General features: G+C 68.7%; 111 protein-coding genes and 1 other RNA gene (2 of these 112 only partly in view). 58 read left to right on the top strand and 54 right to left on the bottom strand.

The window, feature by feature from the left end:
• From ACW178_RS00830 to nepR, 5 genes are all read right to left on the bottom strand, one after another.
• On the bottom strand, positions 1-992 hold the 5' portion of the coding sequence (locus ACW178_RS00830) for an NAD-dependent succinate-semialdehyde dehydrogenase (RefSeq protein ID WP_263596066.1). It extends 463 nt beyond the left edge of the window; only the first 992 of its 1,455 coding nucleotides appear in the window; its start codon is at positions 990-992; the stop codon falls past the left edge of the window.
• Positions 993-1,095: 103 nt separating this feature from the next.
• A complete protein-coding gene (locus ACW178_RS00825) occupies positions 1,096-1,233 on the bottom strand; it encodes an entericidin A/B family lipoprotein (protein ID WP_017505506.1) in 138 nt (45 codons plus the stop codon).
• An 83-nt stretch (positions 1,234-1,316) separates the two neighbouring features.
• Positions 1,317-3,089 (bottom strand): sensor histidine kinase PhyK, encoded by a 1,773-nt coding sequence (phyK, locus tag ACW178_RS00820; RefSeq protein WP_321208007.1) that lies wholly within the window; start codon positions 3,087-3,089, stop codon positions 1,317-1,319.
• A 6-nt stretch (positions 3,090-3,095) separates the two neighbouring features.
• Complete coding sequence (locus ACW178_RS00815) at positions 3,096-3,707, bottom strand: sigma-70 family RNA polymerase sigma factor (protein WP_492024774.1); 612 nt, start codon at positions 3,705-3,707, stop codon at positions 3,096-3,098.
• Positions 3,704-3,907 carry an anti-sigma T factor NepR gene (gene nepR, locus ACW178_RS00810; RefSeq protein WP_054764057.1) on the bottom strand — a complete coding sequence of 68 codons (204 nt, stop codon included), beginning with the start codon at positions 3,905-3,907 and terminating at the stop codon, positions 3,704-3,706. Before nepR ends, ACW178_RS00815 begins: the two co-directional genes overlap by 4 nt.
• 201 nt (positions 3,908-4,108) lie before the next feature.
• Between nepR and phyR the strand changes: the two genes are divergently transcribed.
• A complete protein-coding gene (gene phyR, locus ACW178_RS00805) occupies positions 4,109-4,915 on the top strand; it encodes an anti-anti sigma factor/receiver protein PhyR (protein WP_152948987.1) in 807 nt (268 codons plus the stop codon).
• A gap of 71 nt (positions 4,916-4,986) precedes the next feature.
• Here the strand turns inward: phyR and ACW178_RS00800 are convergent, their stop codons facing one another.
• A complete protein-coding gene (locus tag ACW178_RS00800; RefSeq protein WP_492024773.1) occupies positions 4,987-5,334 on the bottom strand; it encodes a hypothetical protein in 348 nt (115 codons plus the stop codon).
• 330 nt (positions 5,335-5,664) lie between these two features.
• Here ACW178_RS00800 and ACW178_RS00795 point away from each other — a divergent pair, with 330 nt between their 5' ends.
• On the top strand, positions 5,665-6,693 hold the full coding sequence (locus ACW178_RS00795; RefSeq protein WP_492024772.1) for an NADP-dependent oxidoreductase: 1,029 nt from the start codon (positions 5,665-5,667) through the stop codon (positions 6,691-6,693).
• A gap of 9 nt (positions 6,694-6,702) precedes the next feature.
• A complete protein-coding gene (locus ACW178_RS00790) occupies positions 6,703-7,110 on the top strand; it encodes an acyl dehydratase (protein ID WP_492024771.1) in 408 nt (135 codons plus the stop codon).
• Positions 7,111-7,168: 58 nt separating this feature from the next.
• Here ACW178_RS00790 and ACW178_RS00785 read toward each other — a convergent pair whose 3' ends face one another.
• Positions 7,169-7,945, bottom strand: a complete 777-nt coding sequence (locus tag ACW178_RS00785) for a SapC family protein (protein WP_054764052.1) — start codon at positions 7,943-7,945, stop codon at positions 7,169-7,171.
• 86 nt (positions 7,946-8,031) lie between these two features.
• Entirely contained in the window at positions 8,032-10,074 is a 2,043-nt protein-coding gene (locus ACW178_RS00780) for a TonB-dependent receptor (protein WP_492024770.1), read from the bottom strand.
• Between the two features lie 102 nt (positions 10,075-10,176).
• Here ACW178_RS00780 and ACW178_RS00775 point away from each other — a divergent pair, with 102 nt between their 5' ends.
• The 11 genes from ACW178_RS00775 to ACW178_RS00725 all read left to right on the top strand — a co-directional run bounded on the left by ACW178_RS00775 (position 10,177) and on the right by ACW178_RS00725 (position 19,957).
• A complete protein-coding gene (locus ACW178_RS00775; RefSeq protein WP_054764050.1) occupies positions 10,177-10,668 on the top strand; it encodes a Fur family transcriptional regulator in 492 nt (163 codons plus the stop codon).
• A 2-nt stretch (positions 10,669-10,670) separates the two neighbouring features.
• Positions 10,671-11,561 carry an alpha/beta fold hydrolase gene (locus ACW178_RS00770; RefSeq protein ID WP_396335228.1) on the top strand — a complete coding sequence of 297 codons (891 nt, stop codon included), beginning with the start codon at positions 10,671-10,673 and terminating at the stop codon, positions 11,559-11,561.
• A 166-nt stretch (positions 11,562-11,727) separates the two neighbouring features.
• Positions 11,728-12,312, top strand: a complete 585-nt coding sequence (locus tag ACW178_RS00765) for a nicotinate-nucleotide adenylyltransferase (RefSeq protein ID WP_231681453.1) — start codon at positions 11,728-11,730, stop codon at positions 12,310-12,312.
• A 133-nt stretch (positions 12,313-12,445) separates the two neighbouring features.
• On the top strand, positions 12,446-12,871 hold the full coding sequence (gene rsfS / locus ACW178_RS00760; protein ID WP_082382550.1) for a ribosome silencing factor: 426 nt from the start codon (positions 12,446-12,448) through the stop codon (positions 12,869-12,871).
• A 3-nt stretch (positions 12,872-12,874) separates the two neighbouring features.
• Complete coding sequence (rlmH, locus tag ACW178_RS00755) at positions 12,875-13,339, top strand: 23S rRNA (pseudouridine(1915)-N(3))-methyltransferase RlmH (RefSeq protein WP_182714020.1); 465 nt, start codon at positions 12,875-12,877, stop codon at positions 13,337-13,339.
• A gap of 1 nt (position 13,340) precedes the next feature.
• Positions 13,341-14,429, top strand: a complete 1,089-nt coding sequence (locus ACW178_RS00750; protein ID WP_191558102.1) for a murein hydrolase activator EnvC family protein — start codon at positions 13,341-13,343, stop codon at positions 14,427-14,429.
• Positions 14,430-14,586: 157 nt separating this feature from the next.
• The gene (locus tag ACW178_RS00745; protein ID WP_191554608.1) at positions 14,587-15,957 is read left to right on the top strand and encodes a S41 family peptidase; all 1,371 of its coding nucleotides are present in this window, start codon (positions 14,587-14,589) and stop codon (positions 15,955-15,957) included.
• A gap of 362 nt (positions 15,958-16,319) precedes the next feature.
• A complete protein-coding gene (gene ffh / locus ACW178_RS00740) occupies positions 16,320-17,855 on the top strand; it encodes a signal recognition particle protein (protein WP_191554607.1) in 1,536 nt (511 codons plus the stop codon).
• A 24-nt stretch (positions 17,856-17,879) separates the two neighbouring features.
• Positions 17,880-18,395, top strand: a complete 516-nt coding sequence (rpsP, locus tag ACW178_RS00735; protein WP_054764044.1) for a 30S ribosomal protein S16 — start codon at positions 17,880-17,882, stop codon at positions 18,393-18,395.
• Between the two features lie 241 nt (positions 18,396-18,636).
• Positions 18,637-19,164, top strand: a complete 528-nt coding sequence (rimM, locus tag ACW178_RS00730; RefSeq protein ID WP_201463227.1) for a ribosome maturation factor RimM — start codon at positions 18,637-18,639, stop codon at positions 19,162-19,164.
• A gap of 76 nt (positions 19,165-19,240) precedes the next feature.
• Positions 19,241-19,957, top strand: coding sequence for a glutathione S-transferase N-terminal domain-containing protein (locus tag ACW178_RS00725; protein WP_492024769.1), 717 nt, complete (start codon positions 19,241-19,243; stop codon positions 19,955-19,957).
• Here ACW178_RS00725 and ACW178_RS00720 read toward each other — a convergent pair.
• The 8 genes from ACW178_RS00720 to ACW178_RS00685 all read right to left on the bottom strand — a co-directional run bounded on the left by ACW178_RS00720 (position 19,954) and on the right by ACW178_RS00685 (position 28,292).
• Entirely contained in the window at positions 19,954-21,114 is a 1,161-nt protein-coding gene (locus ACW178_RS00720; protein WP_492024768.1) for a benzoate/H(+) symporter BenE family transporter, read from the bottom strand. The two genes, ACW178_RS00725 and ACW178_RS00720, sit on opposite strands and share 4 nt — an antisense overlap.
• Before the next feature lie 62 nt (positions 21,115-21,176).
• Complete coding sequence (locus tag ACW178_RS00715) at positions 21,177-21,974, bottom strand: enoyl-ACP reductase FabI (protein WP_166622031.1); 798 nt, start codon at positions 21,972-21,974, stop codon at positions 21,177-21,179.
• A 101-nt stretch (positions 21,975-22,075) separates the two neighbouring features.
• On the bottom strand, positions 22,076-22,954 hold the full coding sequence (galU, locus tag ACW178_RS00710) for a UTP--glucose-1-phosphate uridylyltransferase GalU (RefSeq protein ID WP_444572497.1): 879 nt from the start codon (positions 22,952-22,954) through the stop codon (positions 22,076-22,078).
• 82 nt (positions 22,955-23,036) lie between these two features.
• Positions 23,037-24,107 (bottom strand): substrate-binding domain-containing protein, encoded by a 1,071-nt coding sequence (locus tag ACW178_RS00705; protein ID WP_191554603.1) that lies wholly within the window; start codon positions 24,105-24,107, stop codon positions 23,037-23,039.
• An 87-nt stretch (positions 24,108-24,194) separates the two neighbouring features.
• Positions 24,195-25,100 carry a phosphonate ABC transporter, permease protein PhnE gene (phnE, locus tag ACW178_RS00700; RefSeq protein ID WP_370513365.1) on the bottom strand — a complete coding sequence of 302 codons (906 nt, stop codon included), beginning with the start codon at positions 25,098-25,100 and terminating at the stop codon, positions 24,195-24,197.
• Positions 25,097-26,113: a phosphate/phosphite/phosphonate ABC transporter substrate-binding protein gene (gene phnD / locus ACW178_RS00695; protein ID WP_054764039.1), complete on the bottom strand. Its 1,017-nt coding sequence runs from the start codon at positions 26,111-26,113 to the stop codon at positions 25,097-25,099. Before phnD ends, phnE begins: the two co-directional genes overlap by 4 nt.
• Entirely contained in the window at positions 26,110-26,916 is an 807-nt protein-coding gene (gene phnC, locus ACW178_RS00690; RefSeq protein ID WP_152948970.1) for a phosphonate ABC transporter ATP-binding protein, read from the bottom strand. The genes phnD and phnC overlap by 4 nt, the downstream gene beginning before the upstream one ends.
• Before the next feature lie 143 nt (positions 26,917-27,059).
• Positions 27,060-28,292: a DUF2254 domain-containing protein gene (locus tag ACW178_RS00685; protein WP_191554602.1), complete on the bottom strand. Its 1,233-nt coding sequence runs from the start codon at positions 28,290-28,292 to the stop codon at positions 27,060-27,062.
• Between the two features lie 242 nt (positions 28,293-28,534).
• On the opposite strand from ACW178_RS00685, the gene ACW178_RS00680 reads away from it, so the two are divergent.
• Positions 28,535-29,800, top strand: coding sequence for a type III PLP-dependent enzyme (locus ACW178_RS00680; RefSeq protein ID WP_152948968.1), 1,266 nt, complete (start codon positions 28,535-28,537; stop codon positions 29,798-29,800).
• Positions 29,801-29,861: 61 nt separating this feature from the next.
• Here ACW178_RS00680 and ACW178_RS00675 read toward each other — a convergent pair whose 3' ends face one another.
• The 7 genes from ACW178_RS00675 to ACW178_RS00645 all read right to left on the bottom strand — a co-directional run bounded on the left by ACW178_RS00675 (position 29,862) and on the right by ACW178_RS00645 (position 38,107).
• Positions 29,862-32,267, bottom strand: coding sequence for a hypothetical protein (locus ACW178_RS00675; protein WP_492024767.1), 2,406 nt, complete (start codon positions 32,265-32,267; stop codon positions 29,862-29,864).
• The gene (locus ACW178_RS00670) at positions 32,264-33,154 is read right to left on the bottom strand and encodes a hypothetical protein (RefSeq protein WP_183218336.1); all 891 of its coding nucleotides are present in this window, start codon (positions 33,152-33,154) and stop codon (positions 32,264-32,266) included. The genes ACW178_RS00675 and ACW178_RS00670 overlap by 4 nt, the downstream gene beginning before the upstream one ends.
• Before the next feature lie 67 nt (positions 33,155-33,221).
• Complete coding sequence (locus tag ACW178_RS00665; RefSeq protein ID WP_182714035.1) at positions 33,222-34,352, bottom strand: CobW family GTP-binding protein; 1,131 nt, start codon at positions 34,350-34,352, stop codon at positions 33,222-33,224.
• Between the two features lie 43 nt (positions 34,353-34,395).
• Positions 34,396-34,620, bottom strand: a complete 225-nt coding sequence (locus ACW178_RS00660) for an alkylphosphonate utilization protein (RefSeq protein WP_054764032.1) — start codon at positions 34,618-34,620, stop codon at positions 34,396-34,398.
• Between the two features lie 221 nt (positions 34,621-34,841).
• Entirely contained in the window at positions 34,842-36,896 is a 2,055-nt protein-coding gene (locus ACW178_RS00655; RefSeq protein WP_492024766.1) for an NAD(+) synthase, read from the bottom strand.
• A 240-nt stretch (positions 36,897-37,136) separates the two neighbouring features.
• Positions 37,137-37,898 (bottom strand): type I methionyl aminopeptidase, encoded by a 762-nt coding sequence (gene map, locus ACW178_RS00650; protein ID WP_191558867.1) that lies wholly within the window; start codon positions 37,896-37,898, stop codon positions 37,137-37,139.
• Positions 37,895-38,107, bottom strand: coding sequence for a ParD-like family protein (locus tag ACW178_RS00645; protein WP_007443174.1), 213 nt, complete (start codon positions 38,105-38,107; stop codon positions 37,895-37,897). Before ACW178_RS00645 ends, map begins: the two co-directional genes overlap by 4 nt.
• A 475-nt stretch (positions 38,108-38,582) precedes the next feature.
• Between ACW178_RS00645 and ftsY the strand changes: the two genes are divergently transcribed.
• The 4 genes from ftsY (at position 38,583) to ACW178_RS00625 (ending at position 41,242) form a co-directional block, all read left to right on the top strand.
• Positions 38,583-39,518: a signal recognition particle-docking protein FtsY gene (ftsY, locus tag ACW178_RS00640; protein WP_152948961.1), complete on the top strand. Its 936-nt coding sequence runs from the start codon at positions 38,583-38,585 to the stop codon at positions 39,516-39,518.
• A 1-nt stretch (position 39,519) separates the two neighbouring features.
• Positions 39,520-40,176 (top strand): inner membrane-spanning protein YciB, encoded by a 657-nt coding sequence (locus ACW178_RS00635; RefSeq protein WP_287106493.1) that lies wholly within the window; start codon positions 39,520-39,522, stop codon positions 40,174-40,176.
• 117 nt (positions 40,177-40,293) lie between these two features.
• Positions 40,294-40,908: a MarR family winged helix-turn-helix transcriptional regulator gene (locus ACW178_RS00630; protein WP_228185208.1), complete on the top strand. Its 615-nt coding sequence runs from the start codon at positions 40,294-40,296 to the stop codon at positions 40,906-40,908.
• Between the two features lie 58 nt (positions 40,909-40,966).
• Positions 40,967-41,242: a YdeI/OmpD-associated family protein gene (locus tag ACW178_RS00625; protein ID WP_287106495.1), complete on the top strand. Its 276-nt coding sequence runs from the start codon at positions 40,967-40,969 to the stop codon at positions 41,240-41,242.
• 118 nt (positions 41,243-41,360) lie between these two features.
• Here ACW178_RS00625 and ACW178_RS00620 read toward each other — a convergent pair whose 3' ends face one another.
• The 5 genes from ACW178_RS00620 to ACW178_RS00600 are packed head-to-tail and all read right to left on the bottom strand — an operon-like array spanning position 41,361 to position 45,942.
• Positions 41,361-41,792 carry a phasin gene (locus tag ACW178_RS00620; RefSeq protein ID WP_224764409.1) on the bottom strand — a complete coding sequence of 144 codons (432 nt, stop codon included), beginning with the start codon at positions 41,790-41,792 and terminating at the stop codon, positions 41,361-41,363.
• Between the two features lie 38 nt (positions 41,793-41,830).
• Positions 41,831-42,616 carry a creatininase family protein gene (locus tag ACW178_RS00615; RefSeq protein ID WP_191558868.1) on the bottom strand — a complete coding sequence of 262 codons (786 nt, stop codon included), beginning with the start codon at positions 42,614-42,616 and terminating at the stop codon, positions 41,831-41,833.
• A gap of 25 nt (positions 42,617-42,641) precedes the next feature.
• On the bottom strand, positions 42,642-43,256 hold the full coding sequence (locus tag ACW178_RS00610) for a TetR/AcrR family transcriptional regulator (protein WP_054764025.1): 615 nt from the start codon (positions 43,254-43,256) through the stop codon (positions 42,642-42,644).
• Positions 43,256-44,866: a DHA2 family efflux MFS transporter permease subunit gene (locus ACW178_RS00605; protein WP_492024765.1), complete on the bottom strand. Its 1,611-nt coding sequence runs from the start codon at positions 44,864-44,866 to the stop codon at positions 43,256-43,258. Before ACW178_RS00605 ends, ACW178_RS00610 begins: the two co-directional genes overlap by 1 nt.
• Positions 44,863-45,942 (bottom strand): HlyD family secretion protein, encoded by a 1,080-nt coding sequence (locus ACW178_RS00600; protein WP_492024764.1) that lies wholly within the window; start codon positions 45,940-45,942, stop codon positions 44,863-44,865. The genes ACW178_RS00605 and ACW178_RS00600 overlap by 4 nt, the downstream gene beginning before the upstream one ends.
• 120 nt (positions 45,943-46,062) lie before the next feature.
• Between ACW178_RS00600 and ACW178_RS00595 the strand changes: the two genes are divergently transcribed.
• Both ACW178_RS00595 and nth read left to right on the top strand, forming a co-directional pair.
• Complete coding sequence (locus ACW178_RS00595) at positions 46,063-47,379, top strand: flavin monoamine oxidase family protein (RefSeq protein WP_492024763.1); 1,317 nt, start codon at positions 46,063-46,065, stop codon at positions 47,377-47,379.
• Positions 47,376-48,134 (top strand): endonuclease III, encoded by a 759-nt coding sequence (gene nth / locus ACW178_RS00590; RefSeq protein ID WP_287106501.1) that lies wholly within the window; start codon positions 47,376-47,378, stop codon positions 48,132-48,134. Before ACW178_RS00595 ends, nth begins: the two co-directional genes overlap by 4 nt.
• Before the next feature lie 6 nt (positions 48,135-48,140).
• Here the strand turns inward: nth and ACW178_RS00585 are convergent, their stop codons facing one another.
• The gene (locus tag ACW178_RS00585) at positions 48,141-48,620 is read right to left on the bottom strand and encodes a MarR family winged helix-turn-helix transcriptional regulator (RefSeq protein ID WP_492024762.1); all 480 of its coding nucleotides are present in this window, start codon (positions 48,618-48,620) and stop codon (positions 48,141-48,143) included.
• 154 nt (positions 48,621-48,774) lie between these two features.
• Here ACW178_RS00585 and ACW178_RS00580 point away from each other — a divergent pair, with 154 nt between their 5' ends.
• Positions 48,775-50,253: a methyl-accepting chemotaxis protein gene (locus tag ACW178_RS00580; RefSeq protein WP_492024761.1), complete on the top strand. Its 1,479-nt coding sequence runs from the start codon at positions 48,775-48,777 to the stop codon at positions 50,251-50,253.
• Here ACW178_RS00580 and ACW178_RS00575 read toward each other — a convergent pair.
• The gene (locus ACW178_RS00575) at positions 50,250-51,116 is read right to left on the bottom strand and encodes an ATP-grasp domain-containing protein (protein WP_054764018.1); all 867 of its coding nucleotides are present in this window, start codon (positions 51,114-51,116) and stop codon (positions 50,250-50,252) included. The genes ACW178_RS00580 and ACW178_RS00575 overlap by 4 nt on opposite strands.
• Positions 51,117-51,208: 92 nt before the next feature.
• On the opposite strand from ACW178_RS00575, the gene ACW178_RS00570 reads away from it, so the two are divergent.
• On the top strand, positions 51,209-52,225 hold the full coding sequence (locus tag ACW178_RS00570; protein ID WP_191554585.1) for an adenosine kinase: 1,017 nt from the start codon (positions 51,209-51,211) through the stop codon (positions 52,223-52,225).
• 168 nt (positions 52,226-52,393) lie between these two features.
• Here ACW178_RS00570 and ACW178_RS00565 read toward each other — a convergent pair whose 3' ends face one another.
• Positions 52,394-53,524: a Rieske 2Fe-2S domain-containing protein gene (locus ACW178_RS00565; RefSeq protein ID WP_492024760.1), complete on the bottom strand. Its 1,131-nt coding sequence runs from the start codon at positions 53,522-53,524 to the stop codon at positions 52,394-52,396.
• A gap of 109 nt (positions 53,525-53,633) precedes the next feature.
• Here ACW178_RS00565 and ACW178_RS00560 point away from each other — a divergent pair, with 109 nt between their 5' ends.
• The 3 genes from ACW178_RS00560 (at position 53,634) to ACW178_RS00550 (ending at position 57,425) form a co-directional block, all read left to right on the top strand.
• Positions 53,634-54,605, top strand: a complete 972-nt coding sequence (locus tag ACW178_RS00560; RefSeq protein WP_182714681.1) for an alpha/beta fold hydrolase — start codon at positions 53,634-53,636, stop codon at positions 54,603-54,605.
• On the top strand, positions 54,602-55,225 hold the full coding sequence (locus tag ACW178_RS00555; protein WP_287104251.1) for a class I SAM-dependent methyltransferase: 624 nt from the start codon (positions 54,602-54,604) through the stop codon (positions 55,223-55,225). The genes ACW178_RS00560 and ACW178_RS00555 overlap by 4 nt, the downstream gene beginning before the upstream one ends.
• Positions 55,226-55,331: 106 nt before the next feature.
• Positions 55,332-57,425 (top strand): transglycosylase domain-containing protein, encoded by a 2,094-nt coding sequence (locus tag ACW178_RS00550; protein ID WP_287104253.1) that lies wholly within the window; start codon positions 55,332-55,334, stop codon positions 57,423-57,425.
• A gap of 188 nt (positions 57,426-57,613) precedes the next feature.
• On the opposite strand, the gene ACW178_RS00545 is transcribed toward ACW178_RS00550, so the two are convergent.
• Complete coding sequence (locus tag ACW178_RS00545; RefSeq protein ID WP_183215197.1) at positions 57,614-58,342, bottom strand: M48 family metallopeptidase; 729 nt, start codon at positions 58,340-58,342, stop codon at positions 57,614-57,616.
• On the bottom strand, positions 58,308-59,588 hold the full coding sequence (locus tag ACW178_RS00540) for a polyhydroxyalkanoate depolymerase (protein WP_182714677.1): 1,281 nt from the start codon (positions 59,586-59,588) through the stop codon (positions 58,308-58,310). The genes ACW178_RS00545 and ACW178_RS00540 overlap by 35 nt, the downstream gene beginning before the upstream one ends.
• A gap of 212 nt (positions 59,589-59,800) precedes the next feature.
• Here ACW178_RS00540 and ACW178_RS00535 point away from each other — a divergent pair, with 212 nt between their 5' ends.
• Entirely contained in the window at positions 59,801-60,139 is a 339-nt protein-coding gene (locus ACW178_RS00535; protein WP_191558877.1) for a hypothetical protein, read from the top strand.
• A gap of 116 nt (positions 60,140-60,255) precedes the next feature.
• Complete coding sequence (locus ACW178_RS00530; protein WP_287106382.1) at positions 60,256-61,479, top strand: hypothetical protein; 1,224 nt, start codon at positions 60,256-60,258, stop codon at positions 61,477-61,479.
• A gap of 4 nt (positions 61,480-61,483) precedes the next feature.
• Here ACW178_RS00530 and cysQ read toward each other — a convergent pair whose 3' ends face one another.
• Positions 61,484-62,326, bottom strand: coding sequence for a 3'(2'),5'-bisphosphate nucleotidase CysQ (cysQ, locus tag ACW178_RS00525; RefSeq protein WP_287106384.1), 843 nt, complete (start codon positions 62,324-62,326; stop codon positions 61,484-61,486).
• Positions 62,327-62,434: 108 nt separating this feature from the next.
• Between cysQ and chpT the strand changes: the two genes are divergently transcribed.
• The 3 genes from chpT (at position 62,435) to ACW178_RS00510 (ending at position 64,397) form a co-directional block, all read left to right on the top strand.
• Positions 62,435-63,112, top strand: a complete 678-nt coding sequence (gene chpT, locus ACW178_RS00520) for a histidine phosphotransferase ChpT (RefSeq protein WP_287106385.1) — start codon at positions 62,435-62,437, stop codon at positions 63,110-63,112.
• A gap of 95 nt (positions 63,113-63,207) precedes the next feature.
• Positions 63,208-63,585 (top strand): response regulator, encoded by a 378-nt coding sequence (locus ACW178_RS00515; RefSeq protein ID WP_054764008.1) that lies wholly within the window; start codon positions 63,208-63,210, stop codon positions 63,583-63,585.
• A complete protein-coding gene (locus ACW178_RS00510) occupies positions 63,582-64,397 on the top strand; it encodes a CheR family methyltransferase (protein WP_054764007.1) in 816 nt (271 codons plus the stop codon). The genes ACW178_RS00515 and ACW178_RS00510 overlap by 4 nt, the downstream gene beginning before the upstream one ends.
• A gap of 35 nt (positions 64,398-64,432) precedes the next feature.
• On the opposite strand, the gene cckA is transcribed toward ACW178_RS00510, so the two are convergent.
• From cckA to fliQ, 4 genes are all read right to left on the bottom strand, one after another.
• Positions 64,433-66,478 carry a cell cycle histidine kinase CckA gene (gene cckA, locus ACW178_RS00505; RefSeq protein WP_287106387.1) on the bottom strand — a complete coding sequence of 682 codons (2,046 nt, stop codon included), beginning with the start codon at positions 66,476-66,478 and terminating at the stop codon, positions 64,433-64,435.
• A 63-nt stretch (positions 66,479-66,541) separates the two neighbouring features.
• Positions 66,542-67,618 carry a flagellar biosynthesis protein FlhB gene (gene flhB, locus ACW178_RS00500; protein WP_492024759.1) on the bottom strand — a complete coding sequence of 359 codons (1,077 nt, stop codon included), beginning with the start codon at positions 67,616-67,618 and terminating at the stop codon, positions 66,542-66,544.
• Complete coding sequence (gene fliR / locus ACW178_RS00495; RefSeq protein WP_287106391.1) at positions 67,611-68,393, bottom strand: flagellar biosynthetic protein FliR; 783 nt, start codon at positions 68,391-68,393, stop codon at positions 67,611-67,613. The genes flhB and fliR overlap by 8 nt, the downstream gene beginning before the upstream one ends.
• Before the next feature lie 30 nt (positions 68,394-68,423).
• Positions 68,424-68,687, bottom strand: a complete 264-nt coding sequence (gene fliQ, locus ACW178_RS00490) for a flagellar biosynthesis protein FliQ (protein ID WP_054764003.1) — start codon at positions 68,685-68,687, stop codon at positions 68,424-68,426.
• 152 nt (positions 68,688-68,839) lie between these two features.
• Here fliQ and dinD point away from each other — a divergent pair, with 152 nt between their 5' ends.
• The 3 genes from dinD (at position 68,840) to ACW178_RS00475 (ending at position 71,715) form a co-directional block, all read left to right on the top strand.
• Positions 68,840-69,682 carry a DNA damage-inducible protein D gene (gene dinD, locus ACW178_RS00485; protein ID WP_152948940.1) on the top strand — a complete coding sequence of 281 codons (843 nt, stop codon included), beginning with the start codon at positions 68,840-68,842 and terminating at the stop codon, positions 69,680-69,682.
• A gap of 229 nt (positions 69,683-69,911) precedes the next feature.
• Positions 69,912-70,511 (top strand): GTP cyclohydrolase I FolE, encoded by a 600-nt coding sequence (folE, locus tag ACW178_RS00480; protein ID WP_152948939.1) that lies wholly within the window; start codon positions 69,912-69,914, stop codon positions 70,509-70,511.
• Positions 70,512-70,557: 46 nt separating this feature from the next.
• Complete coding sequence (locus tag ACW178_RS00475) at positions 70,558-71,715, top strand: acyltransferase family protein (protein WP_287105996.1); 1,158 nt, start codon at positions 70,558-70,560, stop codon at positions 71,713-71,715.
• Positions 71,716-71,723: 8 nt separating this feature from the next.
• Here ACW178_RS00475 and ACW178_RS00470 read toward each other — a convergent pair whose 3' ends face one another.
• Both ACW178_RS00470 and ffs read right to left on the bottom strand, forming a co-directional pair.
• On the bottom strand, positions 71,724-73,568 hold the full coding sequence (locus ACW178_RS00470; RefSeq protein ID WP_287105994.1) for a DNA polymerase III subunit gamma/tau: 1,845 nt from the start codon (positions 73,566-73,568) through the stop codon (positions 71,724-71,726).
• 309 nt (positions 73,569-73,877) lie between these two features.
• An RNA gene (gene ffs / locus ACW178_RS00465) (signal recognition particle sRNA small type) lies at positions 73,878-73,973 on the bottom strand.
• Positions 73,974-74,020: 47 nt separating this feature from the next.
• On the opposite strand from ffs, the gene nudC reads away from it, so the two are divergent.
• Positions 74,021-74,941 carry an NAD(+) diphosphatase gene (gene nudC, locus ACW178_RS00460; protein WP_152948936.1) on the top strand — a complete coding sequence of 307 codons (921 nt, stop codon included), beginning with the start codon at positions 74,021-74,023 and terminating at the stop codon, positions 74,939-74,941.
• Positions 74,942-74,961: 20 nt separating this feature from the next.
• Here nudC and ACW178_RS00455 read toward each other — a convergent pair whose 3' ends face one another.
• Positions 74,962-75,699: a 3-deoxy-manno-octulosonate cytidylyltransferase gene (locus tag ACW178_RS00455; RefSeq protein WP_194166988.1), complete on the bottom strand. Its 738-nt coding sequence runs from the start codon at positions 75,697-75,699 to the stop codon at positions 74,962-74,964.
• 156 nt (positions 75,700-75,855) lie between these two features.
• Between ACW178_RS00455 and ACW178_RS00450 the strand changes: the two genes are divergently transcribed.
• The 9 genes from ACW178_RS00450 to ACW178_RS00410 all read left to right on the top strand — a co-directional run bounded on the left by ACW178_RS00450 (position 75,856) and on the right by ACW178_RS00410 (position 82,813).
• A complete protein-coding gene (locus tag ACW178_RS00450) occupies positions 75,856-76,575 on the top strand; it encodes a c-type cytochrome (protein ID WP_395942076.1) in 720 nt (239 codons plus the stop codon).
• A gap of 214 nt (positions 76,576-76,789) precedes the next feature.
• Entirely contained in the window at positions 76,790-78,010 is a 1,221-nt protein-coding gene (locus ACW178_RS00445) for an acyltransferase family protein (protein WP_492024758.1), read from the top strand.
• Positions 78,011-78,070: 60 nt separating this feature from the next.
• The gene (locus ACW178_RS00440; protein ID WP_054763994.1) at positions 78,071-78,721 is read left to right on the top strand and encodes a hypothetical protein; all 651 of its coding nucleotides are present in this window, start codon (positions 78,071-78,073) and stop codon (positions 78,719-78,721) included.
• A gap of 3 nt (positions 78,722-78,724) precedes the next feature.
• A complete protein-coding gene (locus ACW178_RS00435; protein ID WP_054763993.1) occupies positions 78,725-79,027 on the top strand; it encodes a winged helix-turn-helix domain-containing protein in 303 nt (100 codons plus the stop codon).
• 11 nt (positions 79,028-79,038) lie between these two features.
• Positions 79,039-79,827: a dihydropteroate synthase gene (folP, locus tag ACW178_RS00430; protein WP_287106632.1), complete on the top strand. Its 789-nt coding sequence runs from the start codon at positions 79,039-79,041 to the stop codon at positions 79,825-79,827.
• A gap of 55 nt (positions 79,828-79,882) precedes the next feature.
• Positions 79,883-80,224 carry a DMT family transporter gene (locus ACW178_RS00425; protein ID WP_333897383.1) on the top strand — a complete coding sequence of 114 codons (342 nt, stop codon included), beginning with the start codon at positions 79,883-79,885 and terminating at the stop codon, positions 80,222-80,224.
• A 53-nt stretch (positions 80,225-80,277) separates the two neighbouring features.
• Complete coding sequence (thiD, locus tag ACW178_RS00420; protein ID WP_287106624.1) at positions 80,278-81,063, top strand: bifunctional hydroxymethylpyrimidine kinase/phosphomethylpyrimidine kinase; 786 nt, start codon at positions 80,278-80,280, stop codon at positions 81,061-81,063.
• A gap of 325 nt (positions 81,064-81,388) precedes the next feature.
• A complete protein-coding gene (locus ACW178_RS00415; protein WP_287106626.1) occupies positions 81,389-81,970 on the top strand; it encodes a nucleotidyltransferase family protein in 582 nt (193 codons plus the stop codon).
• A 39-nt stretch (positions 81,971-82,009) separates the two neighbouring features.
• A complete protein-coding gene (locus tag ACW178_RS00410; RefSeq protein WP_287106627.1) occupies positions 82,010-82,813 on the top strand; it encodes a DUF1295 domain-containing protein in 804 nt (267 codons plus the stop codon).
• Positions 82,814-82,952: 139 nt separating this feature from the next.
• Here the strand turns inward: ACW178_RS00410 and ACW178_RS00405 are convergent, their stop codons facing one another.
• The 13 genes from ACW178_RS00405 to ACW178_RS00345 form a co-directional block, all read right to left on the bottom strand.
• Positions 82,953-83,258 (bottom strand): hypothetical protein, encoded by a 306-nt coding sequence (locus ACW178_RS00405; RefSeq protein ID WP_287106629.1) that lies wholly within the window; start codon positions 83,256-83,258, stop codon positions 82,953-82,955.
• A gap of 78 nt (positions 83,259-83,336) precedes the next feature.
• Complete coding sequence (gene glk / locus ACW178_RS00400) at positions 83,337-84,308, bottom strand: glucokinase (protein WP_492024757.1); 972 nt, start codon at positions 84,306-84,308, stop codon at positions 83,337-83,339.
• 30 nt (positions 84,309-84,338) lie between these two features.
• Positions 84,339-86,228 carry a phosphogluconate dehydratase gene (edd, locus tag ACW178_RS00395; protein ID WP_492024756.1) on the bottom strand — a complete coding sequence of 630 codons (1,890 nt, stop codon included), beginning with the start codon at positions 86,226-86,228 and terminating at the stop codon, positions 84,339-84,341.
• A 1-nt stretch (position 86,229) separates the two neighbouring features.
• On the bottom strand, positions 86,230-86,940 hold the full coding sequence (gene pgl, locus ACW178_RS00390) for a 6-phosphogluconolactonase (protein ID WP_492024755.1): 711 nt from the start codon (positions 86,938-86,940) through the stop codon (positions 86,230-86,232).
• Between the two features lie 140 nt (positions 86,941-87,080).
• On the bottom strand, positions 87,081-88,538 hold the full coding sequence (zwf, locus tag ACW178_RS00385; RefSeq protein WP_492024754.1) for a glucose-6-phosphate dehydrogenase: 1,458 nt from the start codon (positions 88,536-88,538) through the stop codon (positions 87,081-87,083).
• A gap of 41 nt (positions 88,539-88,579) precedes the next feature.
• On the bottom strand, positions 88,580-89,212 hold the full coding sequence (gene hisIE, locus ACW178_RS00380; protein WP_287105593.1) for a bifunctional phosphoribosyl-AMP cyclohydrolase/phosphoribosyl-ATP diphosphatase HisIE: 633 nt from the start codon (positions 89,210-89,212) through the stop codon (positions 88,580-88,582).
• Positions 89,213-89,384: 172 nt separating this feature from the next.
• Complete coding sequence (hisF, locus tag ACW178_RS00375; RefSeq protein WP_492024753.1) at positions 89,385-90,152, bottom strand: imidazole glycerol phosphate synthase subunit HisF; 768 nt, start codon at positions 90,150-90,152, stop codon at positions 89,385-89,387.
• Entirely contained in the window at positions 90,149-90,883 is a 735-nt protein-coding gene (gene hisA / locus ACW178_RS00370; protein ID WP_182715211.1) for a 1-(5-phosphoribosyl)-5-[(5-phosphoribosylamino)methylideneamino]imidazole-4-carboxamide isomerase, read from the bottom strand. The genes hisF and hisA overlap by 4 nt, the downstream gene beginning before the upstream one ends.
• On the bottom strand, positions 90,877-91,491 hold the full coding sequence (hisH, locus tag ACW178_RS00365; protein WP_191559128.1) for an imidazole glycerol phosphate synthase subunit HisH: 615 nt from the start codon (positions 91,489-91,491) through the stop codon (positions 90,877-90,879). The genes hisA and hisH overlap by 7 nt, the downstream gene beginning before the upstream one ends.
• Entirely contained in the window at positions 91,488-92,912 is a 1,425-nt protein-coding gene (gene hisB / locus ACW178_RS00360; protein WP_287105678.1) for an imidazoleglycerol-phosphate dehydratase HisB, read from the bottom strand. Before hisB ends, hisH begins: the two co-directional genes overlap by 4 nt.
• 184 nt (positions 92,913-93,096) lie before the next feature.
• Positions 93,097-94,416 carry a histidinol dehydrogenase gene (hisD, locus tag ACW178_RS00355; protein WP_191559126.1) on the bottom strand — a complete coding sequence of 440 codons (1,320 nt, stop codon included), beginning with the start codon at positions 94,414-94,416 and terminating at the stop codon, positions 93,097-93,099.
• Positions 94,416-95,297 (bottom strand): ATP phosphoribosyltransferase, encoded by an 882-nt coding sequence (gene hisG / locus ACW178_RS00350; protein WP_182715141.1) that lies wholly within the window; start codon positions 95,295-95,297, stop codon positions 94,416-94,418. The genes hisD and hisG overlap by 1 nt, the downstream gene beginning before the upstream one ends.
• A gap of 10 nt (positions 95,298-95,307) precedes the next feature.
• On the bottom strand, positions 95,308-95,598 hold the full coding sequence (locus ACW178_RS00345) for a YerC/YecD family TrpR-related protein (protein WP_191554555.1): 291 nt from the start codon (positions 95,596-95,598) through the stop codon (positions 95,308-95,310).
• A 201-nt stretch (positions 95,599-95,799) separates the two neighbouring features.
• On the opposite strand from ACW178_RS00345, the gene ACW178_RS00340 reads away from it, so the two are divergent.
• From ACW178_RS00340 to ACW178_RS00275, 14 genes are all read left to right on the top strand, one after another.
• Complete coding sequence (locus ACW178_RS00340) at positions 95,800-97,005, top strand: NAD(P)/FAD-dependent oxidoreductase (RefSeq protein WP_287104742.1); 1,206 nt, start codon at positions 95,800-95,802, stop codon at positions 97,003-97,005.
• Positions 97,006-97,260: 255 nt separating this feature from the next.
• Positions 97,261-98,682 carry a circularly permuted type 2 ATP-grasp protein gene (locus ACW178_RS00335; protein WP_182715138.1) on the top strand — a complete coding sequence of 474 codons (1,422 nt, stop codon included), beginning with the start codon at positions 97,261-97,263 and terminating at the stop codon, positions 98,680-98,682.
• Positions 98,683-98,818: 136 nt separating this feature from the next.
• A complete protein-coding gene (locus ACW178_RS00330; RefSeq protein WP_152948901.1) occupies positions 98,819-99,757 on the top strand; it encodes an alpha-E domain-containing protein in 939 nt (312 codons plus the stop codon).
• 2 nt (positions 99,758-99,759) lie between these two features.
• The gene (locus ACW178_RS00325) at positions 99,760-100,599 is read left to right on the top strand and encodes a transglutaminase-like domain-containing protein (RefSeq protein WP_182714929.1); all 840 of its coding nucleotides are present in this window, start codon (positions 99,760-99,762) and stop codon (positions 100,597-100,599) included.
• 64 nt (positions 100,600-100,663) lie between these two features.
• Positions 100,664-101,455: a proteasome-type protease gene (locus tag ACW178_RS00320; protein WP_492024752.1), complete on the top strand. Its 792-nt coding sequence runs from the start codon at positions 100,664-100,666 to the stop codon at positions 101,453-101,455.
• Positions 101,456-101,546: 91 nt separating this feature from the next.
• Complete coding sequence (locus ACW178_RS00315) at positions 101,547-103,916, top strand: TonB-dependent receptor (RefSeq protein ID WP_492024751.1); 2,370 nt, start codon at positions 101,547-101,549, stop codon at positions 103,914-103,916.
• Between the two features lie 75 nt (positions 103,917-103,991).
• Positions 103,992-104,678 (top strand): Fe2+-dependent dioxygenase, encoded by a 687-nt coding sequence (locus tag ACW178_RS00310; RefSeq protein WP_492024750.1) that lies wholly within the window; start codon positions 103,992-103,994, stop codon positions 104,676-104,678.
• Between the two features lie 94 nt (positions 104,679-104,772).
• On the top strand, positions 104,773-106,830 hold the full coding sequence (locus tag ACW178_RS00305; RefSeq protein WP_287104724.1) for a TonB-dependent receptor: 2,058 nt from the start codon (positions 104,773-104,775) through the stop codon (positions 106,828-106,830).
• Positions 106,831-106,902: 72 nt separating this feature from the next.
• On the top strand, positions 106,903-107,583 hold the full coding sequence (locus tag ACW178_RS00300; protein WP_464159173.1) for a PepSY-associated TM helix domain-containing protein: 681 nt from the start codon (positions 106,903-106,905) through the stop codon (positions 107,581-107,583).
• 11 nt (positions 107,584-107,594) lie between these two features.
• Positions 107,595-108,107: a DUF2271 domain-containing protein gene (locus ACW178_RS00295; RefSeq protein ID WP_054763967.1), complete on the top strand. Its 513-nt coding sequence runs from the start codon at positions 107,595-107,597 to the stop codon at positions 108,105-108,107.
• Positions 108,108-108,118: 11 nt separating this feature from the next.
• Complete coding sequence (locus ACW178_RS00290; protein WP_492024749.1) at positions 108,119-108,919, top strand: DUF4198 domain-containing protein; 801 nt, start codon at positions 108,119-108,121, stop codon at positions 108,917-108,919.
• Positions 108,920-108,929: 10 nt separating this feature from the next.
• Positions 108,930-110,039, top strand: a complete 1,110-nt coding sequence (locus tag ACW178_RS00285; protein WP_191558986.1) for an FAD:protein FMN transferase — start codon at positions 108,930-108,932, stop codon at positions 110,037-110,039.
• Positions 110,036-111,412 carry a sulfite reductase subunit alpha gene (locus ACW178_RS00280; protein ID WP_191558985.1) on the top strand — a complete coding sequence of 459 codons (1,377 nt, stop codon included), beginning with the start codon at positions 110,036-110,038 and terminating at the stop codon, positions 111,410-111,412. Before ACW178_RS00285 ends, ACW178_RS00280 begins: the two co-directional genes overlap by 4 nt.
• Positions 111,413-111,662: 250 nt before the next feature.
• Positions 111,663-111,706, top strand: partial view of a flavin reductase family protein gene (locus ACW178_RS00275; protein ID WP_228185258.1) — the 5' portion only. It continues 904 nt past the right edge of the window; 44 of the gene's 948 nt are visible here — the first part of the coding sequence; its start codon is at positions 111,663-111,665; its stop codon lies off the right edge, out of view.

The following is a 111,706-nucleotide window of genomic DNA, read 5'->3' as shown; positions in this document are numbered from 1 at the left end:
CCGACCTTGACCCCCTCTTCGAAGGCTGCGCCCACCTTGATCTTCGCCACCTCGGCCGCCAGCTTCTCGGCATAGGCCTCGGCGACGGACCGCTCGACATAGACCCGGTTGGGGCAGACGCAGGTCTGGCCCGAGTTCCTGAACTTGCCCTTGATGGTCTCGGCGACGGCCAGGTCCAGATCGGCGTCGGCGAAGACGATCAGGGGGGCGGCCCCGCCCAGTTCCATCGACACCCGTTTCAAGGTCGGGGCGCACTGTTCGGCCAGCTTGCGGCCCACGCCGGTCGAGCCGGTGAAGGACAGTTTGCGGATCAGGGGGCTGTCCGTCAGCACCTTGCCGATCACGGAGGCCTCGCCCGTCACGATCGACAGGGCGCCGACCGGCAGGCCGGCCTGATAGGCGAGCTCGGCCAGGGCGATGGCCGTGAACGGGGTCTGGCTGGCCGGCTTGACCACGGCGGTGCATCCCGCTGCAAAGGCCGGTCCCAGTTTGCGCGTCAGCATGGCCGCCGGGAAGTTCCACGGGGTGATCAGGGCGCAGGGCCCCACCGCCTCGCGATAGGTCAGCAGCAGATGGCCCAGCGGGCTGTCCTGGGTCTCGCCGATCAGCCGCTCGGCCTCGCCGGCGAACCATTTGATGAAGCCGTTGGCGTAGGTCACTTCGCCCTTGGCCTCCTCGAACGGCTTGCCGTTCTCTAAGGCCATCAGGGCGCCCAGGCCTTCGAGGTTCTGATCAATCAAGGCGGCCCACTGGCGCAGAAAGGCCGCACGCCTGTGCGGATCGCCGCGCGACCAGTCGGGAAAGGCCTCGGCGGCAGCTTGGATCGCGGCGTCCGTCTCTGCGGCGCCCAGCTCGGGGACATGGCCGATCACCTCGCCGGTCGCGGGGTCGTCCACCGCAATGCCTGACCCGTTCGCCGGGATCGGCTCGCCGGCGATCAGGGCGTGCTGGCGCATCAGGGCGAGGCCGGCGTTCTTGGCGGTCTGGTTCACGATCAATCTCCTGAGGCTGTCCCGAAACGAACAAGGCCCCGACGAAGCGGGGCCTTGCAAGTCCGATGCGGCTCGCCTGTCGGGAAGGCGAGGCGGCGGCGGCTTAGTTCTTGGCGTCTTGGGCGGCGCCGGTCACGGCTTGGCCGGCGGCCTGGGTGTCGCGGCCCACGCCTTCGACGGTGTTGCAGGCGGCGGTGGTCAGGGCGGCGGCGGCGGCGACCAGGACAAAGATCTTACGCATGAGAAGGCTCCGGTTCAGCCGACATGGGGTTCTGTCGGTCTTGCCCTAGGAACGCGACGCCACGGCGGCGGTTCCCTCCGGCTTCAGGCCTTGTCGGCCGGGTCGGCGGGCGACAGGGCTTCGGGCGTGGCGAAGGTCATGCGGGCGATGGAGCCGCCGCCCGGCGCCTCCACGAACTCGGTCTCGCCCCGCAGCTGTTTGGCGAAGGCGCCCATCAGGGTCTGACCCACGCCAGCCTCGGCGGCGGCGGAGCCCCCCGGACCGTCGTCCTCGACTTCCAGAATGGACGTCTCGCCATAGACCCGGAAGCGGACCTTCAGCGCGCCGCCGCGACCGGCGAAGGCGTGCTTTTGCGCATTGTTGACGGCCTCGACCAGCCACAGGGCCAGGGGCGCCAGCTTGTCAGGATCGACATAGAGGGAATCGGCGTCCACCGAACTGACCACCACATGGCCGCGCACCGCCTCGCCGGCGATGAGCTGGCCCACCAGCTCGTTCAGGAAGTCGCGGGCGTCGGCGTGGCGGATGTCCTCGCTCTGGTACAGGGTGCGATAGATCAGGGCCAGGGCCGAAATCCGCTGGCGCGTGTCGCCCAGCGCCGCCTTGGCCGGGGCGTCGGTCAGGGCCCGCTGCTGCATCGACAGAAGCGAGGAGATGATCTGCAGATTGTTCTTCACCCTGTGGTGGATTTCGCGCATCAGCGCGTCCTTTTCGGCCAGGGAGGCGTTCAGCTCCCGGTCGCGCTGGGTGATGGCCTCGGCCATTTCGTCCAGGGTCCGAGCCATGACGCGGATTTCCGACGGGGCGTTCATGGCCTGGAGCGGCCGCACCGAAAAGCGACCGCGCGCATAGAGGGCGGCGATCCGTTCCAGATAGTCCAGCCAGCGGATGAAGATCCGCTCGGACAGCAGCATGACGGCGGCGAAGGCCGTCAGCCAGGCGCCCAGGGGCAGCAGAAGCGTGCCGATCGGGTTGAGCCGCGCCCAGGACAACAGTCCCGGCGCCGGCGCCGAGAGCAGGGCGTAGAGATCGCCCCCGGCCAGAACCGCTCCGGCGTAGTCGCGGCGCTGGCCCTGGCTGTCCTTGCCCGCAAAGACGGCCGAGCCCTGGTCTCGCGCCCGCTCCACCCAGCCGGTGACGTCCCCCCCGTCCGACAGGCGGAAGGCGGCGGGGTCGCTGGCGAGCAGCACCCGCCCTGCGGCGTCCGTCAGGGCCGCTTCGGACTGGTCGGGCAGGGCCGGATCGCGAGTGTCCGGCTGAAGCGCCGACAGGGGGATGACGGCCGCCATGGCGCCGTCGAACCGGCCCATCGGCCGTTCGGCCCGGATGGCGACGATCAGGGCGGCGGGATAGCCGGCGTAGACGGGGGCGCGAACCACCACCAGATCCTCGCCGCGGCGAAGCCGTTGGAACCAGGTCGAGCCCGCCGCCGGCGTCACGCCCGACCGCAATCCCTCGGGACGTCCGGAGGAACAGACCGCCTCGCCCGTCGGGCTCAGGCGATAAAGGCCCTCATAACCCTCCAGCCGATCGACCAGGGCGGTCAGGCGTGGCGCGCAATAGGGGCCCAGGGCGTCGGGGCTGAGCGCGCGCAGCAGAACCTGGGCGCTGTCCAGCCGCGCCTTGGCGCTGCCGGCGCTGCGTTCGGCGGCGAGTTGCAGATCGGTGCGGCGATCATCCGCCTGCCGGCGGAAGTCCGCCTGGGTCTGGATGACGATCAGGATCAGGATGGGCAGCAGGGCCAAGGCCATGGCCGTGCCCAGCCGGAAGCGAATGCCTTGGAACCGGGCCGAATTCCAGCGTCGTCCCAGGCGAGGCCTCGGCGCGGGGGCGTCGGATTGGGCGGCCTGGTTCACCGAGGCTCAGGACCGCGCGCCGGCCAGCCTGTCGGCCTCGCCGAGAATGGTGCGCATGGCGTCCCCGGCGGCCTTGCCGTCGCGGCTGTATCCGCCCTTTTCCAAGGTGGTCAGAAGCGCGCGGCGCGCCCGGCTGACGCGGCTCTTGACCGTGCCGACGGCGCAGCCGCAGATTTCGGCCGCCTCCTCATAGGCGAAGCCTCCGACGCCGACCAGGATCAGGGCCTCGCGCTGCTCGTCGGGCAGGGTCTTCAGCGCCTGACGCAGTTCGTCCAGGGCCACCGGGGCCTCGGGGTCGTCCACCGCCACCAGGGTCCGCTCGGCGGCCTCCTGGTCCAGCTGCGACTGACGCCAGGACCGGCGTTTCTCGGAATAGAACTGGTTGCGCAGGATCATGAAGGTCCAGGCCTTCATATTGGTGCCCATCTGGTAGCTGGCGCGCGCGTCCCAGGCCTTCATCATCGCATCCTGGGCCAGATCGTCAGCGGCCGTCGCATCGCCCGTCAAGGTGCGGGCGAAGGCGCGCAGATGCGGAATCAGCAGGACCAGTTCCCGCTTGAAGCCCTCATCATCCGCAGAGGCGGGTTTGGGCGCGGCGCCCAATCGGGACGTGCTCATGCGCCACCGTCCGACGCCTTGGCGTCGGCGCGCTTCAGAATATCCAGGAATTCGTCAGGCACGGGCTCGTTGACCACCTCGTCGAACATGTGCCGCAGCTTGACGCCGATGGCCTGTTGACGAAGGCGAGCTTCTTCGAGCCCCGCCTCCCCCGTGTTGCCGGCGCCCTTGCGCCGCGAGGAATCGGAAGAGTCAATCATAGACAGAACACCGCCCACCCAACTGCAGTGCAGAAATGCAGGTCCATTAACGGTCCCTCTGGCTCCGGGTTCCTCAGATGCGGTAATAAAAATCGACAGAGCGCAAGCGCTGCGGAACCGCATCGGGGCTTTGGCGTTTTCAGCCTCTGTATCGCTGTCGTCCATCCTCGGGCGCACAGCCTCTGTCGGGGACTATCCAGCATGAGCCTTCTGGCCAGACTTGCGCCGCATCTGCCCTATGTCCGTCGCTATGCGCGGGCCCTCACCGGCGATCAATCGACCGGCGACAACTATGTGCGGGTCGCGCTCGAAGCGCTGGCTGCGGGAGAGCAGCAGCTCTCGCCGGACATGACGCCGCGCGTCGCCCTCTATCACGTCTTCCACGCCATCTGGTCCTCGACGGGCGCCCAGTTGGAAAGCGGCTCTCAGATCGGCGCCTTGGGCGACGGCCGCGACGAGGCTTCGCGTCGCCTGATGCGGATCGCGCCGCGCTCGCGCCAGGCCTTTCTGCTGACGGCCTTGGAAGGCTTCACGCCTTCGGAAGCGGCCCAGATTCTTTCGGCCGATCCCCGCGACGTCGAGCGGCTGATCGCCGACGCCCAGTCGGACATCGACGCCGAACTGGCCACCGACGTCCTGGTGATCGAGGACGAGGCCATCATCTCCGCCGACATTCAGAGCCTGGTGAAGGAACTGGGCCACCGCGTCACCGGCGCTGCGACCACCCATGACGAGGCCGTCGAGGCGGTGGCTCGCCACAAGCCCGGCCTGGTTCTGGCCGACATCCAGCTGGCCGACGGCTCTTCCGGCATTGATGCGGTCAAGGACATCCTGAAGGACATCGACGTGCCGGTGATCTTCATCACCGCCTTCCCCGAACGCCTTCTGACCGGCGAACGGCCTGAGCCGACCTTCCTGATCACCAAGCCCTTCCAGCCCGAGACGGTGAAGGCGGCGATCAGCCAGGCCCTGTTCTTCCATCCGTCGCGCCACAAGGAAGCGGCTTAATCTCTGGCCCCCTGCGCCCGCCCAGGGCGCCGATGAAGCCCCGGCCGCCTCGGCGCCGGGGCTTTTTCCTATCAGCTGGACGGCTGGGTCGGGGCGTTGACGTTCGCCGCCTCTCCGGTCGGCACGGGCTGCGGCTCGCCGTTCGGGCCGGTCGGCGCGTCGGCGGCCCGCGGCGTCGCAGCATCGCCGCTGAAGGCGCGCGCATCGACCGCCTGGTCCCCGTCGTTGGCGTTGGTCTGGGACAGGCCGCCCTGGCTGAACATCCAAAGCAGACCCAGCAAAAGCGCCGCGCCGCCCAGGGAGGCGATAAGGATCAGCAGGATTCGGCTGCCGGATCGGCCCTGGCGAGCCGAGCGCGCATCTACGCCCTGACGATCGACCAGACGATCGTTGTTCGGTTGCGGTTCTTGGTGCGTCATGGTGTGCGTCCCGGCTGTTGCTTATGACCAGACACAACGCCGCCTGAGTAACGGCGTTCCTACCCGGGATCTTTCGCGCCAGGCACGAAAAAAAGCCGCCTGTTGTCGGGAACCGGGGTTCACCCACGCCGTTAGGAGACTGCGGAGGCGGCGACGCCCCCCCGACTTGAGATTGGCGACAGCCAATCTGCCGCCTCCGCACCTCATTCTCGATGATGCCACTTCAAAGGCGGTCCGCTTGGACCGCCTTTTTCTTTTCAACCCGGCCCTCGACCCGCGCCGCGCGCAGGGCCAAGATGATCCTCAAAGAAAACGCACGGAGAGAGACGCATGGTTTCCAACGCCAAGATCAATCGTCAGTGGGTGCTGCGTCAGCGGCCCAAGGGCCTGGTTCAGCCCGGCGACCTGGAGCTGGTCGAGACGCCCGTGCCGGAGGTGAAGGAATCCGAGGTGCTGGTCCGCACCGTCTATCTGTCGCTGGACCCCACCAACAGGACCTGGATGAACGATTCCGAAGGCTATCTGCCGCCTGTGGGGCTGGGAGAGGTCATGCGCGGCCTGACCCTGGGGGTGGTGGAGCACAGCCGGTCGGACCGGTTCAAGGTCGGCGACGTCGTCATGCCCGCCGCCGGTGGGTGGGCGGACTACGCCGTCGTGCCCGAAGCCGGGCTTCGGCCCGTGCACCGGGCGCCCGGCCTGCCGCTGACGGCCAATATGTCGGTCCTGGGCATGACCGGGCTGACGGCCTATTTCGGCGTCACCGACGTGCTGAAAGCCAAGGCCGGCGAGACGATGGTGATCTCTGCGGCGGCGGGGGCGGTGGGTTCGATCGCCGGCCAGATCGCCAAACAGCGCGGCTGTCGCGTCATCGGCGTCGCCGGCGGCCCTGAGAAATGCGCCTGGCTGACCGACGAACTCGGGTTCGACGCGGCGATCGACTACAAGAACGAGGACGTCGGCGAAGCGCTGGACCGGCTGGCGCCCGACGGAATCGATCTCAACTTCGAAAACGTCGGCGGCGACATCATGATCGCCGTCTTCAACCGGCTCAAGGTCCACGGCCGGATGGCGGTGTGCGGCCTCGTCTCATCCTACAACGCCACCAAGGCGCCGCCGTCGCCCAACTTCGCCCGGATCATCACCCATCGGCTCCATGTCCAGGGCTTCCTGGTTCTGGACTATGCGCCTCGCGCCGGCGAAATGGTCGCGGAGATGGGTCCGTGGCTGGCCGAGAGCAAGGTGAAGTGGAAGGTCCACGTCGATGACGGCCTCGAAGGCGCGGTGGACTCGTTGAACCGCTTGTTCACCGGCGACCACGACGGCAAGCTGCTGGTCCGTGTTTCCGAAGAACCAGGCTGAAGGATTTCCATGAGCGACCCCCTGCTCGTCCATTTCGAGGATCTGGAGACGGGGCAGGTCGTGCCCCTGGGGGCCTGTGCGGTCGATCCGGGGGCGCTCGACCTCTTCGTCGAGCGGTTCGCGCCCGGCTGGGACGCCGCCTATGGGGCGCCCGATGCGATGATCTACGCCCTGTGGAGCCGGTTGGCGGCCGAGAAGTCGGGCGCCTGGGCCCAGACCAAGGTCCTGGCGGTCGACGGGCTGCGTTATCTGCGCAATCCGCCGCCGGGCGAGCTGCTGCGGGGCCGGATGACCGTCATGGGCAAGGATCCGGTCGGGGACGGCAAGGGCATCGTCATCGCCCAACACGATCTGCTGGACGATGCCGGGCGGCTGGTCTTCTCCTGCCTGACCCGCGCCCTGTTCTCCCGACGCTGAAATTGAAAACGCCCGCCGGTGCGACCGGCGGGCGTTCTCTTTGACGTCAGGCCGAGGCTCAGTTGACGCTGGCCGGCGCCTGGCGGAGGAAGGCCAGGGCGATCAGGCGGTCCCAGCCCAGCAGCGACACCAGATGGGCGTAGATCTGGCCCAGGGCGCCGTTGTCGCGCAGCTCGGCCAGCTTCTCGGCCGGCAGAGCCCTCAGCTTGTCTTCCGACACGGCGTAATATTCGGCCAGCTTCTGGGGCGCGCCGGGCGTGCCGTCGGGGTTGCGCGGGGTGAAGACGGCTTCACGCACGTCCAGCAGGTCCAGGTCCTGGATCAGCTTGACGAAGGCTTCGGTGCGCTGACGCTCCTGTTCGAAGTTGTTGCAGAACTCCATCGCCATATTGGTGTAGTCGCTGGGCTTGCCCTCGACGAACAGCGGGTTCTGGCCGCCCTCGGCCACGATCGAGGCGCCGCGGTCGATGCACAGGATCAGGCGCTGATTCTGCTTGTCGTCGGCGAAGACGAACGGATAGCGGCGCACATAGGCGGGGATGTAGGCGTCGGGGCGGAAGTCGCCGTCGTCCGCCACGAACAGGTTCTCGCCCTGGCGCAGCCCCATGACCACGACCGGCTGGCGGTTCTCACCGGTGAAGATCACCGGATAGGACAGGGCGGCGGCGGCGAACTCGGTCACCGTCAGCGGCACGATGTTGGTCTGGCCGACGAAGGCGTAGGGCTTGTCGGCGGCGTTGACGCCCAGCGCGCCGTGCAGGGTCGGGTCCAGCGGTTCCGGCTTCGTATAGAAGAGGACGTTGCCTTCGAGCGGCGAGTTGTTCGTATCGGTCATGAGGAGCCAGGCGCTCTTGGAGTGGAATGAGGCGGGCCTTCTAGCCCAAGCCCGCCTCAGCGGCAAACCGCCCGATCAGGAACCGGTCAGAAGGCGTAGCTGACGCCGATCCGCAGGTTGCGCCCGGGCATGGGCGCGATGTCCTTCAGGAAGGAGGTATGCTCGCGCGCCTCCTCGTCCGTCAGATTGTGCGCCTCGGCGAAGACGGTGACGTCCTTGTCGGCGAACGGCCGAACCGCGCCGCGCAGATTGACCAGCGTATAGGCGTCGGTCGGCAGTTCGCCTTCCGCCAGCCGGTCCTGTTCGCCGACGTGGCGCACTTCGCCGGTCAGGTCCCAAAGCGTCGAGGTCCAGGCCAGGCGGGCGGTCGCCGACCAGGGCGGAATGCGCGCGGCCGGGCCCAGGTCGGTGTCGGCGCGGACATAGTCGGCCGCCCCCTCCAGCGACAGTTTGCGATCCCCGTCCTGCCACAGGGCGTAGGCGGCCTCGGCCTCGAAGCCGTAGAAGTCCGCGTCGGTCTGGACGAAGCGATAGACGGGGAAGGTCTCGCCCTCGTCGGTGGTGAAGTCTGCGCCGGTGCGGCGTTCGTCGATGAAGCCGTCGTACCAGGCCTTGTAGAGGTGCATATCCCCGGAGAACCGGTCACGGTCGAAGTGGACCGTGCCCTCCAGCGTGGTCACCTTCTCGGTGTCCAGGCCCAGGTCGCCGGTCTCATAGGCGGCGGTGGCGACGTGGACGCCGTCGGCGAACAGTTCGACCTCGCTGGGCGCGCGTTCCGTCCGCGACAGGCTCAGCCCCAGGAACAGGCCGGCCTGGGGACGCAGGAAGGCGGCGCCGCTGGCGGACCAGTTGTCGAACTGACGCTCCACCTCGGCCGTCTCGCCCAGCGGAACGGCGCTCAGGGTGCGGCGGTCATAGCGCAGCCCGCCCTCGAAGCCGTAGCGGTCGCGGTCATAGCGCTGGACCGTGTACAGGCCCTGTTCCTCGATCTTGACGGTCGGGACGAAGGCCTCCTCGCCGATCGCCTCGAAATTGCGCTCCAGGGCCTGGACGCCGACGGCGCCGTTCCAGCCGTTCCGCTCGCGCTGGACCAGTTCGCCGCGGGTCTCCCAGCCGTCGGAGTTGAAGACGGTGCCCGGCTCGCCCGGTCCTTCGAACTCGGTGTGGGTGTAGTCGGCGTGGCCGTAGGAGGCGCGGACCTTGGCGAAGGGGCCGGCGTCGAACCGGTATTCGCCGCGGCCGTCCCAGCGCTCCTGCTCCAGATTGATGAAGACCTCCGGCTCGGCGACCGTGCCGTACTCGCTTTCGGTCTTCTTGTAGGACAGGCCGACGAAGCCCTTGTCGGCGATATAGGAGCCGCCGACGCCCCAGGCGTTCAGCTCGGACCAGGAGTTCGGCTGTTTGTCGCCCGCGCCGCGCGGCTCGCCGTCGCTGTCGGCCAGAACCTGGGACCGGGCGGGGGAGGGGATGTCATAATCGTCCGTCTTGCGGGTCACGCCGCTCAGGTTGAAGGCGAACCGGCCGGCGCCGACGGTGACATGGCCCGAGGCGCCGCGGCCGTCGTCCACGCTGGAATATTGGGTCGAGACCCGACCCTCGACCCCGCCTTCAGGCAGGGCTTCAGGGATGCGGTCGTCGATGATGTTGACCACCCCGCCGATGGCCGAGCCGCCATAGACCAGGGTGGCCGGGCCGCGCACGACCTCGATCCGATGGGCTTCGCCGGGATCGGTGGCCACGGCGTGGTCCGGCGAAACGGAGCTGGCGTCGATCTGGCCCAGGCCGTTGGTCAGCACCTGGACGCGCGGGCCGGACAGGCCCCGGATCACCGGGCGGCTGGCGCCGGGGGCGAAGTCGGTCGAGCGCACGCCCGGCAGGCCGTTGACCAGATCGCCCAGAGACGTCGCCGGGGCGATGGCCAGGGCCTGGTCGTCCAGCACGTCGGTGGCGATGGTGGTGGCGCGCTGGGTGACGCCATAGGGGGTGGCGGTGACGATGACGTCATCGACCTGGGCCGGACGGCCGGGGCCGGTCTGAGCCAGGGTCTGGGCGAGGGCGGCGCCGCCCAGGGCGCTCCAGGCGACGGCGGAAAGCAGAAGCGAGCGGGTGACGGTCTGACGCATGGACATCACTGGGGTTCAGGAGAGGAAGCGTTTCTGTTATGAGATAACATCACGGACTGCAAGCCGTGTTCTGTTGCGGCCGGGCTTATCAAGGATTAGCTGTGGCTCATGAACGCCGTCTGCGACCATGATCATCTTCATTCCGGCCTTGACGGCGCACGCCTGGACCGCGCCCTGTCCGAGGCGGAGGCGCGGGTGGTCTCGGCCGGCGAGCGCATGACCCCGCCGCGCCGCCGGGTGCTGTCGCTGCTGCTCGAGAGCGGCGAGCCGGTGAAGGCCTATGATCTGATCGCCCGGTTCGGCGAGGACGGACAGGCCGCCAAGCCGCCCACCGTCTATCGGGCGCTCGAATTCCTGGAACGCCACGGCATGGCCCATCGGATCGCCTCGATCAGCGCCTATGTCGCCTGCGCTGGCCAGGAGGTCGGGGGCAGCCATGCGGCCGCCTTTCTGATCTGCGACTGCTGCGGGGTGACGCGCGAGATCGACGGGCCGGGCCAGGACGTCATCGCCGCCGCCGGCGCCGCCGCCGGCTATGCGATCGCCCGCACCACGATCGAGGCGCACGGCCTGTGCGCCGCCTGCCGGGATGCGGCCTGATCATGGATGCGGCCCTGATGTCGCCGCCGCGCCGGCTCAGCGTCCCGATCGACAATCGATGGGGCGGGGGGCGGATGTCGGTCCTGGACTTCGGGGATCCTAAGCGTCCGGTCGATCTGATCTTCTCCCACGCCAACGGTTTCAACGCCGGCGCCTATCGCAGCCTGTTGTCGCCCCTGTCGACGTCGCTGCGGATCTGGGCTCCGAACCTTCGTGGCCATGGGGCCTCTGACCTGCCGGTGTTCGCCCGGCCCAAGACCAGCTGGCGGGATCACCGCGACGATCTTCTGGCCCTGATGGAGACGATCGAAGGTCCGCCGCCGGTCCTGGCGGGCCATTCCATGGGCGGGACCGCCTCCCTGCTGGCGGCGGCGGAGCGGCCGGACCGGGTCGCCAGCCTGGTTCTGCTGGACGCAGTGATCTGGCGGCGGTCCGCCATGCTGGTGTTCAACCTGCCCTTCGCCCACCGGTTTCTGTCCCGCATTCCGATCGCACGCGCCACGCTTCGCCGCCGCGCCCTGTTCGCCAGCCGCGAGGAGGCCATGGCCGCCTACCGCGGTCGGGGGGCGTTCAAGGGCTGGCCCGACATGGTGCTGGCCGACTATCTGGCCGAAGGCTTGGTGGAAGGCCCCGACGGCTTCACCCTGGCCGCCACCCCGGCCTGGGAGGCGGCCAACTACGCCGCCCAGGCGCACGATCCCTGGCGGGCGCTTCGCCTCTATCGCGGTCCAATCCGCATTCTAAAGGCGGAACACGGCGCCTTGACCCACGTGCCCTCGTCGCCGCGCGGCCTGCCGCACGTCTCGGTCGAGGTGGTGCGCGGCGGCGGTCACATGTTCCCCATGACCCACGCCGACGTGACGCGCGAGGCCCTGTTCGAAGCCGCCGTCTGAGGTCGGACGAATAATCGGGGGACAGGGCGGTCGCCCCCATGATAAGGCCGCCTTGAGCATAACCCCCGAGACGCCTCGCTTGCCCTTCTTTCACGCCGGTCCCGCGCCCCAAGGCGCCGGCCCCCGACCGGGGGCCCTTCGCGACGGGCTGATCCTGACGCCGGGGATGAAGGTCGGCCTGTTCGGCGGATCGTTCAATCCGGCCCATGAAGGCCACGCCCATGTGGCCGAGACGGCCATGCGGCGGCTGGGCCTGGATCGGGTGGTCTGGCTGGTCTCGCCCCAGAACCCGTTGAAGGACGCCCGCGACAGCGCCCCCCTGGCCGAACGGATGGCCTCGGCCCAGGCCCAGGCCAGGGTTGGCGGCCCGTCCATGATCGTCTCGGATTTCGAAAGCCGGGCCGGGGTGGTCTGGACGGTCGAGACCCTGCGCCTGCTGGTCGCCCGCCATCCGGGCGTCCATTTCGTCTGGGTCATGGGATCGGACAATCTGGCCGGCTTCCATCGCTGGCGGGGCTGGACCGACATCATGCGGCTGATGCCCGTGGCGGTGATCGCCCGGCCGGGATCGCAGCTGGACAGCCGCACGGCGCCGGCGGCCGCCCGCTTCGCCGCCTTCCGCATTCCGGCCGAACAGGCGGGCCTTCTGCCGACCCTGGCGGCCCCGGCCTGGACCTATCTGACGGCGCCCCTGAATCCCCTGTCCTCGACCGCCATCCGGGCCTCGAAGAGGCCGGACGCGGGCTCGTGATCCCGGCGCCGGTTCACGTTCGCCCCCATCCGTGCTAAGGGGCTGCTTTAGTCAATGCTCCTGGAGCCCTCCGCTGACCCCCTCGCCCGCGTATGACGCGCAAGACGCCGCCGTTTCGAACACGGCGCACGAGATGGACCCTATCGAACCTCTCCATTCCGAAGATGGATCTGAAACGACCGCCGCATTCGGGGATTCCGTCCCCCGCCCGGTCGGATCGACTCCGCTTGAAGAAGCCCTGCTGAGCCGCCTCGACGAGGACAAGGCTCAGGACATGGTCCTGATCGACCTGAAGGGCAAAAGCGCCATGGCCGACACCATGATCGTCGCCTCCGGCCGCTCGCACCGCCACGTCGGCGCCATCGCCGACCACTTGCTGCGCACCCTGAAGGACCAGGGCCTGGGCAAGGCCAAGGTCGAGGGCCTGCCGCACTGCGACTGGGTCCTCATCGACGCGGGCGATGTGATCGTCCACCTGTTCCGCCCGGAAGTGCGGACCTTCTACAATATCGAGAAGATCTGGGCCGTGGACTCGGCCCACCGCATGGTCCGCGACTAGAGGATGAAGCTGAGCATCGTCGCCATCGGCCGACCGGGCCGGGGGCCTGAGGCGACGCTCGCCGACGACTACGCCAAGCGCGCCACCCTGTCGGGACGCGCGCTGGGCCTCGGTCCCCTCGAACTGATCGACCTGGAGGCCAGGAAGCCGGGCAAGGCGCCGGAGGCCGAGCTGATCCTGGCCGCCGCCGAGGGGGCGCACCTGATCGCCTGCGACGAACGGGGCAAGACCTATTCGTCGCGCGCCTTCGCCGATCATGTCGCCAAGCTGCGCGATCAGGGCGAGCGGCGGCTGGTCTTCGCCATCGGCGGGGCGGACGGGCTGGACGAAAGCGTGCGCGCCGCCGCCGCCTCGACCCTGGCCTTCGGTCCCCAGACCTGGCCCCACGCCCTGGCCCGCGCCATGTTGGCCGAACAGCTCTATCGGGCCGTGACCATCCTGGCCGGATCGCCTTATCATCGCGACTGACATGGGCCGCGCCTCAGCACTCTCTCTCGCCCTGATGACGGGCCTGGTCCTCGCCGCCCCGGCGGCGGGGCGGCAGGCGTCTGAAAGCGAGCTGGCGCGGATCCAGGCCGACTATCGCGACGAGGCGGTGCGGGCGCGGCGCCTGCGCGCCGACGCCGAGGCCGCCAAGGCCGAACTGGCCCAGCTGGAGCGTCGGCTCGCCGCCCTGCGCGCCGACGAACGGACCGACGACCGCCAGATCGAGGACCAGAGGGCCCGGCTGAAACAGCTCAGCGAACGGGAGGCGGACCTGGTCACGGACCTGGCCCGCGAGCGCGGCGCCCAGGGGCGTCTGCTCAGCGCGCTTCAGATGATGAGCCGCCGCCCGCCGCCGCCGCTTCTGGTTCCCGCCGACAAGGCGATCGACACGGTGCGCGCCTCCATCCTGTTGAAGGCCATGACGCCCGAGCTGGAGCGCCGCGCCAAGGCCCTGGCCGACCGCCAGGCCGAGATCATGCGCATTCGTCGCCTGGCGGTCCTGTCCTCGGAACGGCTCTTGACCACCGAAAGCGCCCAGGGCGATCGCCGCGCCCAGATCGAGGGGCTGACCGCGCGCAAGACCGCCCTGACCGCCGTGCTGAACGCCGAGGCGCGCAGCGCCGAACGGGCGGCGCGGGCGCTGGAGGCTCGAATCCGCGACCTGGGCGGCGCCGTCCCCTCCGCCCAGGAGGCCGAGGCCGCCGAGGCCGAGACCGCGCGCCTGCCGGCCGGCCGCAACCGGCTCAGTCCGCCCGTGCGCGGCGCGCCGACCCAGACCTGGGGGGCGGGAACCTCGGGCTGGCGCTGGCGCGCCGACCGCGCCCCCGTCGCCGCCCCGGCTGACGCCAAGGTGGCCTACGCCGGTCCCCTGACGGGCTGGGGCCAGGTGGTGATTCTTGATCTCGGCCCCGGCTGGCGGGCGGTGATCGCCGGGCTGGAGCAGTTGGACGTCCAGGCGGACGCCCGGGTCTCCGACGGCCAGACCCTGGGCCGCAGCGGGCCGGACGGCGACGTCTATTTCGAACTGCGCCGGGACGAGCGCCCGATCGACCCCGGTCCCTGGCTGCGATGAGCGGCCGGATGCGCCCTCGGGCGACGATTGGCCTTGCTTTCCCGCCGGACGCTGATTTTATCGGACCGACGCCGCTCAGCCACGATTTCGTCGTGTCTGTGCGGCCCTACCCTCCCAACGGGCGCCTTCCATGATCGGCCCGACCGAAAGAGACCGAATGCGTAAACTGCTCCTCGTCGGCTGCGCCGCCCTGGTTCTCGGCGGCTCGGCCGCCGTCGCCACCAGCCAGACGCCCCGCAACGAAACCTTCCGCATGTTGGAGCTGTTCGGCGACGTCGTCGGCATCGTCGAACAGGCCTATGTGGTCCCGGTCGACAACAAGAAGCTGATCGAGGCCGCCCTCGCGGGCATGATGACGGCGCTGGATCCCCACTCCAACTATCTGCCGCCGTCCAACTATGACGAACTGCGCGAGCGGACCGAGGGACAGTATTCGGGCGTCGGCCTAACCATCACCTCCGAAGGCGGCCTGGTGAAGGTCATTTCTCCGATGGACGAAAGCCCCGCCGCCCGGGCCGGGGTCCAGGCCGGGGACGTCATCAGCGCCATCGAGGGCCAGAACGCGGCGGGCCTGACCGTCAGCCAGGTGTCGGAGAAGCTGCGCGGGGCGGCCGGGACCAGCGTGCGCGTCACCTTCCTGCGCGACGGCGAAGAGCCGCGCGAGGTGACCCTGACCCGCGAGATCATCAAGGTCCAGTCGGTCACGGGCCGGGTCGAGGGCGATTTCGGCTATCTGCGCGTCTCGACCTTCAATGAGAACACCGGCCGCGAACTGTCCGAGGCCATCGCCAAGATCAAGGCTCAGAAGCCGGGCGTGAAAGGCTATGTCCTGGACCTGCGCAACAACGGCGGCGGCCTGCTGAATGCCGCCATCGACGTGTCCGACGCCTTCCTGGAGCGCGGCGAGATCGTCAGCCAGCGCGGCAGGAAGCCCGAGCAGATCCAGCGCTATTCCGCCAAGCCCGGCGACCTGACCGGCGGCCTGCCCCTGGTGGTCCTGGTCAACTACGGCTCGGCCTCCGCCTCCGAGATCGTCGCCGGCGCCCTGAAGGATCACGAGCGGGCGACTATCGTCGGCCTGACCAGCTTCGGCAAGGGATCGGTCCAGACGGTCATCCCGCTGCGCCAGGGCCGCGACGGCGCCCTGTCGATCACCACGGCCCGCTACTACACCCCGTCCGGCGCCTCGATCCAGAAGATCGGCATCGAGCCGGACTTGGAGGTCGCCCGGTCCGAGGCCGAGGCCCGGATCGTCTCGCGTTCCAGCTTCATCTATTCCGAGGCCGCCTATGCGACGGCCCTGGACTCCTCCATCGGCGCGGAACGCAAGGGGCCGCACACCCCGCGTGAAGCCCCGGGCGAGGCCTATGACAAGGACAAGGACTATCAGCTGCAACGCGCCCTGGACGTCCTGCGCGCCGGCGGCGACCTGTCCAAACTGTCGGCCCCGCCGGAGGGGATTGTGGTGACCGAGCCGGGTTCGGAACCGAAGGCTGACGAGCCCAAGCCGGAGACGCCGGAGGACTGACCCCCCGCGAAAGGGCGTCAGGATCACGACCGCTCACGCCTCTCCGTCATCCTCGGGCTTGACCCGAGGATCGGACGAGGGGCGAGACGTGCGCCTGAACGCCCCCGCAGAGCGGCGGCGCGCCTGATCCTCGGGTCAAGCCCGAGGATGACGGAGAAAGGAGAGGGGTGACTCGCATCGGTTGCCTTTCCCCCCGTTTTCCTTCATAAGCCGCCGCTTCCGACGCAAGTGAACCTCGCGTCTCCACCCACACGACCCCCGCTCCGTCGGGACGAGGTGGGCGAGAACCCTCCGCCGACGTGATCGTCGCCGGGGGTCGTTGTCGTATGGAGCCGTTTCACCTGCGCCATATGAGGTAGTGAATGTTCGAGGCTCTGAACGAGCGGCTGACAGGCGTATTCGACCGGATCACCGGCCGCGGCGCCCTGTCCGAAAAGGATGTCGCCGAGGCGATGCGCGAAGTGCGCGTGGCCCTGCTCGAGGCCGACGTCGCCCTGCCGGTCGTCAAGGAATTCATCGCCTTCGCCACCGAGCGCGCGACGGGCGAAGAGGTGATCCGTTCGGTCAAGCCCGCCGATCAGGTGGTCAAGATCGTCTATGACGGCCTGATCGAGATGCTGGGCGGCGAAGAGCCGGTCCCGCTGAACACCAACGCCAATCCGCCCGCCGTGGTGCTGATGGCCGGCCTCCAGGGGTCGGGCAAGACCACGACCTCGGCCAAGCTGGCGCTGCGCCTGACCAAGTTCGACCGCAAGAAGGTCATGATGGCCTCGCTGGACACGCGCCGTCCGGCCGCGATGGAACAGCTGGCCACGCTCGGCAAACAGATCGAGGTCGCGACCCTGCCCATCGTGGGGGGCGAGAGCGCCGTCCAGATCACCCGCCGGGCCCTGCAGTCGGCCAAGCTCCAGGGCTTCGACGTCCTGATCCTGGACACCGCCGGCCGCATCACCCTGGACGAAGGGTTGATGAACGAGGTGGCCGAGGTCGCCGACATCGCCAAGCCGGTCGAGACCCTGCTGGTCGCCGACAGCCTGACCGGCCAGGACGCCGTCCGCACCGCCAAGGCCTTCCATGAACGTCTGCCCCTGACCGGCCTGGTCCTGACCCGGGCCGACGGCGACGGCCGCGGCGGCGCCATGCTGTCGATGCGCGCCGTCACCGGCCTGCCGATCAAATATCTGGGCGCCGGCGAAAAGGTCGATGCGCTGGACGTCTTCGACGCCCGCCGCGTCGCCGGCCGCATCCTGGGGCAGGGCGACATCGTCGCCCTGGTCGAAAAGGCCGCCCAGGACCTGGACCAGGCCAAGGCCGAAAAGATGGCCAGGAAGCTGGCCAAGGGCCAGTTCGACCTGGACGATCTCGCCGGCCAGCTTCAGCAGATGAAGCGGATGGGTGGGCTTCAGGGCATCATGGGCATGCTGCCCGGCGTGGCCAAGATGAAGGCCCAGATGGCCGACAGCGGCGTCGACGACAAAATGATCCTGCGCCAGGAAGCCATCATCTCCTCGATGACCAAGGCCGAGCGCAAGAAGCCCGACCTCCTGAACGCCAGCCGCAAGAAGCGGATCGCCGCCGGCGCCGGGGTCGAGGTCCAGGACGTCAACCGCGTCCTGAAACAGCACCGCCAGATGGCCGACATGGTCAAACAGATGGCGCGCGGCGGTCCCAAGAAGATGCAGCAGATGGCCGCCATGCTGGGCGGCCTCGGCGGCGGCGGGGGCATCCCCGGCATGGGCGGCGGCCCCGATCTGAACCGACTGAAGGCCCTGGGCGGCGGCAAGATGGCCGAGCCCTCGGCCGACGAATTGAAAGCCATTCAGGACCGCCTGGCGGGTCTGGGCGGCGGACAACTGCCGGGGGGGCTTCCGGGCCTGCCTGGCCTTCCCAAGAAATAACGACTTCCTAGAAAGAGACTTGAAATGCTGAAGATTCGTCTGGCCCGCGGCGGCGCCAAGAAGCGCCCCTACTACCACATCGTCGTCGCCGATTCGCACGCCCCGCGCGACGGCAAGTTCATCGAGAAGGTCGGCTCCTACAACCCGATGCTGCCCAAGGACGGCGCCCAGCCGCGCGTCGCCCTGAAGGTCGAGCGGATCGCCGAATGGCTCGGCAAGGGCGCCCAGCCGACCGACCGCGTCGCCCGCTTCCTGTCGCAGGACGAAACCCTGGGCGCCAAGGTGAAGTGGTCGCAGGGCAACAACCCGAACAAGGGCGCCCCCGGCAAGAAGGCGCAGGAGCGCGCCGCCGAACGCGCCCAGCGCGAAGCCGACCGCCTGGAAGCCGAAGCCGCCGCCAAGGCCGAGGCCGCCGAAGCCGCCGCCCGCGCCAAGGAAGAGGCCGAAGCCGCCAAGAACGCTCCGGCTGCTGAAGAGGCTCCGGCCGCCGAAGCCGCCGCTGAAGAAGCCCCGGCTGCCGAAGAGACCACCGAGGCCTAAGGCCTTCGGTCTCGACACGATCAAGGCGGCGTCCTGCGACGCCGCCTTTTTCATGCGCTACTAGACCCTCTCCCGCTTGCGGGAGAGGTGGCCCGGCGATCGGCGCAGCCGATCCAGGGTCGGAGAGGGGAGTGTTCTTCCAAGGAAGAGGACTTCCCCCATCGTCAGGCGTGCCGCTTCGCGTCACGGCCTGACACTTCCCCCGCAAGCGGGGGAAGATCTAGGACGACGGACCCAGACCATGACCCAGGAAAGAAGGCTCATCCTCGTCGGCCAGATCGGCGGCGGTTTCGGGGTGCGGGGCGAGGTGCGGGTGACCGCCTTCACCGCCGATCCCCTGGCCCTGACCGCCTATGGTCCGCTGTTGCGCGCAGACGGCTCGGTGGCCCTGACCCTGACCTCGACCCGGCCGGACAAGAACGGCGTCGTCGGCCGGGCCAAGGAGGTCGCCACCAAGGAACAGGCCGACGCCCTGCGCGGCCTGAAACTCTACGTCCCCCGCGACCGCTTCCCCGAGCCGGAGGAGGACGAATTCTATCTCGCCGACCTGATCGGCCTGGAGGTCCGCGACATCGCCGGCGCCGCCATGGGCTCGGTCAAGTCGGTCCAGAATTTCGGCGCCGACGACATGCTGGAGATCGCCCCCGCGACCGGCGGTCCGACCTGGTACCTGCCCTTCACCAAGGAAGCGACGCCCGAGCTGCGGCTTTCCGAAGGCTGGCTGACCGCCGCGCCCCCGACCGAAGTCGGCGAGCGCGAGCCGGACTGAGGTATTCGCGCCCAAGGGTGTTGCGAATGGCGCGGCGGGCGCCGACATAGGCCTATCGCAAAGCCGAGGCCTCGCCATGACCGACCTGTCCGCCTTCCCGATCACCACCCGCTGGCCGGCCCAGCATCCTGATCGGCTGCAGCTCTATTCCCTGCCCACGCCCAACGGCGTGAAGGTCTCGATCATGCTGGAGGAGATCGGCCTGGCCTATGAGCCGCACCTGATCGACATCATGGCCAATGAGACCTGGGGGCCGGAATATCTGTCGCTGAACCCCAACGGCAAGATCCCGGCCATCCTCGATCCCGACGGCCCGAACGGTCAGCCCTTGGCCCTGTTCGAATCCGGCGCCATCCTGATCTATCTGGCGGAAAAGACAGGCAAACTGCTCTCGAGCGATCCCGCCACACGGTACGAGACGATCCAGTGGATCATGTTCCAGATGGGGGCGATCGGCCCCATGTTCGGCCAGCTGGGCTTCTTCCACAAGTTCGCGGGCAAGGACTATGAGGACAAGCGTCCGCGCGACCGTTACGTCGCCGAAAGCCGCCGCCTGCTGGGCGTGCCGGAGACGCGGCTTGCCAATGAGGGCGGAGAACCCCGCGACTGGATCATGGGCGACTATTCCATCGCCGATGTCGCCACCCTCGGCTGGGTCCGCAATCTGATCGGCTTCTATGAGGCGGGCGAGATCGTGGGCTTTGCGGACTTCCCCCGCGTCGCCGCCTGGCTGGAGCGCGGTCTGGCGCGTCCGGCGGTGCAGCGCGGTCTGAACATCCCGGCGCGGAACTAGGCGCGACGGAGCAGGCGCCCCGCGCCCAGGGCCGCAAATCCGACGACCAGCCCCCAGAAGGCCGATCCCACCCCGAACAGGGCCAGTCCCGAGGCCGTCGCCGCAAAGGTCAGGACGGCGGCCTCGCGCGAGGGCGCATCGGCCGTCAGGCTCTGCAAGGCGCCGGTCAGGGGGGCGATCAGGGCCAGTCCCGTCACGGCCGCCAGCACGGCCGGGGGCATGGCGATGAACAGGCCCGCCAGCGGCGCGGCGAACAGGGCCACGATGAGGTAGAAGCCCCCGTAGATCACCCCGACGATCCAGCGTCGGCCCGCATCCGGATGGGCGTCAGGGCCGGTGCAGATCGCCGCCGTGATGGCCGCCAGATTGACCCCATGCGCGCCGAACGGCGCCGCGATCAGGCTGGCGATCCCGGTCGACAGGATCAGCCGATTGGCCGGCGGCGGATAGCCCGCGCTCTGCAACACCACCAGTCCAGGCAGGTTCTGCGCCGCCAGGGTCACCAGAAACAGCGGAAGGCCCAGACTGACCGCCGCCTTCCAGTCAAAGGCGGGGGCGACGGGCTCCAGATGTCCGAACAGGCCGGTTCCAGCGGGCAGGCCCAACTGTCCCCGCATCGCCAGAACCGCAAAGGCCGCGCCCAGCACGGCGGGCAGGGCCCAGGTCGGCCAAAGCCGCCGGAAGACCAGAAAGACCGCGATCAGCCCCACCGTCAGCGCCGTCTCGTCGGGCAAGATCTTGAACAGTCGCAGCACGAAGGGCAGCAGAACCCCCGCCAGCATGGCCGAGGCGATCGCCGACGGGATCCGCCCCGCCAGCCGTCCCAGGGCCGGGATCAGGCCGGTCAGGATCATCAGGGCGGCGGAAATGACGAAGGCGCCGACCGCCGTCGCCCACGACAGCCCCAGCGTCGAAGCGGCCAGCAGGGCTGCGCCCGGCGTCGACCAGGCCAGGACGACGGGTATCTTCAGCCGCCAGCTCAAGAGGGCGCCGGGAACGCCGATGGCCAGGCACAGCGCCGTGACCATGGAGCCGATCTGCCCGGCGTCCGCGCCCAAGGCCTGTCCCGCCTGCACCACCAAGGCCACGGTCCCGCCGAAGCCGATCACTGTGGCGACGGCGGCCGATGAAAAGGCTGAGGCGGGCGGAGGGCGCATGGAAAAGGCCGGAGCAGTCATGCCCCGGCCTTAAACCTTCACCGCAGATGGCGGAAGCGGGTTCAGCCCTCGATGTCTTCCGGCAGGCCCACGGCGTGGAAGCCGGCGTCGACGTGGACGACCTCGCCCGTGGTCGAACGCCCCAGGTCCGAGCACAGCCACAGGGCCGCGCCGGCGACGCCCTCCATCGAGGTCTCTTCCTTGATCAGCGAGAACTGGGCGCTCTTGGAGTGCAGGCCGCGCCCGCCCGAGATCCCGGCGAGCGACAGGGTGCGCATGGCGCCGGCCGAAATGGCGTTCACCCGGATGTTCTTGGGCCCCAGGTCGCGGGCGATATAGCGGGTCGCCGCCTCCAGCGCAGCCTTGGCCACGCCCATGGTGTTGTAGTTCGGAATGACCCGCTCGGACCCCAGATAGGTCAGGGTGATCAGGCTGCCGCCGTTCGGCATCAGCTTGGCGGCGCGACGCGACACGTCCACGAAGCTGAAGGCCGAGATATTCAGGGCCAGCAGGAAGCTGTCGCGCGTGGTGTTGTCGACAAAGCTGCCCTTCAGTTCGTCCTTGTTGGCGAAGGCCACCGAGTGAACGACGAAGTCGATCGTGCCGAAGGTCTTCTCCAGCTCGGCGAAGGCGGCGTCCATCGAGGCGTCGTCGGTGACGTCGGCCGGAATCAGCAGCTTGGCGCCGACGCTCTCGGCCAGCGGGCGCACGCGGCGCTCCAGGCTCTCGCCCAGATAGGTGAAGGCCAGTTCCGCGCCCTGGGCCGCCAGTTGCGAGGCGATGCCCCAGGCGATCGAACTCGAATTGGCCACCCCCATGATCAGGCCCTTCTTGCCCTTCATGAGGTCGCCGGTCGGCATGTCCCAGCCTTCGGATGTGGCCATGGTTCGTCTCCTGATGATTTGCCGGGAGGGTTAGCAGGGGTCGGCGCGAACCGGAACCCCCGCCGCCTTCCCTGGCGTCACAGCAGGGCCGAAACCGCCGCGCGGGCGGCCTCGCCCAGGTCCTGCCGCTTCAGGGCCAGGGCGACGTTTGCGCGCAACAGGCCGATCTTGTCGCCGCAGTCGTGGGTCACGCCCGCATATTCGACGGCGGTGAAGCTCTGGGTCGCCATCAGCCGCGCCATGGCGTCGGTCAGCTGGATCTCGCCGCCCGCGCCCTTTTCCTGCGTCGCCAACAGGTCGAAGATTTCCGGCTGCAAGATGTAGCGGCCCGAGATCGACAGGTTCGACGGCGCCGTGCCCTTGGCGGGCTTTTCGACCATGCCCTTCATGACGATGCGCGACCCGTCGCGGCTGACCGGATCGACGATGCCGTATTTGTGGGTCTGGTCCTCCGGCACCGATTCCACGCCGATGATGTTGCCGCCGGTCTCGGCATAGACCTCGGCCAACTGCTTCAGGGCGCCGGGCTGCGAATCCACGATCACGTCGGGCAGGATGACGGCGAACGGCTCATGCCCGATGATGTCGCGGGCGCACCAGACCGCGTGGCCCAGCCCCTTGGGCTGCATCTGGCGGGTGAAGCTCATCTCGCCGGCCGAGGCCAGTTCGGCGTTCATCATTTCCAGGATGTCGGTCTTGCCCTTGGCCTGCAGTTGAGCCTCAAGCTCGATCTGGTGATCGAAATAGTCCTCGATCGCCCCCTTGGAGCGGCCGGTGACGAAGACGATGTGTTCGATCCCCGCCTCTCGGGCCTCTTCGACGATGTAGGAGAGGATCGGCCGATCGACGACGTTCAGCAGTTCCTTGGGGGTCGTCTTGGTGCCGGGCAGAACCCGGGTGCCGAGGCCCGCGACGGGCAGAACGGCCTTGCGCAGACGCGCGGGCGTGGTGGTCATCAATGAATCCTGACAGCTATCCCGCCCCTCTTAGCCGGTGCGGGCCGGCGAAAGAAGGGGCGGGACGGCGGTCGGTTCCGCCTCAGCCGGCGGGACGCTGCATCGGGGTCAGGGCCGTAGCCGCAGCGCGCTGGGCCTGAAGCTGGTCTTCCGGCAGCGGGATCAGGCCGCGGTCGGCCAGATAGCCGCCCTTGCCCGCGGCGCCTTCCGACAGGAACTCCTGTACGAATTGCTGCAGGCCGGGGATGACGCCGATGTGGGCCTTCTTCACATAGATGTAGAGGCTGCGCGACAGCGGATATTCCCCGCTGGCGATGGTTTCGGCATTGGGCGTGACGCCGTCGATGGTCTCGGGCTTCACCGTGTCCAGGTTCTGTTCCAGGAAGGAATAGCCGAACACGCCCAGCGATCCGGGGGTGCGGCTCAGGGTCTGGACGATGGCGTTGTCGTTCTCGCCCGAGTCGATCCAGGCGCCGTCTTCACGCAGGGTGTGGGCCAGGGCTTCGAACCGGTTCTTGTCGGCCTTTTCCACGGCGGCGGTCGCAGGAACCAGCTTGGCGCCGGGGGTCATGCCCAGCTCCAGGAAGGCGTCGCGCGTGCCGGAGGTGGGCGGCGGGCCATAGACCTGGATGCGCTGGTTCGGCAGGCCCTTGTTGACCTCGTTCCAAGTCTTGGCCGGGTTGACGACGAACTGACCGTCGGCGCCCGGCACTTCCTTGGCCAGGCCTTCATACAGGTCGTTCAGTTCGAAGTTGAAGCTGTTTCCGTTGCGGGCGGTGGCGATGACGATACCGTCGAAGCCGATCTTCAGTTCGACGATGTCGGTCACGCCGTTCTTCTGGCACAGGTCGAACTCGGACGCCTTCATCGGGCGCGAGGCGTTGGCGATGTCGGGCGTGGTCGGACCGACGCCCTGGCAGAAGGCCTGAATGCCGCCGCCGGTGCCCAGGGATTCAACGCGGGGCGCGGCGCCGCCGGAGGTGCGGGCGAAGTTCTCAGCCACGCGGGTGGCGAAGGGGAAGACGGTCGAGGAGCCGGCCGCCCAGATGCCGGAGCGGGCGCTGGAGGCGCCGCCGCCGGTTCCGCCGTCGCCGCAGGCCGCCAGGGCCAGAAGGGCGGCGGCCGCCGTCGTCAGTTTCAGTGTGCGGATCATCGTGCGCTCTCCCTGAGCATCGGTTTGGCGACGGTTAGACCAGAGGATTGTGAAGGTTTTTCCGGCAATGAGCGCGAGGTCGGGGCCTTAGAGCAGGCGCTTGCGCATCACCTGGGACAGGGTGTCGATCAGGGTCACGGCGACCACGATGACGATGGCGATGGCGGCGACGCGGCTGTAGTCGAAGGCCTGGATGCTTTCGAACAGGGTCTGGCCGATGCCGCCCGCGCCGATCAGGCCCAGCACCGTGGCCGCCCGGCTGTTGGATTCGAACCGGTACAGGGCGAAGGAGGTCCACAGGGGCGCCACCTGGGGGAAGACGCCCCAGACGATCTCATGCAGCTTGCCGGCGCCGGTGGCGCGCACCCCCTCGACGGGCCCCTTGTCGATCGACTCGACCGCTTCGGAAAACAGCTTGGCCAGGACGCCGCCGGTGTTCAGCGCAAGCGCCAGCACCCCCGCCAGCGGGCCCAGGCCGACGGCGACGATGAACAGGGTGGCGATCACCAGGTCGGGGATCGAGCGCAGCAGGTCCATGACCCGGCGCACGATGAAGACCATCCAGCCGGGCGCGATGTTGCGTGACGCCATCAGGCTGAGCGGCAGGGCCAGGAAGACGGCCAGGAAGGTGCCCCACAGGGCGATCTGCACCGTCAGCCACATCTGACCCGCCAGGCTGGCGGTCGGCTGGGTGAAGACATGGGTGAAGGCGGTCCAGAAGTCCCCGGGCGGAAAGATGGCGCCCCAGTCGGGCCGCAGCAGATCCGCCCCATAGGTCGAGATGTTCGACGAGCCCGAGAAGAGCCGGCCGATGTTCTGCATGTCCACCTTGCCGAAGCTGGCGATCAGGATGATCGCCAGACCGCCCCACAGCATCAGGTCGAACAGGGTTGAGGACAGGGGCTTCTTCGGCGCGGCGGGAACGGCGTCCGGGGCCAGGCCGCCGCGGGCGGCCTTGTCGGCGGCGGCAATCTCGGCGGCGGCGTCGGTCAAGGCTGGACCTCGCGCTTGGCGCGCAGGGCGGCCAGTTCGCGTTCGGCGGCGGCCACGGCGGCCTGGTCGTTCTTGGCCTTGGCCTCGGCCAGCTTCTGGTCGGCGACCATTTCCCGCACCGGGTCCAGATAGGAATCGTCGGCGGCGCGGAACATCGAATAGTTCAGCCCCGCCAGCACCTGACGTTGACGGTCGGCTTCAGGCCCCTGGCCCTGGCCGTAGGTCAGGAAGAAGCTGCGCAGCTTCTCCTTCAGCACCGGGTCCAGGTCTTCGCGGATGACGATGCCCGATTCCGGGATCGGCGGAGAGACCCAGATGTCCTCGATCTGCGACGCCAGCTGCGGGTTCTCGCGGCGCATGAAGACGGTGTTGACCGAGTTGGAGGTGGCGACGTCGACCACGCCCGTCGCCACGGCGAAGGCGTTGGCCTGGTGGCTGGCCGAGCGCACGGTCTTGAAACACTGGTTCGGCACGATGCCGCGCGGATTGAACAGGAAGGTCAGGGGCGCCAGGGTGCCCGAGGTCGACTGGGCGTCGCCGATGCCGAAGTCGTACTGCTTGCCGCAGGCCAGAACCTTGTCCAGCGTAATGCCCGAACCCTTACGCACGATCAGGGTCGAGGTGTAGCTGTCGCGGCCTTCCGGATCGACGATCCGGGCGATGACCTCGCCCTGGGCGCGGTCCACGGCCTCCAGGGCCGGCTTGGCCGAGAACCAGGCCACCTGGGTCTGGTTGAAGCGCATGGCCTCGATCAGGACGTTGTAGTTGCCGGCGAAGAAGGGCTTCACCGGAACGCCGATCGCCTTGGACATGTCGTCCAGCAGGGGCTGCCACAGCGGGCCGGACGAGGCCTGGCCTTCGGCCGACAGGATGGAGAAGGTCAGTTCCGACGGCATGGCGCCGGACGCCTTCTTGTCCTCGCCGCCGCCGCACGAGGCGACGCCCAGCAGCAGGACCGCAGCGCCGGCCGCCGCGAACAGACGACGGGAAAGAGATGTGCGGGACAGGCTCATGCCTTGGTCTCCCAGAACGCGTCCTCGAATTCGGGACCGTAGATGTCGATGAGGCGCTGGTGGTCCAGGCCCGTGGCGGGACCGTCATAGACGATCTTGCCGCCCTGCAACGCAATGACGCGGTCGCAGTAGCGGATGGCGTAGTCGACCTGGTGCAGGGTGACGATCACCCCCATGCCGTCGCGCCGGTTCAGCTCGACCAGCAGCTCCATCACCTTGCGGGCCGACACCGGGTCCAGCGAGGCGACCGGCTCGTCGGCCAGGATGGCCTTGGCGCCCTGGACGATGGCGCGGGCGATGGCGCCGCGCTGCTGCTGACCGCCCGACAGGGTGTTGGCGCGCTGGCCGGCGTAGTCGCTGACCCCGACGCGGTGCAGGGCGGCCATGGCCCGGTCCTTGTCGGCCTGGGGCCACAGGCCCAAGAGGCCCTGCCAAGTCGGCAGGCGGCCCAGCGCCCCCAGCATGACGTTGGAGAACAGGGTCAGTCGGCCGACCAGGTTGAATTGCTGGAAGATCATGCCCAGCCGCGCGCGCGCCTGGCGCACGGCGCCGGTGACGCGGCCGTCCTTCTGCACCGTCTCGCCGAAGACGCTGATCGTCCCCTTGCCGGGGTCTATGGACTGAAGGCCGGTGATGGAGCGCAGAAGCGTGGACTTGCCCGATCCCGACGGACCGATCAGGGCCACCATCTCGCCCGAGGCGACGGAGATCGAGACGCCGTCCAGCGCCTTTCGCGATCCGAAGGTCTTCGACACGTCACGCGCCAGGACCAGGCCTGGGGCGGCGGCTGTGGATGAACTCATGAACTCGCTGGGAAGGCTGTGGCGAACGGGCGCCGCATGACGCGACCGGGGCGTTTGGGCAAGTCTTAATCGCACGTCCGGCGCAATCTCGTCCAGACCCCGTCGTCCCTGCGTCGTTGCAGCCTGGTGTCGCAGCGGCCCTGTCAGCGCGCCAGGGCGACCGCTTCCAGCCGTCGGATGTCTGCCTCGATGGGCAGGGCGGCGCGCGATCGCTCCACGGCCGCCTGGGCCAGGACGGCGACCGGCTCGGCCAGCCGCGGCGTGGCCGCCAGCGCCGCCAGACCCTTCTGCAGCCGCATGGCCACGGCCAGATCGCCCGCCCCATAACGGGCGATCGGACCGAACAGGTCTTCCAGCAGGTCGTCGGCCGTGACCGCCGGCCCCAGCAGTCGGTCGCAGCGCGGCGGCCTGGGCCGGTCGTCTTCGGGCGTCTGAACCCAGACGTCCAGCAGCCGCACCCCCGTCCCGATCACCTGAATGGCCGTGCCGGGGTCGTTGACGCCGGGCGACAGGGCCTTGGCGGCGATCTCGCCCAGGACGATCAGTCCGAACCGCGGATCCTGGTCGAAGGAGCGCGAATCCCCCAGGGCGAAGGCCGAACGGAAATCGGCCTGGGCCTCTTCGTCGCAGGCCGCCAGGCTGATGCGCGCCAGCACCGCGCCGCGTCGTACGAAGGCGCCGGGAGGGGCGACGATCTCCACCTGACAGTCGCGCGCCTCGGCCATGGCCTGAAGCCGAGAGGGATCGACGTTCTGGACGTAGCCGGTGCAGGGGGCGACGATCTCGGCGCCCGTGGTCAGCCGGCCCTCCCGGCCGCCGAAGAAGGGGGCGTCGCGCCGCGTTTCCAGGGCCTTCAGCGCGCGCGCCTCCACCAGGTCGATCGTATGGCCGACCCGCGCCAGGCTGGACAGACGGTTGATCCAGGCCAGCAGCCGAAAGGCCACCAGCCCGACCATGGCCAGGCTGACCAGGAACAGAATGGCCCGCCCGTTCTGGCCGTAATAATGGGCGTTGATCGCCGTCACCGAGACGATGGCGTAGAGGAAGGCGCCGACGAAGGTGGCCAGAGCCTTCTGGGTCTCGTCGTCGGAGGTCACCAGGGCGGCGACGCGGGGGCTGGCGGCTGTGGAGACCGACGTATAGGCCGTCACCATGGCGCCGACGGAGAAGGTCGCCACGCCCAGCAGGCTGGAGGCCAAGATGGTCAGGATGGATTCGACCGACTCGCCGCCCAGTCGTTCGGCCATGTCTTTGGGCACCCAGGGGGCCAGGGCCGCAGCCAGCAGGGCGGCGGCCACCCCCACCCCGGCGTAGGCGGTCGCCTTGACCCACAGTTGGCGCGTCCATTTGCGCCACAGGAACAGCCACCGATTCATTGCGCCCTCCAGCCGAGGCAACGGCGCAGAACCGCTGCGGTTGCCTGACCGCCGTCAAGCTGACCGCCGTCAAAGAGAATTGTGACAGTCGATTCGGCCTCGAACCCAGGCCCTGTCACGAAAAAACCCCTTTACATGACAGTCCAATGCCCCCATATCGCGCCTTCCGGCGGACCCCGTAGGTCTGATGCTGCGCCGCTAACGCCGGTCTGGGTTTAACAATTAGCAGGGGGTTACGTGAATTGCGCACGTACCAACTTCCCCTGGACCTGGTCCGTGAGCGGTCCCCTGAGCGTCCCGTCGCCCTCGTGCGGCCGCGCTCGGTTTCCGTAGCGGCGCGCTGGTTCCAGGATAATCTGAAAGCCGACGTCTTCTATGCGGTGAAGGCGAACCCGTCCGCCTGGGTCATCCAGACCCTGGTTGAATCCGGCGTTCGCAGCTTCGACGTCGCCTCTCTCGCCGAGATCGAACTGGTCCGTTCGGTCAGCCCCGACGCGCGCCTGGCCTTCATGCACCCGGTCAAGAGCCGCTCGGCCATCACCAAGGCCTATTTCGACCACGGCGTGCGGACCTTCTCGCTCGACTGCGTGGACGAGTTGAACAAGATCCTCGACGCCACCGGCGGCGCCGACGACCTGAATCTGATCGTGCGCATGGCCGTCTCGGCCGACGGGGCCGCCTACACCCTGTCGGGCAAGTTCGGCGTGCCGGTCGATCAGGCCCCGGCCCTGCTCCTGGCCACGCGCCAGGCGGTCAAGAACGGGCTGATGGGCGTCAGCTTCCATGTCGGCAGCCAATGCATGCGCCCGACCGCCTATCAGGCCGCCATGGCCCAGGTCGGCCGGTCGATCAGCCGCGCGGGCGTGATCGTGGACATCGTCGATGTCGGCGGCGGCTTCCCCTCGGTTTATCCGGGCATGGTCCCGCCGGACATGAGCGAATACGCCGACGCCATCCATCGCGGCTTCAACGAAATGCCGGTGTCGGAAACCACCGAACTGTGGTGCGAGCCCGGCCGGGCCCTGGTCGCCGAATCCTCGTCGATCCTGGCCCGCGTCGATCTGCGCAAGGGCGACGCCCTGTATCTGAACGACGGCTCCTACGGCTCCCTGTTCGACGCCACCCACTCGCGCTGGCCCTTCCCGACCAAGCTGGTCCGGGACGGCGAGGCGTCGGGCGAGCTGAAGGCCTTCCAGTTCTACGGCCCGACCTGCGATTCGATCGACCATATGCCCGGCCCCTTCTGGCTGCCGGCCGACATCCGTGAAGGCGACTTCATCGAGATCGGCATGCTGGGCGCCTATGGGGTGGCCATGACGACCGGCTTCAACGGCTATGGCGAGCATGAGATCGCTGCGGTCGAGGACGCCCCCATGGCCTCCCTCTACGGCCTGGCCCCGCGTTCCATCCCCACCGTGCGCACCACGGCGGAAGAGAACGCCCGCAAGGTCGTGCGCCTGTCGCGACCCAAGGGCAAGGCGGGCCAGCGCAAGAAGGCCCGGCGCTGAGCGCGGACTGAGACGAGCGGCCGACCCTGCTGAGGGTCGGCCGTCTCACCTGCCGGATGTTTTATTCCCCGCCCTTTCGCCCGGCTTTCCTGCGACGGCCGTGAGCCAGGAACACCCGGACCCCCTGTGCGATGAAGAGCGCCAGCGCCAGGGTCATCAGCACTTCGGTCGCCGATAGAATCCAATCCCCGGTCTCGACCCGCTTCGGCAACAGTCCGAACAGTTCGCGCGCCTTGCCGACCTGCCTGTCTTCGCCGCCCGCTGTCTTTTCGCCGATCCAGTAGAACATCTGGCCCGCGCCGAAGACGCCGGTCATTCCCAGAAGAAGGTTCAGAAGCTGACCGCGTTCAGCGGCCTCGTCGTCGGCCGCCTTCTGCGCCATATCGGCCTTCTTCTGCTGGCGGCGGGCCAGGTCGCTGGCGTGGTCCTCCAGGCTCTGGATCGCCAGGGACAGGGCCTTGTTCTTGCGGCTGACGCCCCGCAGCTCCTCCAGCTTTTTGAACACGTCCCGCTCGGTGTCGTAACGGAAGGGATTGGCGTGTCTGAACCTTTCGTACTGGGCGAACTCGGCCAGCTTGGCCTGGTTGATGGCGAACTCGGCCTGGCTCAGCCGGTCCTCGCCGTCCAGCGGCTCTCGATCCGCCAGGGCGCGGATGCGGGGATCGTCGGCGGGCGCGCGCTCGTCCACCAGGGCCTCGATCCGATCGATCCGGGCCATGGTCTTCTGCTCATGCTCCCGCGCCAGGAACTCGTTGTGCAGGGCCAGGGCGTGGATCAGGAAGGCGTAGGGGCAGGCGCCGATATAGTCGTTGCCGATCTCCAGGCTGCGGCTCTTGGGCACATAGGTGATCATGGCCCGGTGGTTGGCGTAGCGGACGAAGAACCGCTCGTCGCTCTGTTCGGAACTGTCGGGATAGATGGGGTCGATGCTGTCCAGGATCTCCGAGGTATCCTGGTTCATGAAGTCTATGATGTTCTGGTTGAATCCCGCCAGGAACAGATAGTCCAGACAGTCCGCCCGCGCGATTTCGAAAGCGGGAAGGTGATGCTCGATCGGCGTCTCCAGCCGGGGGCGCGCCTCGGCTTCGTTCGGCTTGCGAAAAGCCTTGATCTGGACGGCCTGGCCGGTCCGCATCGCCTCGACGAAATCCGCCATCCGCGCCTGCGGCGTCGCCCTGTCCGAGATCGGCAGCCACCGGCCTTCGTCGCCGCGCGCCGGGTCCGGCGTCGGATTGCGACGCACGAAGACCCCGTCTTCCAAGGCGGCCTCATAGTCCGCCCGGCGCTCGACCCAGTTCCAGAACTCAGGATCAGCCCTTTCGCCGGCCTTGGTCCCTGCGGGCGGGGCGCCCAGATGCACCGCCTTGGGCGGTCGGCCGTTCACGGGCTTGGTCAGGGCGCGGATGCGGTCCTGATACGGGTCGTAACAGAGCGGCTGCACCATCCGCTTGCGCGGCGCCGGGATCTTCGTCGCCTCGTCCACCGGCATCAGCCGGTCGAAGAAGCGTTCGTCGTGCAGCATGAACATGAAGCGCGACTTGGGCGCCTTCAGCCCCGGCGTCTCCATGACGGGCGCCAGTTCCAGCAGACGGGTTTCGAAACCGGGCCTGGGCGGCTTGGAGGGATCGAGTTCCGCCGCCAGACGGGGGAACAGGCGGACGGCGTCGCGCTCGAACACCGTCCTGACGAACGGCCAGAACCGCTGGGGCTCAGCCTGGGTCGGGGCCTGGCCCTCAGGGCCGGTCGCTCGCCTTACCCTGATGTCGTCCAAAGGACCGATGTCCAGCTTGGTCTCGCTGAAGACGTCCAGGAAGGGGTGGGGATCGGCCTCGGCAGGCTTCAGGCGCTGCGGGTCCAGCACATATTCCTTGGGCGCGGCCAGCTTCTGCAGCAGGGACAGGAAATAATAGGTCGAGGGGTCGTAGCCCGAGCGCCGGCGACCCTCCGCATCCACATAGCCGCCGCCGTAATAGTGGCTGAAGCTGAGGTGGTAGCTCAGGGAGCCGTCGTTGTGGGACAGCCAGAACCGGCGCAGCCGCACCAGCCGGTCATCGTCCATTCCGGGCGGATGGGCGTGAAACCGCACCCCCTCGGTGGTCCAGGAGACGGACTTGGGCAGGCTGAAGATCAGGTCTTCATGGCTTCGGATGGCCAGCGCAGCCTCGTCCAGGTTCTTGATTCCCGCATCGTCCGCCGTGGACAGCAGGAACTCCTGCAACTCGCCCCGGATTTCGCGATCGGCGATGTCGTTCATCAGGGGGTCGATGGCGTGGCCCAGGGCGAGGGACGGCAGATGGTTCCTCTGGGTCCGGCGAAAGACGGGCGGCTCGATCCGCTCTCCGGGCGCCAGATTCAGGGCCTCGGCCACCCGATCCGGCCCGATATAGAGCGACAGGGTCCAATACAGGGCGCCCGAGCGCGCCTGTTCATAGTCGTCCGTCTCCGGCCGCTCGCCTCGCACCGTCATCGACCTGCGGCCTCCCTCGCCAAGTCCCGGAAACTGTCGAACCCCGTCCCCCGGCCGGACCGCAGCCGCGCCAGGGCCGGGGTCATCGGCAACAGGGCCGCCGGCTCCCGGCGCGCGGCCAGGTCGGCGATCTGGCGCTCGGCCGCTCCGCCCGGCGGTCCGGCCTCGCCCTTCAGCACCGAAATCCTGAAGAAGCTCTCCAGATGGTCGTGCAGCAGACCCGCATCCACCGCCTCGCCCGGATAGTCGACGGCGGCGTAGATCAGCCCGTCCTCATCGTCCTGATCCGCCGACAGGGCCGGCTGGACATAGGGAAAGTCCACCACCTCGGCTCCCATCCGCGCCCAGATCGCCAGTCGATCGACCTGATCCAGGCCCGAACGCAGGGTGTCGGCGGCGGCCTCCTCGGGCGTCAGGCGCAAGGGGTCGTTCTGTTCGATGAAGACGGCGGTCTGGGCGTTCGGACCGGCGTCCAGGGCCTGGGTCGCCAGTCGGCGCACCGCCGAAAGCGCCAGGCGCAGCAGGCCGCGCCCCCGCGCCGCCTCCTCGACATAGACATAGTTCAATGCGACCGCGATGTCCGGCGCCGAGGCCCGGTTGACGGCGGTGGCCAGGAAGTTGATCCCGCCCAGACGCGCGCCGCCTTCGTCCTCCAGCACCGCAACCAGTTCGCAGTGGGTGCGGCCGAACGCCCGGCGATGCGTCCGGTTCAGGGCCAGGCATTTGCGAAAACCCGCCAAATCCTCGCGCTCGTCCGGCAGGACGAAGGCCCGGTCATAGCCTTCGAAGAAGCGGGTCAGGATCGACGAATCCGGATCGGCCGAGGCGAGGGCGCGCACGCCCGAACCCAGGTCGATCGTCAGATCCGGCTGACTGTGCTGTTCCAACGGTCCCGCCCCCAAACAACGGCCAGTTGGCATGGGGCGCGCGGGCGACGCAAGCCCGCCGGACGGTTCAGGCCGCGCAGGCCTCGAACCCGGCCTTCAGCTCCGCCTCGTCCAGATCGCGGCCGATGAAGACGGCGCGGCTCCAGCGGCGTTCGTTCTCGCCCCATTCGCGCTGCAGGTCGCCCTCCAGGATCATATGGACGGCCTGGAAGACCAGGCGGCGGTCTTCGCCCTTCAGGTCGATGATGCCCTTGGCGCGCAGGATGTTCTGACCCTGTTCGCCCAGCAGACGGTCCAGCCAGGCGGTGAACTTCGCGCCGTCCAGCGGCCGGTCCAGCGACAGGGAAATCCCCTTGATGTCGTCCTGGTGGGCGTGACCGCGCGCCCCGTGGCTGTGGTCATGATCATGATGATCATGGTCATGGTCATGGTCATGATGATGGTGGTCATGGCCGCAGTGTTCGTCATGCACATGGCCCTCGGCGCCGTGCGGCGGGTTCACGAAGTCCGGCTTGACCTCCAGGATCCGGTCCAGGTCGAAGGCGCCCAGGCCCAGCACCTGATCCAGCGGCACGTTCGACCGTTCGGCCCGGACGATGGGCGCCAGGGGGTTCAGCGCCCGCAGACGGGCCTCGACCGCCTCCATCTCTTCCGGGGTCGCCAGATCGACCTTGTTCAGGATGATCCGGTCGGCGAAGGCCACCTGTTCGCGCGCCTCCTTGGAGTCGTCCAGCCGCGCCATCACGTGCTTGGCGTCGACCAGGGTGGTGACGCTGTCCAGCTGGGTCTTGGCCTTGACGTCCTCGTCGACGAAGAAGGTCTGGGCCACCGGGCCGGGGTCGGCCAGGCCCGTGGTCTCGACGATGATGGCGTCGAAGGCCGGCTTGCCGGGACGCTGGCGCTTCATCAGGCCCGAGACCACCCGGATCAGGTCGCCGCGCACCGTGCAGCAGACGCAGCCGTTGTTCATCTCGAACACGTCCTCGTCAGCGCCGACCACCAGATCATTGTCGATGCCGATCTCGCCGAATTCATTGACGATGACGGCGTAACGCTTGCCGTGATCCTCGGTCAGGATGCGGTTCAAGAGGGTGGTCTTGCCCGCGCCCAGATAGCCGGTCAGGACGGTGACGGGGATCTTGCCGCCCGAACCCTGGGGGGCGGCGGTCGAGACGGGGGCGTCGAGGGTGTCGGTCATGGCCGCTAGATGGCGGCTGAGGTTCCGTTTGGGAAGAGGGGCCTTAAGCCTTCTTCACGAACTCGGTGCGCAGGACCAGGCCGCGCACCTTTTCGACATTGGCCTCAATCTCGTCGGGGTCGCCGGTCAGGCGGATGTTCTTGACCAGGGCGCCGCGCTTCAGCGTCACCCCGCCCGAGCCCTTGACCTTCAGATCCTTGATCAGGGTCACGTTGTCGCCGTCGGCCAGGATGTTGCCGTTCGAGTCTTTGGTCACGTCTTCGGTCATGGCGAAGCTTCTAGCGAGGGGATCGCCAAATATCCACGCTAAAGATACGGCTATTGAACAGTGTCTCCTCCCCACATCGTGGGGAGGTGGCGCGGCGCTTCTTCAGCGCCGTGACGGAGGGGTTTGGTCCGCGAGAAGAACAGAGAACTGGAGGCGTAAAGAGCCCCTCCGTCTCTCCGCTATGCTCCGAGCCACCTCCCCGCAAAGCGGGGAGGAAACAGTTAATCCGGCACGTTCGCGTCCAGCTCGTCCAGCCAGACCCGCGCATTGCCGTCCGACGGGGCGCGCCAGTCGCCGCGCGGCGACAGGGAGCCGCCGGTCACCACCTTGGGGCCGTTGGGCAGGACCGAGCGTTTGAACTGGGCGGTCTGGAAGAAGCGGATCAGGAATTTCCGCAGCCAGGCCTTGATGGTCGCCAGGTCGTATTCGACCTTTTCATCGTCGGGGGTGTTGACCGGCCACTGTCCGGCGCCGGCGTCGCTCCAGGCCTGGTGCGCCAGGAAGGCGACCTTGGACGGCGCCATGCCGAAGCGGCTGATGTAGAACAGGAAGAAGTCGTTCAGCGCATAGGGGCCGACCGTCCCCTCGGTCGACTGAATCGCCCCGTCCTTGGCCGGAACCAGTTCGGGCGAGATCTCGGTGTTCAGAATGGCGTGCAGCGTCGGGCTCGCCTCGGCGCCGACCAGTTCGCGGTCCGCGACCCAGCGGATCAGATGGCGGATCAGGGTCTTCGCCACCCCGCCGTTGACATTATAGTGGCTCATATGGTCGCCGACGCCATAGGTGGCCCAGCCCAGGGCAAGTTCCGACAGGTCGCCGGTCCCCAGCACAAAGGCCCGGTTCTGGTTGGCCAGGCGGAACAGATAGTCGGTCCTCAAGCCCGCCTGCACATTCTCGAAGGTGATGTCATGCACCGGTTCGCCCGCCGCATAGGGGTGGCCGATGTCCTTGAACATCTGTTCGGCGGCCGGGCGGATGTCGATCTCGGCTCCCGTGACCCCAAGCGCCTTCATCAGGGCCCAGGCATTGGACTTGGTCCCGTCCGAGGTGGCGAAACCCGGCATGGTGAAGCCGAGAATATTGGTTCGCGGCAGGTTCAGCCGGTCGAAGGCGCGGCAGGCGACCAGCAGGGCCTGGGTCGAATCCAGCCCGCCCGAGACGCCGATCACCAGACGTTCGCCCTTGGTCGCCGCCATTCGGCGCATCAGGCCCTGAACCTGGATGTTGAAGGCTTCGTAGCAGTCCTGGTCCAGCCGTCCGGCCTCGTCCGGCACGAAGGGGAAGCGGTCCAGCGGCCGGATCAACTCGCTCTCCACCACGTCCTCGCGCGCCATGAAGGGCACGACCGTCGCGGCCTCCCCCTCGTTGCGGGCGCAGTCGGCGAAGGTGCCGTTTCTCAGCCGGTCCAGGCCGATCCGGTCCACGTCGATATCGGCGATCGTCAGATGGTTCTCCAGGGCGAACCGTTCGCCCTCGGCCAGCTTCGTTCCCAGTTCGTGGATGGTCGCCTGACCGTCCCAGGCCAGGTCGGTGGTCGATTCGCCCCAGCCCGAGGCGGCGAAGACATAGGCCGACAGGGTCCGGGCCGAATGGCTGGCGCTCAGCATGGCGCGCTCGTCCGCCTTGCCGATGACGATGTTGGAGGCCGACAGGTTCAGCAGGATGCGCGCCCCCGCAAGGGCGGCGCGGGTCGAGGGGGGCAGCGGCGCCCAATAGTCCTCGCAGATCTCGACCGCAAAGACGAAGCCCGGCCGGTTCACCGCCTCGAAGATCAGGCCCGGCGCGAAATCCACCGTCTCCCCGTTCAGCCGGATCACGTCCTCAGTCCGGGCTGTCGCCGGGGCGAACCAGCGCTTTTCATAATATTCGCGATAATTAGGCAGATAGGTCTTGGGCACCACGGCCAGCACCTCGCCCCCGCCCATCACGACGGCGCAGTTGAACAGGGCGTCCCCCTGCCGCAGCGGCGCCCCGACCACGGCGATCAGCTCATGCTCGGCCGTCGCCCCCCCGGTCGCCTGGGCCAGGACCGCGACCTGCCGCTCCACCTCGTCCAGCAGGGCCGCCTGCATGTGCAGGTCGTCGATCGCATAGGCGGACAGCGACAGCTCCGGAAACACCATCAGGTCCACACCCTGGTCCGCCGCCTGCCGGATCAGGGCCAGATGCGCCTGAGCGTTCGCGACCGGATCGCCCACATGGCTGACCGGCGTCGCCGCCGCCACCCGCACGAAGCCGTGGGTCTTGGGCGAGAAAAAGGGGTGGCTCTCGGTCATCGCATCGTCCGCATCACCCGGCCCGCGCCGGCCGAACCTCTATAGCGGGGAATGACGTACGGCGGGAATGGTTCGGCGGCCCCATTCCTCCCCCCCCCCCCCCCCCCCCTTGGGGGAGGGGGACCGCCGTAGGCGGTGGAGGGGGCGACGCCGCACCGCTGCCAGACGCTTCACGCCCCCTCCGTCTCGCCGCTTCGCGTCGATCCACCTCCCCCCAGAGGGGGAGGATTTCAGACGGCTTCACCGCGCCTCGTCCGGCCTCAGGGTCAGCACCCGCACCCCGTCCGCCGTCACCGCCACCGTATGTTCGAACTGGGCCGACAGCTTGCCGTCGGCCGTCGTCACCGTCCAGCCGTCGTCCTCGGTCCGCACGGTGCGCACGCCCTGGTTCAGCATCGGCTCTATGGTGAAGACCATGCCTTCCTTCAGGGGCAGGCCGGTCCCGGCCCGGCCGAAATGCAGCACCTGGGGCTCTTCATGCATCTCGCGCCCGATGCCGTGGCCGCAGTAGTCGCGCACGACCGAATAGCCGGCCGTCTTGGCGTGGCGTTCGATGGCGAAGCCGATGTCGCCCAGCCGGGCGCCGGGCCGCACGGCCCTGATCCCCTTCCACAGGGCCTCATAGGTGGTGCGCACCAGCCTGCGCGCCTGGGGTCCGACCGAGCCGATCAGATAGGTCTTGGACGAATCGGCGATGAAGCCGTCCTTCTCAAGCGTTATGTCCAGATTGACGATGTCCCCGTCCTTCAGCACCTCGTCCGCCGAGGGCACGCCGTGGCAGACCACGGCGTTTCGCGAACTGTTCAGCACGAAGCCGTAGCCGTACTGACCCTTGCTGGCCGGCCGCGCCTTCAGCTCATCGACGATGAAGGCCTCGACCCGGTCGTTGATCTCCAGGGTGCTCATCCCCTCCAGGGGCAGGCCGTCCAGATGGGTGAAGACCTGGGCCAGCCGCCGCCCCGCCTCGGCCATCAGGGCGATCTCGGCCGGGGTCTTGGTCATGCCGCCGCGCCCGACAGGTTCGGCGTCTCCACCCCTGCCGCCCGCAGCTCGCGCGCCATCAGTTCCTGAAAGCTCATCCCCGGATGGGTTTCGCACAACATGCCCAGCCTGATCCAGAAGGCGGCCTGGGCGTTGATCGACCGATAGGAGGCCTTGCTGGCCCGCCGCAGCTGTTCGTGCAGCTCATCCTCGATATTGACGATGCCCATGGGGTGGTCCTGATATGATTCGAATACGTTTCGTATATTTATTCCTCGCGGCGCGGCGCAAGCCGGCTGCGGGAGGTCCCCAGGTCCGAAGCGACGTCGCCTCTGCAATATCAATCGGTTGCAGCTGCTGGAGCCAATCGACCCTTCGCCCCGCCACACCGGCGCATAATGGGAATAGCGACGGAGGGGAGATGCAATCGGACACATCGGACACATCGGACACATCGGACACTGTTCTTCGCGCGCCGAGGCCGCGTCGCCGACCTTCCCGCGCCTGCCCTCTCCGACCCCGGTTCGGCTGCGCCGAACGCCGGCCTGCCTCTCCCGCCGATGGAAGAGGGGCGGTCCGCCCGACCGGACACATCGGACAGTTCGGACACTGTTTTTCCAAAGCCCGCCCCTTCGGCAAGGCGGCGGATCGACCGACGTCGCGAATGCGGGTGACGCCGGGGCTTGCGGGAGCTAAAGCCCTGTCATGACCGATACGCCGAAAAAGGGCTGGTTCCAGCGCCTGTCGCAAGGGCTCTCCCGCTCCTCCAAACAGATGACCGACCAGGTCGTCTCCGCCTTCGTCAAGGAGCCCCTGTCCGAGGCTTCGCTGGAGCAGCTGGAAGAGCATCTGCTGGAAAGCGACCTGGGCCCCGCCGCCGCCGCCCGCATCGTCGAGCGGTTCCGTTCCCTGAAGTTCGGCAAGGACGCCCCCGAACGCGAGGTCAAGGAGGCCCTGGCCGAGGCGGTCGCCGCCGAACTGGCGCCGCGTCAGGCGACCTTCGATCCCCTGTCCGGCCCCAAACCCTATGTGGTCCTGTTCGTCGGGGTGAACGGCTCGGGCAAGACCACGACCCTGGGCAAGATCGCCGCCGATCTGACGGCCAAGGGCGCCAAGGTGATGATCGTCGCCGGCGACACCTTCCGCGCCGCGGCCCGCGAACAGCTGAAGGTCTGGGCCGAGCGGGCCGGCGCCCATTTCGAGAGCCGCCGCGACGGGGCCGATGCGGCGGGCCTGGCCTTTGACGCCTATACCCGGGCGCGGGCCGAGGGGTTCGACGTGGTCCTGATCGACACGGCCGGGCGGCTGCAGAACAAGTCGGCCCTGATGGACGAACTGCTGAAGATCGTGCGGGTGCTGAAGAAGGTCGATCCGGACGCCCCGCATGACACCCTTCTGGTGCTGGACGCCACCGTGGGCCGTAACGCCCTGGCCCAGGAACAGATCTTCGGCCGCACCGCCTTCGTCACCGGGGTGGTGATGACCAAGCTGGACGGCACGGCGCGGGGCGGGGTGCTGGTGCCCGTGGCCCAGGCGTCCGACGCCCCCCTGATGCTGATCGGCGTGGGCGAGGGGGTGGAGGATCTGCAACCCTTCGACGCCCGCGCCTTTTCGCGCTCCCTGGTGGGGCTGGAGGACTGAGATGACCGACGCCCCCGCGCCTGCGCCCGAGAGCAAGAACCGCCAGTGGATCCGCCAGCTGGTCGATTTCGGGGCGCTCGCCGCCTTCATGATCAGCTATTTCACCACCCGCGACATGATCTTCGCGACCTGGGTCCTGGTCGGCGCCTCGGCCCTGGCCCTGGTCGTCGGCTATGCGGTGGAGCGGCGCTTCGCGCCCCTGCCGCTGATCACCGGCCTGTTCGCCCTGGTGTTCGGCATGCTGACCCTGTTCACCCACGACGACCTCTATGTGAAGCTGAAGCTGACGGTTCAGAACGGGCTTCTGGCCGTGGTGCTGCTGGGCTCCATCCCGCTGAAGAAATATCCGTTCAAGGCCCTGCTGGGCTCGGCCCTCCGGGTCAATGACGCCGCCTGGCGCACCCTGACCCTGCGCTACGGCCTCTATTTCCTGGCCGTCGCCCTGTTGAACGAGGTGTTCCGCAGCCCTGAGGCCGTCACGGCCGTCTGGCATGCTCTGGGGCGTGAGACGCCCAATCCCAACGACGTCTGGACCAGTTTCCGGGGCGTTCTGTGGATCGCCGCCTCCCTGTTCGGCCTGTCCCAGGTGCCGCTGATCATGAAGAATATGATCAAGGACGAAGAGCCGGGTCCGATCTCGCCCGATCCCGGCCTCTGATGGCGGAATGACGGGAGCTTACAGACAAAATGTCGCGTAACCGACATACTTCTCGCGTCAAATCGTAAAGCCCCGCTGATACGCATGCGGACGAAAGACACTCGGGGGACGGTCGATATGGTCAAGTCTGGCAAGGCGGCGCGGAAGGTCGGGCCGCTTGGAACCTCGCCCAGCCATCTGATGCACCGGGCCTTGCAGTTGGCGCTGGACATCTATTCCGAGGAAATGGGCCCCGACGGCCTGACCCAGCGCCAGTTCGCCGTGCTTGAGGCCGCCTCGCTGAAGGCCGGCCTGACCCAGACCGAACTGGTTCGGATGACCGGCATCGACCGTTCGACCCTGGCGGATCTGGTCACGCGGATGACCGCCAAGGGCCTCCTGGAGCGCGAACGCTCGACCCTGGATGCCCGCGCCAAGGCGGTTCGCCTGTCGCCGGAGGGCGCCGCCCGACTGGAGGCCGCCCGTCCCCTGGTCGAGACCGCCGACAAACGGATCATGGCCCTGCTGCCCAAGGGCCAGCGCGAAATCTTCCTGAACCAGCTGGCCGAGCTGGCCGCCGCCGCCGACGCCGCCCCCGACGCCGCTAAGGCTGAGGCCAAGGCCGCCAAGAAGGCCGCGAAACTGGCCGAGAAGGAAGCCAAGAAGGCCGAAAAGGCCGCCAAGAAGGCCGTCCGCCCCGCCAAGCCCGGCAAGGCCAAGAAGCCCAGGCTGAAGGTGGTCGAGGTCGCCTGACGGCGGGGAGGCGGCGAAACGGCTTGCGTCGCACGCCAGGGGCTGAGACCCTCCCGGCATGGCTGATCCGACAGGCCTGCCCGGAGGCGTGGTTCATGACCTGCCCGCCGATCTGGCGGAGGCGGTGAGCCGTGACGTCGCCGCCTGCGCCACCTGGATGTCGATCACGCCCCTGGCCCGTAACGAATGGATTTGCTGGGTCGAGTCGGCGAAGAAGACCGAGACCCGGCTGAAGCGGATCGACTGGGGCCGCGAGAACCTGAGCGACGGCAAGCGCCGCCCCTGCTGCTGGCCGGGGTGCCCTCATCGCGAGAAGGGGACGGGCGCGGCTTAGGCGGCCTTCGGGTCCGCCTCCCGTCCAAATCGCAAGGCCGGCCTCTGCGGCGTCCAGAACCCCTCCACCGCTTCGCGGTCCCCCTCCCCGCAAGAGCGGGGGGAGACAGTCGTCCGCTTCAGCGCTTCCTCAGCCGTTTGGCGTTGGCGACGGCGGTCTTGTGGATGGGGGTCAGGGCGGCGGTCTGGGCCTGGGTCAGTTCGGCGCTCAGGGTCAGGGTCTGGCCGGCGGCGCGGCTCCACCAGCCCAGGGCGTAGCGGAACTGGGCCTGGGCGGCCGCGGCGGGGGTCAGGGCGCAGGCGATCTCGGTCGCGGCCTGCATCGCCCGTGCCCCCTCGTCCAGGGCCGCCTGGCCCAGGCGTTCGCCGACGGCGCCCGCGCGAACCGACAGGGCGGCGGCGGCGGCGGCCAGGGCCTCGGTCTTCTCGGTCGTCATCAGCGACAGCTCGGCCAGATCCTGTCCGGCCGGATCGGTCAGCCCCTGAACCATTCGCCCGGTGCGGGCGGCGATCACCTGGGCCGAGGCGTTCAGCAGTTCGGCGCCCAGCACCGCCGGCGCGACCGCCGCGGGGACGCGGGCCCTGCGGCTCAGAACCCGGCTCCCGACACGGCTTGGGGCCGCGTCTCGGCCGCGAAGGCCGCGACGTCGGACAAGAGGGCGGGGACGGCCAGGTCGATGATGCGGCGGCCCTTTTCGGGGCTGGCCTGGGCGGGGTCGGAGCCGATGCGGCCGTCGGGGAAGCGGGCGCGGTAATCCAGGGCGTCGCGGATCGGGCCGCTGGGCGCGATCTGGGGGCTGTAGTCGGCCGTCTTGATCCGGTCGGGATAGGCGGCCTGGGTCACGGCGATCTCGGACGGGGTGGCGTGCATGCCGTGGCCGGTGGGGAAGATCTGGTTGCACAGGCCCTGGACGCCCGGCAGGTCCCACCAATTCTTGAGCTTCAGAACAAACGGAGGCTCCTCCTCCATGAAGCTCCATTCGGCGTAGATTTCCGAGAAGGTCGCCTCGATGGTGGCGACGTTTCCGCCGTGGCCGTTGAGGAAATAGATCCGCTCGAACCCGTGCCGGCTCAGCGACGAGACCCAGTCGGTGATGGCCGCCATGAAGGTGGAGGGACGCAAGCTGATGGTGCCGGCGAAGGCCAGGTGATGCTGGGCCATGCCGATGTTGAAGGTCGGCGCCACCGTCAGGGCGGCGTCGGCGCGCTCGGCCTCATGGGCGATGATCTCGGGGCACAGCCAGTCGGTGCCGAGCAGACCTGTCGGGCCGTGTTGCTCATTGGAGCCGATGGGAACCACGACCGTCTTGGACAGGGGCTGGTCCGACGCGATGCGGGCGTCGATCTCAAGCCAGGACGACAGGTGGATCAGCATGGGCGAACTCCTTTACGCAACCGTCTCACCTAGCTTGATCCAGCGTCGGCGCATAGGCCGTGACGAAGATCCTCGCGGCTTCTCGGGCGCGATGGGCGCGGCGCTCATCGTCGATCTGGGGCACGTTCAGCATAGACCGCAGATGGGCGTGACCCAGGACCAGGCCGGTGAACATCTCGGCCGCCTCGTCGGGGTTAGGCGTGTTCAGCCGACCGGCGCGGGTCTGTTCGGCCAGCCAGGCCGACAGCAGGCTCAGGCTGCGGCGCGGCCCGGCCTCATAGACCGTCTGGGCCAGTTCGGGCGCATCGGCCGACAGCAGCACCACGCCGCGCATCGAACTGACCTTGTCCGGGTGGCAGACCAGGGTCAGCAGGCCTTGGGCGAAGGCTTCGAGCACGACCAGGGGCGATCCGCTGGATCGCAGCGGGGCCACGATCGCCTCGGCCTTCTGGTTCGCCATGGCCCGGGCGATCTCCAGCTTGGAGGCGAAGCGGTTGTAGACCGTCTGTTTCGACACCCCGGCGAGACGGGCGATCTCCTCCATCGAAGCCGACAGGCCCTTCTCGGCGAACAGGGCGGCGGCTGCCTCCAGTATGGCCTCGCTCTTCTTCTCGTCGACCTGGCCCCGGCGGCGCGCCATCAGTGGGCGTCCGACGGGGGCGCGCCCGGCTGGGCCTTGACCGGCTGGGCCAGCAGGGTGACGAAGGCGGCCCCGGCGCACATGATGCCCAGCAAGGCGAAGGCGTCGCCGAAGGCCATGGTGGTGGCCTGTTTCTGCAGGATGCCATAGACGGCCTTCATCGCCGAAGCGGCCGGGTCGATGGTGCCGGCGAAGCGCTGGGCCATGCCGGCCATCATATTGCGCATGGCCTGGTCGCCCTGGGCGATGCCGCTGGTCAGTTCGCCCATATGGATGGCCGTATTGGTGGTCAGGCCGGTGTTCAGGATCGCCAGGCCGAAGGCGCCGCCGACATTGCGCGACAGGTTGACCAGGCCCGAGGCGTTCTTGACCATGTGCGGCGGCAGGGTGGCCATGGTCACCTGCTGCGAGGCGATCATGGCCAGCATGACGCCGACCCCGCGGAAGGCCTGGACCGAAGCGAACTCCCAGAAGCCCCAGTCGTCGGTGACGATCCGCGCCTCCCACATGCCCCAGGCGCACAGCATGAAGCCGCCGAACATCAGGATCCGCGCGTCCATCCGGCGCACCAGGCGCCCGGCGAAGGGGGCGGTGGCGAACATCGCAAGACCCGAGACGACCATGGTCGTGCCCACTTCCGATGACGAATATTCCCGCACCCGCCCCAGGAAGAGGGGCAACAGGAAGGTGCCGCCGAACAGGGCGAAGCCGACCGTGAAGGTCATGACGAAGCCGACCAGGAAGTTGCGGTTGCCGAAGGCGCGCAGCTCGACGATCGGCTGGCGATAGGTCAGGGAGCGCCAGACGAAGATCGGCCCGGCCACGGCGGCGACGACCGTCAGCATCAGGATATGGGTGTCGTCGAACCAGTCGTTCTTGGCCCCCTCCTCGAGCACATATTGCATCGACATCAGGAAGGCGGCCATCAGGCCCAGGCCCCACCAGTCGAACCCCTTGGCCAGGGACGGGTCGCCCTTGTCGAAGTTCCCATACCGTCCGACCAGGAAGAGGACCAGCAGGCCCGGCCCCACATTGATGAAGAACAGCCAGCGCCAGCTGAGCCATTCGGTCAGATGGCCGCCGAGCGTCGGGCCGACGGTGGGGGCCAGGGTGACGATCAGCCCCATGACCACGCTGGCCGTGACCCGCTTGTCCGGCGGAAAGGCGGTGAAGGCCACGGCGAAGACGGTCGGGATCATGGCCCCGCCGACGAAGCCCTGGATGGCCCGGAACAGGATCATCATGTCGATGGACGTCGACAGGCCGGTGGCCACGCTCATCAGGACGAAGCCGGCGCAGGAGGCGAGGAACAGCCGCTGGGTGCCCCAGAGCCGTGACAGGAAGCCGGACAGGGGGATCATGACGACTTCGGGGATCAGATAGGCGGTCTGGATCCAGCTGATCTCGTCGGCCGAGGCGCCGACCCCGGCCTGGATCTGGGGCAGGGAGGCGGCGACGATCTGGATGTCGAGGATGGCCATGAACTGGCCCACCACCATGCCGGCGAAGCCGAGCAGCAGCATGGTCCAGTTGATCTCGGGATGGCCGGCGACGGGGGCCCTGGCGTCGGAAGGGGCCCCGCCGGAGGCGGCGGGGTCTGCGGCGGTCACGGGCGGGGCGCCGTCAGAGAGGCCTCGGCGAAGCTCGGGCCGCCCTGGCTCTTCAGATCGACCTTGACGTCCACCGACAGACCGGGGCGCAGGGCCAGGTTCCGGTCGGCGCCGCTGACGACGATCCGAACGGGAACGCGCTGGGTGATCTTGGTGAAGTTGCCGGTGGCGTTCTCGACCGGGATCAGGGCGAACTCGGAACCGGTGGCGGGGGCGAAGCTGTCGATCCGGCCTTCGATCTTGCGGCCGGGGAAGGCGTCGGCGGAAATCTCGACCGTCTGGCCCAGCCGCATCCGGTCCAGCTGGGTCTCCTTGAAGTTGGCGACGATATAGGTCCGGGTCAGGGGCACGATCGACAGCAGCTGGGTTCCGGCGTTGACGAACTGGCCGGGGCGGACGCTGCGGGCCCCGACGACGCCGGCGATAGGCGCGCGGATCACCGTGCGTTCCAGGGCGATGCCGGCCTTTTCGACCTGGGCGCGGGCCTGTTCGACGGCGGCGACGCTCTGTTCGCGGGTTGAGCCCAGCACCCCGGCGGTGCGCTGTTCGGCGACCAGGGCGGCCTGGGCTTGGGCCACGGCGGCGTCGGCGGTGACGGCGGTGGCCCGTTCGGTCTGGATCCGCTGCTGCGAGACCCAGCCCTGCTGGGCCAGCTTGCCGTAGCGGTCGACCTCGGCGCGGGCCAGGCCGGCCTGGGCGCGGGCCTGGGCTACGGCGGCGGCGCGGGCGGCGACGGTCGCCTTCTCCTGCTCGGCCTGGGCGTCGACATTGCCGACGGCGGCGATGGCCGCCTGAAGATTGGCTTCGGCGCGGATCAGTTCGGCGCGCTGGTCGCTGTCGTCCAGCTTGACCAGGACCTGACCGGCCTCGACCTGCTGGTTGTCGCCGACCAGGACCTCGGTCACGCGGCCGGCCAGTTGGGGGCTGACCAGGGTGGTGTCGGCCTGGACGAAGGCGTTGTCGGTGCTCTCCCATCTCTGGCCGTTCATCCACCAGATGATCCCGCCCGCAATCAGGGCGAGGCCGACGATGACCGCGACGAACAGCGGCAGGCGTTTCTTCAGTTCAGGCGACATGGGACATCCGGGGGAGGGTGCGGCGTTTTGAAGCGGCGCTAAAATGGACGTCGCCGTCCAAAAATCAATGTCTGGCCGCAAGAATCCGGATCACGACCGGTTTTCGTGTATTTCCAGCCCATGACCGATCGTGTTTCCGCCTCTGATCCGCTGCCGTTCCAGGTCGACGTCGCGGTCGTCGGCGCGGGAGCGGCCGGGATCGCCGCCGCACGCCGGCTGATGCGGCCCGGCCTGTCGGTTCTGGTGCTGGAGGCGCGCGACCGGATCGGCGGACGCGCCTGGACCGCGCGGGTCGAGGGCGAGGGCCTGGACATGGGCTGCGGCTGGCTGCACTCGGCCGACGACAATGTCCTGGCCGACCGGGTCGAGGCCGAGGGGCTGACGCTGGACCAGACCCCGCCGCCGTGGCGGACCCAGGCCTTCGACCACGAAATGACCCCCGCCGAACAGGCCGAGTTCGGCCAGGCCTTCGCCGCCTTTGATCAGCGCGTGTCGGAAGCCGCCGCCCTTTTCCGGGATGGGCGGGGCGAAGACCGACCGGCCTCCGACTTCTTCGATCCCGACTGCCGCTGGAATCCGCGCATGGACGCGATCTCGGGCGCTCTGAACGGAGCGCGGTTCGCCGAGGTGTCCAGCCTGGACTACGACGCCTATGGCGACACCGGGGTGAACTGGCGAGTGCGCGAGGGGTATGGCCGGCTGGTCGCCCGGCTGGGCGAGGCGGTGTCGGACGCCGTGGTGCGCGACTGCGCCGTGCGGCGCATCGACCGCTCCGGCCCCCTTTTGCGGCTGGAGACCAGCCGGGGCGAGCTGACGGCGCGGGCCGTGATCCTGACGGTCCCCAACAGCCTGATCGCCAGCGAGGCTGTGCGGATCGATCCGCCGGTTCCCGCCTGGCTGGAGGCGACGGCGGGCGTGCCCCTGGGCCTGGCGTCCAAGGTGCATATGACGGTGCGGGGCGCAGGCGATTTCCAGCCCGACACCCAGCTGTGGACGCGGACCGACACGGCCGAGACCGGCGGCTATCATCTGCGGCCGTTCGGGCGGCCGATGATCGAGGCCTATTTCGGCGCCGGACTGGCCTGGGGGCTGGAGGCGCAGGGGCCTGCCGCCCTGGTCGACTTCGCCGTGTCCGAACTGGTCGCGGCCCTGGGGTCGAACATGAGACGGCGGCTGGAGGCCGTGGCGGTGTCGAACTGGGGCGTCGATCCTTGGTCGCGCGGCGCCTATTCCCACGCCCTGCCAGGCCATGCGGGGGACCGGGCGAAGCTGCGGACGGCGGTCGAGGACCGGATCTTCCTGGCGGGCGAGGCGACGGCGCCGGTCTATTACGGCACGGCCCACGGCGCCTGGATGGAGGGTGAGCGGGCGGCGGACGCGGCCCTGAAGACCCTGGGTCTTGACCCGCGCCGCGACGACGGCGACAGCGAGGCATGACGCCGACCAAGGCCCAAAAACCCGCCGCCAAGGCCAAGACGCCCGGTCCCAAACGCCCGGCGGTCATGACCGGCGCCTCGGTTCCGGTGCTGCGCTGGCCCCCGGACGAGGACCGGGTCGAGACCATTTTCGAGCGGCTGTCCGGGATCATGCCCGAGCCGAAGACCGAGCTGAACTTCTCCAACCCCTTCACCCTGGTCGTCGCCGTGGCCCTGTCGGCCCAGACCACAGACGTCGCGGTCAACAAGGCCACTGACCGGCTGTTCCAGGTCGCGGACACGCCGGAAAAGATGCTGGCCCTGGGGGAGGAGGGACTGGTTCCCTACATCGCCTCCATCGGCCTCTATCGCGGCAAGGCGCGGAACGTCATCGCCCTGAGCCGGATCGTGCTGGAGCAACACGGCGGCGAGGTTCCGCTGAACCGGGCAGACCTTCAGGCCCTGCCGGGCGTGGGGCGAAAGACCGCCTCGGTGGTGCTGAACGAACTGGGGATCGAGGCGGCCATCGCCGTGGACACCCATGTCTTCCGCGTCTCGCACCGGCTGGGCCTGGCCAACGCCAATACGCCGGACAAGGTGGAGGCCCAGCTGTTCCAGGTCGTGCCGGAGCAATGGCTGCCCAAGGCCCACCACTGGCTGATCCTGCACGGCCGCTACACCTGCACGGCGCGCCGGCCCAAATGCCTGGCCTGCGTCATCGCCGACCTGTGCCCGTCGCGGGCGGGGCTTATGGCCCTGGGCGAGGCGGCGTCCTGAGGGGCTTCAGGCGGCGTTCGCCGCCTCTGCGGCTTCCATATCCGCATTCATCGTCTGCAGGATGGCGCGCAGTTCGGCGATCTGGGCGCCGGACAAGGGGAGGCGCTCCACCACCCGGCGCCGCACGCCCAGCACCTTCTCACGCAGGGACCAGCCCGCCTCGGTGGGCTCGACCCAGACCCGACGCTCGTCCTCGGCGTCGCGTCGCCGGGTCAGAAGGCCGGACGCCTCCATCCGCTTGACCTGAGGCGTCAGGGCGCCGGTCTCCATGTGCGTGCGCCGACCAATCTCGCCCATGGTCAGGGGACGCCCGCTCTCCCACAGGGCCAGCAGGATCAGATATTGGGGGTGGGTCAGACCCAGGGGGTCGAGCAGACGTCGATAGATGCGCGTCACCAGACTGGCTCCGGTCTGAAGCGCCAGGCACAGCTGGGCGTCGATCTCCAGATCGCGGAACCCGTCGGAACCAATCTGCGCCTTCGCCATTTCGCCCTCCTCGAGCCGCCAGGGGGCGCGAGTTTGCACCCAAACACAGGTTGTTAAGCACAAAACCTGAAAAAATCAAAAATATCAAACGTGATATAATCAATCATTAGGCAATCTCGCCGATAACCCTCCGACGAAGACACAGGAGTGTGGAATGTTCGGCACAGCGCAGAAGCGTCGCCAGCAACAAGAGCTTCAGGAACTGACCGGCATGGTCGCGGCGCTGAAGCGGTCGCAGGCGGTCATCGAATTCGCCCTGGACGGGACGATCCTGGAGGCGAACGAGAACTTCTTATCCGTGATGGGCTACCGCCTGGACGAGGTGCAGGGCGCCCACCACCGCATCTTCGTCGATCCGCAAGACGCCAATACGCCCGCCTACGCCGACCTGTGGCGCCGGCTGAATGCGGGCGAATTCATCGCCGACAAGTTCGTCCGCTACGCCAAGAACGGCGCGCGCGTGGTCATCGAGGCCAGCTACAATCCGATCTTCGACGTCGACGGAAAGCCGTGCAAGGTGGTCAAGTTCGCCACCGACATCACAGCCGTCGAGGCCGAGCGCGAGCGGCGTCTTGAGGCGGACCGTCTCGCCGCCCAGGTTCAGGCCTCGGTGGTCCAATCGACCGGGCGCGCCCTGTCCGCCCTGGCGGCCGGCGACCTGTCCTACAGGATCACCGACGCCTTCCCCGGCGAATACGCGGTTCTGCGCGAAGACTTCAACCGGGCGATCGCCGCCCTGGATCAGGCGGTGGCGGTCATTCGCGTCAACGCCGGCTCCATGCAGTCCGGCGCCAATGAGATCAGCAGCGCGGCGGAGGATCTTTCGCGCCGCACCGAGCGTCAGGCCGCCGGACTGGAAGAGACCGCCGCCGCCCTGGACCAGATCACCGCCACCGTGCGTCGGACCGCCGAGAACGCCCAGTCCGCCGACACGGTCGTGGGCCAGACCCGCACCCAGGCCGAGACCGGCGGCGCCGTGGTTCAGCGCGCCGTCTCCGCCATGGAGCAGATCGAGGCCTCCTCCGCCCAGATCGGCCAGATCATCGGCGTCATCGACGAGATCGCCTTCCAGACCAATCTTCTGGCGCTCAATGCCGGGGTCGAGGCGGCCCGGGCGGGCGAGGCTGGTCGCGGCTTTGCGGTCGTGGCCTCCGAGGTCCGCGCCCTGGCCCAGCGGTCCGCCGACTCGGCCCGCGAGATCAAGGCCTTGATCTCCACCTCCAGCGCTCAGGTCGAGTCCGGCGTCAAACTGGTGCGGGAATCGGGCGCGGCGCTTTCGGGCATCGCCACGCGCATCCACGACGTCACGCACCTGATGGCCGAAATCCGCGCCTCGACCCAGGAACAGGCCGTTGCCCTGGCCGAGGTCAACAACGCCGTCAACGACATGGACCAGGTCACTCAGCAAAATGCTGCGATGGTCGAGGAATCGACGGCCGCCAGCCTGAGCCTCAATCGCGAGGCGACCGACCTGGCCGAACTGGTCGGCCGGTTCCGACTGTCCGAGGGGCAAGGCGAGGCGGCTCCCGCGCCGATCCGCCAAGCCCAGGCCCGGATCGAAGCCTTCGCCGCCGAGACCCTGCGCCCTCGCCCGCGTCTGGTCGCTGCGGCAGGCGAGCGGCAAGCCTTCTAAAGGCGGTTTCGAACCGCTTCGGCGAATCCGGCGCCGTTCGCCGAGTCATGGTCCAGATAGAAGTCGGGCTCGATCAGCTCGGCCTCCATCAGCACCCAGGCGCCGGCGTCGTCGCGCGCCAGGTCGATGCGGGCGTAGAGCAGGGGCTCCTCGACCGCCGCCAGCACCTGTTCGGCCAGGGCGAATGCGGCCGCGTCGGGCGTCACGGTCGTGTAGAGGCCGCCGAACTGGATCTGGATGCGGAAGTCGCCGGGGACCGGCCGCTTGTTGACTGCATGGCTGAACCGGCCGCCGAAGAAGAGCAGGGAGGTCTCTCCCTCGGTCTCGATCGACTTCAGATAGGGCTGGATCATGGCCGGACCTTCCGGCGCCTCGGTCAGGGGCTGTCCCGGCGTCAGGCGCAGGGTGCGGAAGGCGCCAGCGGACACCGTCGGTTTTATGATGAGGGTCGGGGCGCCGGTTTCGGCGAAGGCGGCGTCCACCTGGTCCTGGGTGATCGCCTCGCTCCAGCGGGTCGGGGGAATGGGCACGCCCTTGTCCGCCAACCGGGCCAGATAGGTCTTGTCCGAATTCCAACCCAGGACCGAGGCCGGATTGGCGATCGGCAGGCCGGCCGTCGCCCAGGTCGCGCAGGCCTTCAGCCAGCGGGCGTGGTCGCGGTGATAGCCCCAGGCGATGACCGGCAGGATCAGGTCATGGCCCTCCAGCCCCGAGGCGTCCTCGACATGGTCGGTCCAGGGCGTGGGCGTGATCTCTGCGCCGGTCGTCTCCAGCGTGGCCTTCAGACGCGCCAACACCTCGGGCCAGCGGCCGATGTAGGATTTGTCGGCGGGGTCGGGGGTCAGGACGGCGATCCGGGTCATGCGCCCTGCCTATCGCAACCGGCCGATACATATAAGGGCTTCCTTATAGGTTTTCGGGTGACGTGCCGGTCTTCAACCGCTAAGGCGCGCCCATGACCCAGAACACCGCCCAATATGACGTCTGCGCCGTCGGCAACGCCATCGTCGACGTGCTCAGCCCCTGCGACGCCGCCTTTCTGACGGCCCAGGACCTGGCCCCCAACTCGATGCAGCTGGTCGACGCCGAACGCAGCGCCGCCCTGTATGACGCCATGGCGCCGGGCGTCGAGGCCTCTGGCGGATCGGCCGGCAACACCGTGGCGGGCGTCGGCTCCTTCGGCGGCCGGGCGGCCTATATCGGCAAGGTGGCCGACGACGTCCTGGGTCAGGTCTTCACCCACGACATCCGCGCCGCCGGCGTCCATTTCGACACCCCGGTCCTGACCGGCGGGGCCGACCAGGGTTTCGGCACCGGCCGCTGCCTGATCAACGTCCTGCCCGATGGGGCGCGGACCATGGCGACCTTCCTGGGCGCCGCCAATCAGCTGTTCGCCGACGACATCGACGAGGCCCTGATCGGCGCCAGCCAGATCGTCTATCTGGAAGGCTATCTGTTCGACCCGGCCCCGGCGCGCGCCGCCTTCGAACGCGCCGCCGCCGCCGCGCACAAGGCCGGCCGCAAGGTGGCCATCACCCTGTCGGACACCTTCGTCGTCGCCCGCTGGCGCGCCGAACTGCTGAGCTTCATCGAACAGTCGGCCGACATCGTCCTGGCCAATGAGGCCGAACTGGGCGCCCTGTTCGAAACCGATGATTTCGACGCCGCTGCGGCGAAACTGGCCGCCATTGTCGAGATCGCCGCCGTGACGCGCGGGGAGCAGGGCTCGGTGGTGATCAAGGGTGCTGAGCGCGTCGCGGTCGCCGCCTATCCGGTCGCCAAGGTGATCGACACCACGGGCGCCGGCGACCAGTACGCCGCCGGCTTTCTCTTGGGTCTGGCGCGCGGTCTGTCGCTGGAGGAGGCCGGGAAACTGGGCTCCCTGGCCGCGTCCGAAGTCATCGCCCACTGGGGCCCGCGCCCGATGGTGAAACTGGCCGACCTGGCCGGGGAGCATGGGCTGAGGGTGTAATCCGGACCTTCCCCCGCTCGCGGGGGAAGTGTCAGCTCGTCGAGCAGAGCGAGACGGCTGACGATGGGGGAAGTCTTCTTGCTTTAAGCAAGACTTCCCTCTCCGACCCTGGTCCGCTGCGCGGACGCCGGGCCACCTCTCCCGCAAGCGGGAGAGGGTCGTTTTGTGTCAGCTCTTCCACCTCAGGGTCGTGGGCTGGATCGGATTGACGAACGGCCGCCCTTCGGCGCGGCTCCTGGTCCATTCGCGCTTGAGCTGCTGGTACCATTTGGCCTGTTTGTCGGCGTCGTCGATCCAGATCAGGGCGGGGTCGTAGCGCAGGCCCTCGTTCTGCAGGTTCACCATGCCGCCGTCCTGTTTCAGGAAGGCGACCACCCCCAGGCGCAGGAAGGGCTTGGCCAGGTCGAAGACCCAGTGGTCGGACCAGAAGATCTGGGTGATGCGGGTCTTGGTGTCGCTGATCGGGGTCAGGCAGGTCAGGGCCAGGACCTGTTTCTCGCCCACCTGGATATGCTCCCAGCGATAGCCGGGCAGGCGGAAGGTGATCTCGGTCGCCGGGGCGCCGCCCAGGATCTTGTAGAGGCGGCTGTTGGACGAGGGGGCATGGCGCACCATGGCCCAGCCGAAGTCTACGGGTGCGAAGGCCTTGGCCTTTTCGTGCATCGAATGTTCGGACCGCCACCACCATTGCTGGTGGACATAGGGGCCGTGGGCCGGGTCCATCAGGCCGACGACGGCATGGTCGATATGGCTGTCGAACTCCATCCATTCGACCAGTTTCGGGCCGGATCCGACGACGCCGGGGAAGACGGGGGGCTCATGGTCCGGTTCTGACGGATTGCGGGCGTCCGAGGCCATCCAGACGAAGACCATGCCTTGGCTCTCGCGCACCGGATAGGACCGCACCTTGATGCGGTTCGCCTCGAACGCCTGATCCTCGACCAGGGACGGAATGGCGGCGCAGACCCCGTCGGGCCGGAAGCGCCAGCCGTGATAGGGGCATTCGATCGTCTCGCCCTCGCCGGGCTTCTCCACCAGCTTCCCGGCCGACAGGGGGGCGGCGCGGTGGGGGCAGATGTCGCGCATCCCATAGACGGCCCCCGCGCGGGTGCGGCCGATCAGGACGGGTTCGCCCATGATCTCATAGCGTTTCAGCCCGGCCGGGGCGACGTCGCGCGACAGGGCGACGAAATACCAGGCGTCGGCGACGAATCCCTTGCCGAACGGCTGGGCGCCGCTCTTGGACGGGGCGGCTTCGGCTTGAGGGGGCTGGACGGGAGCGGCGTCTGCGGGCTTCATGCGCGCCTCATAACAGAGGGACGCGGGGTCTGTCCTCACGAAGTCCTCAGAGAACTTCACAATGCAAAGTGAAGACGTCATAAGGATGGCTTCACAGGGGAGTTTCGCCATGTTTCGCGCCTTGAGTTTCGCTGCGGCCCTTTTCGCCGCCACCACGGTTCAGGCCCAGGCCGAAGCCCAGAACAGCCACGGGACCCATTCCGAGCACGGCTCGGCGCACGGCCACCACCATGCGGACTTCGCCTCCGACCGCATCCACGTCCGCATCGACGGCGACATGGACGGGCGCGACATCATCCTGATCCCCGGCCTCAGCTCTTCGCCGGAAATCTGGCAGGGGACGGTGGATCATCTGACGGCCCAGGACGGCGTCGGCTGGCGCGTTCACCGCATCCATGTCCAGGGCTTCGCCGGCGCCCCGGCCGAAGGCAACGCCCAGACCGGGGACGCCCCGACCCCCGTCGCCGCGCCGGTCGCCGACGAAATCGCCCGCTATATCCGCGAGAACAATCTGCCCAAGCCCGCCGTCGTCGGCCATTCGATGGGCGGAACCATCGGCCTGATGCTGGCCGCGCGCCATCCCGACAGCGTCGGCCGTCTGATGGTGGTGGACATGATCCCCTTCATGGGCGCCATGTTCGGCCCGCCCGGAACCACGGCCGACAGCGTCAAACCGGTCGCGGACCAGATCTGGGCCGCCCAGGCCAACAGCCCGCGCGAGGCCTATGTCGCCCAGGCGACCGCCTCCATCAACGGCATGATCAATACCGAAAGCCGCCGTGAAGAGGCGCTGGAGGACATGCGGACCAGCGATCAGAAGGTCTCGGCCGCCGCCTTCCGCGAACTGGTGGCGACCGACCTGCGCCCCGAACTGGCCAAGATCACGGCCCCGACCGAGGTCGTCTACGTCAAGTTCAACGACCCGCGCATGACGCCCCAGATCACCGACGCCGTCTATCAGATGTCCTACGCCGGCCTGCCGGGCGTGACCCTGAAGCGGATCGACGACAGCGCCCACTTCATCATGTTCGACCAGCCCCAGGCCTTCTACGGCGAGCTGGACGCCTTTCTGGCGCGATGAGCCATCCGGCGGCGGATCGGGTGATCGGCCTCTATCAGGATGGGGCCGAGGGCTGGATCGCCGACCGCGGCCCGTCCCTCTATGCGGGACCGAACGGTCCAAACGAGGCCGAATGGCTGGACCGGTTTGTCGCCGACCTGCCGTCGAACGCCCGTCTTCTCGACGTCGGCTGCGGTTCGGGCTGGCCGATCGGCGCGGCCCTGCTGGCGCGGGGGTTCAGGGTCGTGGGGCGGGATTCCTCGCCGGCCCTGATCGCCCATGCGCGCCAGACCCTGCCGTCCGGCGTCTGGGAGATCGCCGACATGCGGAATCCGCCGCCTGACGGGATGTTCGACGGCGTCCTGGCCTGGCACAGCCTCTTTCACCTGACGCCTGACGATCAATTGCGGGTTCTGCCCGCCCTGGCGAACCAGGTGGGGGCCGGCGGTCGGCTGATGTTCACCAGCGGCCCCGCCCATGGCGAAACGATCGGGGAATGGCGTGGCGAACCCCTCTATCACGGCAGTCTGGATCCCGCCGCCTATCGCGCCCTGCTGGCGGAGGCCGGTCTCTCAATGGAAGCCGACGGGGCCGAGACCGGCGTCTGGCTGGCCCGCCGCGCCATTCTTTCGGCGAAATAGCCGCTCACGCTGGCGTGAAGTGAGCGGGGCCGTTTCGGCGGCGGTTCATACGCGGTACACGTCGGTATGAGCTAATCCGCCTCAGCGCGGCATCTGAAGGAAAGTCATGGCGGGTCCAGGGTTCGGGGGCGGACAACAGGGGGGCGCAAAGCCCGCCCGCACGCCGTTGCAAAGGGCGCTCTATTGGGGCGCGGTGCTGGCGGTCTGGGGGCTGATCTTCCTGGTGGTCTTCTTCGCGGTGTTTGCGCGCGGCCTGCCCGACACCTCGACCCTGTACAATGTCGATCGCCAGCCCTCGATTACCTATCTGGACCGCAACGGCGCTCTGATCGCGACGCGCGGCACCCAGATGGCGCCGCCTGCGGATCTGGACGCCCTGCCCGACTATGTGCCGGCCGCCTTCATCGCCATCGAGGACCGGCGCTTCTATCACCACCCCGGCTTCGACCCCATCGGCATGATGCGGGCCATGGCCACCAATATGCGCGCCGGCCGGGTGGTCCAGGGCGGCTCCACCCTGACCCAGCAGCTGGCCAAGAACCTGTTCCTGACGCCGGACCAGAACCTGCGCCGCAAGGTGCAGGAACTGATGCTGGCGGTCTGGCTGGAGATGAAATTCTCCAAGAAGGAGATCCTGGCCCTGTATCTGAACCGGGTCTATTTCGGCGCCGGCGCCTATGGGATCGAGGCGGCGTCGCAACGCTATTTCGACAAGTCGGCCAAGGATCTGACGGTCGGCGAGGCCGCGCTTCTGGCCGGCCTGCTGAAGGCGCCCTCGCGCTATTCGCCGGTGTCAGAGAGCGAGCGGGCCGCCAACCGCGCCACCGTCGTGCTGAACGAGATGGAGGAGGCCGGGGTCATCACCGCCGCCCAGCGCGAACAGGCCGTGACCCAGCCCATCATCGTGTCGCGCACCCTGGCCACCCAGCACGCCCAGTATTTCATCGACTGGCTGGACCAGTCGATCCGGGGTCTGGTCGGCGAACCGACCGAGGATCTGGTGGTCGAAACCACCCTGGACCTGACCCTGCAGACGGCGGCCGAACGCTCTGTGCGCCGCATTCTGGACCGCGACGAGGGCAAGGGGGTGCAGCAGGCGGCCCTGGTGGCCCTGGACGGCGACGGCCGGGTGCGGGCCATGATCGGCGGCGGCTCCTATGCCGACAGCCAGTTCAACCGCGCCGTCGAGGCGCGTCGTCAGGCGGGTTCGGCCTTCAAACCCTTCGTCTATCTGGCGGCGGTCGAGGCCGGCTATACGCCCCAGACTCCGGTGGTCGATCAGCCGGTCACCATCGGCAACTGGTCGCCGAAGAACTATTCCAACACCTTCGCCGGCCCCATGCCCCTGTCCCAGGCGGTGGCCCAATCGATCAATACGGTGGCGGCCTCCGTCGCCGACCAGATCGGCCGCGACAGCGTCGCCCGGGCCGCGCGGCGCCTGGGCATCGAAAGCCGGATCGGTCTGGAGCCGGCCATGGCTCTGGGCGCCGTCGAGGTCTCGCCGCTGGAGATGGCCACCGCCTATGACGCCTTCGCCAACGGCGGCCGCCGGGTCGAGGCCTATGGCATCAGCCGCATCCGCACGCCCCAGGGCCGCGTCATCTATCAGCGCGCAAGCGGCCAGAGCGGTCAGGCCATCAACAATCCGCCCCTCTATTACATGAACCAGATGCTGCGCGGGGTCATGACCTCGGGCACCGGGCGCAGCGCGGCCATCGCCGGGCGCGACCTGGCGGGCAAGACCGGCACCACCTCCGACTATAAGGACGCCTGGTTCGTCGGCTACACCGGCGGCTTCGTCACCGCCGTCTGGGTGGGCAAGGACGACAACACCGCCATGCGCGGCGTGACCGGCGGCTCCTCGCCCGCCGCCATCTGGAAGGGCTTCATGGAGGCGGCCCTGCCGCGCCTGAATGCGCCCCGCATCCCCGACGGCCCCGCCATGCCCGAGGGCTGGGTCGCGCCGGACCCGATCGGCGACCTGATGTCGGGCATTGGCGAGGACGGTCTGCCGATCCAGCCGACCGACCCGGCGGCCGAGGGCGACCCCTATGCCGAACCGCCGGAGGCCGCCGCGCCGTCGGACCCGAAACAGCCGCTGGACCGGCCCAAGGCCCAGCCGACGCCGCGCGATCCGCCGGACCAGCAGCCGGAAGGCCGCCAACCGGCCGAAAAACGCAGCGATCCGCTGTTCTTCTGATCCTTCGGGGAAGCCCCCACAGACCTTCCCCCGCTTGCGGGGGAAGTGTCAGCTCGTCGAGCACAGCGAGACGGCTGACGATGGGGGAAGTCTAGCCTCTTGGAAGAAGACTCCCCTCTCCGACCCTGGTTCGCTGCGCGAACGTCGGGCCACCTCTCCCGCAAGCGGGAGAGGGTCTGGGACGCCGCCTACCGCCCCACCGCATGAAGCGCCGCGCCGTAGTCCTTCAGCCATTTGCGCCAGGGCCGGTGATCCCCCACCAGCCGCTCGACCACCGACCAATAGGCCGGGCTGTGGTCGGCGTGGACCAGGTGGGCGACCTCGTGGGCGGCGAGGTAGTCGATGACCGGGGGCGGGGCCATGATGACCCGCCAGGAATAGCGGATGGTGCGGTTGTGCGGGCTGCATGAGCCCCAGCGCGAGCGGGTGTCGGCGATCGACACCTGGACCGGCTTCTGACCCAGGGTCCGCAGATGGTGTTCGGTGCGTTCGACCAGGGTGGCGCGCGCCTCGCGCTTCAGCAGATTCTCGACCCGGCGGGCATAGGCCTCGCCCTCGCCGCCCGAGCGGATGACGGTTCCCTCCTCGACCAGCCGCGCCGCGCCGGCGCCGGGCGTCGCCTCCAGCCGCACGGGCCGGCCGCGCAGGGCGATGACCTGGCCCGGCTGCAACGGCCGGCTCCGGGGGCGCACGGCCAGGCGTTCGGCGATCCAGACGCTTTTCGAACGGGCGAAGGCCACGGCCTGGACCAGGCCGCGCTCGGTCGGGGCGATCACCACCGCCTCGCCGGCCCGGGCGTCGATCCGTACCGACAGGCGCCGCGCGCGCGGATTGACCGACAGTCTCAGCGTCGGGCCCGAACCGGGTTCGGGCCGGTCTTCGTCAAGCGGCAGCCGCTGACCGTTGCGATACGCCAAGTCGGGCCTCGTTCCGGGCGATGAAGTCGCGGACGCGGGGATAGATCTCCTCGCGGAAACGACGACCGTTGAAGACCCCGTAATGGCCCACGCCGGGCTGGACGTACAGCACCCTCTGATCCTCGGGGATGTTCGGGCACAGGCCGTGCGCCGCCTGGGTCTGGCCGACGCCGGAAATGTCGTCCTTCTCCCCCTCGACCGTCATCAGGCCGATGTCGGCGATCTTGCTCAGATCGACCTTGCGGCCGCGATGCTCCAACAGGCCGCGCGCCAGCAGATGCTGCTGGAAGACGATGTCGATGGTCTGGAGGTAGAACTCCTCGGTCAGGTCCAGGACCGACAGATATTCGTCGTAGAATTCCTCGTGCTTCTCCACCCCGTCGCCGTCGCCGGCGATCAGGCTGGTGAAATAGTCCCAGTGGGCGTCGCGGTGACGCTCCTGGTTCATCGACATGAAGCTGTAGAGCTGGACGAAGCCCGGATAGACCCGCCGTCCGAACCCCGGATAGGGCAGGGGCACGGTGTGGATCATGTTCGACTTGAACCAGGTGAAGGGCTTCTCCTCCGCCAGCTGGTTGGTCACGGTCGGCGACAGGCGGGCGTCGATGGGCGAACCCATGAAGGTCATCGAGGCGGGGCGGTTCTCGTCGCCGTCCTCGGCCATGATCGCACAGGCCGCCAGGACGGGCGGGCCGGGCTGGCAGACCCCGACGACGTGGGGCCGGCCGCCGATCTCGGCCAGCATCCGCCGGACATGGTCGATATAGTCGAAGAAGTCGAACCGCCCTTCCAGCACCGGAACCTGGCGGGCGTTGATCCAGTCGGTCACATAGACGTCGTGGTCCTGAAGGAAGGCCTCGACCGTGCCGCGCAGCAGGGTGGCGTAATGGCCGGACAGGGGGGCGACGATCAGGACGGCGGGACCGGACGCGGGTTTTTTGGCGCGCTTCAGATCGCCGATGTTGCGGGCGAAGCGGACCAGGCGGCACCAGGGGCTCTGCCAGATGACCTGTTCGACCGTGCGGACCGGCTTGCCGCCGATCTCGAGGGTCTCCAGCCGCCAGTCGGGCTTGCCGTAGCGGCGGGTGACGCTCTCGAACAGTTCGGCCGAGGCGTAGGCGGTGCGGGCCAGGGCCGTGTCCGCCGCCGGATTCAACGGCGAGCTCCAGAACCGGCGCGCCATCTGGGCGCCGAAGCGCCAGGGCAGGGCCGACTGATAGGCGAGTTCATGAAGGGCGTAGAGCATGACCATCCGTTGGGCCGCGCCGCGACCGGCGTCGGCGGGCCTCTTGCTGCACGGCAGCATACAGGGTTTCGCCCTTCGCGTCAGTTAATCGCAAAGGGGTGTAAATGGGGCGCAGTTCGACCTTCTCGCCGCCGCATGAACATGATCTGATAGGGCCGACGTTCGGGGCCGTCCCTTCGGAACCGTCTATCGGAAAGGTCTTGGAGCATTCGATGTGGGTCTCGCTGACCATCGCCGGCCTCATCCTGCAACAGGCGCCCGCCGCGGGTCTGGTCTCCTATGAGGAATCGGTGCGTTGCGCCGGCCTGACCCAGGCGGCGTCCGAGCTGGAGGGCGGAGAAAGCGCCGAGGGCCGCAGCCTCTATGACGCGGCCCTGTTCTGGTCCCTGGCGGCCATGCAGGCGGCGACGGCGGCCGGCAAGCCCGCCCGCGCGGCCGAGGCGGATCAGACCCGCGCCCGTATCGAGGCGGTGCGCCAGCTCAGCGCCGACGCCCCCGCCGCCCGCGCCGCCCTGCAGCGGTGCCGGCGCAAGACGCCGAACCTGAACTGACGCCGCAATGTCGGCTTGGGGCGGGGCTGAACGTTCGTGGCGGCGCTGCGTTTGCATGGGACCGACGGCAAGGGGCGTCCTTCGTCCCGATCCGGGATTTTAAGGCGTTCAATCCTATGTTCGAGTTCGGTCGTGATCTTCGCAAACTCTTCGCCCAGGCTCGTGAGAGCGAGGATCTGGGCTGGGTCGAACTGATCGGGGTCGATCTCCTGGCCGCCGAAGCCCGGCGCGAGGCTACCGACGCGGGCCGCGTCTCCTGCGCCCGCCCCTTCGACACCGAAGTCCGCGCCGCCGCCCTGTGGCGCGAGCACGCCCGCCGCAGCGGGGCGGCCGACAGCCTGACCCGCGCCGACCGTTGCGCCGACAGCCTGATCCGCAACGCCCAGGGCGACGACCAGGCCGCCCGCGCCGCCGGCGCCAAGGCGCAAGGGTTGATGCTGCGCTTCGACCTGTGCGGCGATCCGGCTCATCTGGACCGCGCCCTGGCCCTTGTGGCGGGGGCGGGGCGTCCGCGCCGATCCAAGACGGCCGCTGACCTGGCGGCGACCCACGCCCGGCTGAAGGCGCGCAAGGCCCGCCTGTCCGGCGATGCGAAGGCGCTGATGGACGCCGCCGCCCTGATGGATGCAGCCCAGCACGACCTGTCCGGCGAGGATGTGGACCTTCGTCTGGATCAGGCCGCCTTCGCGCTCGAGGCCGGGGTGATTCAGCGCGACCCCCGCCTGCTGGACCACGCCGGGCGCGACCTGGGCATATTGGTCGAGGGCGCCTCGCCTGATCACCGTCCCCTGACCCGGGCCCGCGCCCTGGCCATGTGCGGCGCCGGCCTGTCCGCCCTGGCGGCCCTGGCCGACCATGCCGAGGCCCAGGACCAGGGCCGCTCCATGTTTGAAGCCGCCGCCGACCAGTTCACCCCCGATCACAGCCCGCTGGACTGGGCGGCGATCCAGGTTCTGCGCTCCGGCGGCGACGCCCTGCCGCTGATGGTGCTGAACCAGGCCGAAGTCCTGACCCAGGGCCAGGGGCTGATCATCGGCGCCCTGGTCCGCGAGCGCCGGCTGGCGCGCGAGATCGCCCTGGTCGAAGCCATGGAAGACCGCGCCGGCCTGGACGTGCTGGAGGATCGGCTGCGCCGTCGTCTGGCCGCCGCCGCCCCGCTCGATTGGGCGGCCGACCAGATCAGCCTGGCCGGTGTGGCCCTGGCGCGTCGGCGCCTGGGCGGCCCAGAACCGCGCCGCCTGAACCTGATTCTGAACGAGGCCGTGCTGACGGCCCGCGAAATGGGCGTCCCCGCCCTGGCCGAACGCGCGGGCCTGCTGCTGTTGCAGTCGGGCCTTTGAAGCCTCAGCCGCCCATGGCCACGAAGGGGCCGTTCAGGAAGCGGGGCTTGCCGTAGGACAGGGGCTGGCCGTCGTCGGCCAGGACGCGCCCTCCGGCGGCCTCCAGCACGGCCTGACCGGCTGCGGTGTCCCACTCCGAGGTCGGACCCGAGCGCGGATAGGCGTCGAACCGGCCCTCGGCGATCAGGCAGAACTTCAGCGAGGAGTCCGTGCCCTGCCAGCGGGTGCAGCCGTGCCGGGCGGCCAAACGCGCGGCCTCCTCGTCGGTGACGCTGTGGCTCAACAGGGCCATCCCCTCGGCCGGCCGGTCGCGCACCTTGATCGGCCGCCATTCGGCGCCGGAATGGGCCTCGCCCTCCTGCTGTTCGCCGAACTGACGGCGAAAGGCGCCCTGGCCCGGCGCATCGGTGCGCCAGGTGGTCGCCGTCGCGGGCGCCGTGACCACCCCCGCGACCGGACGTCCGGCGTGGATCAGGGCGATGTTGACGGTGAAGGCTTCGCCGCCGCGCACGAACCCTTTGGTCCCGTCCAGCGGATCGATCAGCCAGAACCAGTCCTCGGCTTGGTCCGGGGCGCCGCTTTCGGCGACGGCCTCTTCCGCCACCGTCTGGACGCCGGGATAGAGGGCGGCCAGCCGTTCCAGGATCAGGGCCTCGGCCGCGCGGTCGGCCTGGGTCACGGGGCTGTCGTCGGACTTGGTCTCGACGGCGGTGTCGCTGCGCCAATAGGGCAGGATCAGGCGGGCGGCGTCTTCGGCGATCTCGGCGATTGCCAGGGCCAGGGCGCCGGAGGCCAGATCGCGCGAAAGGGTCTTGTCGGGTGTCGCGGGGGAGGGGGAGGTCGTCATTGCGGGCTCGATAGACCATTGAGCCGGTTCCATGAACCGGCAAATCACGTCAGCTTCTCTTGCGCCTCCTGACTGTGACCTGAACGCCGACGAGAGTATGCAGGCTCAATGATCCCGACCGACGCCGAAAACGACGCCCCGCCCGCCCTGGACCTGCCGTTCGAGGGGACGGAGCTGGCGACCTATGTGGCCGCCAAACTGTGCCACGACTTCATCAGCCCCTCGGGCGCGATCGTCTCGGGCCTGGACCTGATGAAGGACCCTTCGGCCCAGGACATGCGCGACGACGCCTTGGCCCTGATCGAACAGAGCGCCAACAAGATGGTGGCCCTGGTCCATTTCGCGCGGGTGGCCTTCGGCGCGGCGACCAGCAGCGAACGGTTCACCGCGCGCGAGCTGCGCGATCTGGTGGTCGGCATGACGGCGGGCGGTCGCGCCTCTCTGGACTGGCGAATCGAGGCGCAGGAGTTCTCCAAGCCCCAGGCGCGGGCTCTGACCAACCTCGCCTATCTGACGGTCGGGGCTCTGCCCCTGGGCGGCAATGCGGTGATCCAGTCGCGGGTCGCGCACGGCGCCCTCTTTCTTGAAGGATTCGCCGAGGGCGCGCGGGCCCGGCTGAAGCCCGAGGCCGTCGTCGGCCTGACCGGCCGGCGCCTGACCGAGGGTCTGCCAGGCCAATGGATTCAGCCCTATTGGCTGTGGCTGACGGTCAAGGAGGCGGGCGGAACCCTGCGAGTGGCGGTGCAGGAAGAGCGGATCGCCCTGGTCGCACGGATGCCCCTTTAGGTCGCCCGACAGGCGTTTCCCAACGACTCGTTAACTGGCGATCTGCCATATTAAGCGACGCACATCGGCCGATCGTCTCCGCCTGGGAGCCCGCCTTGAACTTCAAAACCTGCCTGATCGTCGACGACAGCCGCATCATCCGCAAGGTGGCGCGTCGGATCGTCGAAGGCTTCGGCTATGAGGTGGATGAGGCGGCGGACGGGGCCGAGGCCCTGTCCTACTGCACCGGCGTCACGCCCGACATGATCCTGGTCGATTGGAACATGCCGGTGATGGACGGGCTGACCTTTCTGCGGCGTCTGCGCGCCCTGCCCGAGGGCGGACGGCCCAAGGTGCTGTTCTGCACCATCGAAACCCGGCCCGAACGCATCGCGGAGGCTCTTGCGGCCGGCGCCGATGACTATGTGATGAAGCCGTTCGACGGCGAGATCCTTCAATCCAAGCTGACGGAGGTCGGCGCGATCGCGGCATGACTCCCGAGGACTTCGACAAGCTCCAGGGACTCTTGGCCACCCGCGCCGGCTACAGGCTGACGCGGGATCGCATGAATTTGGCCGAGCATCGGCTGGGGCCGATCGCGCGGCGCGAAGGCTACGCCAATGTCGAGGCCCTGCTGGCCAATCTGTGGGCCCATCCGGTCGCCTCCCTGGGCTGGGCGGTGATCGAGTCCCTGCTGAACCCCGAGACCTGGTTCCGCCGCGACCGCGCCCCCTTCGACGTCCTGGAACAGGAGCTTCTGCCCGCCCTGGCCAAGGCGCGGCCCGGCGGGCGGGTCAGCCTCTGGTCGGCGGGCTGCTCCACCGGGCAGGAGGCCTGGTCCATCGCCATGGCGGCCAAGGCGTCCGGCGCTGCGGCCGAGATCGTCGCCACCGACCTGTCGCAGCGTGCGATCGATAAGGCCCGCGCGGGCCTCTACACCGGTTTCGAGATTCAGCGCGGCCTGAACGCGCGGGCCATGCTGCGCTGGTTCGAACCGGACGAGGAGAACTGGCGGGTGCGTCCCGAACTGGCGGAGATCGTCCGGTTCGGCCGGGCCAATCTGCTGGACGAGCCGACGGACGAGATGCGGTTCGACGTCATCTTCTGCCGCAACGTCCTGACCCATATGGAGCCGTCGCGCCGCGCCCGGCTGCTGGACGGGCTGGAGCGCCGCCTGGTCGACGACGGCTGTCTGTTCCTGGGCCTGGATGAGCGGCTGGAAGGCGAGACGGTCGCCTTCCGCCCCGTCAGCGGCCGTCAGGGTCTCTATGTGAAGACCCCCGCCGCCGTCCGCCGCGCCGCCTGATCGGATCGCCTGAACTGATTCCGAGCCGATAAGGCTCAGCCCGCGTGCAGCTCCTGCTTGACCCGCTCCGCCAGGGTCTTGATGTCCAGCGGCTTGGGCAGGAAGGAGACCCCCGCCTCGTCCTGCAACAGGTCCGAAAAATCGCTCTCGGCATAGCCCGAGATGAACATGACCGGGGCGTCGCCCAGATATTTGCGCGCCTTCTTCAGCAGGGACGGGCCGTCCAGGCCGGGCATGATGACGTCGGAGATCATCATGTCGATCTGTCCGGCGTGCTCCTCGGCCAGCATCAGGGCCTCCTCGCCGTCGGCGGCCTCGATGACCTCATAGCCGCGCTGGCGCAGCAGGCGGGCGGCGATGCCGCGCACCGCGTCCTCGTCCTCGACGAACAGGATGCGCCCGGCGCCCGACAGGTCACGCGGCGCCTTGACCTTGACCTCGACCGGCTGGACCTCGGCCAGTTCCGCCTCGCCCGCGGCGGGCAGGAAGATGCGGAAGGCCGCGCCCATGCTCATGCCGTGGGGGCCTTCGATATTGCTGACCGAAATATGGCCCCCGGCCTGCTGGGCGATGCCGTAGACGGTGGCCAGGCCCATGCCGGTGCCCTCGTTCACCGCCTTGGTGGTGAAGAAGGGCTCGAAGATCTTGTCCACCAGTTCGGGCGGCACGCCGGGGCCGGTGTCGGACACCTCGATCAGGGCCACCTCGTCGGTCGGGGCGGCGGCCCAGCCCATCTCGCGCGCCTGCTGGGCGGTCAGGCGGCGGGTGGTGATGGTCACGACGGCGTCGCCGGGTTCGACCACGCCGCGCATGGCGTCGCGGGCGTTGACCGCCAGGTTCATCACCGCCGTCTCCAGCTGGCTCTTGTCGGCCAGAACGATCGGCAGGTCCCGGCCGTAGTCGGTCTCCAGCCGCACGTCCTCGCGCAGCAGCCGGCGCAGCAGTATGGCGAACTCGCCCACCAGCTCGCCCAGGTCCAGCCGTTCGCGCCGCACCGTCGACTTGCGCGAAAAGGCCAGCAGCTTCCTCACCAGGTCCGCCGCCCGGATGGCGGTCTGGCGGATCTCGTTCAGCCCCTCATAGGAGGGATCGCCGACCGGGTGCCGTTCCAGCAGGCCCGACAGCTGCAGCTGGATGGCCGTCAGCAGATTGTTGAAGTCGTGCGCCACCCCGCCCGCCAGCTGGCCCACGGCCTGCATCTTCTGGGCCTGGCTGAGCTGCAGCTCCATCGACTTCTGGGCCGAGACGTCGAACAGCCAGATGCGTTGGCGCTCGCCCTCGGGCGCCACATACAGATGCAGCATCTTGTCGGGATAGGCCCGCGCCACCAGTTCGATCGGGCCGGACGACCCGGCCGCCAGCTTGGCCCGCGCCTCGACCACGCCCGTCGGATCGAACAGATGGCCGAAGGCGGCGTCGCGCGCGGCGTTGGGTCCGGTCAGGATCGCCAGGGCCGCATTGGCCTCTTCCGCCCGGCCGGCGAACAGGTCCGAACCCGCGACGACGGCCGAGCCGAACGGGGCGCCGGCGGCCATGGCGCGGGCCTCGCCGTTCGTCCCCTGGGCCTGGGCCGGAACGGCGGCCAGCGGCAGGACCGCCTCGGGCGCGGCCCGCATCAGGAACCGGTCGGGGCCGGCCCGGCCGATCACCACCTCGAACTCGCGCGCCCCGATCTGGACGATGGCGTGGCCCGGCTCGCCCCGCCGCGCCTGGGCGAAGGCCATATAGAGGGCCTGGGCCGACTTGCCGCGGGGCAGGGCGGTGGTGGCGCCGTTGGCCTCGGCCCAGGCGCCGTTGAAGGCCAGGACCTGGCCCGTCTCCCACACCAGGGCGGCCGGCTCGGCCATGGCGTCCAGCAGTTCAACCGCCACGTCGCTGGACGGCTGGACCGTCTCGGCCCGGCGGAAACCGAACAGGGCGATCAGGGCGATCAGCCCCACGGTGACGATCAGGATCAGGCCCGGGGCCGAGGTCGGATTGGCCCGAAAGGCCGGATAGGCCAGGGCGGCGACCGTCGCCACCGCCCCGAAAGCCATCACGGCCGAGAGCAGGTCGAACGGAAGACGGCGTTTGGGCGTCATGCGGCCTCGCGAATCAGTAGGCTGATCATACGCTGAAATCGGGCGGCAAGCCTTACGGCGGCGTTACCGGCGTTTTCGCGACTGGAAGACGAAGCCGATGATCTTGGCGGCGGCCTCGAAATGCTCCTTGGGGATCACCTCGTCCACCTCGACCGTGGCGTAGAGCGCCCGCGCCAGGGGCACGTTCTCGACGATGGGCACGTCGTGTTCCTTGGCCACCTCGCGGATGCGCAGGGCCAGGGCGTCCACCCCCTTGGCGACGCAGACCGGCGCCCCGTCCCCCTGGTCCGGCTCATAGCGCAGGGCCACCGAATAGTGGGTCGGGTTGGTCACGATCACCGTGGCCTTGGGCACATTGGCCATCATCCGCTGGCGGCTGCGCTGCATGCGGATCTGCTTCAGCTTGGCCTTGACGTGCGGGTCGCCCTCGGTCTGCTTATAGTCTTCCTTCAGCTCTTCCTTGGTCATCCGCATCCGTTTGGCGAAGCGCATCTTCTGCCAGATGAAGTCGGCGCCGGCGGTGGCTCCCAGCAGGATGACGGCCGCCACGAACAGGGCCAGGGCCATGTCCCGCGCCAGGGGCAACAGGGCCAGGGGGCTCACCGTCACCAGGTTCTCGAACTCGCGCGTGTGGGGCTTCAGCACCATCCAGCACACCACGCATACGGCGATCAGCTTGATCAGGGTCTTGACGAACTGCATCAGGCCGTCAGGCCCGAAGATGCGTTTGAACCCCGACAGGGGGTTCACCGCCGACCACTGCGGCTTCAGCTTCTCGCCGGTGAAGATCAGGCCGGACTGGGCCAGATGCCCGCCCGCCCCGCCGATGATGGTGGCCAGCATGACGGCCCCCAGAAACGGGGTCATGGCCCACAGGGCGCGGGCCAACACTTGCGTCCCCGCTCCGGAATCCAGCATGCCCAGCATCTGGTGCGGGGCGGCGATGAAGGGCAGGAGCTGTTCGGCCATGGACCCGGCGAACCAGCCCCCGGCCCCCAGGATCACCGAGGCCGCCCCGGCGAGCGCCAGCACCTGACCCACGTCCTGGGACTTGGCGACATCGCCCTTCTTGCGGGCCTCCTCAAGTTTTCGGGGTGTCGCCTCTTCGGTTTTCGACTCGGGATCGGCGCCTTCAGCCACCGGCGCCTCCCATCACCCCGGCGGCGAACAGCTCGCCCAGGCGTCGATAGCGGTCGATGAAGACGGTCCCCAGCGCCCCCAGGCTGAGGGCGAAGATCGAAAGACCCAGGATCACGCTCAGGGGCGCGGCGGCGAAATAGACCTGGAACGACGGCATGACCCGCGCCACCAGGCCCGAGGCCAGGTTGAAGATCAGGGCGAAGACCAGAACCGGCGCCGACAGCTGAACCCCCAACAGGAAGCTGTCCCCCACGGTCCGCACCGCCATGGCGGTGAAGTCGTTCATCATCAGCGGCTGGGCCGGGGCGATCAGCCTGTAGGAGCCGACCATGCCGGCGATGAACAGATGGTGGGTATCGGTGGCGAAGATCAGCGTCACCCCGAACAGCATCAGAAACGAGGCGATGGTCGATCCCGGCTGGGCCTGCAGCGGATTGGCCGTCTGGGCGAAGCTGAGGGTGGTCTGCAGGGAGACGATTTCGCCCGCCGTGGTCAGGGCCGTCATCAACAGGCGCAGCAACAGGCCGATCATCAGGCCGGTCGTCACCTCGCGGATGATCCAGCCCACCATGCCGCCCAGGCCGTCGGGCAGACCGGGCAGGTCGGCCCGCACCACGGGCCACAGCACCAGGCTGATCAACAGGGCCAGGGACAGGCGGATACGCGGCGGCACATAGGCCTCGCCGAAGCCGGGCATGACCATCAGGATCGCCCCGATCCGGGCGAAGATCAGCCCGCCGGCCCAGACTTGGTCGGCGGTGGCCCAGCCGTCCATCAGACGCCCCGCGTCTCGGACCCGCCCACCCTACATGCCCGCGATGCGGGCGGCGATCTGGCGCATGAAGCCGCCCAACAGGGCGCCCATCAGCGGCAGGAACAGCAGCAGGGAGACGAAGATGGCGATGATCTTGGGCGCATAGATCAGGGTCTGTTCCTGAATCTGCGTCAGGGCCTGAAACAGACCGATCACCACGCCCACCACCAGGCCCACGATCAGCACCGGCAGGCACAGCTGGATCGTCAGCCAGATGGCGTCACGCCCCACATCCAGAACTTCCGCGCCGTTCATCGGCCGAGACTCCCGCAAAACACTGGGCAGAAAATGCCGGGAGGATGGTTAACGGGGAGATAACGGTGGCGGATCTCCTGAACCCCAGCCTCTCTTGTCTGTTCTATCATGGGTTGCGATATTGGGGCGCGCTGTCATCGAGGAGGGGCGATATGAAGAGGGAGGTGATCGCTCATCTGACCGAGACCTTCGAAGGTCACGCACAACAGACGGACGCGGGCGTGGACTATTGGCTTGGGCGAGACGTTCAACATCTGCTCGGATACGCCGAGTGGCGGAATTTCCAGAACGTCCTGTCAAAGGCCAAGACGGCCTGTGAGCTCTCGGGACACGAGATCGGGCACCATTTTGTTGACGTCAACAAAATGGTCGACCTGGGGTCGGGCGGGCGACGCCAGATCGATGACGTGATGCTCACACGGTTCGCATGTTATCTGGTGGCTCAGAACGGCGATTCTGCGAAACCTGAGATCGCTTTTGCGCAAAGCTACTTCGCCATTCAAACTCGTCGAGCCGAGTTGGTGGAACAGCGCATGCTCGAAGTGGAGCGTTTGCTTGCTCGCCGCAAGTTGACGCAGACGGAGAAAGAGCTGTCCGGAATTATCTATGAACAAACCGGCGAGAACCAGAACTTCGCTCTAATCCGTAGCAAGGGCGACGGCGCGTTGTTCGGCCGATCAACGCAGGCGATGAAGGCGACATGGAAGGTGCCGGACAGCCGTCCCCTCGCGGATTTTGCGCCCACCATCATCTTGAAGGCCAAGGATTTCGCGACAGAAATCACCATCTTCAACGCCCGCGCCCACGCCATGAGAACGGAAGGCGCCATTTCTTCCGAACATGTCACCAACAACAAGGCAGTCCGAAAAACCCTTTTGGACCGCGGCATTCGGCCGGAAGCCCTGCCTGCTGCGGAAGACATAAAGAAGGTTGAGCGCAGAGTGGCGTCGCACGATCGCAAGTCGCTCCAGAATCCAGATCGAATCGACGAGTAGATGGACGGCTGTTCCTGACCTTCTGCGGAAGGCGCTCCTATGGACCAGATGCGGCGCGCAACTTGGATACATCGGACAGATCGGACACATTTTTTCGCGCCCGCCGCCGATTTCCGGACACATCGGACACATCGGACACTGTTTTTCCCGGTCCGGCGTCTGACCGCGTCGCCGCAGCGTAAGGGGTAGGATTTTTGCTTTTCGTGTTCGGCTCGCTATAGGCCCTGTCATGACCGACGTCCCCCCCAAGACCGCCCGCGCCTCCCGTCTGACCCAGGCCGACGCCGAGGCGGCGGTGCGCACCCTGATCGAATGGGCGGGGGACGATCCCGACCGCGAGGGTCTCCTGGAGACCCCGGCGCGGGTGGCGCGCAGCTATCGCGAGCTGTTCTCGGGCTATGAGACCGACCCCCTGTCCTATCTGGAGAAGACCTTCGAGGAGACGGGCGGCTATGATCAGCTGGTGGTGCTGAAGGACATCCGCTTCGTCAGCTTCTGCGAACACCATATGCTGCCGGTCGTGGGCCGGGCCCATGTGGCCTATCTGCCGACCGACCGGGTGGTGGGCATCTCCAAACTGGCGCGGGTGGTGCGCGGCTTCGCCCGGCGCCTGCAGATCCAGGAGAAGATGACCGCTGAGATCGCCGAGGCCATCAATACGGTGCTGAAGCCGCACGGCGTCGGGGTGGTGATCGAGGCCGAGCACAGCTGCATGACCCTGCGCGGGGTCAATGCGCCGGGCGCCAGCCTGTCGACCAGCCATCTGATCGGCGTGGTCCGCGACGATCCGCGCACCCGCGAAGAGTTCCTGAGGCTGGTCCGGGGCTGAACCCGGCCCGTCTCTTGCGGGGGAGGGGGCCAAGGAGGCCTTCCCCGTGCCCTGGACCCTGATTTCGACCCGGAATGAGACAACCCCGATCGCTCGGGGCGGCTGGCTCGACGCCCTGCGTTTCATTGTGGCCTTCCTGATCATTCTGCACCACTTCCAGGCGGCCGGCCCGGTCCCGCTGGCCGAGGCGGTTCATCCGGTGTTCGAACGCGGCGGCTTCCTGCTGACCAACTTCTTCCTGATCGATTCCGGCTATGTGCTGATGCGGGTCTATGGGGCGGCGGTCGGCGGTGGACGGATGTCGCACGGCGACTTCGTCCTGAAGCGGGTGTTGCGGGTCGTCCCGGCCCATCTGATCATGGGCCTGTCTCTGGTCGCCCTGGTGCTGCTCAGCGCCTCGGTCGGGATCGCGCCCCGCAATCCCGAATGGTTCCGCTGGGACCAGCTGCCGGCCCAGCTGCTGCTGGTTCAGTCCTATGGGGTGTACGGCGGCCTGGGCTGGAACGCGCCGACCTGGTCGATCTCGGCCCTGATCGGCTGCTATCTGTGCTTCCCCTGGATCCTGCGCGGCCTGACGCGGCTGGGGCCGTGGAGCGCCCTGGCCCTGGGGATCGGCGGCTATCTGGTCGCCAACCAGCTGTGCTGGAGCCTTCTGGCCTATCCCGTCTATCAGATGCCGATGGGCTACGGCTTGATCCGGGCCCTGCCCCTGTTCGTCCTGGGCATGAGCCTGGCCTGGTTCGCCCAGTCGGTGTGGATCCATCCGCGCTTCGCCGGCTGGATCGGCATCGCCGCCTTCTGCGGCCTGGTCGTGGCCCAGGCCTTCGGCAAGACCGCCCTGGTCTCGCTGGCGATGATCTCGCTGATCATCCTGGCCGCCGGCGCCGTGCCGGTGCGCCGCCCGTCCAGGCTGGTGGAGACCGCAGCCCTGGTCTCCTTCTCCATGTTCATCTCCAACGAAGTGGTTCGCATCGCCTGGTTCGGCGTGGTCAATGCGGCGAACACGCGCTTCGCCCTGTCCGAGCCGGTCCAGTGGGTTCTGTGGGGCTGCGGCGTCCTGGCGGCCGTGGCCTTCGCCTTCGCCTTCCACTTCGCCGTCGACGACCGGATCCAGTCGCGCGTCCGCGCCTGGCTGAAGCGCCGCCGCGGCGGACGCCGGTCCGCCCCGGTCGAGGCCGGGCCGGTCATCTCCCTGGAAGGCTGAACCCTCGGTCAGTCCTCGTCGTCATCCTCGGCGACGTCGGGGATTTCGGGCGTGACGACGGTTGGGGCGATCGTCTTGATCTCGCCCAGCTGGGCGCCGGGAAAGGCCAGCAGCACCGCCTTGACGAAGGGATCGGCCTCGATCTTCTCGCGCTCGGCGGCCCGTTCCTTCCTCTGGCGTTCGATCAGGGTGTCGCCGCCGCCCTGGCCGTTGGCGGCGATCAGCCAGGTGCGGCCGGTCCATTCCTTCAGCCGGCCGGCCAGGCGCCGGGCCAGTTCGACCGGCGCGCCCTCGACGCTCTCATAGACGATGGCGCCCGGCTTGAACGAGACGGGTTTGACGAACCGCTCCACGTCCATCTGCAGGCCGACCTCGCGCTTCTCGCCGATCAGGGCCACGACCTGTTCGAAGGTCTGGGGATCGGGCAGGGCGGGGGCCGTGACGGGCCGCGCGGCCAGCTGGGCAGATGGTCCGCCCCCGCCGCCGGAGCCGCCTCCACGCGGGGCCGACCCGCCGCCCAGGGGCTCGCCCGACTGCAGTCGCTTCAAGGCTTCCTCCGGACCCGGAAGATCGGCCGCATAGGCCAGGCGAACGATAGCCATTTCCACGGCGTCGGCCGGATTGGGCGCGCGGCGCACCTCGTCCAGGGCCTTCAGCAGCATCTGCCAGGTGCGCGACAGGGTGGCGGCCGGGATGGCGGCGCCCAGGGCGGCCAGCTTCTGCGCCTGGTCATTGGGCAGTCGGGTCGCGTTCGGGCCCAGCATCTTGGCCACCGAGGCGGCGTGGCAGTGTTCCAAGAGGTCGTTGGTCACCTGCACCGGGTCGGCGCCGAAGCCGTAAAGGGTGCGGAAGCTCTCCAGGGCCTCGGGCGTGCGGCCGGCCATGACGCTCTCGAACAGGGCGATGGTCTGGCTGCGGTCGGCCAAGCCCAGCATATCGCGCACCGTCTCGGTCTTGACCGTCTGGCCGCGCTCGGCCTGGACCAGGGCCTGGTCCAGCAGGGACAGGCCGTCGCGCACCGAGCCTTCGGCGGCGCGGGAGATCAGGGCCAGGGCGTCCTGCTCGATCTTCATACCCTCCCGCTCGGCGATCCGGCCCAGATGATCGACCAGGATCTCGGGCTCGACCCGACGCAGGTCGAAGCGCTGGCAGCGGCTCAGAATGGTCACCGGCACCTTGCGGATCTCGGTGGTGGCGAAGATGAATTTGGCGTGGGGCGGCGGCTCTTCCAGCGTCTTCAGCAGGGCGTTGAACGCCTGCGTCGACAGCATATGGACCTCGTCCAGCACATAGACCTTGTAGCGCGCCTCGACGGGGGCGTAGCGGACGCTCTCCAGGATGTCGCGGATGTCGTTGACGCCGGTGTGGGAGGCGGCGTCCATCTCCATCACGTCCATATGCTGGCCGGCCATGATGGCGGCGTCGTGCCGGCCGTGGGCGGTCAGGGTCAGGGACGGACGGTCGATCGTCTCCGTCTCATTGTTGAGGGCGCGGGCCAAGAGACGGGCGGTGGTCGTCTTGCCGACGCCCCGCACCCCGGTCAGCATGAAGGCGTGGGCGATCCGGCCGGTGGCGAAGGCGTTGGTGAGCGTCCTCACCATCGCCTCCTGACCGATCAGATCCTCGAAGGTGCGCGGCCGGTATTTGCGCGCCAGAACCTGATAGGCGGCGCCGTCGGCGGCCGGATCCTCGCTGACGGCGGCGACAGGCGGCGGCGCGGGCGGCGCAGGCGCGACGACGGGCTCGGCCGCCGGGGCGGGGGCGCCGAACATGTCGTCGGTGTTCTCGTCGCGCTCGACGACGTCGTCCTCTTCCCAGGGCGGGCCGTCGAGATTCGGGTCGTTGTCCGTCATGGGCGAAGTCTTACAGCGGGTGAGCGGCGGGGCGAAGGGCTTCCTTCGGACCTTCCCCCGCTTGCGCGGGAAGTGTCAGGTCGTGGCGCGCAGCGACACGCCTGACGATGGGGGAAGTCACGTGTCCTGAAGGAAAACTTCCCTCTCCGACCCTGGTCCGCTCTGCGGACGCCCGGCCACCTCTCCCGCAAGCGGGAGAGGGACGCGAACACACGCGCTCAAGCCGCGAGCGACCGCGTCGCAAGCGTTAGCGCACCAAACGCGCTCAAGCAGCGAGCCGCCGCGCGGCGAGTGTTAGCGCACAAACAAAGGAAGTAGAGACCGCGACCCGAAGGGGAATTCGTTGTGGCTGCTGCCTTCCGGCCCTGACCAGGTTGGCGAAGCCTTCGCCCGCGATCTCCGAGGGGAGATATGACGGGTGCGGCGGACGGAATCAAGGGTTACAAGGCCGCATGGCTCATCAGAACGTCTTCTCCGGCAATCCGCTCGACCGCGCGGGCGATCTTCGCAACGACCCCGACTGGCTGGCGGAGCAAGAGGCCAATCCCGAGGCCCTGTGCATGGTGCTGTGGGAAGGGCGGCCCCTGGTCGAGGAGACGGCGGAGGGGCCGCGCCTGGCCTGGCTGTCGCTGAAACACGCCCGCGACATGGTTCCGGATCGCGACGTCTTTCTCGGGCTCTGGAAGGAAGCGCCGGTCTTCGCCGTCGAGTTCGAGGGCTCCGTCGATCCGGCCGAGGGGCCGGTGAAAGGCTTGGGAGCCTTTCATGAGATGCGCGCCGCCGCAGCCATTCTGCCGGCCCAGGACGCGGCCATGGCCGGCGGGGCCAAGAGCCTGTTCGACTGGCGCCGCAAACACGGCTTCTGCGCCAACTGCGGCACACTGAGCGAGACGGCTTCGGGCGGGTGGAAGCGGCGCTGCCCGGCCTGCGGGACCGAGCATTTCCCGCGCGTCGATCCGGTCACCATCATGCTGCCGGTCTATAAGGGCGGGGCCGAGCCGGTCTGTCTGCTGGGCCGCCAGGCGGCCTGGCCGGCGGGGCGGATGTCGGCCCTGGCGGGCTTCCTGGAGCCCGGCGAGTCGATCGAGGAGGCCTGCGCCCGCGAGGTCAAGGAAGAGGCGGGCCTGACGGTGATCGACGCCGTCTATCACTCCAGTCAGCCCTGGCCCTTCCCGTCACAGCTGATGATCGGCCTGATCGCCGAGGTCTCGGACGACCAGGCCCGGCCGGATCAGACCGAGCTGGAGAGCGTGGCCTGGCTGACGCGGGCCGAGGCGAGGGCGGTTCTGGCCGGCGCCCACCCGACCATTCAGGCCCCGCCGCCCTTCGCCATCGCCCACAGCCTGATCAAGGCCTGGGCGGAGGAGGCGTAGGGTAGAGACGTTATCTGCCCTCAGACCAGCGCCCGCGCCGCCTCCAGGTCGGCGGGATTGTCGACCGACAGGGGCGCCTCGTCGATCACGGCGGCCCAGATCTGCATCCCCATCTCCAGGGCCCGCAGCTGTTCCAGCTTCTCGCGCTTCTCCAGCGGCGACTGGGGCGCGGCGCAGAAGCGGTTCAGGGCCGCGCGGCGATAGCCGTAGACGCCGATGTGACGCCAGATCGGCGCATCGCCATACAGGGTCGAACGGGTGAAATAGAGGGCGCGGCCCTGACGCTCGGCCTCGCCCCATTCGTTGCTTTTCAGGGCCAGGACCGCCTTGACCACATCGGGATTGGCCCGGTCCGACGGATCGGCCTCTGCGGCGACCAAGGTGGCGATGTCGCAGGCCGGCTCGCCGTGCAGCACGGCCGCGCAGGCGGTCGCCAGGCCCGGATCGGCGAAGGGCATGTCGCCCTGGACGTTGATCACGGCGTCGAAATCGCCCTCGGGGTCTATGGCGTCCACGGCGGCCCGGATGCGGTCAGAGCCGGACGGCAGGTCGGGGTCGGTCAGGATCGCCCGGCCGCCCGCCGCCTCGACCACGGCCACGATCTCGGGATCGCCGGCGGCGACCACGACGGGCAGGCCCGAGGCGGCGGCCTGTTCATAGGCCCGCACGATCATCGGCCGGCCGCCGATGTCGGCCAGGGGCTTGTTCGGCAGGCGGGTGGCGGCCATGCGAGCCGGTATCATTATCAGAGGATTCATGGGTCTGGCGGGGCCTGTCCTGGTCGAGCGGCGCCGTCGCGTTCGTCGCGCCGGTTGCGAACCCTGCGCTACCGTGCAAGACGTGATCCGGCAAGGAAGGCTTCTCTGCGCAAGACGGGGAAGTTGGGAAACCTAGGGACGGGTGAGACGACGCGCATGAGCGGCGATCTAAAGTGGAACAAGATTTTCGGCGCGGCTCTGGGGACGGCCTTCGTCATCCTGGTCGTTCAACAGGCGTCGGGCCTGATCTATCATTCCGAACCGCCGGAAAAGATGGGCTATTTCGTCGATGCGCCGGATGAGGTCGCCGGCGCCGAACAGGCCGAGCTGCCGCCGGACTGGGGCACGGTCCTGCCGACCGCCGACCTGGCCGCCGGCGAGGCCGCCTTCGCCCGTTGCCAGGCCTGCCATAACGCGACGCAGGGCGGGGCGGACGGCATCGGCCCGAATCTGTACGGGGTGGTGGGCGGCCCGGTCATGCACCGCGCGGGCTTCGCCTATTCGGACGCCATGGCCAAGCACAAGGCCGAGGTGCCGACCTGGGGCTATGACCAGCTGAACAGCTTCATCACCGCCCCCGCCCGCTATGTGCCCGGCACCAAGATGTCCTTCGCCGGCATCCGCGACACCCAGACCCGGATCAATCTGATCGCCTGGCTGCGCAGCCAGGGCTCGAGCGGCTTCGCCATCCCCGCGCCCGATCCGGCCCGCCAGCCCGGCGCCGCCGCCCCCGCCGAGGGTGAAGCCGCCCCGGCCGAGGGCGCCCCCGCCACCGAGGCGACGGGCGAGGCCCCCGCCGTCGGCGAACCGGCGACCACCCAGGCGACCCCGGCCGCGCCACCCGCCGCCACCAGCCCGGCGCCGCCGAACAGCTGATCGCGCGCCCGACGGGCCGCCCTCATCGATCTTCGCCCGGCGTCTTCGGATCCCGGGCGTTTTTCGTTTCTAAAGAAGCGGTCGATCTTAAGGGCGCCGGTCGGGCCGTCGCCCCGAACGCCCAGTCGAAACGCCATGATGTGGCCTTTGGCGAACAAGTTTGAAAAACAAACAAGTCTGTGCAATACGTCTCTCGAACAGGGAGACGAGGATCATGACCGCAGACGACATCAAGACGGGCGAGCGCCTTCACGGCCTGGACGCCCTACGGGGCGCCGCCCTGCTCCTGGGTTTGGTGCTCCACGGCGCCATGACCTTCTTTCCGACGCCGATCTGGGTGGTGGTCGACGATCAGCGGTCGGTCTGGGCCAGCGGCCTTTTCTTCGCCATTCACCTGTTTCGGATGGCGACCTTCTTTCTGATTGCGGGTCTGTTCGCCCATATGATGCTGGCGCGGCGGGGGCTGGTGCGGTTCGGGATCAACCGGCTGGCGCGGATTGCGGGACCGCTGGCGGTCTTCTGGGGGCCGTCGCTGGCGGCCATTGTCGCGGTCCTGATCTGGAATGCGGGCCTACATGGCCTGACGGCGGCCGATGCGCCGCCGCCTCCGACCTATGACTGGACCAATCTGCCGTTGACCCATCTGTGGTTCCTGTGGGTCCTGCTGATCTTCTATGTCGGCCTAGTCGTCGTGCGGGCGCCGTTCGCGGCCCTGGACCGGCAGGGCGGCTGGGGGCGGGCGGTGGTGGATCGCGCGACGGCGTTGCTGGTTCAGCCGGGCGGCGCCGTCGTCCTGGGCGCGCCCCTGGCCCTGGCCCTGTGGCTGCATCCGAACTGGGTCGCCTTCTTCGGCGTGCCGACGCCCGACGCGGGCCTGATCCCCAACACCCCGGCCCTGGTCGGGTTCGGACTGGCCTTCGGCCTGGGCGCCCTGCTGGACCGGCGCCGCGACCTGCTCGAGCGGATCGCGGCGCGGTGGCCGCTTCATCTCGGCCTCGCCCTGGCGGCAGGCGCGACGGCCCTGGCTCTGGCGGGCGGTCCCAATCCCAGGTTGGAGCCTATCACCGATCCGGCGATCAAGGCGGCGGCGGCGGGCGCCTTCGGGGTCGCCGTCTACGCCTCCAGCCTGGCGGCGGTCGCCGTGGCCGTTCGGTTCTGCTCGGGCCACAGCGCGGTGCGGCGCTATCTCGCCGATGCGGCCTATTGGATCTATATCGTCCATCTGCCGCTGGTGATGGTCGGTCAGGTGCTGGTGCAGGACTGGAGCCTGTTCTGGCCGGTCAAACTGGCCTTGATCGTCGGCGGGGCGCTGGCGGCGTCGATCGCCGGCTATGAGCTGCTGATCCGCCACAGCTTCATGGGCCGCTGGCTGAACGGCCGCCGGGTTCCGTGGCGGCGTCGCCCGGTCGCCTCAGCCCCGTCGCCCGCCGAATAGCTTGCCAACCCCCGTCGCCGCGTCCATCCGAAGGACGCGCAAGCCGCAGAGGAATCATCGATGAACGACACGTCCCGCAGCTCGCCCGAGGCCGACTTGGCCTTCCTTCGATCGATCGTCCAGGGCGGGGGCGATCCGAGAGCCACACTGACCATGGGCGTCCTCTATCTGGCCGGCGGCCTGCTGTACGGGCTGCAGTGCCTGTTTCACCTCGGACAGGCGGCGGGGGTGATCCGCTGGCCCGGGCCGATCAGCCTGGCCTTCGTCACAGGCGTGACCGTCGCCTTCCTGCTGGTGATGGCCTGGGCCATCCGGGAGGACCGCAAGCGGCCCAAGGCCAGCCCCGTCGTCACCCGCACCCTGAACGCCGCCTTCAGCGGGGCGGGCATGGCCAATCTGGCCATCGTCATCGTCTTCGGCTTCGGCTCGGCGCGAGACCAGGACTTCGCCGTCTGGCTCTATTATCCGGCGATGATCTTCGCGCTCCAGTCGGCCGCCTGGTATGTGGCCTGGACGCTGAAGAAGAAGGGCTGGATGCTGGCGGCGTCGATCGGGGGATGGGCGACGGCGGTGGCCCTGGGGCTGTTGGTCCGCGAGCCCCTGGCCTATCTGCTCGTCGCGACGGCGGCTCTGTTCCTGCTGTTCGCCGGGCCGGGCTGGATCATCACCCGCGAAGCCTTGAAGGCCCGCCCCGCTGCGGACGCCGTCTGACCCATGGGGCTGAACGACCTGGGGCGAATCGACGAGGTCATCCACGGCCGGATGCGGCTGGGGATCATGGTCTATCTGGCCGACGTCGAGGCCGCCGACTTCACCGAGCTGAAGACGGTGCTGGAGGCGACCCAGGGCAATCTGTCGGTGCATCTGAAGAAGCTGGAGGAGGCGGGCTATGTCGCCATCTCCAAGAGCTTCGTGAACAACAAGCCCCTGACGCGGGCGGCGATCACGCTTGAAGGGCGCAAGGCCTTCGACGCCTATCTGGAGGCTCTGGGCGGACTGATCGGGAGGAAGGCGTGACGGTCAAGGTCATGGGCATCGTCAACGTCACGCCCGACAGCTTCTCGGACGGGGGGCGATGGGCCTCGACCGAGGCGGCGGCGGATCAGGCGATGCGGCTGGTCGAGCAGGGGGCCGAGGTGCTGGACGTCGGGGGCGAGAGCACCCGGCCGGGCGCCGAGCCGGTCAGCGAGGCCGAGGAGATCGACCGGGTCGTTCCGGTGATCGAGGCCGTTCGCGCCCGCTGGGGCGGCCCGATCAGCGTCGATACGATGAAGCCGGCCGTGGCCCGCGCGGCGGTCGCGGCCGGGGCGACGATGTGGAACGATGTGACCGCCCTGAGCCATGCGCCGGACAGCGCAGCCGTCGCGGCCGAGCTGGGGTGCGAGGTGGTGCTGATGCACATGAGGGGCGAACCCCGGACCATGCAGGCCGATCCCCAGTATGAGGACGTGGTCGCCGAGGTGCGGGCCTATCTGCTGGGCCGGGCCGAGGCGGCGACGGCGGCGGGGGTGGCGCGCGCGCGGATCTGGCTGGACCCGGGCATCGGCTTCGGCAAGACCCCGGCGCACAACATGGCCCTGACGGCGCGGCTGGGCGAGCTGGTCGCCCTGGGCTTTCCGGTGCTTTACGCCGCCAGCCGCAAGCGGACGATCCAGGCCGTCGATTCGACGGCGGTGGAGGCGACCGACCGGCTGGGCGGCTCGCTGGCCCTGGCCCTGGAGGGGGCGCGGCGCGGGGCGCGGATGGTGCGGGTCCATGACGTGCGCGAGACGGTTCAGGCGCTGAAGCTTCAGGCGGCGGTGGCGGCGGCGGAGTGACACGCTTGCCTGGTCCACGCTTGCTCGGGCGCGCCGACTGGGCCATCTGATCCCCATGTCCTGGGTTCTGTCGATCAATCCGTGGGCGACGCTGGTCGTCGCCGGCCTGCTGGAAGTGCTGTGGGCGTCCGGCCTGAAGTCCGTCAGCCTGCAAAGGCCGCTGACCTCGCTGGGGGTGCTGATCGCCCTGGCGGCCAGCATGATCCTGCTGTGGGTGGCGACCCAGAGGCTGCCGATCGGCACGGCCTATGCGGTCTGGACCGGGATCGGGGCGGTGGGCGCGGCCCTGGTCGGGATCGTCGTCTATGGCGAGCCGGCGACGGCGGTGCGGGCGGTGTGCATCCTGCTGATCGTAGCCGGGATCGTGGGCTTAAAGCTGTTCTCGGGGGCGCACTGATGAGCCTCGCTCAAGCAGACGCCGGCCGCGCGGTCGGCGGTAGCGAAAGAAAAATGGGACGGGTCCTGATCCTGGCGGGGTCGGACAGCGGCGGGGGCGCGGGGGTCCAGGCCGACATCAAGGCGGTGACGATGATGGGCGGGTTCGCCGCCACGGCGATCACGGCCATCACGGTGCAGAACACCCTGGGGGTTCACGGCGTCCATCCCCTGCCGCTGGAGCTGATCGCGGCCCAGGCGCGGGCGGTGCTGGAGGACATCGGGACCGATGCGGTCAAGACCGGCATGCTGGGCTCGGTCGAGGTGGTCGAGACGGTGGCGGCCCTGCTGGACGAGGCCAAGGCCCCGGCCGTGGTCGATCCGGTCATGGTGGCCAAGGGCGGCCATCCCCTGTTGCCCGATGCGGCGGTGGAGGCGGTGCGGCGCCTGATGATCCCGCGCGCGGCCCTTCTGACCCCCAATACGCCCGAGGCCGAGGCCCTGACCGGGCTTGAGGTGCATGACATCGACGGCCAGAGGCGGGCGGGCGAGGCCCTGCTGAAACTGGGCGCCCAGGCCGTGCTGATGAAGGGCGGCCATGTGGACGGGCCGACGGTGATCGACCTGTTGATGACGACCGAGGGGGAGACGGTGCTGGAGGCCGAACGGATCGACACCCGCCACACCCACGGCACCGGCTGCACCCTGGCCAGTGCGTGCGCGGCGGGCCTGGCCCTGGGGCGGCCGCTGGAGGTCGCGGCCGCCGAAGCCTGGGCCTATGTCGGCGAGGCGATCCGGCGGGCGCCGGGTCTCGGCGGCGGACACGGGCCGCTGGATCACGGCTGGCCCGTGCGGGGCTGAGGCGGCGGTCCGTCGGACACCGAAAAAAGGTGTCCGATGTGTCCGATCTGTCCGACGGCCATTGTTTTCACAGAGAAAACGGTCGAACTCCGATCGGACTGTCCGGCGGGGGCGCGCTCTGCGCGCGTTGCGATGTCAAAGACCGGGGGCGCCAGTATAGGGCCGTCGGGACGGGCGCCGGGTATTTCGCAGGCGGGCGCTCCAAGCCCTTGATGGGGCGAGAACTCCTTTCGGACGATGCGGGCGTAACGGCGACCGGCGCGCATCTGGGGATGAAGGCGGACGGCGTCTCCCCTTGATCGGATGGGAAGGGTAAGGGAGGCGGATGAACGCCACCCTGAGCCAGAAGCTGATCGACATCGTCCGCGCCGATCCCGGCCTGATGCACGTCTTGCGGACGGTGCGGGGGCTGGGCCTGCCCGACTGGCGGCTGGTGTCGGGCGGCGTCTATCAGGCGGTGTGGAACGCCAGGACGGGGCGGCCGGCGGGGTATGGGATCAAGGATTACGACCTGGCCTATTTCGACGGATCGGACCTGTCCTACGAGGCCGAGGACGGGGTGATCAAACGGGTCGCCGCCGCCTTTGACGAGCCCTTCCGCAGCCAGGTGGAGGTGCGCAACCAGGCGCGGGTGCATCTGTGGTTCGAAAACCGGTTTGGCGAACCCTATGAACCGCTCGGCTCGACCGACGAAGCCCTGGGCCGGTTCGTGGCCCCGACCTTCGCCGTCGGGGTGCGGCTGGAGGCGGACGACGCGATCACCGTGGCGGCGCCGTTCGGGCTGGAGGATGTGTTCGCCATGGTCGTGCGGCCGAATCCGAACCGGCCGGTCGCCAAGGGCTGGGCCAGGACCATCGAGAGTGCGCGTGGACGTTGGCCGGAGTTGACGGTGGTTGAATCCGTCTAGGGCGCGCATCCAGGGCGCGCGGCGACACGTATCGGCCGTATGACCCTGACCGACGTCCTCATCCTCCTGGCCCAGAACCTGGTCCTGATCGTCGCCGTGATGCTGGGGCTGTGGGGCGTGGCGCTGAGGCTGAAGGACGTCAGTTTCGTCGATGCGGTCTGGCCCCTGGGCATGTTGCTGCTGGCCCTGGTCACCCTGCCGCGGACCGACGGCGATCCGACGCGCAAGACCCTGCTGGTCATGATCTGCGCGGTCTGGGCGCTGCGGCTGGGGCTGCATCTGTTCGGGCGTTGGCGGGCCAGCGGGGCCGACGGCCGCTATGTGCAGATCGTCGAGGATCAGGAACGGAACAAGGGCTGGTCCTTCGCCAAGACGGCCCTGCTGTTCGTCTTTCTGCCCCAGGCCGTTTTGGCCTGGCTGACGGCCCTGCCGGTGCAGCTGGGCCAGGTCGCCGACGCGCCGGCGGCGGGGGGGCTCGCCCTGATCGGGGCGGGGCTGGCCCTGGCGGGGATCGTCATCGAAAGCACGGGCGACGCCCAGCTGGCGGCCTTCAGAAGCGACCCGGCCAACAAGGGGCGGGTGCTGGACACCGGCCTGTGGCGCTATACGCGCCATCCGAACTATTTCGGCGACGCCTGCGTCTGGTGGGGGCTGTGGCTGATCGCGGCCGAGACGGGCGTGGGCCTGTGGTCGATCGCCGGGCCGATCTTCCTGACCTTCACCCTGACGCGGTGGTCGGGGATCGGGATTACGGAGAAGGCGATCAACCGGTCGCGGCCGGGCTATGCGGACTATGTGAAGCGGACGAGTGCGTTTGTGCCGTGGCCGCCGAAGAAGGGGTGAGGTCCGCTTCTCCCCGTCATCCTCGGGTCAAGCCCGAGGATGACGACAAGGCATGGATCACGGACGGCGTGTCGGGACGAGGCGCGAAAAAGCCCCCGTCGCGAACGACGGGGGCTTTGAACCGAGACGTGACGGCGTCTTAGTTGGTGGTCGGGGTGTTGTGGGTGGTCATGCCGCCGTCGGCGTTGCCGCCCTGTTGCTCGATCTGGTCGGCGCGGCGGTCGGCGTTGTCCTCGACCTGGTCGGCCTGGCGGTTCAGGGCGTCTTCCTGGGCGTCGGTCGGGGCGGCGTCGGCCTGGGCCTCCAGCTGGTCGGCGCGGGCTTCGCCCTGGGCCTCGACGGCGTCGGCGCGGCTTTCGGCGGCCTTGTCGGCGGCGCTTTCACCACAGGCGGCGACACCCGACAGGACGAACAGGGAGGCGGCGGCGACAGCGATCTTTTTCATGACGTTTCCTTCCATTGTGGAGGCAGGGAAACGTCACGGCGGCGGTTCAGTTCACGCCGCCGTGAGCTTTTCGTGATCTCAGCCCTCGGCCTCGGCGAAGGCGACGCGGGCGGCGCCCAGGAGGGCGGCGTGTTTGTGCATGATCACCTTGGTCGGGATATCCTGCATGTATTCCTTGAACCGGCCCTTGCGCTCGAACCGCTGGCGGAAGGGGCTGGCCTTGATGAAGGGCAGGATGCGCGGGACGATGCCCCCGGCGATATAGACGCCGCCGCGCGCGCCGGTGGTCAGGGCGATGTCGCCGGCGACCGCGCCCAGGATGGCGCAGAAACGGGCCAGGGTGGCGCCGCAGGGGCTGTTGGGGTCGGCCAGGGCGGTCTGGGTGATCTGGGCCGGGTCGTCGATATGGGTCTCGCGCCCGTCGATCTCGGCCAGCGCCCGGTGCATGTTCAACAGGCCGGGGCCGCAGATCAGACGCTCGATCGAGACGCGGTCATAGCGGCGGCGCAGGATGCGCAGGATCTCGTCCTCGACCGGATCGCCGGGCGGGAAGCAGGCGTGGCCGCCTTCGGACGGCATGGCCATCTCCTTGCCGTGAGCGTCGCGCACCAGGGCCGAGACGCCGAAACCGGTGCCGGGGCCCAGGACGGCCACGGTCGAATGGGGATCGCCGTCGACGGGGCCGCCCAGGCTTTCCAGCTGGTCTTCCGGCACGATGGGGGCGCCCCAGGCCAGGGCCTCGAAGTCGTTGATCAGCTTGACCGGCGAAAGACCCAGGGTCGAAAGCTCGCTTTCCGACACCTGCCAGGGGGAGTTGGTCAGGTCGATGGCGCCGTCGGTGACGGGGCCGGCCACGGCGATGACCCCGCCGGTCGGCTTGACCTCGCAGCCCTCGATGAAGGCGGCGACCCCTTCCAGGAAGGTGGGATAGGTTTCGGCCGGGAAGCTCTCGTGGTGGTCCAGCACGGGCTTGCCGTCCACCATGCGGGCGACGGCGAAACGGGCGTTGGTGCCGCCGACGTCTCCGACGAGGAGGGTCTTGTCAGTCATAGGGTCGTTTCCTGCAGTCGGTGCGTCGGATCAGGCGTCGACGGTCCGGTCGACGAGATTGGGGTCGGGCGGGGTGTCCGTATGGGCCTGGGCGCCGGAGGGGAAGGCGAAGCAGACGGTCGCCCCCTCTTCCGCCGTGGTGACCACATGGCGGAAGGCGCCGAACAGTTCGCGGCCATAGCCCCAGGCCGAGCCCTCGGCATGGACGGCGGAGCGGGCGGCGGCGGGCCGGTCGGTCAGGCCGTCGATCCCGACGGTGGTCAGAACCCCGGCCTCGGCGTCCAGGCGGATGACGTCCCCGTCCTTCACATGGGCCAGGGGGCCGCCCGCCAACGCCTCAGGGCTGACGTGGATGGCGGCCGGGGTCTTGCCGCTGGCGCCCGACATGCGGCCGTCGGTGACGAAGGCGACCTTGAACCCCTTGTCCTGAATGACTGACAGGGCCGGCGACAGGCTGTGCAGTTCGGGCATGCCGTTGGCCTTGGGCCCCTGAAAGCGCAGGACCACGACCACGTCGCGGAACAGTTTGCCGTCCTTGAAGGCTTGCAGCGCGTCTTCCTGGGTTTCGAAGACGGCGGCGGGGGCCTCGACGATGCGGTTCTCGGGCTTGACCGCCGAGACCTTGATGACGGCGCGGCCGAGGTCGCCCTGGACCAGGCGCAGCCCCCCCTCCTTGTCGAAGGGATCGGAGGCGGGGCGCAGGATGTCGCGATCGAGGCTTTCCTTGACCCCGTCGCGCCAGACCAGCTGGCCGTCCACCATCGACGGTTCCTGGAAATAGGCCTCGATGCCGCGACCCATGATGGTCGTGACGTCGGTGTGGATATGGCCGTGCTCGGCCAGTTCGCGGGCGACGAAGGCGACGCCGCCGGCGGCCTGGAAGGCGTTCACATCGGCCGAACCGTTCGGATAGACCCGCGCCAGCAGGGGGGTGACGGACGACAGCTCGTCCATGTCGGTCCAGTCGATCAGAACCCCCGCCGCCCGCGCCATGGCGACCAGGTGGATGGCGTGATTGGTCGAGCCGCCGGTGGCCAAGAGGGCCACGATCATGTTGACGATGGACTTTTCGTCGATCACGTCGGCCATGCGGCCCTCGCCGCTGCGGGCCAGTTCGACGGCGCGCTGGGCGGCGGCGGCGGTCAGGGCGTCGCGCAGGCCGGTGTCCGGATGGACGAAGGCGGTGGAGGGCATGTGCAAGCCCCCCAGTTCCATCATCATCTGGTTGGAGTTGGCCGTGCCGTAGAAGGTGCAGGTGCCGGGCGAGTGGTAGGAGCCGATCTCGCTTTCCAGCAGGGTCTGACGATCGACCTTGTTCTGGGCGTATTCGGCGCGGACGCGGGCTTTCTCCGCATTCGGAATGCCGGACGGCATGGGGCCGGCGGGGGCGAAGACGACCGGCAGATGGCCGAAGGCCAGGGCCCCCATGAACAGGCCGGGCACGATCTTGTCGCAGACGCCCAGCATCAGGGCGGCGTCGAAGGCGTCATGCGTCAGGGCCACGCCGGCGGACATGGCGATGACGTCGCGGCTGAACAGGGACAGTTCCATGCCGGGGCGCCCCTGGGTGACGCCGTCGCACATGGCGGGGGTGCCGCCGGCGACCTGGGCCGTGGCGCCGACCTGACGCACCGCTTCGCGGACCACGCCGGGGAAGCGCTCGAACGGCTGGTGGGCCGACAGCATGTCGTTATAGGCGGTGACGATGCCCAGGTTGGGCTTGGACCCGTCCATCGCCGTCAACTTGTCGGCTATGGTCTGGCCGGCGAAGGCGTGGGCCCAGTTGGCGCAGGAGAGCTTGGCGCGGCCGGCGCCGGAATCGCGGGCGGCGTCCATGCGGCGCAGATAGTCGGCGCGGGTCGCGCGGCTCTTCTCGATGATGCGGTCGGTGACCGCCGCGACAGTGGGATGAAGCGCCATATCAGCCTTCCTCCGTCCACAGAACTTCAAGGGGAACGTTCGCCGCGATCAGGGCGGCGATGGGCTGGATCTTGGGATCGCCCTTGGCCTGCTCTTCAAAGACCCGGCGTTTGGCGGCGCCCTTCAGGCCCAGGATCACCCGGCCGGCGGACATCAGATAGGGCAGGTTGATCGACAGGCGCTCGATCGTCGGCGCGGCGCCGTCGCGGCCGTGGGGCACGCCCAGCACCGTCGGCTTCAGCGTCGGGGTCAGAAGCGTCTTCAAGGTGGGGCTGTCAGGGAACATGGAGCAGATATGGCCATCCTCCCCCATGCCGAGAAGGACCGCGTCGAAACGCCCGCCCGCATCGGCCAGGGCGTGGGCGGCGACGATGGCGGCCCGGTCCACCGTGACCTCGGGCGTATAGAGGGGGATGAAGCGGGCGGCGGCCGCCTTGTCCTGCAACAGGACGTCGCGGATCAGCCGGGCGTTGGACTCAGGCGAGGTCTCGGGGACGTAGCGTTCGTCCACCAGGGTGACGGCGATCCTGGCCCAATCCAGGTCGGTCGCAGCGAGGCGGCGATAGACGGGGGCGGGGGTGGTCCCGCCGGGGCCGGCGAAGACGGCGGAGTCCTTGTCGCGGACGGCGGCGCCCAGGGTCTCGGCCAGGCGGGCGGCGATGGCCTCGGCCCAGGCGTCGACGGTGGGGAAGGTTTCGATGGGGTGGGTCATTCTAACGGTCCTCCCTTCCGTCATCCTCGGGCTTGACCCGAGGATCGGAGGCGGCGGCGAGGAAGATGTCTCGCGTCATCGCACCAGCGCGCGGAACGTCCGGTCCTCGGGTCAAGCCCGAGGATGACGGCGCCAAAAACTCACACATTGGTCGTGTTCCAGTCGCGGCCGGTGCGGATCATCAGCATGTCGGCGCTGTCGGGGCCCCAGGTGCCGGCGACGTATTCGTCGGGCTTGTGGCCGGATTCAGCCCAGGCCTCGGCGACCTCATCGACCCATTTCCACGCCTGTTCCGCCTCGTCGCGGCGGACGAACAGGGTGGAGTCGCCCGCCATGGCGTCCAGCAGCAGCCGCTCATAGGCGATGCGGCGGCGCGGGGGGGCGGCGGACTTGCCGTCCACGCCCCAGGACAGGCTCATGGTGATGGGCTGGAGCTGCATCCGCTTGTCCAGGCCGGGCCGCTTGTTCATCACCGTCAGGGAGATGTCCTCCTCGGGCTGAAGCTCGATGATCATGCGGTTGGCCGGCGCCTCGCCCTCTTCATCGTCGAAGATGGAGTGGGGCACGGGCTTGAACTGGATGACGATCTCGGTGCGCTTCTCGGGCAGGCGCTTGCCGGTGCGCATGAAGAAGGGCACGCCCGCCCAGCGCCAGTTGTCGATGTCGGCCCGGATGGCGACGAAGGTCTCGGTGTCGGACGGGGCGCCGCGCTCCTCGATATAGCCCTTGGCCGGCCTGCCCTCGGACACGCCCGCCACATACTGGCCGCGCACGGTGACGCGTTCGGCCTCCTCGTGGGTGATGGGGCGCAGGCTGCGCAGCACCTTGACCTTTTCGTTGCGCAGGGATTCCGGGTCCAGGTCGCTGGGCGGCTCCATGGCGACCAGGCACAGCAGCTGGAGCATGTGGTTCTGGAGCATGTCGCGCAATGCGCCGTACTCGTCATAGTAGGGCCAGCGGTCGCCGACCCCCACCGTTTCACCGATGGTGATCTGGACGTGGTCGATCGTCAGATTGTTCCAAAGCGGCTCGAAGATGGTGTTGCCGAACCGCAGGGCCGTCAGATTCTGGACCGTCTCCTTGCCCAGATAGTGGTCGATGCGGAACACCTGGTCCTCGCGGAAGGCGTGGGCCACGGCGTCGTCGATCTCGAGGAAGGACTTGAGGTCGCGCCCGACCGGCTTCTCCAGCACGATGCGGCAGTTGCGCTCGGCCAGTCCCGCCGCCTTCATCGCCGTGACGATGCGGCCGTAAAGCGAGGGGGAAACGGCCAGGAAGGAGGTGACCTCGCCGTCGCCTACCTTGTCCTTCAGCGGCTTCAGGCTGTCGGCCGAGGTGGCGTCCACCGCCAGATAGTCGAGCCGGGCCTTCATCCGGGTCCAGGAATGGTCGTCCCAGGCCTGATCCTGTTCGGCGCGAGCCTTCACCGCCTCATGGACCTTGGCGACATAGTCCTCAGCCGTCTCCTCGGAGCGGGCGGCGCCGATGATCTTCAGGCCGTCGGGCAGGAGTCCGTCGTGTTCCAGGAAGTAGAGCGAAGGCAACAGCATCCGCATCGCCAGATCGCCGCCGCCGCCGAACAGAATGAGAGCCGCCATCGAAATTCCCTCGAATATCCCATTTGTCGGGACGAACGCCTTTACGGCCTAGTCTTTGGGCCTTTGCCCGCTTCCGCCCGCGAGGCCAACACGTCCAGCACGTCCTGAAACACCATGTTACGGACATGGAGAAGCACCAAGAGGTGATAGATCAAATCCGCCGCCTCGCCGGCGAGTTCCTCATCCGGGCCGGCGACGCCCGCCAGGGCGGTCTCCACCCCCTCTTCGCCGACCTTCTGGGCGATGCGTTTGGGGCCTTGGGCGACCAGTTTGGCGGTCCAGCTTTCGGACGGATCAGCGGCGGCCCGCTCGGCGATAGTCTGTTCCAGCCGGGCGATGCGGCCGAGACCCGGCGCGTCGGCGGCGCCGAAACAGCTGGTGCGGTTCAGGTGGCAGGCGTTTCCGACCGGATTGACCGCCAGGACCAGGGCGTCGCCGTCGCAGTCGGGGGTGATCGAGACGACGTGCAGACGGTCGCCCGAGGTCTCGCCCTTTCTCCAGCGCCCGCCGCGCGAACGCGAGAAGAAGGTGGCCTCGCCCGACTGGATCGTCTCGTCCAGGGCGGCGCGGTCCATATAGGCCAGGGTCAGGACCTGGAGCGTGGCGGCGTCCTGGACCACCACGGGGACCAGGCCGTTTCCTTTTTCGAAGTCGATGGCAGCGGGGTCGATCATGGGGTGATCTCCTCAAAAATCCTCCCCCTCTGGGGGAGGGGGACCGCCCGAAGGGTGGTGGAGGGGGTAAGGGCGTGCGGGGTGTGGAACGTCAGGCGCCGGCGCGCGGGCGGGCCCCCTCCACCGCTTCGCGGTCCCCCTCCCCCAAGGGGGGAGGATTGCGGGGATCGGGTCACAATCTCATCTCCAGGCCTTCGCCCGCCAGATAGGCCTTCAGGTCCGGGATGGCGATGGCGCCGGTGTGGAAGACGCTGGCGGCCAGGGCGCCGGAGACGTCGGCCTGATTGAAGACGTCGCGGAAATGTTCGGGCGCGCCGGCGCCGCCCGAGGCGATCAGGGGGATGGTCAGGCGCGCGCGGGCGGCGGACAGTTGTTCAATGTCGTAGCCGCGTCGAACCCCGTCCTGGTCGATACAGTTCAGCACGATCTCGCCGGCGCCCAGGCTCTGGGCCTCGTCCAGCCAGTCCAGGGTGCGCTTGCCCGCGCGGCGGCGCGCGTCGGGGTCGCCGGTGTATTTGTGGACCACCCATTCGCCGTCTTCCAGTCGACTGTCGACGCCGACGACGACGCACTGCCCGCCCAGCCGCTCGGCCATTTCGGCGATCAGTTCAGGGCGTTCCAGGGCGGGAGAGTTGATCGAGACCTTGTCCGCGCCGTGGTCCAGGCAGCGGGCGGCCTGATCGACGCTGCGGATGCCGCCGGCGACGCAGAAGGGGATGTCCAGCAGCCGGGCGATGTCCTTGATCCAGCCATAGTCGAGGGTCCGGCCCTCGGGGCTGGCGGTGATGTCGTAGAAGACCAGTTCGTCGGCGCCGGCGTCGCGGTAGCGGGCGGCCAGTTCAGCGGCGTCGCCCATGTCGGTGTGGCCGACGAACTTGACGCCCTTGACCACCCGGCCGTCCTTGACGTCCAGACAGGGGACGATACGGCGCGCGGTCATGCCGTGGCCGCCGCTATGGCTTGCGGCAGGGTGAAGCGGTTCTCGTACAGGGCGCGGCCGACGATGGCGCCGTTGCAGCCCAGGGCCTTGACCGCGACGAGATCGTCCAGAGACGAGATGCCGCCGGACGCCTGAAGGACGACATCGGGGCGACGGCGGCGGATTTCGGCCAGCAGCTCCAGATTGGGGCCGGTCAGGGCCCCGTCGCGGCCGACGTCTGTGACCAGCAGGTGTTTGGCCGTGCCCTTGGGATAGCGATCCAGCGCCTCCCACAGGGTCGTTTCGGAAGACTGGGTCCAGCCCTTCAGGGCGGGGACGGGCACGCCGTCCTCGATCTTGACGTCCAGGGCCAGGGTGATGCGTTCGGGGCCGAAACCCTTGAGCCAGGCGGCGACGTCATTGGGCTGGGTCACCGCCAGGGAGCCGACGACGACGCGGGAGACCCCGGCCTCCAGCAGCTTGGCCACATCATTGGCGCTGCGGACGCCGCCGCCGGACTGGATCTTGATCTCGAGGGCCTGGGCCAGTTCGCCGATCAGGGCGTGCTGGCGCGCCTCGCCCGCCTCGGCCCCGTCCAGATCGACGATGTGAATCCACTCGGCGCCCTCGGCCGCGAAGGCGCTGAGGCGGGCGGCGGGCTGTTCGTCGTACTGCGTCACCTGGTCGAACTTGCCGTGCATCAGGCGCACGCAGACGCCGTCCTTCAGGTCGATGGCGGGGTAGATCAGCATGATGGATTCTCGGGCAGGCTCAGGAAGTTCCTGAGAATCGTCGCCCCGGCCTCGGCCGAGCGTTCGGGGTGGAACTGGCAGCCCCAGCGGTTGGCGGTGCGGACTATGGCGGGCACGGGGCCGCCGTAGTCGGCGCGGGCCAGGGTGGCGGGGCCGTCGGGACAGACATAGCCGTGGACGAAATAGGCGTAGGCGCCGTCGGCGACCCCCTCCAGCAGCGGGTCGTCTCGGTCGCGCCTCAGCCGGCTCCAGCCCATATGCGGCACGGGCAGGGCGCCCGCCGGCTCCAGCCGGGACACGGCGCCGGGGATGAAGCCCAGCAGATCGACGCCTTCGCCCTCCTGGCTGGTTTCGAACAGAAGTTGCTGGCCCAGGCAGACGCCCAGCAGGGGACGGGGGAAGGCGCGGATCGGTTCGACCAGGCCCAGTTCGGACAGGCGGCTCATGGCGTAACCGGCTGCGCCCACGCCGGGCAGGATGACCCGTTCGGCGTCTTTGATCACGGCGGGATCGTCGGTCAGGCGCACAGTGGCGCCGAGACGTTCCAGGGCGAACTGGACCGAGGCGACGTTGCCGGCGCCATAGGCGATGACGGCGACCTCGGTCACAACACCCCCTTCGTGCTCGGCACCGCATCGCCCTCGACCCGGATGGCCTGACGGAGCGCTCGGCCGAAGGCCTTGTAGACGGCTTCGGTCTTGTGGTGGTCGTCCTGGCCTGTGACCGAGATATGGACGGCGGCGCCCATGGCCTCGGCCAGTGAGCGGAAGACGTGGGCGGTCAGGTCGGTGCGGTAGTCGCCGATGAAGGGGGTGTCGAACGTGCCTTCGAACAGCGGATAGGGCCGGCCGGACAGGTCGATGGAGACCGTCGCATTGGCCTCGTCCATCGGCAGGACGAAGCCGTAGCGGGCGATGCCCTTTCGCTCGCCCAGCGCCTGTTTCAGCGCATGGCCCAGGGCGATGGCGCTGTCCTCGATCGTGTGGTGGGGGTCGGTGTGCAGGTCGCCCTCGCACTGGAGCCGCAGGGAGAAGCCGCCGTGGGCCGCGATCTGCTCCAGCATGTGGTCGAAGAAGCCGACGCCGGTCTCGATCTTGATGGGTCCGGGGGCGTCCAGGTCGACGGCGCAGACGATGCGGGTCTCTTTCGTATCGCGCACGGCCTGGCCGACGCGGGCCGGGCGGCGCTTGGCGGGCGTCAGGCCGAAAGCGGCCAGCAGCCGGTCGTTGACCTCGGGCTTGATCGAGACGGGCAGCCGCAACCGGTCGCCGGACAGGTCGGCCTCGATCCCATAGGTCTTCAGAGCGGCCAGGGCGGCGGCGGGGTCTTGCGGCCGGGCCATCAGAATGGGGCCGACGCCGGGCTCGATCGTCAGGTCGCGGCCCAGTTCGCGGGCCAGCCGCTCGCGCTCGCGCCGGACCGAGGCGATCCGCTCCGCGGTCTCGATCATCCGCGACGGATCCAGGGCCTGAAGCGCCAGCCGCACCAGGGGCTCGGGCAGGGCGTAGGGCTCCAGCACCGAGGCGAGGCGGGCCAGGGTCGGGGCCTGGGCGATGGCGGCGCCGACGCGGGCGCCGGCCAGGCCATAGGCCAGGGACAGGCTGCGCAGCACGACCAGGTTGGGCTGATCGGCCACGACGGTGGCGGCGGAGACGCTGTCGGAGAATTCGATCAGGCCCTCGTCCACCACCAGCAGGGCGGGGGCGACGCGGGCGGCCATTTCGGCGACGGCCTCGGGCGAGCCCAGGGCGCGGATGACGACGACAGTCGGTTCACCCTTGGCCGGATAGATGGCGGCGAGACGCTCATAGGGTTCGGCCTTGGGCGCCTCGACCGATCCGCCGTCGCGGGCGGCGAGGCGCCAGACCAGCTCCAGCCCGTGGGTCAGGCCGCGGACCGGCAGGACCTGGTCGACCGGGACGGCGTAAATCGCCGCCATGCGGGCGGGGAGGGCGGCGGCCTCGCCCGGATAGCGGTCCAGGCCCTCGCCGCCGGACACCAGCGGGGGATAGGGAGCGGGCAGGGTCATCGGGCGGCTCCGCTATGATCTTCCCCCGCTTGCGGGGGAAGTGTCAGGTCGTGGCGCGAAGCGACACGCCTGACGATGGGGGGAGTTCTGCGACTTGGCGAAACGCCCCTCTCCGACGCTGGTTCGCTGCGCGAACGACGGGCCACCTCTCCCGCAAGCGGGAGAGGGTCTTTAAAGGCGGCCCTCATCCCTCGCTCCTCAGATCCGCCGCGCGGGCGTGGGCTTCCAAGCCCTCCATCCGGGCCAGGCGGGCGGCGATGGGGGCCAGGGCGCGGGCGCCGGCCTCGGTGACCAGCTGGACCGACATGGTGGTCATGAAGCTGGACGTGGTGACGCCGCCCAGGGTGCGGGCGCCGCCGTCGGTCGGCAGGACGTGGCTGGGGCCGGCGGCGTAGTCGCCCAGGGTCTCGGCCGCGAACCGGCCGACGAAGACGGCGCCGGCGGCCTTGACGGCGGGGAGCAGGGCCTCCGGATCCTCGACCTGAAGCGCCAGGTGTTCGGGGCCGTAGAGGTTGATCACCTCGCAGGCGGCGTCGAGGTCGCGCACCAGGACGGCGCGGGCCTCGTTCAGCGAGGCGCGGGCGACGGCTTCGCGCGGCAGCGTCGCCACCTGGGCCTCAACCTCGGTCAGAATATAGTCGATGGTGGCGCGGCTGGTGGAGACCAGGAGAACTTGCGCGTCGGCGTCGTGCTCGGCCTGGCTGAGCAGATCGGCGGCGGCGATCTCGGGCGCGGCGTCGCGGTCGACGACGACCATCAGCTCGGACGGACCGGCGGGCATGTCGACGGCGGGGCCGCCCGGAAGAGCGGACGCCTGTTTCTTGGCCTCGGCCACATAGGCGTTGCCGGGGCCGAACAGCTTGTCGCAGGCGGGGATGACCCCGTCCTCCAGTTCGACGCCGAAGGTCAGGGCGGCGATGGCCTGGGCGCCGCCCATCAGCCAGAGGGCGTCCAGCTCCGCCTCTGCGGCGGCCAGGATCATGGCGGGGTGGACCCCGCCGGACTTGTCCGGCGGGGTCACAGCGACGCGCCGGCCCACGCCCGCGACGCCGGCCGGAATGGCCAGCATCAGAAGCGAGGAGAAGAGGGGGGCGGTGCCGCCGGGGATGTAGAGACCGGCCGAGGCGATCGGACGCCAGGCCAGTTTGGAGCGGACGCCCGGCGTGGTCTCGACGAAGTCGGTGTCCTCCGGCCGGGTCGCCTGGTGGAAGACGCGGATATTGTCGGCCGCCATCCGCAGGGCGCGGACGTCGGCGGGGGGCAGGGCGTTGCGGGCCTCGGCCACGATCTCGGGCGTGATGGCGATGCGGCGGGGCGGGGCCTTGTCCAGCTTCTGGCACCAGTCGGTGACGGCCGCGCCGCCGCGCGCGCGCACGTCGTCCAGAATGGCGCGGACCACCTCGGTGACGTCGCCGGCGGTGCGCTGGGCCGGGCGGGCCAGGGCCGCCGTCTTGCCGGCGGCGTCGAGGGAAGACCAGTCGATACGTTTGAAGGCCGTGGTCATCACATCATCTTCTCGATGGGCAGGACCAGTATGGCCGAGGCGCCGGCGGCCTTCAGCTTCTCCAGCGTCTCCCAGAAGACGGCCTCCTGGCAGACGGCGTGGACGGCGACCGCGTCGTCGCGGCCCGACAGGGGCATGACGGTGGGCGAACCGGCGCCCGGCAGGATGGCGGTGATTTCGTCCAGCGCCGCGCGCGGGGCGTTCAGCATGACGTATTTGGCGCCCTGGGACGACACGACGCCGGCCATCCGCTCGATGATGCTGTCCAGAAGGTGCTGCAGGTCGGGTTCGGGGGCGACGGGGGACTGGATCAGCACGGCCTGGCTTTCCAGCACCGTGTCCTTGGCGCCCAGGCCGTTGGCCTCCAGCGTCGCGCCGGTCGAGACCAGGTCGCAGATGGCGGCGGCCAGTTTCAGCCGGGGCGCGACCTCGACGGCGCCGCGCATGACGACGATGTCGGCCTTGACCCCCCGCTCGTCCAGGAAGCGGCGCAGGATCTTGGGATAGGAGGTGGCGATCCGCAGGCCCTCCAGCGAGGCCGGGCCTTCATAGGCCAGGGTCGGGGGCGCAGCGATCTTCAGGGTGCAGCGGCCGAAGCCCAGGGGCATGACGACCGACGCATTGGGACCGCCGTTGCGGCCTTCCTCCAGCACGTTCTCGCCGACGATCCCCAGGTCGCAGACGCCGTCGGCCACGAAGGTGGGGATGTCGTCGTCGCGGACGCGCAACAGGTCGATCGGATAGTTCTCGACCCGGTAGAGCAGATCATTGTGGCCCTTGACCCATTTCAGACCCGCGTCGCGGATCAGGTCGAGGCTGCGGTCGGCCAGACGGCCGGATTTCTGGACGGCGATGCGAAGCCGGCCCTGTACGGTGCTCATGTTCGGATACTCAGTTCGTGTTCTTCAGGCGGTCCAGGGCGATGCGGTAGCCCTGGTGCGGCATGTCTTTGAGGTAACGGGCGACGCGGACGACGGTGGTGGGGCTGGCGTGGGCCTCGGCCGCGATCTCGCGATAGGATTTGCCGCCGGCGTCCAAGAGGCGCGCCACCTGCCAGCGCTCGGCGAAGGCGCGCAGTTCCGCCGGGGTGCACAGGTCGGCCAGAAAGGCGTCCATCTCGGCGCGCGTCTGCATCGACAGCAGGGCGTCGTAGAGGGCGTCGCGGGCGGGCGGGGTCGTCATGCGCGTTCCACTATGCTGTAACAGTGGAACGGTCAAGGGCGATTAGTGGCGAGTGGCGAGTGGCGAGTGGCGAGTGGCGAGTTTGAAGACGGCGCCTTGTGCGGTCCAGCCAGGTTTCGTCAGTCCCAAGGATGATGGTTGAAAGCGGGGGCGTTTATCTCGCCACTCGCCACTCGCCACTCGCCACTCTAAACCACCCCCATGACCAAGATCCTGATCATCGGCGCCGGCCACGCCGGCGGCTCCGTCGCGGCCTTTCTGCGGCAGTACGGGCATGAAGGCCCCATCGTGCTGGTGGGCGAGGAGGATGCGCCGCCCTATCAGCGGCCGCCCCTGTCCAAGGCCTGGCTGAAGGGGGAGGCGGATCTGGAGGCGCTGCTGCTGCGGCCGCTGAGCTTCTATCAGGAGCAGGGGATCGCGTTTCGACCCTCGACTGTCGCCGTGTCGGTGGACCCGGAGGCGAAGACGGTCGCCTTCCACGACGGCTCGAGCGAACCCTATGACGTCCTGGTGCTGGCGACGGGATCGACGGCGCGCAAACTGCCGGTTCCGGGCGGGGACCATCCCGACCTGCTGGAGCTGAGGACGCTGAAGGACGCCGAGCGGCTGAAGGCCGTGCTGGGGCCGGGCAAACGGCTGGCGGTGGTCGGCGGCGGCTATGTGGGTCTGGAGGCGGCGGCCTCGGCCCGCGCCTTGGGCGCCGAGGCGGTGGTGATCGAACGGGCACCGCGCGTGCTGGCGCGGGTGGCGTCGGAGACCCTGTCGGCCTTCTTCACCGCCCAGCACCGGGCGCGGGGGGTGGAGATCATCACGGGCGCCGAGGTGGTCGCGGTCGCCCATGACGGCGTGACCCTGGCGGACGGATCGGCGGTGCAGGCGGATGCGGTTCTGGTCGGGGTGGGCGCCCTGGCCTGCGACAGCCTGGCGCGGTCGGCGGGCCTGCGTTGCGACGACGGGGTGGTGGTGGACGATCAGGCGCGGACCAGCGACCCGGCGATCTTCGCCGTCGGCGACATGACGCGGCGGCCGATTCCCGTGCACGGCGGGGTCTCGCACCGGCTGGAGAGCGTGCCCAACGCGCTGGAACAGGCCAAACAGGCGGCGGCGGCCATCGTCGGGCGACTGGGGCCGGCGCCGGAGGTGCCGTGGTTCTGGTCCGATCAGTACGACTTCAAGCTTCAGATCGCCGGCCTGCCGTTCGATGCGGACCGTCAGGTGGTGCGGGGCGATCCGTCGGCGGGGGGATTTGCGGTGTTTCACCTGAACGGCGACCGGGTGGTCTGCGTCGAGGCGGTCAATGCTCCGCCGGAGTTCATGGCGGGCAAACAGCTGATCGGAAAGGCGACGCCGGTGGATCCGGCCAAGCTGGCGGACGTCTCGGTTTCGATGAAGGCGGTGGGGGTGTGATTTTCACCCGACCTTCCACCGCTTGCGGGGGAAGTGTCAGGCCGTGGCGCGAAGCGACACGCCTGGCGATGGGGGAAGTCTTCTTGCTTTGAGCAGAACTTCACTCTCCGACCCTGGATCGCTGCGCGATCGACGGGCCACCTCTCCCGCAGGCGGGGGAGGGTCTGGTTGTTGAAGCTTCGCCGCAGTGCAACAAAACTGTTGCGCTTTTCGTTGGGTCGCGATCAAGCTGTGATCTCAACGCGGCGGGGGCGAATGACGAGAGCTTTCGACGAAATGAACGGCGGCGGATCCGGCGCGATCCGCGACAGCTACAAGACCCTGGCGGCCTGGCTGGAAAACGCCCCGCCGGACCTGTTGCAGGCGCGCTCGCGCCAGGCGGAGCTGTTCTTCCGCCGCATGGGGGTGACCTTCGCCGTCTATGGCGACGAGGAATCCAACGAGCGGCTGATCCCGTTCGACGTCGTTCCGCGCATCATCGGCGCCGACGAATGGGGCGGGCTGGAGAAGGGGCTGAAGCAGCGGGTCACCGCCATCAACGCCTTTCTGAAGGACATCTACGGACCGCAGGACTGTATCCGCGCCGGGATCGTGCCCGCCGACCTGATCCTGACCAATCCGCACTATCGGCCCGAGATGCAGGGGCGGCGTCCGCCCGGCGACGTCTGGTGCCATATCGCCGGGGTCGATCTGGTCCGCACGGGCGAGGACGGCTTCTATGTGCTGGAGGACAATGTCCGCACCCCGTCCGGGGTCTCCTATATGCTGGAGAACCGCGAGATGATGATGCGGCTGTTCCCCGACCTGTTCGCCGAACATGCGGTGCGGCCGGTCGAAATCTATACCGACATGCTGCTGCGTTCGCTCCAGGCCTCGGCGCCGTCGGGGGCGGGCGAGGATCCGACCATCGTGGTCCTGACGCCGGGGCCGTTCAACTCGGCCTATTACGAGCACAGCTTCCTGGCCGACAAGCTGGGGGTCGAACTGGTCGAGGGCGGGGATCTCTTCGTCAATGACGACACCGTCTATATGCGCACGACCGAAGGCCCCAAGCGGGTCGACGTCATCTATCGCCGCATCGACGACGACTTCATCGACCCCCTGACCTTCATGCCGGATTCGGCGGTCGGGGCGCCGGGGCTGATGTCGGCCTATTTCGCCGGGCGTGTGACCCTGGCCAATGCGGTCGGGACCGGGGTGGCCGACGACAAGGCCGTCTATACCTATATGCCCGAGATCATCCGCTTCTTCACCGGCGAGGACGCCATATTGAAGAATGTGCCGACCTGGCGCTGCCGCGAGCCGGAGGCGCTGAAGGAGGTGCTGGAGAAGCTGCCGGAACTGGTGGTCAAGGAGGTCGGTGGATCGGGCGGCTACGGCATGCTGGTGGGGCCCACCTCGACCCAGGCCGAGATCGAGGCCTTCCGCGCCAAGCTGATCGCCGATCCCGACGACTTCATCGCCCAGCCGACGCTGAGCCTGTCGACGGCCCCGACCCTGAACGGCGGAGCCCTGTCGCCGCGCCACGTCGATCTTCGGCCCTTCGTCCTGTCCAGTCCGGCCGGGGTGCGGGTCGCGCCGGGCGGGCTGACGCGGGTGGCGTTGAAGGAGGGGTCGCTGGTGGTCAACTCCAGCCAGGGCGGCGGAACCAAGGACACCTGGGTGCTGGATGTTTGATCGGACGAAAATCCTCCCCCGTCGGGGGAGGGGGACCGCGAAGCGGTGGAGGGCGCTCGCCCCAGACACCCTGTTTGCGTTTGGCCCCCTCCACCCCCCTTCGGGCGGTCCCCCTCCCCCAATGGGGGAGGAATAGATGCTCTCTCGCACCGCAGACAGTCTCTATTGGACCGGCCGCTATATGGAGCGGGCCGATTTTCTTGCGCGAATTCTGGAGGCGGCGATCCGCCTGGCGGCCCTGCCGGCCAAGGATCAGGCGACCGTCACCGCCTGGGCGGGGGCCATCGCCTCGTCGGGGGTGAAGTCGGCCTTCGACGCCACCGGCCGCACCGTGTCGGAGAAGTCCGTCCGCGAATATCTGGCCTTCGGAGCCGACAATACGACCTCGATCAAGGCCTGTATCACCCGGGCGCGGACCAACGCCCGTTCGGTGCGGACCGCCCTGACCATCGAGCTGTGGGAGGCGATCAACGGCGCCTGGAACGGGCTGAACGAACTGGGCGAGCCGACCCGCCGCGACGACTTCACCAACTTCCTGGACTTCGTGAAATCGACGTCCCTGGCGGTGGAGGGGGCCTCGTCGCGGACGATGCTCAGGAACGACGCCTACTGGTTCCTGCGGCTGGGCATGGCGATCGAACGGGCCGACAACACCGCCCGCCTGCTGGACGTCAAATACCATCTGCTGCTGCCGCCGGGCGAACGGGTGGGGGGACAGCTGGACTATTTCCAGTGGACCACCCTGCTGCGCGAGGTCTCGGCCCTGACCGCCTATCGCTGGGTTTACCGCGAGAGCGTGCGGCCCTGGCTGGTGGCGGACCTCCTGGTGCTGAACCGGCAGATGCCGCGGTCCCTGGCCAGCTGCCAGGGGATGATCGTCAGCTATCTGGAGAAGCTGGCCGCCGACTATGGCCGGCGCGGCCCGGCTCAGCGGCTGGCGTCGAACCGGCTGACCCAGTTCAACGAGGCCCGGATCGAGGACATCTTCCAGTCGGGCCTGCATGAATACATCCAGGGCTTTCTGAACGAGAACAACGCCCTGGGCGCCGCCATCCACGAACAGTATCTGGTCTGACCATGCGGATCCGGATCGACCACTCCACCCGCTACGCCTACGCCCGGCCCGCGCGGTTCATCGTCCAGGTGCTGCGGCTCACGCCCCGGTCCTGCGAGGCCCAGCAGGTGCGGGAATGGCGGATCGAGACCGACGTCGACGCCCGGCTGCGGCGCAGCGACGACGCCTTCGGCAATATCGTGCACAGCCTCTATACCGAGCGGCCGACCGACGCCCTGACCATCCGGGTGACGGGCGAGGTCTCGACCGTGGACACCGGCGGGGTGATCCGGGGGCAGAACGAGCGGCTGCAGCCGGGCGTCTATCTGCGCGACACCCGGCTGACCCAGGCCGATGCGGCCCTGATCGACTTCGCCCGGTCCGTGCCCGAGGGCGCGGCCCTGGAGCGGATGCACCGTCTGATGGGGGCCATCCACGCCGGCGTCGCTTTCGAGGTCGGGGCGACCTCCGCCACCCATACGGCGTCCGAGGCCTTCGCCATCGGTCGCGGCGTCTGCCAGGATCACGCCCAGATCTTCATCGCCTGCGCCCGGACCCTGGGCGTGCCGGCCCGTTATGTCTCGGGCCATCTGAACCGGTCGGACGGCCGGCACGACCAGGACGCCGCCCACGCCTGGGCCGAGGCCTGGATCGAGGACCTGGGCTGGGTCGGGTTCGACGCGGCCAACGGCATTTGTCCGACCGAGAACTATGTCCGCATCGCCGTGGGCCTGGATTCGCTGGGGGCGACGCCGATCCGGGGAACCAGCTATGGCGGCGGGGTCGGCAGTCTGACGGTGGCCCTTCATGTGCGGCCTGTGCAACAGGGCCGGCAACAACATCAGAGCCGGGGATGGTCCTGATCGTCATGTCGCGGGAATCTGTTAGCGTCTGCGGATTCGCGGAACGGGGAGCGGATAGGGGACAGTGACCTATTGCGTAGGCATGTTGGTGCACGAGGGGTTGGCGATGATCGCCGACACCCGCACCAATGCGGGCGTGGACAACATCTCGTCCTATCGCAAACTGCATGTGTTCAAGCGGCCGGGAGAGCGGGTGCTGGCCGTGGCGACGGCGGGCAATCTGTCGGTGACGCAGACGGCCCTGGCCATGGTCGCCGAAGGGGTCAAGCTGCCGGATTCGACCGGGCCGGAGACGCTGGAGACCGCGCCGACCCTGTTTCGCGCCGCCCAAATCCTGGGCCACGCTCTGGCGACCGTGCGGGCGACGATCAACACCCCCGCCTCGCCGGCCGCCGACGCCTTGAACGTCAACGCCTCCATGCTGCTGGGCGGCCAGATCGCGGGCGGCAAGATGGGGCTGTATCTGATCTACGGCCAGGGCAATTTCATCGAATGCGGGGCCGACACGCCGTATCTGCAGATCGGCGAGCTGAAATACGGCAAGCCCATTCTGGACCGGGCCCTTCATGTGGACACCCCCCTGTCGGAGGCGGTGAAGCTGGGGCTGATCTCGTTCGACTCGACCATCCGCTCCAACATCGCCGTGGGGCCGCCGCTGGATCTGATCGTGATCCGCCGCGACGGTCTGTCGGGGATGGAGCGTCGGCTGGAGGCGGACGATCCCTATTTCCGCGACCTGGGCCGGCGGTGGTCGGAGGCATTGGCTGCGGCGCACCAGGCCATGCCGGCGCCCACCTGGCTTGATCTGGGCGCGCAGACGGCGCCGTCTCGCACGATCAGCATCGTCTCGAATTAAGTTGCGACCTACTCGCAATCGCTCTTGTACGGCCCAATGAAGCTGGTTATTGCGACCGCATCGCAAAATCAGACCAAAAGGTCGCCAAAACATGTCCGACTCTCGCGCCGCCTCGCTTCGCGCGCTTCTCTTCGCCTCCAGCGCCGCCGGCATGCTGGTCGCCGCCCCCGCCATCGCCCTCGCCGCTGACGCGACCGCCGAAGACGGCGTGGTCGTCACCGCGGATCAGCAACAACAGCCCGCCAACCTGGGCACGATCGACGTCAACGGCCAGCTGAAGAAGCCTGCGCCGGTCAGTCCCGAATTCGTCGCGCCCCTGGTTGATACGCCCCGCGCCGTGACCGTCATTCCCCAGGCGATCATCGAACAGACGGCGGCCTCGTCGCTGCAGGACCTGTTGCAGAATTCGCCCGGCATCACCTTCGGCGCCGGCGAGGGCGGTCAGCCCTTGGCGGACCGTCCCTTCATCCGCGGCCAGTCGTCCGGCAACAACATCTTCGTCGACGGTCTGCGGGATACGGGCGGCCAGCAGCGCGAAGTGTTCAACCTGGAACAGGTCGAGGTGATCAAGGGGCCGGACGCCGTCTATTCCGGCCGGGGCTCCGGCGGGGGCAGCGTCAATCTGAGCTCCAAATCCCCGAAGCTGAACGCCTTCAACAACTTCAGCGCCGGTGTCGGGACGGACGGCTACGTCCGCGGCACGATCGACGCCAATATGCCGCTGGGTGAAACCGCCGCCCTGCGGATCAATCTGATGGGCGCCCAGGGCGACGTGCCCGGTCGCGACAGCGTCGATTACGACAAATGGGGCCTGGGCGTCAGCCTGGGGGCGGGCCTGGGAACCGGCTCGTCCATGGTCTTCAGCTACTATCATCTGACCAGCGATCAGACGCCGGACTACGGCATTCCGCTGTTCACCAAGATCCAGTCGCGCACGACCGAGTCCGGCGTGCTGGACGTCCCCTATGGCAGCTTCTACGGGCTGAAGGCGCGCGACTATCTGACCAATGAGGTCGACAGCTTCACCTTCAAGGCCGAGCACCGCTTCAGCGACCTTCTGACGATCCGCAACGTCAGCCGCTATGCGGAGACGCTGAACGACTACATCGTCACCAACCCCGGCGACGGCGGCTATGTCGGCCGCGCGGCCGACGGGACCTATTGGATGAAGCGGGGGACCAAGACCCGCTGGAACCCCGTCACCACCCTGGCCAATGTCACCGACCTGTACGGCCGGTTCGAGACGGGGGCGTTCAAACACAGCTATGACGTGGGTCTGGAGCTGACGCGCGAGCGGAACCGCAATGCGGCCTATTCGACCTACACCACCTCCGGCGCCGCCTGCCCGACGGGTCTGACCACAGTCTCCGGATCGCGGCCGACGGCGGCCAGCGCCCTGGGCGCCGACGACTGCACCCGCGTCTATGATCCCACGCCGGACGACGCCTGGACCGGCGTGATCAACCGTGGCCCGACCAGCTCCAACACCACCGAGACCATCGGCCTTTACGCCAACGACAGCATCACCCTGACCGAGCGGCTGATCCTGAACCTGGGCGTGCGGTGGGATCAGTATTCGGTGCGCGGCCTGAATGCGACGTCGAGCCAGACGGCCGGCGTCTGGACCACGGCAGGCTATACGGTCGTGCCCGAGCGGACCTGGGAGTTCACCAACTATCAGGTTGGTCTGGTGTTCAAGCCGACGCAGAACAGCAGCGTCTATGCGTCCTGGTCCACCTCCTCGACGCCGCCGACCATTTCGGCGGGCGACCAGAATGCCTCGGGCGGCACGGGCACGGTCGATGGCGTCGCCAACACCGTTCTGGATCCGGAAGACACCGAGAGCTTCGAGATCGGCGCCAAGGCCAATGTCTTGAACGACCGTCTCGCCCTGTCGGCGGCCGCCTTCCATCTGACCCGCAAGAACGCCCTGATCTTGGTCGAGCCGAACATCTTCCGTCAGGAAGGCGAGGTCGAGGTCAACGGCTTCGAACTGGGCGTGTCAGGCAGCATCACGCCGAAATGGACCGTGTTCGGCGGCTATACCTATATGGATTCCGAACTGACCAAGGCGGCCGTGGTCGTGTCGGGGACGCCGCCGGTCGCAAGCGTCAATCCGCTGCAAGGCCTGCCCCTGGCCAATACGCCCAAGAACAGCGCGAGCCTGTTCACCACCTATCGCCTGCTGCCCAAACTGACGATCGGCGGCGGCGTCTATTACACCTCCAAGTCCTGGGGCGGAAACCAGGGCGGGGCCGGCGGCGGGAACAACCGCGTCTATGCGCCCGAATGGACCCGCGTTGACGCCTTCGCCACCTATGACCTTTCGGACCGCGCCAGCCTGCAGCTGAACGTCAAGAACGCCACGGACGAGGAATACATCATGCGGACCAACGGGGTTCACCATGCCGACCCCGCTCCGGCGCGTCAGGCCATCCTGGCCTTGAACCTGCGCTTCTAAAGGCCTCTATCCCCGGCCTATAACTGGCGGCTCCGTCCTTCCGGCGGGGCCGCCTTTCTTTTCAGCGAGAGCGACGTGCTGCTGCAAATCCCCGAAGTCTTCTCCAAGGCCGAAGTGAAGGCGCTGCGCGAGCGGCTGGACGCCGGACCGTGGGCCGACGGAAACATGACCTCCGGCCACCAGTCGGCGACGGCCAAGCGGAACCAGCAGCTGCCGGAAGACTCCGACGTCGCCAAGGAGGTCTCGGCCCTGATCGTTCAGGCCTTGAACGCCAATCCCATGTTCGTCGCCGCCGCCCTGCCGCACACGATCTTTCCGCCCTTGTTCAACCGCTATGAGGGCGGGGGCGAGTTCGGCCGGCACGTGGACAACGCCATCCGCCAGCAGCGGGGCGGCGGTTCAATCCGTATACGGAGCGACCTGTCGGCGACCCTGTTCCTGTCCGAGCCCGAGGACTATGACGGCGGCGAGCTGATCATCGAGGAGATGTACGGGCCGCAGTCGGTCAAGCTGCCGGCCGGGAATCTGGTGCTTTATCCGTCCAAGAGCCTGCACAAGGTCATGCCGGTGACGCGCGGGGCGCGGGTCTCGTCCTTCATGTGGATGCAGAGCCTGATCCGGGACGACGGCGACCGCGAGATGCTGTTCCGCCTGGACGTGGCGACCCAGCGCGTGGCCCTGGAGAAGGGGCCGAAGGATCAGGCGGTGATCGAACTGACCGGCGTCTATCACAATCTGCTGCGGCGCTGGTCCGAGGTGTGACGTCCCGACCGCCCCGTCTGTGACCCCAGGGTCGCAGTCCGCTTTATAAGGTCGCAGGGCTGAACCAAGGCGGGGCTGGTCTATTGTGACCGGGATGTTCCAAGACGCGCCCCCCGCTCCGCCCGCCCAACTGTCTGAAATCACGGTGACGGCGGCCCGTCTGCCGACCGCCGCCGCCGACGCCGCCTTTTCGGTGGTGCGGCTGGATCAAACCGTGCTGGAGCGGTCCGTCCGGCTGGACGAGGCCCTGCGGACCGTGCCCGCCGTGTCCCTGTTCCGCCGCACCTCCAGCCTGGCCGCCAATCCGACGACCCAGGGGATTTCTCTGCGGGCCATCGCCCCGTCCGGCGCGGGCCGGACCCTGGTGACCCTGGACGGGGTTCCGCTGAACGATCCGTTCGGCGGCTGGGTGATCTGGTCCCAGGTCGCGCCGGAATCGCTGGAGCGGGTGGACGTCGTGCGCGGCGCGGGCGCGGGGCCCTATGGCGCGGGCGCCCTGACCGGGACCATCGCCCTGACGGAGCGGGCGCGCGGCGGGGTGCTGGACCTGTCGGTCGCCGAGCGGGGCGGGGCGCGGGCGGCGGGATCGGGATCGACGATGTTGGGCCCCGTCGGCGTGACCCTGTCGGGCCTGTATGAGACCAGCGACGGCTATACGCCCGTGCGCGGTGCGGCGGCGGGAGCGGCGGACAGGCCGCTGGACCTGGACAGCCGCAGCGCCGCCCTGCGGGTCGATGCGCCGCTGGACGGGGTGAATCTGCAAGGGGCGAACCTGTCCCTGCGCGCGGCGACCTGGGAAGAGGATCGCGGCTCCGGCCTGCTGAACGCTCGGTCCAACGCCAGCGGACACAGCCTGAGCGCCACGGCGGCCAAGGCGCCGCCCGTCGACGGCTATGGCTGGCGGCTGCAGGCCTGGCGCATCGAGAGCGACTTCGCCAACAGCTCCGCCTCGGTGGCGGCGGACCGATCGACCACGACCCCGGCCAATGATCAGTACAAGACCCCGGCGACCGGCTGGGGGCTGAACGCGGCCCTGCGCCGTCGCGTGGCCGAGATCGCGGGCGGGCGGCTGGAATGGGAGGTCGGCGCCGACGCCCGCTTCAACGAGGGTGCGACCAACGAGTTCTTCAGCAATCCCACCGGCGCGGGCTTCGCGCGGGGACGGCGCGCGGGCGGCGAGACCTCGGTGGCCGGGACCTATGTGGACGGGTCGTGGACCGGCGGGGACTGGCTGGTCGCGGGCGGTCTGCGCTACGACCGGTGGAAGAACGAGGCGGGCTTCCGCTACGAATACACGCTGGCGACCGGGGCGCCGATCCTGGACGAGACCGACGAGGACCGGTCGGGCGAGGTGGTCAGCGCGCGACTGGCGGCGCGGCGCGATCTGGCCGCCTGGCTGGGCGAGGGTTACGCCTGGCGGGCGGCGGCCTATTCCGGCTTTCGACCGGCGACGCTGAACGAGCTGCACCGGCCGTTCCGGGTCGGCAACGACATCACCGAGGCCAATTCGGGGCTGGAGCCCGAGACCCTTCGCGGGATCGAGACGGGCCTGGCCTTCGACCGGAGCGGCGTCGCCTGGGGGGCGACCGTCTTCTGGAACGAGATCGAGGACGCCATCGTCAATGTGACGATCGGCGAGGGACCGGCGACCTTCCCGCGCGCAGGCTTCGTGCCGGCGGGCGGCGTGCTGCGCCAACGCCAGAACGCCGGCACGATCAAAGCCTGGGGCCTGGAGCTGAACGGTTCGGTCCGGGCGACCGAGGCCCTGGCGCTGAACGCCGCCCTGTCCTGGACCGACGCCGAGGTGGACGGCGGGACGGCGGCGCCGCAGCTGACCGGCCTGCGTCCGGCCCAGGCGCCGGAATGGAGCGCGACGGCGGGCGTCGACTGGCGGGCGACGGATCGGCTGACCCTGGGTCTGGCCGCGCGCTATGAATCGGCCCGGTTCGACGATGATCTGAACAGCCGCACCCTGGACCCCGCCGTCACCCTGGACGCCCGCGCGGAATGGTCGGCCGGGGACGGGGTGATGATCTGGGCCGCCGTCGACAACGCTTTCGACGCGGATGTTGAGGTGTCTATGACCGGGTCCGACGTTGCGGGCTACGGCCCCACGCGCACGGTGCGGGCCGGGGTCAGGTTCAGCTACTGACGGTCTCTGCGCGACGAATTCGCCGCATCGCTTGCTATTGCAAACGGTTCGCAACAGTGGCACAGCCGTCCCGTGACTGAACTCGCCGCAGAAAACCAGATCGAGCCCACCTCAAGGGGGGCGAAAAAGCCGAAGGCGGCGCTGAACGGCGCGCGGTCCTTCTGGCTGAAGCAGCTGCATTCCTGGCACTGGATTTCGGCGGCCGTCAGCCTGGTCGGCATGATCCTGTTCGCGGTCACGGGCATCACCCTGAACCATGCGGCCTCCATTCCGGCCGAGCCGGTGACGGTCGAACAGACCGCCACCCTGCCGGCGCCCCTGCTGCAACGGCTTTCGGCCTATCCGCAGGAGACGACCGAACCGGTTCCCGACGCCGTCGCCCGCTGGTCGGCCGAGGCCCTGAAGGTTCAGATCGCCGGGCGGCCGACCGAGACGACGCCCGAGGAGATCTATGTCGCCCTGCCGATCCCCGGCGGCGACGGCTGGCTGACCATCGACCGGGCGACGGGCGAGGCGGTCCATGAAAAGACCACGCGCGGCTGGATCGCCTATCTGAACGACCTGCATAAGGGGCGGAATGCAGGCGCGGTCTGGTTCTGGTTCATCGACGTCTTCGCCGTCGCCTGCGTCATCTTTGCGGTGACGGGGCTGGGGCTGATGTGGCTGCATGCACGCGGCCGTCCCTCCACCTGGCCCCTGGCGGCGCTGGGCCTGCTGATCCCCGTCGTCATCGCCCTGATCTTCATCCATTGAGAGTGTAACGGATGCGTCTTCTCCCCATCGTCGTCACCACCGCCGGCCTGACCCTGGCCGCCGCCCCGGCCCTGGCGGCGGATCTGTCGGTCACGGTCGAAGTGCCGCGGCTGAACACCGCCTCCTATCACCGGCCCTATGTGGCGGTCTGGATCGAGAAGCCGGATCAGACGGCGGTTCAGACCCTGGCGGTCTGGTACCAGCAGACCCGCAACAATGAGGGCGACGGCAAGGACTGGCTGAAGGACCTGCGCACCTGGTGGCGCAAGGGCGGCCGGGCCATGAGCCTGCCCGCCGACGGGATTTCGGGCGCCACCCGCGCGCCGGGCCGCCAGACCGTCAACGTCCCCGCCGCCCGTCTGCGCGGGCTTCAGCCCGGCCAGTACAATCTGGTGGTCGAGGCGGCGCGCGAACTGGGCGGGCGCGAGGTGGTGCGCGTGCCCTTCCGCTGGGGCGGGGCCAATACCGCCGACGCCTCCGGCTCCACCGAACTGGGCGCCGTGCGCGTCACCGTCTCTCGCTGAGGAACAGACCCATGAAAAAGACCGTCGCGCTTCTGGCCTTCGCCGCCGCCCTGGCTGCGCCCCTGGCCGCCCAGGCGCACCGCGCCTGGATGGCGCCGACCTCGACCAGCCTGTCGGGCGCCGACGCCTGGGTCGGTTTCGATGCGGGCATGTCCAACGGGGTCTTCATCCCTGACCACGCCGCCATGCGGATGAGCGGCCTGGTGGTGACGGCGCCCGACGGCTCGACCGTCCAGCCCGAACATCTGATGCAGGCCCAGTACCGCACCACCTTCGACGTCCATCTGACGCAGAACGGCACCTATAAGGTCGCCAACGTCATGGGCGGCGTCATGGTCAGCTACACCCTGAACGGCGAACAGAAGCGTTGGCGTGGAACCGCAGCCGAATATCCGGCGGCCCTGCCCCAGGGCGCGACCGACGTCCAGGCGACCCGCACCGCCAGCCGGATCGAGACCTTCGTCACCCTGAACAATCCGACCGACACCGTGTTCAAGACCACGGGCGAAGGGCTGGAGCTGGTCCCCGTGACCCATCCGAACGATCTGGTCGCCGGCGAGGCCGCCAGCTTCAAACTGCTGAAGGACGGCCAGCCCGCCGCCGACCTGGACGTCGTCGTCGCGCGCGGCGGCCTGCGCTATCGCGACAATCCCGAGGAGATGACGGTCAAGACCGGCGCCGACGGCGTCTTCACCGTCACCTGGCCCGAGGCCGGCATGTATTGGCTGAACGCCTCGGTCCGCACCCCGGCCCAGGGCGAAACCCTGGGATCGAACGCCAACTATGTGGCGGTGATGGAAGTCCTGCCCTAAGCCGCTGGGCATGTCCGACACGCCCTTTTCGCGCGGTTCGCGCGCCGCCCCGCCCGTCCTCACCCTGGGAGACCCGGTTCCGCTTTCGGACCGGGTCGACAACCGCGTCCTGATCCCGCCGGTCGAGGGGCCGCCGCCCCGACCGCCCGGCGATCATATCCAGGCGCTGGACGGCCGGACCATGGGCACGAGCTGGAGCGTCCGCGCCATAGGGCCGCGCGGCCTGACCGAGGCGGCCCTGCGCGAGGCGATCGAGCGGGAGCTGGCGACGGTCGTGGCCCTGTTCAGCCCGTGGGAGCCGACCAGCGAGATCAGCCGGTTCAACGCGGCCCCGGCCGGCATGTGGGCGGTGTCCCAGCCGTTCTGGGATCTGGTCGATGCGGCCATGGACCTGGGCGACGAGACCAATGGGGCGGTCGATCCGACCCTGGGCGCCCTGGTCGATCTGTGGGGTTTCGGCCCGCCGGGACCGCGCGGCGCCCTTCTGCCCCTGCCCAGCGACGAAGAGGTCGAGGCGGCCCTGAAGGTCAGCGGCTGGGGACGGCTGCGGATGAACCGCGAGGCGCGCGGCCTGATGCAGCCGGGCGGAATGAAGCTGGACCTGTCCGGCATCGCCAAGGGCCATGCGGTGGACCGGGTGTCGGACGCCCTGACGGCCCTGGGCGCGACCTCGCACCTGGTCGAGATTGGCGGAGAGCTGAAGGGGCGCGGGGTCAAGCCTGACGCCCAGCCCTGGTGGGTGGAGATCGAGCGGGCGGAGGGCGACGCCTCGCCCCGCACGGTGGCGGCCCTGTTCGACCTGGCCATGGCGACCAGCGGCGACTATCGCCGCGCCTTCCGCCATGAGGGGCGGCTCTATCCTCATACGATCGACGGATCGACGGGGCGGCCGGTCAGCAACAATCTGGCCTCGGTCACCGTGCTGCACGCCTCGGCCATGAAGGCCGACGCCTACGCCAGCGCCCTGACGGTCATGGGGCCGTTCGAGGGGCCGGAGTACGCCGAAGCGATCGGTTTGGCCGCCCTGTTCGTCGAACGCACGCCGCGCGGCCTGGTCGAGCGGATGAGCCCGGCCTTCAAGGCCATGATGGAGGATGGGGCGGAGGCGGCGCCGGGGTGACGAACGATCCGTCCCGCTGGCTTCTGGCCCTGGCGGCCGTCGGCCTCTGGCTGGTCCTGATCGGCCTGATCGTCTGGCGCGAGCGCCGGGCGAAGGCGGCGGCGCGCGCCCGCTCCGAGGCCCTGGCCGGAGACGGGGAGGAGACGGTGCTTGTGGCCTTCGCCAGCCAGACGGGACTGGCCGAGGAACTGGCCTGGATGACCGCCCGAGCCTTGCAGGACGGCGGCTTGGGGGCGCGGGTCCTGTCGTTTGCGGACCTGGACCTGGCGACGCTGAAGGCGGCGGGCCGGGCCCTGCTGATCGTCTCGACGACGGGTGAAGGCGATCCGCCCGACAGCGCCGCGCGGCTGGTGCGCAAGGCCATGGGGGCGCCGGCCGACCTGGGCGGGCTTCGCTTCGGCCTGATGGCCCTGGGCGACCGCAGCTATGATCAGTTCTGCGGCTTCGGCCATGCGGTGGACGGCTGGCTGAGGCGCTCGGGCGCCGAGCCCCTGTTCGATCTGGTGGAGGTGGACGCCGGGGACGCGGGCGCCGTGCGCCACTGGCAGCATCAGTTGAACCAGATCACCGGTCGGGCCACGGCCCCCGACTGGACCCCGCCCGCCTATGAGCCCTGGCGGCTGACGCAGCGGACCCTGATCAATCCCGGCAGTCCGGGCGGCGAAGCCTATCATCTGGTCTTGGAGCCGGTCGGGACGGCGCCGCCCTGGTCCGCCGGGGACATCGCCGAGGTGGGGCTGCCGGAACGCGACGGCGTGACGCCGGGCGCGCGCGAATATTCGATCGCCTCGGTGCCGGCGGACGGACGGGTCGAACTGGTGGTGCGGCTGATGCGTCGGCCGGACGGAACGCCCGGCCTGGCCTCGGGGCGGCTGACCCAGGACCTGGCTGTGGGCGAAACCATCGACATGCGGGTGCGGACCAACCGCAGCTTCCACGGCCCGGAGGATCAGACGCCGATGATCCTGATCGGCAACGGCACGGGGATCGCGGGGCTGAGGGCCCATCTGAAGGCCCGCGCGGCCCAAGACGGGGGCCAGGGGAGCGGCGCCTGGCTGATGTTCGGCGAGCGGACCCAGGCGCACGACGCCTTCTTCGCCGCCGAGCTTCAGGCCTGGCTGGCGTCCGGCGTTCTGACCCGGCTGGACCGGTGTTTCTCGCGCGATCCCAGCGACGGCCGCTATGTGCAGGATCTGGTCGCGGCGGCGGCGTCGGACGTCCGCGCCTGGGTGGACCGGGGCGCGGCCCTCTATGTCTGCGGCAGTCTGGAGGGGATGTCCCAGGGGGTCCATGCAGCCCTGGAGGCGGCGCTGGGCGCGGAGGCCCTGCTGACCCTGCTGGAAGACGGCCGCTATCGCCGGGACGTCTACTGAAAAGGAGATCAGCGCCGCCCGACTGCTGCGTCTGCCCGACCGAACCGGAAGCGGCGCCGTCGAACACCCGCCGCCAGGCCGTCGACCGGCTGTTCGCCTTCGCCACGGTCTCGCTGGATGCCGGATGATCCGAATCGGGGACGGCGTCGTAAATCGTGGCGTCCGAGGGCGGACTTCCCCTAAAAGACGCCTTTCGTTTCCGATTGGACCGCCTCGCCTCATGACTGAATCGCCGCCCCGGATCGGAGGCATGGACGTCCAAGGTCTGGATGCCCAAGGTCTGGACGTCCAAGG

This window comes from Brevundimonas sp. AVps4, from assembly GCF_058681525.1.
Note: the sequence above shows the minus strand (reverse complement) of the source record. Positions and strands in the feature narration are given on the sequence as shown.

Coding starts and splice junctions, on each gene's coding strand:
- ACW178_RS00455 (WP_194166988.1), bottom strand. CDS start 75,699: ATGAATCCTCTGATAATGATACCGGCTCGCATGGCCGCCACCCGCCTG.
- ACW178_RS00785 (WP_054764052.1), bottom strand. CDS start 7,945: ATGACCGATACGAACAACTCGCCGCTCGAAGGCAACGTCCTCTTCTAT.
- ACW178_RS00510 (WP_054764007.1), top strand. CDS start 63,582: ATGACTCCCGAGGACTTCGACAAGCTCCAGGGACTCTTGGCCACCCGC.
- ACW178_RS00750 (WP_191558102.1), top strand. CDS start 13,341: ATGGGCCGCGCCTCAGCACTCTCTCTCGCCCTGATGACGGGCCTGGTC.
- ACW178_RS00645 (WP_007443174.1), bottom strand. CDS start 38,107: ATGGGCATCGTCAATATCGAGGATGAGCTGCACGAACAGCTGCGGCGG.
- hisIE (WP_287105593.1), bottom strand. CDS start 89,212: ATGATCGACCCCGCTGCCATCGACTTCGAAAAAGGAAACGGCCTGGTC.
- ACW178_RS00410 (WP_287106627.1), top strand. CDS start 82,010: ATGACCCTGACCGACGTCCTCATCCTCCTGGCCCAGAACCTGGTCCTG.
- ACW178_RS00440 (WP_054763994.1), top strand. CDS start 78,071: ATGAACGACACGTCCCGCAGCTCGCCCGAGGCCGACTTGGCCTTCCTT.
- rsfS (WP_082382550.1), top strand. CDS start 12,446: ATGGACCCTATCGAACCTCTCCATTCCGAAGATGGATCTGAAACGACC.
- ACW178_RS00315 (WP_492024751.1), top strand. CDS start 101,547: ATGTCCGACTCTCGCGCCGCCTCGCTTCGCGCGCTTCTCTTCGCCTCC.
- ACW178_RS00550 (WP_287104253.1), top strand. CDS start 55,332: ATGGCGGGTCCAGGGTTCGGGGGCGGACAACAGGGGGGCGCAAAGCCC.
- ACW178_RS00655 (WP_492024766.1), bottom strand. CDS start 36,896: ATGACCGAGAGCCACCCCTTTTTCTCGCCCAAGACCCACGGCTTCGTG.
- nudC (WP_152948936.1), top strand. CDS start 74,021: ATGGCTCATCAGAACGTCTTCTCCGGCAATCCGCTCGACCGCGCGGGC.
- cckA (WP_287106387.1), bottom strand. CDS start 66,478: ATGACGCCCAAACGCCGTCTTCCGTTCGACCTGCTCTCGGCCGTGATG.
- ACW178_RS00415 (WP_287106626.1), top strand. CDS start 81,389: ATGAACGCCACCCTGAGCCAGAAGCTGATCGACATCGTCCGCGCCGAT.
- nepR (WP_054764057.1), bottom strand. CDS start 3,907: ATGATTGACTCTTCCGATTCCTCGCGGCGCAAGGGCGCCGGCAACACG.
- zwf (WP_492024754.1), bottom strand. CDS start 88,538: ATGGCGGCTCTCATTCTGTTCGGCGGCGGCGGCGATCTGGCGATGCGG.
- ACW178_RS00325 (WP_182714929.1), top strand. CDS start 99,760: ATGCGGATCCGGATCGACCACTCCACCCGCTACGCCTACGCCCGGCCC.
- fliQ (WP_054764003.1), bottom strand. CDS start 68,687: ATGAACGGCGCGGAAGTTCTGGATGTGGGGCGTGACGCCATCTGGCTG.
- ACW178_RS00305 (WP_287104724.1), top strand. CDS start 104,773: ATGTTCCAAGACGCGCCCCCCGCTCCGCCCGCCCAACTGTCTGAAATC.
- ACW178_RS00705 (WP_191554603.1), bottom strand. CDS start 24,107: ATGATCCGCACACTGAAACTGACGACGGCGGCCGCCGCCCTTCTGGCC.
- pgl (WP_492024755.1), bottom strand. CDS start 86,940: ATGACCCACCCCATCGAAACCTTCCCCACCGTCGACGCCTGGGCCGAG.
- dinD (WP_152948940.1), top strand. CDS start 68,840: ATGAAGAGGGAGGTGATCGCTCATCTGACCGAGACCTTCGAAGGTCAC.
- rimM (WP_201463227.1), top strand. CDS start 18,637: ATGACCCAGGAAAGAAGGCTCATCCTCGTCGGCCAGATCGGCGGCGGT.
- ACW178_RS00535 (WP_191558877.1), top strand. CDS start 59,801: ATGTGGGTCTCGCTGACCATCGCCGGCCTCATCCTGCAACAGGCGCCC.
- ACW178_RS00450 (WP_395942076.1), top strand. CDS start 75,856: ATGAGCGGCGATCTAAAGTGGAACAAGATTTTCGGCGCGGCTCTGGGG.
- ACW178_RS00780 (WP_492024770.1), bottom strand. CDS start 10,074: ATGTCCATGCGTCAGACCGTCACCCGCTCGCTTCTGCTTTCCGCCGTC.
- hisG (WP_182715141.1), bottom strand. CDS start 95,297: ATGAGCACCGTACAGGGCCGGCTTCGCATCGCCGTCCAGAAATCCGGC.
- ACW178_RS00725 (WP_492024769.1), top strand. CDS start 19,241: ATGACCGACCTGTCCGCCTTCCCGATCACCACCCGCTGGCCGGCCCAG.
- ACW178_RS00470 (WP_287105994.1), bottom strand. CDS start 73,568: ATGACGGACAACGACCCGAATCTCGACGGCCCGCCCTGGGAAGAGGAC.
- ACW178_RS00825 (WP_017505506.1), bottom strand. CDS start 1,233: ATGCGTAAGATCTTTGTCCTGGTCGCCGCCGCCGCCGCCCTGACCACC.
- ACW178_RS00575 (WP_054764018.1), bottom strand. CDS start 51,116: ATGACCCGGATCGCCGTCCTGACCCCCGACCCCGCCGACAAATCCTAC.
- ACW178_RS00625 (WP_287106495.1), top strand. CDS start 40,967: ATGGCTGATCCGACAGGCCTGCCCGGAGGCGTGGTTCATGACCTGCCC.
- ACW178_RS00790 (WP_492024771.1), top strand. CDS start 6,703: ATGAGCGACCCCCTGCTCGTCCATTTCGAGGATCTGGAGACGGGGCAG.
- folE (WP_152948939.1), top strand. CDS start 69,912: ATGACCGACGTCCCCCCCAAGACCGCCCGCGCCTCCCGTCTGACCCAG.
- nth (WP_287106501.1), top strand. CDS start 47,376: ATGACGCCGACCAAGGCCCAAAAACCCGCCGCCAAGGCCAAGACGCCC.
- ACW178_RS00290 (WP_492024749.1), top strand. CDS start 108,119: ATGAAAAAGACCGTCGCGCTTCTGGCCTTCGCCGCCGCCCTGGCTGCG.
- ACW178_RS00685 (WP_191554602.1), bottom strand. CDS start 28,292: ATGAATCGGTGGCTGTTCCTGTGGCGCAAATGGACGCGCCAACTGTGG.
- ACW178_RS00765 (WP_231681453.1), top strand. CDS start 11,728: ATGAAGGTCGGCCTGTTCGGCGGATCGTTCAATCCGGCCCATGAAGGC.
- ACW178_RS00610 (WP_054764025.1), bottom strand. CDS start 43,256: ATGGCGCGCCGCCGGGGCCAGGTCGACGAGAAGAAGAGCGAGGCCATA.
- ACW178_RS00555 (WP_287104251.1), top strand. CDS start 54,602: ATGAGCCATCCGGCGGCGGATCGGGTGATCGGCCTCTATCAGGATGGG.
- ACW178_RS00595 (WP_492024763.1), top strand. CDS start 46,063: ATGACCGATCGTGTTTCCGCCTCTGATCCGCTGCCGTTCCAGGTCGAC.
- ACW178_RS00540 (WP_182714677.1), bottom strand. CDS start 59,588: ATGCTCTACGCCCTTCATGAACTCGCCTATCAGTCGGCCCTGCCCTGG.
- ACW178_RS00580 (WP_492024761.1), top strand. CDS start 48,775: ATGTTCGGCACAGCGCAGAAGCGTCGCCAGCAACAAGAGCTTCAGGAA.
- ACW178_RS00720 (WP_492024768.1), bottom strand. CDS start 21,114: ATGCGCCCTCCGCCCGCCTCAGCCTTTTCATCGGCCGCCGTCGCCACA.
- glk (WP_492024757.1), bottom strand. CDS start 84,308: ATGACTGACAAGACCCTCCTCGTCGGAGACGTCGGCGGCACCAACGCC.
- ACW178_RS00635 (WP_287106493.1), top strand. CDS start 39,520: ATGACCGACGCCCCCGCGCCTGCGCCCGAGAGCAAGAACCGCCAGTGG.
- rlmH (WP_182714020.1), top strand. CDS start 12,875: ATGAAGCTGAGCATCGTCGCCATCGGCCGACCGGGCCGGGGGCCTGAG.
- ACW178_RS00815 (WP_492024774.1), bottom strand. CDS start 3,707: ATGAGCACGTCCCGATTGGGCGCCGCGCCCAAACCCGCCTCTGCGGAT.
- ACW178_RS00345 (WP_191554555.1), bottom strand. CDS start 95,598: ATGACGACCCCGCCCGCCCGCGACGCCCTCTACGACGCCCTGCTGTCG.
- map (WP_191558867.1), bottom strand. CDS start 37,898: ATGACCAAGACCCCGGCCGAGATCGCCCTGATGGCCGAGGCGGGGCGG.
- galU (WP_444572497.1), bottom strand. CDS start 22,954: ATGACCACCACGCCCGCGCGTCTGCGCAAGGCCGTTCTGCCCGTCGCG.
- ACW178_RS00585 (WP_492024762.1), bottom strand. CDS start 48,620: ATGGCGAAGGCGCAGATTGGTTCCGACGGGTTCCGCGATCTGGAGATC.
- ACW178_RS00615 (WP_191558868.1), bottom strand. CDS start 42,616: ATGCTGATCCACCTGTCGTCCTGGCTTGAGATCGACGCCCGCATCGCG.
- hisB (WP_287105678.1), bottom strand. CDS start 92,912: ATGACCCTGCCCGCTCCCTATCCCCCGCTGGTGTCCGGCGGCGAGGGC.
- cysQ (WP_287106384.1), bottom strand. CDS start 62,326: ATGACGACCTCCCCCTCCCCCGCGACACCCGACAAGACCCTTTCGCGC.
- ACW178_RS00600 (WP_492024764.1), bottom strand. CDS start 45,942: ATGTCGCCTGAACTGAAGAAACGCCTGCCGCTGTTCGTCGCGGTCATC.
- ACW178_RS00570 (WP_191554585.1), top strand. CDS start 51,209: ATGACCCAGAACACCGCCCAATATGACGTCTGCGCCGTCGGCAACGCC.
- phyR (WP_152948987.1), top strand. CDS start 4,109: ATGAGCCTTCTGGCCAGACTTGCGCCGCATCTGCCCTATGTCCGTCGC.
- folP (WP_287106632.1), top strand. CDS start 79,039: ATGGGCATCGTCAACGTCACGCCCGACAGCTTCTCGGACGGGGGGCGA.
- edd (WP_492024756.1), bottom strand. CDS start 86,228: ATGGCGCTTCATCCCACTGTCGCGGCGGTCACCGACCGCATCATCGAG.
- ACW178_RS00775 (WP_054764050.1), top strand. CDS start 10,177: ATGAACGCCGTCTGCGACCATGATCATCTTCATTCCGGCCTTGACGGC.
- ACW178_RS00800 (WP_492024773.1), bottom strand. CDS start 5,334: ATGACGCACCAAGAACCGCAACCGAACAACGATCGTCTGGTCGATCGT.
- ACW178_RS00715 (WP_166622031.1), bottom strand. CDS start 21,974: ATGCCGACCGGCGACCTCATGAAGGGCAAGAAGGGCCTGATCATGGGG.
- ACW178_RS00745 (WP_191554608.1), top strand. CDS start 14,587: ATGCGTAAACTGCTCCTCGTCGGCTGCGCCGCCCTGGTTCTCGGCGGC.
- ACW178_RS00425 (WP_333897383.1), top strand. CDS start 79,883: ATGTCCTGGGTTCTGTCGATCAATCCGTGGGCGACGCTGGTCGTCGCC.
- ffh (WP_191554607.1), top strand. CDS start 16,320: ATGTTCGAGGCTCTGAACGAGCGGCTGACAGGCGTATTCGACCGGATC.
- ACW178_RS00770 (WP_396335228.1), top strand. CDS start 10,671: ATGGATGCGGCCCTGATGTCGCCGCCGCGCCGGCTCAGCGTCCCGATC.
- hisF (WP_492024753.1), bottom strand. CDS start 90,152: ATGACCGCGCGCCGTATCGTCCCCTGTCTGGACGTCAAGGACGGCCGG.
- hisA (WP_182715211.1), bottom strand. CDS start 90,883: ATGCTGATCTACCCCGCCATCGACCTGAAGGACGGCGTCTGCGTGCGC.
- ACW178_RS00330 (WP_152948901.1), top strand. CDS start 98,819: ATGCTCTCTCGCACCGCAGACAGTCTCTATTGGACCGGCCGCTATATG.
- ACW178_RS00665 (WP_182714035.1), bottom strand. CDS start 34,352: ATGACCGACACCCTCGACGCCCCCGTCTCGACCGCCGCCCCCCAGGGT.
- ACW178_RS00295 (WP_054763967.1), top strand. CDS start 107,595: ATGCGTCTTCTCCCCATCGTCGTCACCACCGCCGGCCTGACCCTGGCC.
- phnC (WP_152948970.1), bottom strand. CDS start 26,916: ATGAGTTCATCCACAGCCGCCGCCCCAGGCCTGGTCCTGGCGCGTGAC.
- ACW178_RS00340 (WP_287104742.1), top strand. CDS start 95,800: ATGACCAAGATCCTGATCATCGGCGCCGGCCACGCCGGCGGCTCCGTC.
- ACW178_RS00660 (WP_054764032.1), bottom strand. CDS start 34,620: ATGACCGAAGACGTGACCAAAGACTCGAACGGCAACATCCTGGCCGAC.
- ACW178_RS00530 (WP_287106382.1), top strand. CDS start 60,256: ATGTTCGAGTTCGGTCGTGATCTTCGCAAACTCTTCGCCCAGGCTCGT.
- thiD (WP_287106624.1), top strand. CDS start 80,278: ATGGGACGGGTCCTGATCCTGGCGGGGTCGGACAGCGGCGGGGGCGCG.
- ACW178_RS00335 (WP_182715138.1), top strand. CDS start 97,261: ATGACGAGAGCTTTCGACGAAATGAACGGCGGCGGATCCGGCGCGATC.
- hisD (WP_191559126.1), bottom strand. CDS start 94,416: ATGACCACGGCCTTCAAACGTATCGACTGGTCTTCCCTCGACGCCGCC.
- ACW178_RS00795 (WP_492024772.1), top strand. CDS start 5,665: ATGGTTTCCAACGCCAAGATCAATCGTCAGTGGGTGCTGCGTCAGCGG.
- fliR (WP_287106391.1), bottom strand. CDS start 68,393: ATGGACGGCTGGGCCACCGCCGACCAAGTCTGGGCCGGCGGGCTGATC.
- phnD (WP_054764039.1), bottom strand. CDS start 26,113: ATGAGCCTGTCCCGCACATCTCTTTCCCGTCGTCTGTTCGCGGCGGCC.
- rpsP (WP_054764044.1), top strand. CDS start 17,880: ATGCTGAAGATTCGTCTGGCCCGCGGCGGCGCCAAGAAGCGCCCCTAC.
- ACW178_RS00435 (WP_054763993.1), top strand. CDS start 78,725: ATGGGGCTGAACGACCTGGGGCGAATCGACGAGGTCATCCACGGCCGG.
- ACW178_RS00405 (WP_287106629.1), bottom strand. CDS start 83,258: ATGAAAAAGATCGCTGTCGCCGCCGCCTCCCTGTTCGTCCTGTCGGGT.
- ftsY (WP_152948961.1), top strand. CDS start 38,583: ATGACCGATACGCCGAAAAAGGGCTGGTTCCAGCGCCTGTCGCAAGGG.
- ACW178_RS00675 (WP_492024767.1), bottom strand. CDS start 32,267: ATGACGGTGCGAGGCGAGCGGCCGGAGACGGACGACTATGAACAGGCG.
- ACW178_RS00565 (WP_492024760.1), bottom strand. CDS start 53,524: ATGAAGCCCGCAGACGCCGCTCCCGTCCAGCCCCCTCAAGCCGAAGCC.
- ACW178_RS00285 (WP_191558986.1), top strand. CDS start 108,930: ATGTCCGACACGCCCTTTTCGCGCGGTTCGCGCGCCGCCCCGCCCGTC.
- ACW178_RS00445 (WP_492024758.1), top strand. CDS start 76,790: ATGACCGCAGACGACATCAAGACGGGCGAGCGCCTTCACGGCCTGGAC.
- chpT (WP_287106385.1), top strand. CDS start 62,435: ATGATCCCGACCGACGCCGAAAACGACGCCCCGCCCGCCCTGGACCTG.
- ACW178_RS00560 (WP_182714681.1), top strand. CDS start 53,634: ATGTTTCGCGCCTTGAGTTTCGCTGCGGCCCTTTTCGCCGCCACCACG.
- ACW178_RS00630 (WP_228185208.1), top strand. CDS start 40,294: ATGGTCAAGTCTGGCAAGGCGGCGCGGAAGGTCGGGCCGCTTGGAACC.